Consider the following 115,343-nt stretch of genomic DNA (forward strand, 5'->3'; position numbering starts at 1 on the left):
GCTCACAGGGCATTTGTCGCAAATTGTAGAAATCTAAATAATCGGCTAATTTTTAAGTATTTAAAAATCAGTTGATTACCAAGGAATAGGAGTGCTTAACATCGCATCGCGTGTTACCCTCTTGCTACTCCTTTTCGTCAGCCACAGGCTGACAAAAATTTCGTACAATCTGGCTAAAAAGCCAATTGCCAATTTCAGGGAAAAGATTTCCCGTTATGTAATTTTTCGATGGGCAGGGTTATCGGCGAAAGTCAAAAAATGGATACCCCTGCGTAAAATTGAATGCTGAATTTCAGCGAAATAAAGATAGGTATTTTTCAACTTATGGGATATAATTTTCTTAAAAAATAGCTTCTGTTTTTAGAAAAAGTATTAAATTTAAACAGTAGACCTTTCAAGGTCTAAAGAACAAAGGGAAAATTCAGGTAACAGCGAATTTTCCCTTTCTGGTTATTATATGTACCCCTGAAATTTCAAAGGTCTTTCCATTCCTATTTGGTGCATCTCAAATATTAAACACATAGGTATAACTGTATAAATTCCGTAGTGCTTCCTCTTCGATCATCATATCAAAATTGGTGCAATGCTTTTTTGAATACTTCCGAATATCATCGCCAAATTTTTGTTCAACGTCGTTTTTTGAACTTTCCAAAAGGCGTTCTTGGGCTTCCCCGTTCAGGTCTGAAAAATTTAGATAGATCATAATTTTTAGGTTTTGAAGGGGTTAATATTCGCTCGGTAACATCAGCGTATTATCTACAAAAAACAACCGCAGTTCATCGAGCGGAAAATCAGTCGCCCGATACCCGTGTTTTTCCAAAATATTATCATTTCCATCCGTGTAGATTATCTCAGCTTCGTAGCCCGTAAAATCCTGTTTGTCCTCGGACAATCTCTTGAAGTCGATAGTAATAAATTCGCTTCGGTTCATCAGGCTTTTTGCGATTACGGAAGTGTCCGTAATGAGCCAAAAACATTCCGCAGCTTCCGCCAAATATTTCAGTCCGTTGGTGTATCGTGTTCTTAATAATGGGATTTGAAACATCGTTTCCGAACCGTGAAAATGTTGTAATCCGTCTTTGATTTCGTTTACTTGTGCTTTACTCATCGGTAAATATTTGTTTTGGTATTCGTGAATCTTCGATTTCATTTTGATTTCTATTTAAGGAGTTAATAATGAAAAAGAGGGCGCGACTTTCGAGAGGAACGCCCTCTTTAATTTTTAGATTAATCGGCTGAATTATTGCCGTTCTTGGTTCCCAACAAAAGGATTTCGTTGGCTTCCACTTCGGTAACATATCTTTTGATACCGTCCTTGTCCTCGTAGCTTCGGGATTTCAATTTCCCGGTTACCCCGATTTCCTTGCCCTTTCCGGCATACTTCTCGATGATTTCGGCAGTTTTGCCCCAGGCTACAATCGTGTGCCATTCGGTATTTTGGACTTTTTCGCCCTTGGCATCTTTGTAATACTCGTTTGTGGCGAGTGAAAGACGGGCTACCTTTTTACCGCTTTCAAGGTTCGTGATCTGTGGCTCTTGGCCAACGTTTCCGATTAACTGTACGTGATTTTTTAAAGTGTTCATAATAAAAGAATTAAAGATTAATTAAGGCTACCCGAACCCTTCGGATAGTTTGCGTTTATGTTTTTTTGAAGTGATTTACTTATTATATCCAGAGCGTTTTCCTTTTTTGTTTTTTTTAGTCCCGCTTCCTTTTTGATGTTTTTGTAAGATTTCATAAGTTTCGATTTAGATTTACTTCCCATAGAGCCGTCCGCTGTTACCTTTTTTTTGTTGCTGATACATTTTCAATAGTTGGAATTAATAAGGAGTTATAAAAGGGAGGCACGACCGGTTATGCACTCCGTTTAACTTCCAACTGTTGGTATTTTGCTTACAAAAAAAGGGTAGGGACAGCGGCGGTGCGGGAGTAGGTCTAAATGCCTTTTGTGAAGTACAAAAACATAGGAAGCGGGACTAAATGATTAAATGGAATTCCTATCAGGCGGACTTAACTTTAAAGATGTAGATTGGAAATGAAGTGTTTCCCGCTTTTTTTGCGGGAGTAACGTAATGGAAATCGGAATCTTTGGAGTTGTGTCCAAGACCTTTGTAGGAAAGCTCTTTGTCCGGAATGTAGCTTTTCGCGAAATGGAGCGGCAATGTGATGACCGGGTTATGAAAACAAATTATTCTCTTGAAGTAGTATTTAAAGCGGACTTAACTTCAAAGGTGTAGATGGGAATGCAGTTTGGCCGCCTCCCGAGTTTTCTCGGGAATGGGCGGCAAGTGGAATGGGAATCGGAAGCTTTGGAGTTTTGTCCAAGACCTTTTTTAATGAAGCGCTTTTCCCGAAATGAAGCTTTTTCGCGGAATGTAGGGGAATGGGCTGAGTGGGATAATGGAAATGCAATTCTCTTGTTAAATAAGATGGAATTATAAAATTCTATTCAGCTTCGGATGTTAATATTTCACAGGTTCTATCAAGGATTTCTAATAATTCTTTCCAATTAAATATTCTCAATTTATCAAGTTTTTCGTCGTGAAGAACTAAATTATTGATTGATAGCTTTAAATCATTCAAACTGTCAAAATCATCAGGAAACATATGTTTTAAACTTGAACTCTTATAGCGTTCTTGCATTGCTTTAGTAAAGTGTACTAAAGTGTCATTACTAACAGAATTTAAAACGATAAAAAGTTGATCCCCATTTATATACTTTAAAAAATCTTTAGAATATTTCTTTGACTCAAAGAGTTGGTTTAAATCTTCAATATTTTCATTTTCGAGTAATTCCATCAATATATTGCTTTCTGAAGCTTCGGATTCCTCTTTAATAACTTTATGCACAGCAATAATTTTGTCCCGTATTGGTTGCATTTCAGGTATGCTTACAGCAAAATGCGCTAAATTTTCAAAAATCCTATCGTTGATTTCCTTACGCTTTGAAGCTAAATCCAAGCCTTTTAAAAGTATATCGTCGATTTCTTGTGATGTTTTTGCTACTAAGCCATTCTGTGAAAAAAAGTGATAAAAATTTGAGAGCCTATCATAATCATATATAGAATAAAGACCATTTTCAGCATTCCGTAATACGTTTGCCACTAATTTTTCAAATTCATTTCCATCAATAGACCTAAAATTATAAGTAACGAGCCTCATAAATTCCAATACCTCTTTGGGATGTTCTTCGGGCTTTCTTTTTTCCAGTTCATCTATTAAATTTTTAACATCAAGATACCCTGACAGGATATAAGTATAAATGCTTCCGTAAAATTGAAACTCATTGATTCTACTTTCCACATACCTCAAATAGAATTTTTCAGCATAGGTCGGCTCTATCTCTGGTTCTTTTTTATCTTCTGGAAAGAAGCTATTCATTGGAACACTTTTACCTCTATTTTGATACCAAAAATAAGATGTATTTTCCAGCCCATTAAAATCATTACTCTCATCAGATTTTAAATGACCTCTCTTGAACTCAATTGAAATAAGAGCTGTAAACAGAATAACCTCTTCTTGAAATTCCGTAGCTACATCTTTCAGGCTTCTGTGAATTTTAAAAAGACTCTCTAAAAAGAACGATATAATTCTCAAATTATATTCTTCGTATTCATAAAATATCCCGTAGATATAGTCTTTATTTTGCTTTAAAAATGTAAAATATGCATCTTCGGAAGTATATGTTTTATAGAGAGTCGGAAGGACTTTTTCCAGTTCAGGTTCATAATTCAGTTCTCTGCCTATAACTTTTTCTTTAATCTTTAAATACTGAGCATTGTCATCAATTTTAATTGCATCAGCCAAGATTAAACATTTCAAGTTTTTGTGCTCTACGAAGTCATTTATAAAGCCGAATAATTCTTTTATAGGTATTTGGCATCTTTCAAGGTCATCAAAACAAAGAACTTTATCATTAAACTTTAAGCCATCTAAAGTAACACCACTCAAAATATTACTGAAATCAACCTTGAAAAACTTGATTACGGTATTTCCTATGTTACCAGTTAGTCTTGCTATATTTTTTAAAGCTTTATTTTCAGGTTTTCCAAAAAAAGGAATTAATTTAATCATCAATTGCTGTTGCAACTGCTCTACGGTTTTCAAGCCATTCAACGAAATATATAATGGCTTTAGCTCTTGTTTTTTGACTATTGCGTGCAGCGTTTTTTTCCAAAAAAAGGTCTTGCCACTTCCCCAAGTACCATTAATTAGTAAAGCGTATTGTGTTGCCTCTTTCTTTAAATATTCTTTAAAAATCTCTTCAATATGTGCAGTCTGCATATTGTGGCGTGTTTAACTGTTTAATACTGATCTCAAATTATTCTTGGTTTTAAGCATTCTCCTCTTTTTTAAACTGGTAACAATTCCACAGCCTTACACCAATAATAAAAAATGCTTTTATCTGGTTGGCGTTTCAATTTATTCAAGTATGCCCAATCTGTTTTGTCAATAGTAAGTTTGCTTAAATCTTGACCCTCATAATATTCAATTTCAGACACTTCTGGTTGTAAAAGGATGGCATTCAAATAAGCTACTCTGGCCGAAGCTGCTAATGCATCTTCAATTCTGAAATTTCCGGTCATTAAAAATGCACCACCAAAACTGCGAATACCCAAATTCAAATCTGTAAATTTCTTTTTTGATTCGGCAGTTGGGTTGCGTTCCCTTCTAGCAATAATGGTGCAAGTGTTTATGGAATCCCAAAGTACGTCTGCTTCTGTAAGTTTCCTGCTGCTAAAATCTTTATCTAAACTTCGATAGGATAATTCGGCTTTCGCAAAAGCCGAAAAACTTTTCTTTACCATTTCCATATCTGTAATGTTTTCAAATAGTTTTCCTAAATCGAACATTTGCTTGCAAATTTCCATTGCAAAGAGCTGGTCTTTTTTGTAATAAGGTATACCGATGGTTTCCGGTGCAAAAGCAGTTAGCTTGTCGCCACAAATGGCATTTATAGAAGGTGTTGTAATTGTTGTTGCAGTTCCGTCATACGATAGCCACGGTGTATTTATGGAAGACTCGATTAGCTCAGGGTAGTGCGGACTATCAAAAAGAATGTCCAACAGAATTGTTCCTGGAACGTTCGGGTTATACACCGAATTAAATTCAAAAGTATAATGTGCCTTGGGTACACCTTCCTTGTAGCTTCGACGTTCATTCAATACGTGTTTTTTGAAATGGGAATTGGAAACTACCGCATCAAGAATTTTTTCTAAAGGTTCACGGGTTACACTTGAAATTATATCGATATCGATTGAAAATCGATTTCCTTCTTTGAGCAATAGTACTAGCGACGTTCCCCCTTTAAAAACAAAGTCTAGTCCAGCTTCCTTCAAATGTTCCAATAAAAATAATGCGTGCACCATCTTTTCGAGAATAGTTGCGTTAATAGCCTTGTGTTCTTTTTTTGCACGGAAGCTGTCCAGCCATTCTTTCGTGAAACTTTTATTATCAATCATATTGGATGTCCTCTAGAAAATTTGGAATATGGTTACTTATAAATTGTTTGATTTCCTGTTCTTTCCTACGCCGTTTGGCATAGCTGAACAGTTTTGTGAAATTAATACTGTAGCGGTCTATTATCTTTTCATAAATGTTTATCATTTCAGAACCTTGATAAAAATGAAACAAATCTTCATCTGCAAACAGATCCACCATTATTTTTTCAAGTGTTGCAATAGACACAACTGCTTTTTTATTTTCAAATTTAATAATTGGGGCTCGTGTAACGAGGTTTTTGATGACAACTGGCACGTTACTTTCAGAAATATAAAACTGGATTTCCTTTTCATCGGGGTTAAGAAAAAAATCCATTCGCATAGTATCATTGAGGTAATAATAAAGTGAATCGGCAAATTCCTTTTCTACTTCGACTACAATCATTTCATTGGATGTCTGGTGCTGAGAAAACTCGTTTAGCCATTCGGTTTCCCATACAGCATATTTAATATCCTCATAACGTTCATTTGTTTTGCGAGCTATTTTAAATACGCTATCAGATAGTACTGGTTTATACTTGGGTTTGTAGGATATTACATATAATCCACGTCCAATAGTTTTAATAATATCTTTTTTTTTAAGGTCATAAATCCGCCAACTAAAAGTACTTTCTTTCAAGTCTGGTTCAGATTCCAAATAGAAGTGAAATAGCTCGTCCCTATCGAAGGATTTTCGCTCCTTAAATACCTCTATAATCTTATTTTCTATAACTTTTGGCATAACCTATGTATCTAAACTTTGCCAAATATACAAAAAAGTGGTAAATATTTGAAAACTAATTATTGCCACTATGCAGATAAAGTGGTAAATATTTGAAATGGTTGGTTTTGTCGTTTTTTTAAATACCCACTAAAATTATCGTATGAAATGGTATTTAAAGCGGACTTGACTTCAAAGCTGTAGATGGGAATGGAGTTTGGCCGCTTCCCGACCTTTCTCGGGAATAGGCGGACAAGTGGAATGGAAATCGGAAGCTTTAGAGTTGTGTCCAAGACCTTTGAAATGAAGCGCTTTTCGCGGAATGGAGCTTTTTCTGCGGAATGTAGGGGAATGGGCTGAGTGGGATTGCAAAGCTAACTTTCCAAATAAATTCTTTTGCTCAGAATAAAAAAAATCCAGTTTAAGGTACTGGATAAACCTATTATGACATTAAGCCATTTCATAAACGACATCGAACAGTTTTTTGTCCAAGCGTTCCTGTTGTGAAAAGCTTTTTTTCAATGTATTGTGAAGCATTTGATTGAAAGCATTATAGCCTATCCACAAATTAGGTTTTTCATCAAGTAACAACGCTTCGTTATCCAGAATTTCAAGTATTTCCCGGGATTTCTTTGAAGGATCATTGTTCTTATCGCTACATTCGTACCGGAACAATTTCGTGCTTTCCAGAATTTCTTTTACAAATTCCTTGGTGTCGATGATTTCAAATTCCCTCATTCTGTCGAACTTCTTGGTAATGGTGTAAAATTCATTGTCCAAGAACTTATCGAACAGATTGTTCAACCTTGGCATTATCAGGTCGGTATTGTTCTTACTATGCTTGATGGAAAACTCAATTTCCGCTTGTGAAACGTGTAGGCCATTGGAGCATACTTCCCTATAAAAGCCAAAATGTCCAGAAGTTTTCTCGCTACCATCATAGGAATTCTTAAACCGCAGCATCGGCAGTATCAGGTCTTTTTCATTCTTTACCGAAAATTGGTTGTTATCATCAATGATAAAGTCGGTAATGAAAGACCTATCATTCCTGTTGATTGTCCGCTTCTGATAATTCAGTCTGGCATCGGTCAACATTTCTTCGGCCTTTTTGAAGAAAAGTTCGTTCGGTACGTGGCCGTAGCTGTTCGATACCACGTTGACAATTTTGCCATTCGAAATTATGGCATTTTCAAGTCCCCTTCGGGATTCCATCTGGGTCAGGCTTTTCAAGGATTTCATTTCTGATGGAACGAAGATTTCATCCTGCTGTAAATTTGATAAATACATAACATTTGATTTTAGTTAAACAATTAATATTTAAGCTAGAACCAAACGGAAGATAAAATCTCAGCTCAAAAGGAAACGGAATAAATAGCGAGTGCGGGAGCGGCTTTATGCCGTAAGCTTTTGATGGGAGTATTTTACGAGTTTACCTTTGCGCATATATTGATTGAATACTATACCTCCCTTTTTAAGGAAAAAAGAAAACCTACTCTTGGGGAGTGGGCTTCCTGTTTTAAGGATTTGAAGTTACCTTAGAGTTCAAATTTTACAATCTGTTCCTCAATTTCGGATTTTCGTTCCTCCAAAGTGGACTGTAAGTGAGTTGTAACCAATTTGATAAGGTTCGTATTGGTCGTTTTAAATTCCAAATTGTGGGAATCCCGGATGTAAAATGAAGCTGAATCCCCTTGGTTATAGTTGAACTTTGTCAACTCGCTCAAGGTCTGGTTCAACCGTTCCCGTTGGGTGGCCAATCCTCTCAGTTTTTCAAAATTTTGGATCCGGTCATCCAAACTGATGGTAGCTTTTTTCGATGCTACCGCTTTTTCTGTTGAAGCAGCTTTTCCAATGGCTTCATCGGTCAGCTTTTTCTGTACTTCCTTTTTAACGGATGCATTTTCCTTTTTTGCAGTTCCGTTTTGTTTTACTGTTGTTGCCATAATTAAAATTTTTAAGTTAAACATTATTTTAAATCGTTTTGGCAGCTTGTAAGGCAACGAGCAATACCAAAACAGGGCATTAACAGCCACAGGGAAGAAGGGGCAAGGTATGAGCGGTTATTTTTCGCAGAAAAATGTTCGGCATCCCGAAGGGCTTGACCTTGACCAAGCGATGGGATGTGGCTACATTTGCCCCCGGTTTGGTTTTGGTTGCCTCAGCTGACCGAAACAAAAAATGACTTAACGCAGAAATTTATGGCTCAATACAAAACCCAAATCTGCAAGGGATTATTAGACGAAAAAAAAAGAGTGCCGACTGGATTAGAACCTAAAAGGTGTTTTCCAAATCAAATTATTGATAGTGCACCCTTGTTTCGGCCTTGTCCGTGGTGTTTAATTTACTACGCAACGAACGCATATCAGATGACACTTTTTGTTCGATGACCCTGGCGTAGATTTGCGTTGTGGAAAGCTTTGTATGACCGAGTAATTTTGAAACGGTCTCAATGGGCACGCCATTGGAAAGCGTAACCGTAGTAGCAAACGTGTGCCTTGCCGCGTGGAACGTAAGCTTCTTATTGATTTTTAGGATAGCAGCTACTTCCTTCAAATATTTATTGATTTTTTGATTAGAAAATACCGGCAGCAATTTTTCGCTTTTGTTTTCAGTTCCCTGGTCATACTTTTTCAGGATGTCAAGGGCTTTATCCAAAAGCGGTATTTTTACCGCTTCATCGTTCTTTTCCCTTTTTGTGAATATCCAGTAATCCCCATCGATGCCGCGTACAATATGGTCGTCGCAAAGCAACTTCACGTCGATATAGGACAGACCCGTATAACAGGCAAAAACAAAAACGTCCCTTGTTTTTTGGTGCATCCCTTTTGAAAGCTGACTGGATTCCAGAACTTCAAGTTCCGATTGGGACAGAAATGCTCGCTGGTGTTTTGTGAACTTTAGCGAGAACCTCACAAAGGGGTCTTTTTCGATCCACTCCAACCGAAGGGCAAGGTTCATCATCTTTTTCAAGCGTTCCAAATGTTTCATAACCCCATTGTTCTTTAGGGGCTGGGAGCGGTTTATGGATTTTCCATTACGAAGGAACTGTTCAAAGTCAATGATGAACTTATAGGATAATTGTTTCAGAAAAACATCATTGGTCTTTAGTTTGTGCTTCAAATACCGTTTGATATAGCGTTCCGTAGTGAAGTAATTTTTCAAGGTGCCGGGCTTGAGTACCGAAACCATATTCTTATTATGGTAGGAAACCAGTTGAAGCAGCGTTTTGTGCTGTTCATCTTCTCCGAGATACCGGGCCTTGATGGCCTGGGCGGTAACATATTTGGATTCGCCCAGAAGCTGTTTGTGGCAAGCCAACAAATCGGAATACACTTGGTCAAGGTAAACATTTAGTGCCTTGCCGTCGGAAGTCCTTAGTGTTGACCTTTTGGAACGGGTATCCCAATAGGTAACCGATGTGGATCGTTTTAAACTGATCTCGGCACGTTTTCCATCGACCGTGATACGGGCATAAATAGGTGCAAAATCATCTTTTGCTTTGGCCATACTCAGCCAAAAATGAATGGTAAAAGTCTTTGAAGTCTGCATAAACTCTCGCTTTAAGTGAATAATCGATTTGTTTACGAAAGTCAAATCGCTGCGAAAGTCAAGTCTATTGAATTACCAATGTAGTGAAAATTCTGGTAATAAATCAGGTAACCGAATAGGTAACCTTTGAATTGATATTAAAGCCAATCTTATGATTTTAAGAAAAATGAAAATCCTTGATTTTCATAAGATTAGCTATATTTTGGTGTCTATTGACACCGTAATTGTCGGGGTGGCAGGATTCGAACCTGCGACCTCCTGCTCCCAAAGCAGGCGCGATGACCGGGCTACGCTACACCCCGAAGGTGTCTTTTGTCATTGGAGCGGCAAATATAAAATTAAATTTTAAACTACCAAACTCTTTTTTTTGTGGCGGAGAGACCGGGATTCGAACCCGGGCATCCAAGAAGGATGACAGCTTAGCAGGCTGCTGCATTACCACTCTGCCACCTCTCCGTTAAATTATGAACTTCGCAAGTTATTTTTGCGGTTGCAAATATAAAGCCTCTTTACGTTCTTACCAAACAAAATATAGGCTTTTTTCTAATTAAATTCTATTCAGCTTAGCGGCAAAGAGTTATACTTTCTGTTTTTAAGAACTTTTTTCCAAACGAATGAGTTTAGCTACATTTTTTACCATACGATGATGCTTTTTTACAAAAGGATTCTGCGTATTCCAGACATATCCGGCTAAAACTGCACAAAGCTGTTTTTTAATTTCCAGATGAGGGTTTTGGTGTAAAATTATTTCCTGTAAATTACCGGTATACCATTCTTTTACATAGGTTGAAAAGACCTCAATACCCGATTTCATATAATTTACATATTCAATTTCCCAATCCACATTTTCATTTTGTAGCTCCTTGTCAATTAATTTTGCTGCCAAAAGTCCACTTTCGGTAGCAAAAGAAACTCCCGAAGAAAATACAGGATCTAAAAATTCTGCACTATTACCAGTCAATACAAAACGATCTCCACATAATTGAGTCACATTTTTAGCTATGTTTTTAATTTTAATAGGAGGGAAGTTGAATGAAGTTTTCTCAAATTGGTCTTTAAATTCTGGACTTAAGGCTAAAATTTCTCGAAAAGCCGTTTCATTATCTTTAGAAAAATTTTCTAGCCATTCAGTTGGGGCGACCACACCTAAACTTGTATTTCCATTAGAGAATGGAATATACCACATCCAGACTTGCTGTTCCAAAATATCGAAGGTGATCGTATTTTGATGTTTAAAATTTTCTCGATCTACATCTTTTACTTGAGTGAAAATTGAAGAATGTGAACTTACTTTTGGCGGTGCTTCCAAATCAAGCTGTTTTGCCAAAACCCTTCCGTTACCACTAGCGTCAATTACAAATTGAGTTTCAATTTTACCTGAATTAATTTTCGATTGATACGCTACAGTAACAAATTCTTTTACAGAAAAATCAACATTAGTGACTTCTGTTTCAAAAAGGATTTTAACTCCTTTTTTTATACAAGATTCGGCTAGAATCCTATCAAAATGGTCCCGGGGCACTTGCCAGGTCCAATCCCAACCTTCTCCAAATTTATCTTTAAAGTCAAAATCTCCTACAATACCATTTCTAATAAATTTAGCTCCTTTCTTTTTTTGGTAGTTCTGTTGCTGTAAATCTTCAAGAAGTCCGGCTTCTTCAAAATTATCCATGCAACGGGGAATTAGGCTTTCTCCAATGGTATACCTGGGGAATTTGCTTTTTTCCAAGATACAAACCCGATAGCCTTTTTGCACTAAATAAGCTGCAGAAACACAACCGGAAGGTCCCGCACCAATAATTAAAACATCTACCTCTTCTGTATTCATCTAATTTTTTTTGCTAGGTAAATATACTACATTTGTCGGGTAAACCTTAAGCCATTTTTAATGCCGAAAGCTCAATTTTCCTTTAGTTTTTCAGAATTTAAAGCTATTATTTTTCAGCATAAAGAAGTTGAAATTTCAGATGCTACACTTCAAAAGATGAAAGAGAGTTTTCAATTTCTTAAAAGTTTTTCAGAAGACAAAGTGATTTATGGTGTGAATACAGGTTTCGGACCGATGGCACAATATAGAATCCCGAAGGAAAGTTTAAAGGATCTTCAATATAATTTAATAAGAAGTCATGCTTCAGGAACCGGAAACATCTTAAATGAAGATGAAGTGAAAGCAGTTATGCTGGCACGTTTACAAACATTGAGTTTAGGAAAATCTGGAATCCCTTCCGAAGTGATTTTGCTCATGAAAGAGCTTATTAATCGAGAAATTTATCCGGTTATTTTCGAACATGGTGGCGTTGGAGCAAGTGGAGATTTAGTGCAATTAGCGCACCTAGCCTTGGTTTTAGTTGGTGAAGGCGAAGTATTTTATAAAGGAGAGCGAAAAACTACTGCAGAAGTGTTTAAAGTTGAACAGTTACAGCCCATTTCCATTCAAGGTAGGGAAGGTTTGGCCTTAATTAACGGGACTTCGGTAATGACGGGAATTGGCTTGCTCAATTTTTATTATTCAGAAAGATTACTCGATTGGTCAATCTTTACGAGTAGTTTGTTAAATGAATTAGTGGGAGCTTACGACGATCATTTTTCTGCTGAATTAAATAATGCCAAGTTGCATATCGGTCAGCAAGCAATTGCTAAGCAAATGCGCGAATTTTTAAAAGGAAGTAAACGCATCAAAAAAAGGGAAGCTCATTTATACAAATCGGTAGAAGAGGAGGTTTTTAAAGAAAAAGTACAAGAATATTACAGTTTACGTTGTGTTCCACAGATTTTAGGGCCTATAAAAGATACCTATCAAAACGTACTGGAAGTGTTGATGAATGAAGTGAATTCTGCCAACGATAACCCGATTGTCGATTTAGAAAAGCAACAGGTGTATCACGGTGGAAATTTCCATGGAGATTATATTGCTTTAGAAATGGATAAAATGCGATTGGCAACCACCAAACTTTCCATGTTGATCGAGCGGCAAATTAATTATATGATGAATGCCAAACTCAATGATATTTTTCCACCTTTCCTCAATAACGGAAAGCTAGGTCTCAATTTTGGGATGCAAGGTGCTCAATTCAGTGCAGTCTCTACGACGGCTGAAAACCAGACGCTTTCCAATTCCATGTATATTCATAGTATTTCCAACAATAACGATAATCAGGATATTGTGAGTATGGGGACTAATGCTGCCAATTTAACCAAACGTGTAATACATAATTCTTACGAAGTTCTGGCAGTACAAGTGATAAGCTTGGTACAAGCCGCTTATTTTTTAGATCAAGATAAAGATTTAGCACCGGAAACAGGAAAAATTCTTCAGCAATTCAAAAGTTTTATTCCGCAGCTAAAGGAAGATCAGCCACTATATCCGCTTATTCAAGAAACCTCCAACTATTTAAAAAATCACGCTTGTTATGAAAACTAAATATGCACTAATCACGGGTGGTTCTCGTGGTATTGGCAAAGCGATTGCTAAGCAAATAGCGAAAGATTTGGGGTATCATATTTTGATTACTTACGTCAATAATGACGAAGCGGCCAATGCCACCAAAAATGAAATCGAGACAGAAACATCGGTACGTTGTGAAGTCCTAAAGTTTGACATAGCCAACCGAAACCAAACGGCGGAAGTTTTAGAAAGCTGGCAAGAAAATTATCCAGAGTCCATTATTGAAGTGCTGGTAAATAATGCCGGAGTCACTAGGGATGGTTTGTTTATGGCGATGAGTGAAAACGATTGGGATCAAGTAATCAATACCAGTGTGCAAGGTTTTTATAATGTTACCAAACCACTAATCACGCCTATGATTCGGCAACGTTTTGGAAGGGTTATCAATATTGTTTCCGTTTCCGGTGTTAAAGGAACAGCGGGACAAACCAATTATTCAGCTGCAAAAGCCGCCATTATCGGGGCTACAAAAGCTTTAGCGAAAGAAATAGCTAAACGTAAAGTGACCGTAAATGCAGTAGCTCCGGGTTTTATTAATTCTGATATGACCGAAGAGTTAGACGAAAAAGAATTAAAGAAAATTATTCCCGCAAATCGTTTCGGCGAACCTCAGGAAGTCGCAGATTTGGTGAGTTTCTTAGCTTCTAAAAAAGCCAATTACATTACCGGGGAAGTGATCAATATTAACGGCGGACTCCATTAAAACTTTAGGATGGCAAAATGGAATGGTAAATCTCGCGGTAGCGTTTCGGGAATCAAAGTTTTTGTGTTTTTCATTAATAATTTTGGACTCCGAGCGGCTTATCTTTTGCTATGTTTACCCGTTCCTTATTTTGTGATTGCAGCTCCAAAAGCCACAAAAGCTTTATTTTACTACTTTCATCATCGCTTAAAATTTACGGTGATTTCTTCCATTTTTAAGATTTTTCAAACCTATTATGTTTTTGGTCAAAGTTTAATCGATCGGGTAGCGGTGACCGTAGGGAAGCGGGATCAATTTACCATGAATTTCGATGGCATACATCACATCAAAGAACTTATCAAACAGAATAGAGGCGGAATCTTATTTACCGCTCATATCGGTAATTTTAATATTTCACGTACTTTTTTTGAAGAATTGGGGAATGAAACTACCATTAATATGGTGGTCACCGATCATGAACATAAAGACATTAAAAATTATTTAGAATCGGTTACCGGAAAAACAAAGTTGAAATTAATCGTGGTCAAAGAGGATCTTTCGCATTTATTTCAAATCAATGAAGCTTTAAGCAACAATGAACTGTTAGTATTTGCAGCTGATAGAAGTGGAGAAGGCAAACACATGAAGACCAATTTTTTAGGAGAAAAATCGCAGTTTTTTGAAGGTCCGTTTAAGTTAGCCGCCTTAAAAAAACTTCCAACTTTAATGGTGTATATCATGCGGGAACCCAATTATCACTATCATTTTTATGCTAGAAAATTAGAAGTAGAGCATCACCAACCTCAAGAAATTTTAAAAGGCTATTTGCAGAATTTAGAGGAAATGGTGAAAAAATATCCCACACAATGGTTTAATTTTTACGATTTTTGGGATTAATTTAATATTTGTCAATTCGAGCGGAGTATAGAATGAATTAAATAGATGCTATATTAAAAAATCTATCGACTCTGCTAGAGATGACAGCTAAAATAAAATGAAAACACTTTTCACTAAATCTCAGGTTGAAAATCTGCTACCGCAAAAAGAACCGTTTGCGATGGTAGAAACTTTGTTGGAAAAAGAAAATGAATTGTTTTCAACTTTAATGATTTCCGCAGATAATTTATTAGTGGAACAAGGTTGTTTTTCTGAAGCAGGACTGCTAGAATTTATGGCGCAGAGTATCGCAGTATTTTCAGCTTATCATTCTACAGAACAGGAAAAAGAAGCTCAAATGGGTTTTATAGGAGCTATTAAAAAAGCTGAAATACTAAGTTTACCGAAAGTTGGCACTCAAATTTTCGGGAAAGTAGACAAACAATTTGAAGCTATTGGTATTCAGTTAGCTAAGGTAGAAGTATTCAATTCTTCTCAAGAACGTTTAGCTTGGGCTGAAATAAAAACTGTACTTTCGTCTTCAAAATAAGATTGGAAAGTCTTACAAAAATCACTATTTTTAGTTTATGAATTATTCTAAATACATAGAAATTAATCCTGAAATCCGTTTCGGAAAACCCATTATAAAAGGAACCCGTATTTCTGTTTATGATGTATTAAATTGGCTGTCTCAAGGAATGAGTAAAGAAGAGATTATTGAAGATTTCCCTGAATTATCAGAAGAGAAAATTAATACATCGCTCAGTTTTGCAGCTCATCGAGAAAACAGAATTAGAGTGGCTTAATGAAACTTTTATTTGATCAAAATATTTCATTTAGGATATTAAAGCTATTACCTGAAAATTTTTCAAAATCCAATCAAGTTAGGATTGTTGGTCTAGAAGGAAAAAAAGATATTGAAATTTGGCAATATGCGAAAAAAAATAATTACGCTATTGTGAGCTTTGATGCAGATATAGCTTGTTTAGAAATTGAATAATATGTATAAACAAAAACCACCTGTACATATTATTGACGATGAAATTATCGCTCCGCTAGGCTGGGGAACTTCCGCTAATTTAGAGCAAATTAAACAACAACAAACCGCTATTCGAAAGCATGATTTAAACGCTGATAATTCATTTTACGCAGCGCTTTTTGATGATGATCTTATTCAGAAAAAATTTAGGGAATTATCTTTTTTTGAAGCCGAAGTTTTTACCAAACTCGAAAAATTACTGCTTTTAACCGTTCATCAATTAATAGAACGTAATCCCTCTATCGATTTAGAGGAAACAATTCTTATTATTTCTACTACCAAAGGAAATGTAGAATTATTAGAAGCTTCAAAAAATACTACTCCTGAAAAAGTAAAACTATACAGTTTAGGAAAAACAATTCAGAAATATTTCAACTTTAAAAATAATCCGATTACACTTTCTAATGCTTGTATTTCTGGGGGATTAGGGTTAAGTGTCGGGAAACGTTTGTTAGAAGAAAAAGCCTATACCCATGCCATCGTTTTAGGCGGAGATGTAATTTCGCATTTTACCCGTTCAGGATTTCAATTACTCCAAGCCATGGATACCGAAATCTGCAAACCTTACGATAAAAACCGAAAGGGAATTAATTTAGGCGAAGCAGCTGCAGGTGTCTTATTAAGTACCGAAAGACAACATTCAAGCATCCAAATTGTGGGAGAGTCTACGGCAAATGATGCGAACCATATTTCAGGTCCGTCAAGAACGGGAGAAGGTTTGGTAAAGGCTATTTCTGCAGCTTTAAAAGAAGCAAAGTTAGCACCTTCAGCTATCGATTGTCTTTCTGCACACGGAACGGCAACCCATTACAATGATGCCATGGAAGCTAAAGCTTTTGAGAGATTGAACCTTCAACACAAACCATTAACGAGTTATAAAGCTTATTATGGCCATACTTTTGGGGCTTCTGCTTTAATCGAAAGCATTTTAAGCGTAAAATCACTTCAGCAAAATGTATTATTTCCTTCATTAGGTTGTAAAGAAATAGGAGTGGAGCCGGTACTGAATATTCAACAAGAATGGGAAGAAAAAAAATCCAGGTATGCTTTAAAAACTGCCTCCGGATTTGGCGGTTGTAATTTTGCCATGATTTTTAAAAACTTGAATAATGAGTAATATTCATAACATTTCTGCTACGGTTATCCTTAGAAATCATCAGGTAATTCTTAACGAAAAGGTGGTTTTTGAAACTGCTGAAGATTTAGAATTATCTTTATTTCTAAAAGCTTGCTATCAAGATTTAGAAATCGATTATGGGAAATTTTATAAAATGGATTTGCTTTCTAAATTAGGTTTTATCGCTACAGAATATTTACTGAAAGATCAAAAACTAAATCCTGAAACAGCTTTAATTTTACAGAATAGTGCGGGAAGTTTAGAAACCGATACAAATTACCAAGCCAGTATTTCAGATAAAAATGCTTTTCCTTCACCGTCAGTTTTTGTGTATACATTACCCAATATTGTATTGGGAGAGTTAAGCATTCGCCATCAATTGCAAACCGAAAATGCTTTTTTTATTTCTGAAAAATTTGAAGCTCCGTTTTTAATTGTTTATTTGCAAAACTTATTAAGTACCCAAAAAGCAGAAGCGGCAATTTGTGGTTGGCTCGATTTGGATAAAGACGGATATAACGTATTTTTGAGCCTGATAACGAAAGAGGAAAAAGGCAAAGCCTTGACTGCTGAAAATTTAAAGAACTACTATGAGCAATTTAAGACAAGAGCTTAAAAAACAAATAATTGAACAACTAAATCTTGAAGATTTAGAAATTACAGATATTAATGATAACGACGAACTTTTTGGCGATGAAATAGGACTCGATTCTATTGATGCTTTAGAATTGATCGTTTTGTTAGAAAAAGAATACGGTATAAAAATAACCGACCCCAAAGAAGGAAAAGAAGTTTTTTATAGCGTAGAAACGATGGCGTCGTACATCGAAAAACATTCCTAAATTTCCTACCGGGTTTTTAAAACCTTTTAAGTGTAGCAATTAAATCTATACATGAGTAAACGTATTGCCATAACCGGGATGGGCGTGGTTTCTGCTATTGGAACGAATGTCCAAGAAAATTTACTTGCCTTAAAGCAACAAAAGTCCGGTATTGGTCAATTACGACTATTAGCTACCGTTCATCAAAATTTCCCTTGTGGTGAAATTAAATTAACGAATGCCAAGTTAGTTGAAGAATTAAAAGTTCAGCAAGAAGAAACGTTTACCCGTGCGGCGTTATTAGGAGTGAAAGCGGCAGAAGAAGCACTACAACAAGCGCAAATTTCAGCTAAACATAAAATAGCTTTGGTGAATGGAACTAGCGTTGGCGGAATGGATTATACAGAGAAACTCTACCAAGATTTTTCTAAAAACCCACATACCACCAAATATATTGAAGCCCAACATCCGGGGTTTACGAGCGATACCATTGCGCATCATTTGGGTATTAAAGGTTTGGTAACCACGGTAAGCACGGCATGTTCTTCTGGAGCCAATGCTTTAATTACCGGTGCCAAACTTCTCAAAGCCGGAAAAGTAGAAACAGTTTTGGCGGGGGGAACCGATTGCCTTTCAAAATTCACTTTAAACGGATTCAATAGCTTAAAAATATTATCTGAACAACTTTGTCAACCTTTTGATCAACATCGAAAAGGCTTGAATTTAGGAGAAGGTGCCGCTTATCTAGTCTTAGAAACTGAAGAAAAAGCGAACGCGGAAAACAAAACCATTTTAGGCTATTTAGAGGGTTATGGTAATGCAAATGATGCATTCCATCAAACCGCCTCTTCAGCAACGGGAGAAGGTTCTTTTTTAGCGATGCAAGCAGCACTCAACGCTGCTCATATTCATCCAGAAGAAATTTCTTATATCAACGCTCACGGAACCGCCACTGAAAATAACGATCTTTCTGAAGGTATTGCGGTACAACGAATTTTTAAAAAACAATTACCAAAAATATCTTCAACCAAAGCTTTTACCGGTCATACCTTAGCGGCTGCCGGCGCGATTGAAGCGGTATTTTCCTTGTTATCCATTCAAGAGCAGAAAGTTTGGCCTAATTTAAATTTTCAAACGCAAATGGCAGAATTATCTTTTTCTCCTGAAACAAAAATCGTATCGCAGAAAATAGAAAAAGTACTTTCTAATTCGTTTGGGTTTGGGGGTAATTGTTCTTCTTTACTATTTTCGGCTGTATGAAAAAAGCTTGCTACATCAATGGTATAAGTTCTCTTTCTCCGCAATCTACGGCTGAAGAAGAGAATTTTGATTTTCAGCAAATTCAAACCTTTCAAAAACCGGTTTTACAAGTTGCGTTTAAAAACTATAAAAAGTTAATTAAACCCGTTGCTATGCGAAGAATGTCGAAATCGGTAAAAATGGGGGTTTTTACAGCAGCTTCCGCTTTAATCGATGCAGAAGTAAAAACACCGACTTCTATTTTAACGGGTACAGGAATGGGCTGTAAGCAGGATTCTGATATTTTTTTAGAAAATTTACTGTTGCAAAACGAAGAATTACTATCCCCTAGTAAATTTGTACAATCTACCCATAATACGGTGGGCGGTCAGGTAGCTTTATACTTAAAAAGTAAAGCCTATAACTTTACGTATGTTCAAGGTTCGGCTTCTTTTGAAAGTGCCTTACTCGATGCCCAATTATCGATATTAACAGAAGAAAAACCACATCAAATTTTGGTAGGCGGAATTGATGAAATCTCTGAAAATACCATTGGTTTGTTGCAACTCGATCAACAAATTAAAAATGAACCGGAGATTAAAAACCTTCAACTACTTGATTATCCTTCAAAGGGAAGTATTATTGGAGAAGGTGCTCATTTTTTTGTGATTTCTGAAGAAAAAACGGCAACTAGCTACGCTCAACTTCTCGATCTTCACCTAGAAAATGCTATCGAGGTGGAGGAAGTAGCAATAAAAACAAAACAATTTTTAGCACAAAATCAGCTTCAAGCCTCTGATATTGATTTGATCATTTTAGGGAATAATGGCGATAAGGATTTTGATACTTATTTTCAACCGCTTCAGCACGAATTTAAACAAACGCCACAGGTGTTTTACAAACATTTGGTAGGCGAGTCCTACACGGCTTCAGCTTTTGGAATGCAATTGGGTGTCAAGATTTTAAAAGCTCAATTTATCCCGGAAGCTTATCGGTTAAACGCTATTCAACCTCAAAAAGCCATCAAAAAAGTTTTACTTTACAACCAGTTTCGAGGTAAAAATCATAGCTGGATGCTGTTAGCTCATGTTTAAACGTAAAACAATAAATACAATTTTTTTGCTGTTATTGATAGTAACGGCTTATGCGGTTTTTAAATACCATTGGCCTATTTATTGGTTTTTAATTGTTGGAGGAGTTTGGTTAGCACTAACGATTATTGGTTCTACCAATGTTCAGTTGAATTACTTTTATCCCGCTTTGCATAAAAATCCAACAGTAATGGAGTCTAAAGTTGCATTGACTTTTGATGACGGTCCGCACACGAATACGATTCAAATTTTAGACTTACTGAAAAAATACAACGCAAAGGCTACATTTTTTTGCATTGGTCATTGTATAGATGAACATCCCGAAATTTTTAAACGAATTATTACTGAAGGACATACCGTAGGAAATCATACTTATGCACATCCTAAAAATTATGGATTCTTAACCTCAAAAACCTTAGTTAGGGAAATAGAAACTTGTAATCAAGCCGCTAAAACCCATGGACAGGTAGATTTAAAACTCTTCCGTTCTCCGTTTGGTGTAGCCAACCCTAATATTAAAAAAGCCTTAGGAAGAACCCAAATGCAACCGATTGGCTGGAGTTTACGCTCGTTTGATGCCTTATTTTCCTCAGAAGAATTTTTATATAAAAATATCATTAAACAGCTAAAAAAAGGTGACGTAGTTTTGTTACACGACAATCAAGCACATACGTTGATAATTTTGGAGCGATTATTGGTATTTTTACAGCAACACAATTTCAAATCTGTGACCATCGATGAGTTATTCCATATCAAAGCTTACGCTTAGTGTTTTAGCGTTATTACAGCTTAATTTTTTAACACAAGCACAAACCGAATTAACTTCAGCAGAAATTGAAAATTTTCAACAACAAGTTTTTGAAAAAGCAGAAGAAGTTCAAAATTTACATGGGAAATTTATACAAACCAAACACGAAGAGTTTTTGTCTTCACCCGCAGAAAGTTCAGGTCGTTTTTATTACAATACACAAAACCAATTAAATTGGTCGTACGAAGAGCCATTTGCAATGGAAATTCTTTTTACAAATGATAAATTATTTCTTACTGAAAACGGCAAGACTCGGGAAATCGATGTTTCGGCTTATAAAATGTTTGATCAATTAAGTGAGCTTATTTCAGAAAGTATAAACGGGAAAATCATTCAGCAGCAGGATTTTGAAATCGCTTATTTTAAAACTGAAAATTTCACTCAAGCCGTTTTAAAACCTAAAGCAGAAACACAGCAATTATTCAGTAAGATTGAATTGTTTTTTAATGCTAATGATTTAGTTGAAAAAATTAAATTAGTGGAAAGTGAAGAGAGTTTTGTGATGATTCAGTTAAAAGACTTACAAGTGAATCAACCGATTTCGGAACGTGTGTTTGAAGTTACTAAGTAAAGTTCACGTCAAGCTGAACTCGTTTCAGCATCTACTCCCAATAATTTTATTCTCAAATCTAAATGACGTAAAAATCAACTAAGGGATTATACAATTAAATTTTTAAAATCTATGCTTGAAAACTTCTCAGAAATAATTCAGCAACAATATAAAGAAGAGCAATTTGAAGTTCAGTTCAAGCTGAATGCTAATCACGAGCTTTATACAGGGCATTTTCCCAATCAGAAAGTAACCCCTGCTGTAGTGATGATTCATTTATTTAAAGAGCTTGCTGAAAATTTCACCACAGAAAGACTTCAACTAAAACAAGCTTCCAATCTTAAGTTTTTAAGCGTACTCAACCCCGATGAAAATAACCTGTTCATTTGTAATGGAACTCTTGAATTGCAAGAAAATGATTGGGTATTAAAAGGACTTGCTAAAACTTCTTCACAAGTTATTGCGAAAGTAAAATTGATTTTTACGACTTTTGTCGACCACTAAATCAAGAATTTGAAAGAAAACTCGGCTTACATACCTATTTTTAATGAGTTAAGTTGCTGTGTCATTATTCCCACTTATAACAACCAAAAAACTTTAAAACGGGTGTTGGATGGTGTGCTGGAATACACCGAAAACCTTTTGGTGATCAACGATGGCTCTACCGATAAAACTTCAAGTATTTTAGCTAATTACCCGCAAATTCATACCATTCATTTTAAAGAAAATAGGGGGAAAGGCAATGCGTTAAAAAAAGGTTTTCAAGAAGCCGGAAAATTAGGATTTAAATACGTTATTACTTTAGATTCAGACGGGCAACATTACCCGAAAGATTTACCCAAGTTTATAGAAGAACTTCAACAACCGCATGAAAAGCCGCTTTTAATTATTGGTGCTAGACAAATGGATAGTCCCGGTGTGCCGCAAGGAAATAGTTTTGGGAATGTTTTTTCGAGTTGGTGGGTTTATATTGAAACCGGCTATAATTTAAAAGATACACAATGTGGGTTTCGATTATATCCTCTAGAGATCGTGAACAAGATCAAGTTGTTTACCCCAAAATTTGAGTTTGAAATTGAAATTATGGTGAAAAGCGCTTGGCGCGGTGTTGAATTGAAAAATATTCCTATCGATGTGCTTTATGACCCTCAGGAACGAGTAACACATTTTCGTCCGGTAATTGATATTACCCGAATTACCTTATTGAACATCTGGTTTGTTTTTGTTTCTTTTTTCTTTGTAAAACCGGCACGAAAACTAAAGGAAATTCGGCAAAAAGGAGGAAAGCGTTTTTGGCGGGAAGATATTTTGAAAATTCAAGAGCGTCCGTTTCAAAAAGCAAAAGCCGTTGCGTTGGGTATTTTTATTGGTATTTCTCCTTTTTGGGGATTGCAATCCTTAATTGTTTTTTTTGCTGCCGAATATTTTAAACTCAATAAAGTATTGGCGTTTTTCGCTTCAAATGTGAGCATCCCACCAATGATTCCGTTTTTGTTGTATTTCAGTTATCAATTTGGTGCTATTATCTTAGGAAACGAACCCGATGCAAGCCTTAATATTGAAAATATAGAAAGTGCCTTTGATATTTTAATGGGCGTAAAGCAATATTTGATTGGTAGTTTTGCTTTAGCTGCCGTAAGTGCAATTGTTTTAGGAGCATTATTTTTCTTAATTTTCAGTTTATTTAGTAAGAAAAATCCAACAGATGCATAAGTGGCTGTTTAAAATTTATCAACGTGTTCAAGCCCAAAAAACAATTGCTTTTTTGGTGTTTTTGTTGATGATTATTCTTTTTGCTGTTGGTGCTTCTCAACTAAATTTTCAAGAAGACGTTCAGCAACTTATCCCAAAAACAGAAGCATCTGCACGTTTGCAGCGAATTTTAAAAACGGTAGAATTTACTGATAAAATTATCGTTGATATTTCTACGGAGAAGGAAGGGAAAGAAGATAGTTTGGTAAGTTATGCAGAAAGCTTGTTAACTAAACTTCAGCAATCGCCCGATTCAATTTATATTGAAAAAGTCCAAGGCAATGTTCAAGATCGGGAAGTAACGCAGACTTACGATTTTATTTTAGAGAATTTACCACTTTTTTTAGCTGAAGATGATTACCAACTTATCGATCAGCGTTTAGTAAAAGATACTGTCAATGCAAGGTTAGAAGGTGTTTATAAAAGTTTGGTAAGTCCATCAGGGTTTTTGACAAAGAAATTTGTATTAAACGATCCTTTGCAATTGAGCAGTTTGGGCTTAACTAAACTAAAAAGTCTTGAACTACAAACAGGATTTCGCATTTACGATAATTTTTTAGTGAGTGAAGATGGTAAAAACCTATTGCTATTAATTACACCAAATCAAGCATATGCAGATGCTTCCAGTCAAGCAAAATTTGCTGATTTTCTGTACAACACTATCGATCAACTCAACCAAAAACATCAAGTAAATGCTAGTATTTTTGGAAGTTTGCTTTATAATGTCGCCAATGCCAATCAGATTAAACAGGACATTCTTTTTACCGTTGGCATAGCCATTCTTATTTTATTGGGAATTCTTATTTTTTTCTACCGAAAAATATACATTCCACTCGTTTTATTTTTACCGACTTTGGTAGGTGGTGTCTTTGCCCTAGCTGTAATTTACATACTCAATGGCGAAGTTTCGCTTATTAGTTTGGGAATCGGAGCAATTCTATTAGGGATTTCACTTGATTATTCGCTTCATATTTTAACGCATTACCGAAATCAGCCCAATGTAAAATCGCTGTATAAAACCATTACCCAACCGGTTTTAATTAGTTGTTTCACTACGGCCATCGCATTTTTCTGTCTATTATTTTTAAATACCGAAGCCTTAGCCGATTTAGGTCTGTTTGCGGGCTTAAGTGTAATTGGTTCTGCATTGGTAGCGTTACTCATCATTCCGCATTTGTATCAAAAAAAAGAGGCTATTTCGCCTCGAAAAACATTTTTAGATAGAATAGGGGCGTATCCTTTTTCTGAAAATAAAATCTTGGTGGGAAGTTTATTTTTAGCTTTTCTAGTAGGCTTGTTTTTTATGCATAAGGTTGAATTTAATAAGGATCTCTCCCAACTTAATTACCAACCGAAACAATTAGTAGAAGCCGAAAAACAACTGCAATCCTTAGAACAAGGAGAAACTAAAACGCTTTATTTAGCAAGTTATGGCAATACGTTAAACGATGCCTTACTGACCAATCAAATGCTTTATAAGCAACTTCAAAAAGCTAAAGAAAACGGAGCGATTACGAGTTTTAGTAGTATAGGTGGAGTGGTTTTATCTACCCAAGAACAACAGGAACGCATCGAAAAATGGAAAAACTTTTGGTCGGTAGCTAAAAGGAAAAAATTAGTTCAGCAAATCAAAGAAGCTTCTGATTCTTTAGGTTTAAAACCAACTGCTTTTCAAGGTTTCGAAAATTTATTGGTGAAAGACTTTAAAACGCTGAACCTTCAAGATTACCAACAAGTTTCTAATTTATTTATCGATGACTTTATTCAACAATCTTCTGAGGAAAATTTAGTTACGATCACTTCTTCCATTAAAGTTCCTGAAAAAATTGCTGCTGATGTCATTGAAAAATTTAATGAAGAAGAAGGAGTATTAGCTATCGATAGAAAAGCGATGAACGAATCTTTTTTAGGAAGTTTAAAAAATAATTTTAATGAATTATTGTGGTATTCCTTTATCGCTGTTTTCATTATTTTAATCATTTCTTTTCGAGATCTTAAGCTTACTTTACTTACGTTAATCCCGATTGCAATCACGTGGGTATTGGCTTTATTGATCATGTATGTTTTTGGTATTCAATTTAATGTATTAAATATTATTATTTCCACTTTTATTTTTGGTTTAGGAGTTGATTATTCGGTATTTATAACTAGTGGTCTAAAGTATGAATTGAACCATAAAAATAAAGTCTTATCAAGTTATAAAACTTCTATTTTATTATCGGTCATTACCACTTTGTTAGGAATGGGGGTGATGATTTTTGCAAAACACCCGGCCTTAAAATCAATTGCTTCAGTTTCTTTAATCGGTATTATTTGTGCAGTTTTAGTTTCGTTTACCTTGCAACCCTTTCTATTTCGATTGATGTATCGAAAAAGAAATTAAATCCTGCAAGGTATTTTCATTCTTGTAGGGATAACGACTATAAAACCTACAAGGTTTTAAAAACCTTGCAGGATGATAGCGCGGTAATTTTTATATTTGCTTACTATGCGGTTTTATTATTTCATTTTATTCATTTTTCTTGCTTCCTGTGGTGTTCAAAAATCCTTGGAAGACCGACCTGATTTAACTGGAATAGAAAAAATTGACACGCTTCGCCTTCAAGAAGAAAAAGAATATTACCGTTTGGCTAATAATTCTCTGCGCAAGAATCCACAAGGTTTATGGGAACTTTATGTAGAAGGAAACCCATTGGAACGTGGCTTAGCCATTGGTAGTTTAAGTCGTGATTTGCTGAAAAAGCAAGAAAAAGCTTTTATGAGTAAGTTAGATGATTTTGTAGACTCTCCGCAACAAAAAAAGTTTTTAAGTAAGATCGTCAAGTGGTATAACCGTAAAATGTATTTACATATTCCGGAAGAATATAAGCAGGAAATTTACGGGATTTCCCGTTTTAACTCTCACGATTATGATGAGTTTGCCAAGCCTTATGTACTTTCATTGTATCTGCATGGCGCGCACGATATTGGTCATGCACTAAGTGATTTGATGTTGGTGGGATGCACTTCTTTCGCCGCTTGGGATGAACATACAGAAAACGGACAATTATTACTGGGCAGGAATTTTGATTTCTATGCCGGTGATGCTTTTAATGAAGAAAAAATAATCGAATTTTTTAATCCGGACTCCGGTTATAAATTTATGATGTATTCTTGGCCGGGATTTATCGGTTCGGTTAGCGGAATGAACGAACATGGCCTCACCGTAACCATTAACGCCGGGAAATCTAAAATTCCGTTGATTGCGAAAACGCCTATTTCTTTAGTTACACGTGAAATTTTGCAATATGCCAAAACCACCCAAGAAGCGATTGCCATTGCTAAAAAACGGGAAGTCTTTGTTTCAGAATCAATTATGGTGGGAAGTGCCGAAGAGCATAAAGCTATTCTTATTGAAGTTTCCCCAAAGAATTTTGGCGTTTACGAAGTAGAAAATTCTAGTGAGTTAGTGTGTTCCAATCACTTTCAAAGTGAAGCTTATACAGAAGATGCAAGAAACCAATCGGCCATTAAAAATAGCCATACGCAACAACGCTACGACCGGATGAAAGAATTATTAGCCGAAAGTAATCGACTGAATCCTGAGAAAGCCGCTGCCATTTTACGTGATAAAAAAGGAATAAACGATAAAACCCTGGGCTATGGGAATGAGTTAGCGATTAATCAGCTCTTAGCACATCACGGCATTATTTTTCAGCCTGAAGAACGTAAAGTTTGGGTTTCTTCAAGTCCGTACCAATTGGGTGCTTTTGTTGCTTATGATTTAGATGAAGTTTTCAAAGAATTTGAACAAGGCGATCATTCACTAAAAGGAATTGATTCACTGGGCATCCAGGAAGATCCTTTTGTAAATTCGAAAGCTTTTAAAAACTATGAAAACTACCGAAAAGAAAGTCGGTTACTTCAAGAGCATATTCAGCGTAAAGAACAAGTTTCCGAAGAAAAATTAGTAAGTTTTATCGCTTTAAATCCTGATTTCTGGAAAGCCTATTATTGGGTAGGTGAGTATTATTTTCAGCAGAGAAATTATAAAAAAGCAATTGTTTATTTTAAACAAGCTTTACTGCGGGAAGTAACGACTTTACCAGACAGAAAAATGCTTGAAAAACGAATTAAAAAAAGTTACCGAAAAATTTAATGGAATCTACCCTCACACAAATACCTTCAATGACCTGGGAATTAATTCAGCAGCAATTAAAATATGTGGAAACTAATTCTGTATTTTATCGGGAAAAATTTCAGCAACTAGGAATTTCGGTAGATAAATTACTCCCAAAAGATTTTACAAAATTTTCCATCACGACCAAAGAAGAGCTGGCAACGCGTAACAAGGATTTTATTTGTGTGCCGAAAAGCGAAATTATAGACTATGTCACCACTTCGGGTACTTTGGGCGAGCCGGTAACTTTCGCGTTAAATGAAGCCGATTTACAGCGCTTGGCTGCAAATGAGGAGAAATCATTTCAGCTTGCCGAAGTAACCCTAGAAGATGTGGTACAGATTACGACAACGCTGGATAGACGTTTTATGGCAGGAATGGCTTATTTTTTAGGCTTGCGTAAACTTGGTGCCGGTTTGGTACGGGTAGGTTCCGGTGTACCTGAATTACAATGGGATTCGATTAAACGCTTTCAGCCAACTTACTTGGTGGCCGTTCCTTCGTTTTTAATTAAACTGGGGAAGTATGCTAAAGATCATGGTATCGATTGTAAAAATACCTCGATTAAAGCGGCAATTTGTATTGGAGAGTCTTTACGTGATGAAAATTTTAAATTGAATGCCTTAGGGAAAAAAATTGAAGAACTATGGGGGATCGAATTGTTTTCCACCTATGCTTCTACAGAAATGAGTACGGCATTTACCGAATGTGAAGCCCATGAAGGAAATCATATCTTGGAGGATTTGATTTATACCGAAATTGTTGATGAGCAAGGTAATTTAGTAAAGGATGGTGAAGTAGGGGAATTGGTAATTACCACGTTAGGAATTGAAACCATGCCGCTTGTACGTTATGCTACCGGCGATTTGGTTAAAAAAATTACTTCGCCTTGCAAATGTGGCAGGCAAGGAGCTCGATTGAGTTCGGTACTGGGTCGAAAAAAACATCTCATTAAATTTAAAGGCACGAGTATTTATCCGCCACAAATCACGGAAGCTTTAGCCGATTGGCCGGGGATCGATTTGCATTTAGTGAAAGTTTCTACCAGCGAAGTAGGTACAGATCATTTAGAAGTAATTCTACCCAATTCATTTCCCAAAGAAGAATTGGCAACTTTAAAGCCGCATCTCCGGGCAAAATTACGTGTCGTACCCGAAATTGTATTCTGGGAATTTGAAAAACTTCAGCAAACGGTTTTTAACCCTAAGCATAGAAAACCGATTCGATTTATTGATGAACGAACACAGGGTGATAAGATATAGATTGGATGTACTTTGAGTGAAAATCTACAAATTTGATTTTTTACCAAAAATTGGTATATTTTAGAAAAGTAAATTAACGGAATTTAGGAATATACTCTCGAAGATTGATCGGAAAATCAAGCTGACAAATTTCTGTAGAAATATAAATACGGCTTTTCAGTAAGTAAATAAAAAAAAACCGAAACAGGTTTGCTTCGGTTTTAGAATATTTAAATTTTTGTCTATTAGAAAAAATAACCTACTGAAAATTGGAAAACACCGTTTTGATTTTTATCGTTAAACCCATCTAGATCATTAATATCAGATAATCCAAGATTGTACCTTAGCCCAAAATAAAGTCCGTTATCTAGTTTATAACTTACTCCAAAGTTCACCCCTAAATCCACAGAATTAAATGAATCTTTGACATCGGTACCTTCATTATCTGCAGCTAGTAAAAATCCTATTTGAGGTCCGACTTCAAGGCTCAAGCCTTTGGTAACATAATACTTTCCCATTAAAGGTAAATTTAAATAACTCAATTCTACCGTATCATCACCAATGCTATAACCTTGACCAGAATACATTAATTCCGGTTGAAAAGAAAATTTTTCTGAAATAGGTATTTCACTCATTACACCAAAGTTAAATGAAGTTACAGGGTCTATATCTCCTGTATTGTCTCCGCTAATAGAAGCAAAATTCAAACCTCCTTTAACCCCAAATTCAACTTCTTGAGCAAAAAGATTTGCCAATCCAAAAAAAGTCATCACAGTAACTAATAATAGTTTTTTCATAATTTTTGTTCTTTAATTGATTTATATACTCCAATGACGTGATGAAGTTGGCGATGTTGCAATCGTCATCATATAATTCTTCGATAACTAGGAAGTAGGAATCATTTGAATAAAAATTGATTCCCCTAATGTGAAAATTTAGTTTAATGACAGAACTACACCTTTTTACACACCAGAATCATTTTTTCATGATCAGAATTGCTCGTAAAAAACAAATAGACATTTCCACCATCTTTGATGCTCAGTTTTTTTCTAATTTGTTCAACGCTTAACGGAAAATTTCTAGTGGTTACGTTAGCTTTTGTAATTCCGAGTTTCTTAAAGGCTTTCTTTTGGAAAGGAAGCTGCTTTTCAATTGTAAACACCCGGCCCGGAAAGTCTATTTGCTCTTCAGAGGTATATAAATGACTATGAGGAGCGATTTTTTTTAGTGGAAAGTGTTCTCCTAACGAATTAAAAAAACCGGCTTTTAAAATAGCTGAATTAGGTTCATATAAATAATGAAGTGGTTTATTGTAATTGATTTCCACAGTGTCCTCAGCATAAAAATCAGCTTGAAATACTTCTTTTTTACCTTTATTGAAATTCACGCATGTAAAAGGAAGTTGACTTTCATTGTTTGCTGAAGTGATTTTCCATAATAATTCTTTCACTTCATTATTCACGGCGATTACTTGAATTTCTTCCACCTGAAAATTCAATTCTTTTAAACCTAAACTCAAATCGAGTAGAGGAGAAGTCTTCATCAATATTCCATTGTGAGAATGTTTCAGCAATAAATCTAAGTAGTGAAGTATATCGGGTTCGCAATCTTGTAATCTAAATACACGACCGCCAATCTCATTTCTTCGGGAAGGATCTATATATATCCAATCAAAAACCTTATCGGAGTGTTGAAGATAATCAATGCCATTACCGCTATAAAATTTAATATTTCCATTTGGAGATAACTGCTGAAAGTTATGATTGGCAATTTTAGAAAGTTCTTCATTGATCTCGTAATGAGTAACTTCTTTAAATTGTTCTGCAAAGAAAAAACTGTCAATTCCAAAACCGCCGGTAAGATCGATTAAAGATTCTCCTTCAACCTGTTTGGCCTTATAGTTTGCGGTAATTTCAGAAGAAGTTTGTTCTAAATTAAGGCTTTTTGGATAGATGATATTTTCCGTTGAAAACCATTTGGGGATTTTATTTTTGGCTTTGCGTTTGGTTTCAATTTGAGTAGCCAGTTCTTGAATAGAAACATCACTAAATGGACTTCCTTTTAAAATAAGTTGTGGAAGATCTGTTTTTAAATTTTCGTTGATAAACGCTTGAACTTCTTGTTGAAGAATGGCCTTATTCAACATTATAAATCTTTAGTAAGGTTCTTTACAATTTTGTATTCGCTAAATGCTTCTTTAGCAATTACTTTGATGGCAGTGTAGGTGGGGATAGCGACAATCATTCCAATTACATTAAAAAGTAAACCGGCAATTAAGATCACTAAGAAAATTTCTAACGGATGTGACTTTACACTTTTTCCAAAAATAAGAGGTTGATTGATAAAATTATCAATGAGCTGAGCGATTAAATATCCGCCTAATACATAGAGTAATTTAGGTAAAATGATAGAAGAAAAATCGGCTCCCAAATTACTTGATATCACAAACATCATCATTAAAACTCCGGCCACTACTGGGCCTAAGTAAGGAACAATATTTAAGAAAGCACAAATACAAGCAATAGCTATAGGATTATCTACATCAAAAACCATTAATAAAATGGAATACAAAATAAAAAGCACTAAGAGTTGAAGGGTAAGCCCAACAAAATACCTAGAAAGTAAGATTTTAATTTTATTGAATACCAATTTAAAACGCTCTTCTTCCCCATAATTGGAAAAAACCAAAATACTGTTCAGCATTAAATTACTGTCTTTGAGAAGAAAAAACGATATAAAAATAATAGAAAATACGCCTATAAAAGCAGTTCCCAACCCTCCGAAAAGCAGGTTCATAAAATCAGGAATTACCTTTAAATCAAAATTTTGAACAAAGGTAGTTTGACGTAAGCCTTGAATAATATCAATTTGTTTGACCCCTAAATATTCTCGTACTTGAACATTCAAGACATTGAGATCTTTTTTAAAGGCATCAATGTCAATCTGTGCCAGGTTTTCACTTTGCTGAATAATGATAGGTACAAAAAGAGCGATTAACCCAACAAACACCAGTAAAACCATCAATAACACGACTACTACAGCAAGTTTATTGGGGAATTTGAGTGTATCCCGTAAAAAAATAACAATTGGCCTTCCTACTAAAGCAATTACAGCAGCAATTGCGATATAGGCGATGACTGATTGTACTTCATGAATGAAATAGCACAATACAACTACTCCAAGGATAATCCCCAAGGCTTTTAAAATACCAAATGCTATCGATTTGCTCATTGACTTACTCACGCTGTAAAGATATTATTTCTGTTGAAATGAGTTTAATTTTTTAGTAATTTCATACAAAGCAATGCCGCTAGCTTGTGCTACATTCATACTGCTATTCTTCCCAAACATAGTAATATGAATATTTGCTGAAGTTTTTTCTAGCAGGTTTTTATTAACTCCTACATTTTCTTCGCCTACGATTAGCGCTACAGATTGATTTTCCTGAAGTTCAAGTTGTTCTACCGAAATGCTATCATCGGTAATTTCTAAAGCTAAAAGTTGAATATTTTCTTGTTGAAATCGTTTTATCACTTCTTCAATATTTTCTTCAAATTCAAAGGAAACCGTATGTTGAGTTGAACGCGCGGTTCGTTTTAAGCGATTACTTTTAATAACTGCTTCGTCAATTCCGCAAAAAATGATTTTTTCAATATGAAAAGCATCGGCCAATCGAAATAAACTTCCGAGATTGGCAGGACTACTCACTTGATCTGTAATTAGAGTGATGGGAAATTTTTCCGAAGAAAATTTATTGGAATAATGGTCTAATTGTTCACTCATCGATTAATTTTCAAAAGCGTATTTAACAATATTAGCCCCCATTTTTAAAGCTTTTTCTCGCACTTGTTGTGGATCGTTATGTACTTCTGCATTTTCCCAACCATCGCCAAGATCACTCTCGAAAGTAAATAGTAATATAAGTCGGTTTTCATAAGTAATTCCAAATGCTTGTGGACGTTCCCCGTCGTGTTCGTGAATTTTAGGTAAACCTTCCGGGAAATTATAGGCAGAAGAAAAAATAGGGTGATCTGCCGGAAGCTCCTGCAATTCTTGATTAGGAAATACTTTCTTTAATTCTTTCTCAATATAAGGACGCATGCCATAGTTGTCATCAATATGAAGAAAACCTCCACTAATTAGATATTTTCTAAGGTTTTGAGCGTCTTCTTCAGAAAAGAAAACATTTCCATGCCCCGTCATATGCACCAACGGATAAGTAAAAATATCGGTACTTCTAGGTTCTACCGTTTGGGGCTGCTTATTTATAGAAGTTTCTATATTTTCATTACAAAATGCAATGAGATTGGGAAGGGAAGTAGGATTTCCATACCAATCGCCACCACCACTATATTTTAAGACCGCAATATCTTGGGCTTGTAAAACAGTGAAAACGAAGCAAAAAAGAAGCGTAAAAAGCTTTTTCATAGCAATTGAAAAATTTCAATAAATATAATGAGAATTTTATTACTAAAATTCATTAATTAATGCAGCAGTATGTGTGGCTACAATGGCAGCAGTTTCGGTACGTAACCGAGTATGGCCTAAGGTAACGGGAATAAATTGCTGTTGAAGCGCCAATTCAATTTCTTCAGGAGAAAAATCACCTTCAGGGCCAATTAGTAGGGTATAAGCTTCACCGGCTTGTAATTCTTTTTGAAAGGATTTTTTTTCTTTTTCCTCACAATGAGCTATAAATTTTTGTCCATCATGGTGTTGTTGAATAAATTCTTTAAAGGAAATCGCTTCTGTGATTTCCGGCAAAGTATAATGTAGAGATTGTTTCATTGCGCTTTGTAAAACCCGCTCAAACCGATTTATCTTGACCACCTTTCGTTCACTATGATCACAAATAATAGGTGTGATTTTATCGATTCCTATTTCGGTAGCTTTTTCTAGAAAAGTTTCAAAACGATCATTCATTTTGGTAGGGGCTACTGCTAAATGCAAGTGATATTTTTTATCTCTTTCCTGCTCGAAATTTTTAATTTTCGCTTTACATTTATTAGGGTTAGCTTCAATTATTTCAGCTTCAAATAAAAACCCTTTTCCATTGGTAATGTTTAGGTTATCACCTTCTGATTTACGTAAAACTTTAACAATATGTTTACTTTCATCTTTAGGGAAAATTACTTCTTTATCGTTTTTAGAAATGGAAGGATTATAAAATAATTGCATAGTAATTTTTTAAAGGGAATAGCGAGCTTGAGCCGTGATACTGGCATCTGAAAATTCTTTATTCAAATATTTGTAATGTCCCACAATAGCGATCATCGCAGCATTATCGGTAGTATATTCAAATTTAGGAATGTAGGTTTTCCAACCAAAGCGTTCTTGGGCATCAATAAGTGCAGTTCTAATTCCACTATTGGCAGAAACGCCACCACCGATGGCAATTTCTTTAACCCCGGTTTGTTTTACAGCTTTTTTTAGCTTGTCCATCAGAATTTTTACCACCGTATATTGAAAGGAAGCGCAAATATCTTTTAAGTTTTCTTCAATAAAATCAGGATTCTTTTTTTCTTCACGCTCCAAAAAGTAGAGCATCGAAGTTTTTAAACCACTAAAGCTAAAATCCAGATTTTTTACATTCGGTTTAGGAAACGGAAAAGCTTTCGGATTCCCTTCTTTAGCATATTTATCTATTAAAGGACCACCGGGATAGGGAAGGTTTAGCATTTTCCCACATTTATCGTAAGCTTCACCTACCGCATCATCTAGGGTTTCACCAATGACTTCCATTTTAAAAAAATCAGAAACTTTTACAATTTGGGTATGTCCGCCACTGATGGTCAAACCGAGAAATGGAAAATTCGGCTTTTCAAAATCTTCTTCTTCAATGAAATGAGCCAAAATATGAGCTTGCATATGGTTGACTTCGATTAATGGAATTTTGAGTGCAGCTGCCATCGACTTGGCAAAAGAGGTTCCCACTAACAACGAACCCATTAAACCAGGACCTCTGGTAAAGGCGATAGCCGATAAATCTTCTTTTTTGATTCCCGCTTTTTCAATAGCCTGATGTATTACCGGTACAATGTTTTGCTGGTGTGCACGGGAAGCTAATTCGGGTACTACACCACCATATTCTTCGTGTATTTTTTGGGTAGCTACTACGTTACTTTTTATCTTTCCGTTACAAAGCACGGCAGCAGCAGTATCGTCACAAGAAGACTCAATACCAAGAATATATATATTTTGTGAGTCCATTATAATTTTTAGGTCTAAAATTTGTTAGAATTGTTCTTAAAGCTATGTAAATTTGCAAGCTTTGCGGTTGTATTTGTACAACTCAGCACAAAATTAGGATTATTCTAATTAAATAAGAAAAATCAAGCTTAATTAAAACCAGAACCTATTAAAAAGTTTTTTAAAATATTAGGTAGAATTATAGTAGCTATTTTACTATTGTTCTTGGTTTTGGTTTTGGTGTTTTCCATTCCGGCAGTACAAACTTCTGTTGCCCATAAAGTTACCGAAAGAATCAATAACGATTTTAATACCAATATCAATGTTGAACGCATAAGTATTTCCTACAATGGAGATGTAGTTATTGAGGAAGTTTATATTGAAGATCACCATCAAGATACGCTTATTAGCGCAAAACAGTTGAGTACCTCATTGATCGATGTTCCGGCGATTCTTTCCGGTCAGCACCTAGATTTTGGTGATCTGGAAGCAGAACAATTAAAACTTCGCATGAAGCTTTATAAAGGGGAAACAAAAGATAACCTTTCCTTTTTTGGTGAAAAATTTGATAATGGTCAACCCTCGCAAAGCCCATTTGTTTTAACTATAGATCATATTATCGCTATCAATAGTGAAGTGAGCTATGAAGATGAAAATTTAGAAGATGAAGATGTTTTTTCATTTAAAGACTTAAATATCAATGCTTCTAATTTAGTCGTTGATGGTCCAAATGTTTCGGTGAATATAGAAAGCATGAAGGCAGAGGAAAGCAGAGGTATCAAAATAGATCATTTGAGTACTGATTTTAGGTACACTAAAGAAAGTATGCTCTTCGATGATTTTCAACTACAAACCCCTTATTCAGACATAACTAGTGATATCCGTTTTGATTATGAGATAGGAGGCTTGGCAGATTTTGAAAATAAAGTACAGATCACTGGAGATTTCAGGACTTCTAAAGTAGATACCCGTGATTTAAAATTGCTTTACAATGAGTTTGGTGATACCGAAACTATACAGTTTGAAGGAGATTTAAAAGGTACTTTAAATGATTTTCAGTTGAATAACTGGCATTTAACGGGAATGGATCGAACCGTGATAGATGGAGACCTGGATTTTAAAAATTTAATCGATAAAGAAAAGACCTTTAAAATTTCCGGAAATTTTAAGGAGCTTTCTACCAATTATTACGATTTGGTAAATTTACTCCCGAATGTATTGGGGAAAAATTTACCTAAACAACTTATTGAAGTTGGAAGTGTCAATTTAAACGGTTATTTAAGCGCTACACCTACAAGGGTAGTGACTAATTCTCAGATTAATACTCAGTTAGGAAGTGCTAATTTAAATATTGCGCTAGATGATTTAAATGATTCTAAATTTGCTAGTTATAAAGGAAAGATTAAGTTTATTCGGTTTAATTTGGGACGCTTACTGGATAATTCTTCCTTAGGTTATGCTACTTTTAGTTTAAATGTAGACGGACTTGGTTTTTCACAAGAAACCTTAAATACGCAAATAGATGGAACCATCAATCAATTGCAGTTTAATGGATATACCTATAATAAAATCAAGGTTTCAGGAAAATTAGATGCCCCTGTTTTTAATGGGAAATTAATAAGCAACGACCCTAATTTTCAATTTGAATTTAATGGCCTTGCCGATATTTCTGATGACAATAACATATACGATTTTAAGGCAAACGTAAAATATGCCGACCTTCACGCATTAAATTTTGTGGAACGTGATACCTTATCAATTATGAAAGGGGATATTCTTATGAATATGAAAGGTAAAAACCTGGATGATGTGAGTGGTTCTCTTTATTTACAAAATTTCAGCTATAAAAATCAGGATAATCTTTTTGAGTTTGAAGAACTAGAACTCACCTCTAGTTTCGATAATCAAGTGCGAACAATTACTATTAACTCTCCTGATGTGATTAGTGGAGAGGTAGAAGGGATTTTTCAAGTGAACCAAGTTCCGGCTTTATTCCAAAATGCGGTAGGAAGTTTGTACACCAATTACGATCCTATTCCTACTGAAGGAAGTCAGTATCTCGATTTTAATTTTGATATTTATAATAAAATAGTCGAAGTATTCTTTCCGAATATTGAATTAGCGCCCAATACCTTCATCAAAGGAAGTGTACAGTCAGAAGATTCAGATTTTAAACTAACTTTTAGATCTCCTCAAATAAACGTATTTGAAAATATGTTTCAAAAGGTGAATCTTCAAGTAGATAACACCAACCCGCTTTTTAATACCTATGTAGAAGTTGATAGTATTTCTACTAATTTTTACAATGCTTCCGATTTCAATTTAATTAACGTGACCCTCAACGATACACTTTTTGTAAGATCTGAGTTTAAAGGAGGAAAAAACAATAACGACGATTTTAATTTTAGTTTTTTCCATACGATTAATAAAGACCAAAAGTCGGTAGTGGGAGTTCGAAAATCTGATATAAAATTCAAAGAAAGTAAGTGGTATTTCAATAAAAACAATACTAAAAACCAAACTATTGTCTTCGAAAAAGACTTTAGTAACTTCCGAATAGATACACTTACCTTAACTCATCAAGATGAAGAGATAAGGTTAAGCGGAGAGGCGAGTGATACGACCTATAAAAATTTCAATTTAAAATTTGATAATGTAGATCTTTCTAAAATCACTCCTTCCATTGATAGTTTAAATTTAGCCGGAATTGTAAACGGGAAACTTAAATTTTTGCAAGAAAAAGGAGTGTATTATCCCACTTCTTCTTTAACCATCGATGATATTGCGATAAACGAAGTAAAGTATGGCGATTTAAATTTAGATATTGAAGGAAACGAAAATTTGACACAGTATAAAATTGAAGCATTGTTAGGTAACGAAGAGTATGATTTTCTTCAAGCTTCAGGTAATTTAGATGTGAGTAATGAAAACCCAAATATCGATCTCAATGTTAATCTCGATAGTTTTAAATTAAATGCATTTAGTGCTTTAGGTGCCGATGTAATTTCCAATATTCGTGGGTTAGCTTATGGAAATGCTAAGATCTCTGGAGATTATCGAAATCCCGATATTACTGGAAGGTTAACCTTACAAGATGCGGGATTAAAATTCCCTTACCTCAATGTAGATTTAAACTTTCAACAGAATGCAGTAATAGATTTAACTAAACAGCAATTCTTGTTTAACAATGTAGATTTTGTTGATACAAAATACAAAACCAAAGGGATCATCAATGGAACCATTTCTCACGATGGATTTAAAAAATGGAGACTGGATTTAGATCTTGACGCTCCAAAAAGACTATTAGTGTTGGATACAGATTATACCGAAGAATCTCTTTACTACGGAACTGCTTTTATTAGCGGTAGTGCAAATATTGCAGGACCTACCGAAGAATTGGTGATTAATGTAAATGCAGAAACACAAAAGGGAACGATTTTTAAAATTCCGTTGAATGATACTGAAACCATTGGGGATAATTCTTATATCTATTTTCTAACTCCTGAAGAAAAACAAGCAAGAAAAGAAGGGAAAGAGATTAAGGTGAAAGAAGTAAAAGGACTAGAACTTAACTTTGAATTAGATGTTACCCATGAAGCTGAAGTAGAAATTGTTATCGATCAAAACAGCGGAAGTTCTTTACGCGGGAGCGGTGCCGGAACACTTTTGATGGAAATAAGTACCAACGGGAAATTTAATATGTGGGGAGATTTTGTAGTCTATAATGGTGTTTACAACTTTAAATATGCCGGTTTGGTGCAAAAAGAATTTGAAGTAGTCCCAGGTGGCAATATTACGTGGGATGGAAGTCCAACTAAGGCAGATTTAAATGTGCGTGCTTTGTATAGAGCTGAAGCAAATCCCGCAATTTTATTAGAAAACCCGGTTATTAATAGAAATATTCCCGTAGACGTTTATATTAACCTAAATGGCGAATTAAGCGAAACCGATATTAGCTTCGATTTGGAATACCCTAACCTGAGTTCAGTTGTAAAGTCAGAACTTCAATACAGAATCAGTGATCGTCAGAATACCGAAATACAGGCACTTTCCTTAATTACTCAAGGAAGCTTCTTTAGTCAATATACGGTGGGACAAAATGCTCCTGGAAATCTAATTGCAGAACGTGCTTCCGGTTTATTTGATAACATTTTTAGTGATGATGATGGTAAATTTAAAGTAGGTATTAATTACGTACAAGGAGACCGAACTCCAGACCAAGATACGGCCGATAGGTTTGGGGTCACTTTATCTACACAGATTAGTGAACGCGTACTGGTAAACGGTCGAGTAGGGGTTCCTATTGGTGGAGTTACGCAATCTGTGGTAGTAGGAAATGTAGAAGTTGAATTATTGCTAAATGAAGAAGGAACCTTACGGGCAAAATTATTCAATCGGGAAAACAATATTCAATACATCGGGCAGCAATGGGGATATACGCAAGGTGTTGGGATATCCTATTCAGTAGATTTTGATACCTTTAAAGAATTGATCTATAAAATATTAAACAAAGAATTAAAAGTAGAGCAAGTTCCTGAAGAAGTAGAAAAAAATCCAAAATCCCTTGCTCCAGATTATATCGTATTCCCCGGAAAATAAAGTTATAGCATTTACTCTAATAAAATTGTTTTTGATTAAAGAGAATACTGGAAGCTGAAAAATCTTTGTAAAATAGTTTGTAACAAGATTTCCTGCAAGGTCAAAAAGACCTTGCAGCTTACTTTATGAAATTAATACCTGCAAGGTTTCCAAAACCTTGCAGGATATATTTAAACTATTTTTTAGTTTGATTACTTAATAATTTATTTTGAATAGTTCTCGACTCCGCTCGAACTGACATTGGTTTAGTTTTATCAAGTAAAAAATAATTCACTCAAATAATCGATAAACTAAACAATCTTGTTCCAGTTCTTCCAAATAAATAAACTACAAACGCTAGCGATAAGATAAGCGATGATAGCGGAAGTGATTTCCGCATAAATCCAAAATCCTGTTCCGAAGAGAATGGCATAAATACCGATGGTTCCGGTGAAAAAGGCCAATACTTTGTAATTAAAATAATGGAATTTCCCTTCTTTATCAAAAACCAAATTTTGAAAATTAGCTAAGGTTTCTTCATTACTTGGTTGGGTTAATAAAGTGGTCACCACCCAAACGATAGTGGTAAAAACTACTCCAAATACCAATTCCCAATGACTTTCCCAAGTGATTAGGGGTTGCTCTAACTTACTATTGATAAAAAAGAAAATAGCGATTAAAAAAGAACTCAGCATCGCTGCAATTTCACTATAGGGATTAATACGTAACCAAAACCAGCGAAGAATAAATAATAATCCCGTTCCTGCACCAATTTGTAATAGAAGATTAAAAGCATCTCGTGCTTCTTCTAAAATTAATGAAAGTAATCCTGCGGTAATCATCATTAAGAAAGTGGCTATTCTACCCACAGCAACTTTTTTCTTTTCAGAAGCTTCCTGATTCACGAATCGAGCGTAAAAATCGTTTACCACATAACTACTTCCCCAGTTTAAATGCGTGGAAATGGTACTCATAAAAGCAGCTATTAAAGAAGTGGCCACTATCCCCAATAAACCGGAAGGTAAATAAGTAAGCATAGCCGAATAAGATAAGTCGTCTTTTACGAATGAACTATCTAAATTTGGGAAAGCATTTTGTAGGCTCGCTAAATCGGGAAAAACCACTATGGATGCTAAACCAATCAAAATCCATGGCCATGGTCTTATGGCGTAATGGGCTAGGTTAAAAAACATGGTAGCCCAGACAGCGTGCTTTTCATTTTTAGCAGCCAACATTCGTTGTGCAATATAACCGCCGCCGCCGGGTTCTGCACCAGGATACCAAACACTCCACCATTGTACTGCTAATGGAATAATTAATAAAGGGATAAATAATTCGGGTTTTGAGAAGTCGGGGAGAAGATGGGTATTTTTACTAACTTCAGGATTGGAGAGTAAAGCAGATAATCCACCAACTTCAGGTAAATTAACAATATAAATACTAGCCCATACACTTCCAACCATAGCAATAATAAACTGAACAAAATCAGTAATCAAAACGCCTTGCAGACCTCCAAGCATAGAGTAAGTAACGGTAACCAAAGAGGCAATCACCAAAGTTTCCCAAGCGGCAAAATTAAACATCACATGCCCAATTTTGATAGCTGCTAAACAAACCGAGGCCATGATTACAATGTTGAAGAACACTCCTAAATACAAGGCTCGAAAACCTCTAAGAAAAGCAGCACTTTTCCCACTATACCGAAGTTCATAAAACTCTAAATCGGTAGTGATATTACTTTTTCTCCAGAGTTTTGCGTAGAAAAAAACGGTAAGCATTCCGGTGAGCAGAAAGCTCCACCATATCCAGTTCCCATAAACACCGTCTTTTCTTACGATTCCCGCTACCAATCCGGGCGTATCGGCAGCAAAAGTTGTTGCTACCATAGAAACCCCTAAAATCCACCAAGGCATATTTCTTCCAGAAAGGAAAAAGTTTTTAGCGTTTTTCCCGCTGCGGCGAGCTACTACAATTCCTATAAATAAACTAATTAAAAAAAAGGCTATGATAAATAGCCAGTCTAAAGTAGATAGCAACATGAATAATGTTTTTGGTTGCTAAATGTAGTAAAAAGATAGAATATTATGCATCCATTACGGCAATTGCGCTAATTTCAACATTTACAAATTTAGGAAGATTAGCTACTTCAACGGTTTCTCTTGCCGGAGCAGTTTCTTCACTAAAATATTCCGCATAAATTTTATTGATGGTACTAAAGTTATTCATATCACTAATAAAAATGGAAGTTTTAATCACATTTTCAAAAGTCATATCAGCTTGTTTTAAAATGGCCTCTAAATTTTTCATTACCAAATGTGTTTCTTCCTCCAATGAACCTTTAAACAATTCATTGGTAGTGGGATCAATTGCAATTTGACCAGAAGTATAAAGCATATTTCCGGTAAGTACTGCTTGATTGTAGGGCCCGATGGGAGCCGGAGCATGTTTAGTAGTAATAATTTTTTTCATCTTGAATATTTTAGAGGTTTCTATCTCTTTCCCTGTTTTTATCGTATTTAATATCACTAAGTACGCTGGCTTTAATACCAATATAAAAATACCAAGATTCACGTGTACCAAATGGTGTCCAGTTAAAGCTCATTCGCCAACTTTCTAAATCACGCTGAAATCTAAGTTGAGTAAAGGTAAATCCTTTATTTTTAATATCATAACCGGAGGAGGCGCCTACCGACCAACGTGGCGATAATTCAACATTCCCAGAGAACATTAAGGAGTGTGATGAAATTTCATTTTGTCGTGCATTATTATTGTAGGTAACCGTATAAGAAAGCCTTAAATCCCAAGGAATAGTATAATTATAACGCTCCGTATCATTTTCTATGGGTTCATCATCGTCTTCTTCATCTTCAAAAGTACCATCGGTATTCATTCCTTTACCAAAAAGATCATCTTGTCTTCCTCCTTGTCTAAAGGTATCATTTTCGGTTTTATCACTGTTTTTATCGGTAGTACTATCAAAATCTTTACTGGAAAAAGAATATCCAAAACTTGCATTAGCACGTGTTAACCTAAATAAACTACCACCATTATTAATATTCCATTCGTTTATCCGGTTATTGTTATTATTTAACGCATAAGGATCTAAGGCCGCGTTAAAATTAATATCCAATTTATCTTTTAAGACAGGTAAAGTACCTCGTAACTGTAAGGGAGAAAGTGCTAAAGAATCGGCAGCTAAGTCGTACGAAGTACTCACTGAAAGATTACTTAAAAGTTTTCGCTTAATAGGTTCTTCGGCTAAAGAATCTTTCGGTGTTATTTTCGCTTCAAAATCATTGGTCACACTAAACCCAATACTACTGGAATAGCGGTTACTAGGAGCTCCATAAAGGCTTCCTTGAAATCTAGAATATTCAACTACTTTTTCATCTAATCCAGAAGTGGCAGGGATTAAATAAGTATCGTAAAATTCGTCAAACTTCGGATTAATACTATAACTCACGCTTGGTCTTATCACATGACGAATCGCCTGTATTTTCTTGTCTTTGCCGAAGTTGAACATTCCGTAAACTGTGGTACCAACGCTAGAGCTAAAGTTATATGTTCGGTAAGAATCAAAACCTCTAACCGTATCTGTTACTTCTTTTTGAGTATTTTCATTGTAAGAACGCTCATAAGTTTTGAAAACCCAGTTTTCTTGATAAGAAGTCCCGGCACTTACACTAAAATATTTAAATACTTTGAAGTTCGTGTTAATGGGAATGGTATGCTGAATTCCACTCACCGCATCTCGAAACATTTGAGGTTTAAAAAACAAGGAATCATTGGTATTGTACCTGTTTTCTGCTCTTAAACTATAGTTGAAGTTAATATTTTCGATGATTCCCTTTTTTGCACCTACTTTGGGAGCAAACGGATAAATTCTCGCCATACTTGCCTGTATGGTGGGAAGCGTCATATTAATTTCACCGCTTCTACTATTTTGAGTATGGGTGGCCGCAGCTGTAAAATTTACCTGTGGATCTCCTTGAAAAGTCCTATTATAAGAAACAGAAGAGCTTAAGGAGTTATTTAAAAAGTTACCGGTATTGGTTTGGTTAATTGTACGTTGGTAATACTGACTACTTCCTAAATTCACCGAAGCGGCAAACCTAGAATTTGGATTGGATTTTGAATCCTGAGAATGGTTCCAAGTAATATTATAGATGGATTGTTCTGTATAGTCTGGAAAACCAGGTTCGCTATTCAAGAGTTTTTCATACCGGAGATTAAAAGCACCGGAATACTTATAGCGCTTTTTGTAATTAGATTGAAACCTTAAGTCGTAACTACCGTTAGTGTAGTAACTTCCTGTAGTTGTTAAATCTATATAATCGCTTATGGCAAAATAATATCCACCGTTTTGTAAAAAATAGCCTCGTTGCGCATTATCCCCAAAAGAAGGAATAATAAAACCGGAAGCCCTTTCTTCTGTCAAAGGAAAATAGCCAAAAGGTAAGCCTAGCGGAGTAGGGACGTCGGCGATATACATATTTACAAAACCGGAAACGATTTTCTTATCGGGAACCATTTTAATTTTACGGGCGTAGAAATAATATTCAGGATTGTCTACATCTTCAGAAGTGGTAAATTTTACATTTTTCATGTAATATACAGAATCATTCTGCCTTTTCGTGACTTCACCTTTCACTTTAAAAGCGCCTTGATCGGTTCTAGAATTATAAACCAATGCTTTTTCTGTCTTAAAATTAAAACGAATACTATCAGGTTCTACTACATTTTGAGCTTGTGTAAAAACCGGACGCTGCGTATAATTCCCGGTAGAATCTTTGATTCCGAAGGCATAAACTTCTTGCTTACTATTGTCTAAAATAATCAAACCGGCTTCAATAGTTAAATCACCATATACAATTTTTGCTTTATCGTACAGGTAAGCGCGTTCATTTTGCCTGTCAAAACGAATATAATCCTTAGCAGTAGAAACAATATTATCGGTTAGGAAACTATCGTTTTTCTTCTTGGTTTTAACCGAATCAATAAGGACAGTATCTAATTGAACAATATTAATTTCACGAATTAAAAAGTCATTTGGTTCGCTAAAAGGAATTACTTCAGGGCTATTTAAAGATTGATTTACAGGTACTAAGGAATCTCTTTGCTGAGCATATAAACTACCCAAAAAAAATACTGGTAATAAATAAAATAAAAGTGTGTATTTTAGATTTGGTTGCAATGCTAATAGTACTATTTTTGTATTGTTTGGCCTGCTTTTTGAAAACCCAAAATTACATATATTTTTGAAAGCTAAACGTACAATCTTATAAAATTGAAAATTTAGCAAAAATTAGGCCACTAACTCTTTCATTATGAAAACGAATAAATTTTCTTTTATTATAATAGTTCTCTTTTTAATTCTGTTGAATTCCGACAGTTTATTAGCAACTAATCCTCCTACTAAGAAATTTGTAGTAGTGTTGGATGCCGGACACGGAGGAAAAGATCCAGGAAACCGAGGTAATGGTTATAAAGAAAAAGATATTGCCCTGAATATTATTCTAAAAATAGGTGCCGAATTAAAAAAACATCCTGATGTAAAAGTGGTTTATACCAGAACCACCGATGTGTTTATTCCTCTAGACAAAAGAGCAGAAATCGCTAATGAAGCAAATGCCGATTTATTTGTGAGTGTGCATTGCAATGCACATAGCTCTCAAGCTCACGGTACAGAAACTTTCGTACTTGGATTACATAGAAATGCAGATAACCTTAAAATAGCGATGAAAGAAAACTCCGTAATTTACTTAGAGGAAGATTACGAAGTAAAATATGGAGGTTTCGATCCTAATTCCCCAGCTTCTTATATAGGGATGACTTTAATGCAGGAAGAATACTTAGATCAAAGTATTTTACTGGCAGATTTTGTACAGAAAGGTTTTACCAACAAATTAAAAAGAACCGATAGGGGAGTAAAACAAGCTGGATTTTTAGTGCTAAGAAAAACTTACATGCCAAGTGTTTTAGTGGAGACCGGTTTTTTAACCAATAATAGTGAAGGGAAATTCTTAAATTCAAATGCAGGTCAACAAAAAATGGCCGCTTCTATTATTGAAGGGATTTTAAATTATAAAAACAGTTTAAATTTACATTCTACAGAGGTAGAAACACCTGCTATTTCAACTATAGAAAATACTTCATCTGCTTCAGAAGTTTATGATAATATCACTTTTAAAGTCCAATTAGCTGCTGGTTCACAGCCTTTAGAAACCAAACCCTACAATTTTAAAGGATTGGAAGGGGTAAGTCGCCAAAAAGAAGGAAAACTTTACAAATATTATTTGGGAAGTACTTCAGATTATTTAGCCATTCAAGAAAAGCAACGCAAAGCAAAAGAGGTTGGTTATAAAAATTGTTATATTGTCGCTTTTAAGAATAATCAAAAGATTAGCGTTAATGAGGCGTTAAAAAGTAAAACAAAATAGACTTGTTTTCTATTTTTAATCTTTAAATTTGTTAATCACTAAATTCATATACTCTTGAAATTAACCAACGAAGTCAAAACTGCTCTTTTAGCTATAGTCGCCATCGTACTTTTGGTATTTGGGTACAGCTTCCTAAAAGGCAATAATTTATTAGATAGCAACAGAACTTTTTACGCAGTATATAACGAGGTAGAAGGATTATCTGTTTCTTCCCCTGTAACCATTAATGGACTACAGGTAGGAACAATTACCGAAATAGGCTTTTTAAATAAAAAAGGTAGAATATTGGTAAAGATGACCGTTCAAGACAATTTTGAATTTTCTAAAAAAAGTAAAGCTCAAATTTATGGAGGGGATTTAATTGGAGGAAAATCAATGGCTATTTTACCTGATTATACAGCAGAAATAGCAAAATCTGGAGACACTTTAATAGGGGAGATTGATGAAGGTTTATTAGAATTGGTAAACGATCGTTTAAAACCATTACAAGAAAAAATAGAAAACACAGTAGTAAGTGCAGATTCTTTATTAAATGGTATCAATGGAATTTTAAATGAAGAGACAAGGGATAATTTAAAAGGAACCATTGCTAAACTTAACGAAACCATGGGCTCATTTAAAAATGCAGCTAATAATTTAGATGGTTTATTAGATCGAAATTCCAGTAAATTAGACAACACTTTTACTAATTTAGATGAAATGTCTACTAATTTAAATAACTTCTCAGATACCCTTTCTAAAGTAGAAGTAAATAGATTGGTAACAGAATTTGAAGGAGTTATCAAAGATTTTAAAGGAATTGCAGATGGGTTGAATAATGGAGAAGGTACTGCTGGAAAATTATTGAAAGATGAAAAAGTCTATAATAATTTAGACCGGGCCACCAAACAATTAGAAGAACTTTTACAAGATATTAAACTTAATCCAAAACGATACGTACATTTCTCTGTATTTGGAAAAAATGCAGGAGAATATAAAGAACCAAAAGATTCTCTAAAATAACCACCTTCTATGCAAATAGTCTCTCAAATACTTTTTGTGGTCGCGTTAGTTTTTGGTATTGGCTTTTTTGCCCGAAATATCAAAAAACTAATCAGATACATTAAACTTGGTAAAGATATAGATAGAACCGACCAACCTAACGAACGCTTTGCTAATATGGCCAGGGTAGCTTTAGGGCAGTCAAAAATGGTAAAAAGACCCATCGCGGGGATGCTTCACATCTTTGTTTATGTAGGTTTTATAATTATTAATATTGAAGTTTTAGAAATTATCATAGACGGTATTTTTGGAACTCATCGTATTTTTTCATTCTTAGGAACTGCTTATGATATACTCATCGGTTCTTTTGAGGTATTGGCCTTATTGGTTTTAATAGGAGTAATCGTTTTTTGGATTCGAAGAAATATCATTAAGCTGAAAAGGTTTTGGTCTAACGAAATGAAAGGATGGCCAAAAGATGATGCCAATTATATCCTTTATTTTGAAATGGTGCTTATGAGCTTATTTCTTATCATGAATGGAGCCGATCATCAATTGCAAATCTTAGGAGCCCATCATTACGCCAACGAAGCCGGAATTATGGGATCTTTTCCTATAAGTCAGTTTTTACTACCACTATTTGACGGATTAAGTATTTCAACCTTAATTATTATAGAACGAGCCGCTTGGTGGTTACATATTCTAGGAATTTTATTCTTTTTGAATTACTTATACTATTCAAAACACCTTCATATTTTATTGGCTTTCCCAAATACCTATTATGCGAAACTAAAACCTAAAGGGGAATTAGATAACCTAGAAGCGGTTACCAATGAAGTAAAATTAATGATGGATCCGAATGCAGATCCATTCGCTGCACCAGAAGCAACTGAAGGCGAAGAAGAAGTACCTGAAAAATTTGGAGCTAGTGACGTACACGACCTCAATTGGGTACAACTTTTAAACGCCTATACCTGTACTGAATGTGGACGCTGTACTTCAGAATGTCCCGCCAATCAGACCGGCAAAAAACTTTCTCCGCGTAAAATTATGATGGATACCCGCGACCGTTTAGAGGAAGTAGGAAAAAATATAGAAAAAAATAAAGAATTTAAAGACGACGGAAAGCAGCTGTTAAACGATTATATTACTACTGAAGAACTTTGGGCATGTACTACTTGTAATGCGTGTGTAGAAGCTTGTCCGGTAGGTATAGATCCACTTTCTATTATTATCGACATGAGACGTTATTTAATGATGGAACAAAGTGCTGCTCCCAACGAACTGAATATATCTATGGGGAACATAGAAAATAATGGAGCTCCGTGGCCATATAACCAAATGGACCGATTAAATTGGGCTAACGAAAACTAAACAATTGTGAAAGAAAGAAAAGACGAAAAGGACGTAGAAGATTTACTAAAAGATAAATCTGAAAATGGAGAATTGGTAAGTCCTGTTCTTCCTCGAGAGGTAAAAAATTACCTTATCGATATAGACGGGACCATTACAGAAGACGTTCCCAATGAAGAGCCGGAACGTATGAAAACCTGTAAACCTTTTGAAGACGCTCTACATACTATTAATAAATGGTATGAAAAAGGACATCGCATCTGTTTTTTCACTTCAAGAACAGAAGATCACCGCGAAATTACGGAGACTTGGCTAGACGAAAACGGATTTAAATATCACAGTTTACTCATGGGAAAACCAAGAGGCGGAAATTATCACTGGATAGATAACCACTTGGTAAAAGCCACACGTTACAAAGGAAAGTTTACCGATTTAGTAGAAAAAAGTGTAAAAATTCAAGTGTTTAAAGATTAATTCTTTCACTTAAAAAATAAATTTTATGGCAGAAGCAATTAAAGTACCTACAATGGCAGAATATATGGCAGAAGGCAAAAAGCCCGAAGTCTTATTTTGGGTAGGTTGTGCCGGAAGTTTCGACGACCGCGCTAAAAAAATCACCAAAGCTTTTGTAAAACTGTTGAGCAAAGCAGGTGTAGAATTTGCTGTTTTGGGAACCGAAGAAAGTTGTACAGGCGATCCTGCCAAACGCTCAGGTAACGAATTTCTTTTTCAAATGCAGGCCGTTACCAATATTGAAGTGTTGAATGGTTATGAAATTGAAAAAATTGTCACCGCTTGCCCCCATTGCTTCAATACCATAAAAAATGAATATCCTGAATTAGGTGGAAATTACCAAGTGATGCACCATACCCAATTTTTAAAAAGCCTTTTAGATGAAGGAAGATTAAAAGTGGAAGGTGGAAAATTTAAAGGAAAACGAATTACTTTTCACGATCCTTGTTACTTGGGAAGAGCCAATAATGAATACGAAGCACCACGAGATTTACTAAGAAAACTGGAAGTAGAATTAGTAGAAATGCGCAAGTGCAAGAAAAATGGACTTTGTTGTGGAGCCGGTGGCGGGCAAATGTTCAAAGAACCTGAAAAGGGAAATAAAGACGTAAATATTTTGCGTACCGAACAAGCCATAGAAACCCAACCTGAAGTAATCGCGGCCGGTTGTCCATTTTGCAATACTATGATGACTGACGGCGTAAAAGGAAAAAATAAAGAAGGGCAAATTGAAGTAATGGATGTTGCTGAAATGATTGCCGATGCGGAAGATTTATAACCATTGAATGTTGAAGATTAGAGTATATGCTGATTAATTTTAAAGATTTGCCGGCAGAGGCCCGGGTATGGATTTACCAAGCAAATCGACCATTTACCGAAGAAGAATTAGAAGAAATAAAACCAGAATTAGAAAATTTTCTTACTGCTTGGACCGCACATGGGGCGAGCTTAAAAGCCGCTTATACTATTAAATACAACCGTTTTATTGTATTTGGTTTAGACCAAGAAATCAATGCTGCAAGCGGATGTTCTATCGATGCCAGTGTACATTTTATTCAATCCTTAGAGAAGAAATATAAAATTGATTTATTGGATAAGATGAACGTTACCTTTAAACAAGGGCAATATGTAGCACATAAAACCCTACTTGATTTTAAGAAAATGGTTAAAAACAAATCCGTTTCTGCCAATACAATCGTATTTAATAACCTAGTTAACAACAAACAAGAATTTATCCAAGACTGGGAAGTTCCTTTAAAAGAAAGTTGGCATAGTAGATTTCTTTAATTACCATACTTTAATTCTGTTTTGTGGCGTTATTCTTGAACTATCAAGATAAAACCTTCTAGTTATACATGAATATAAAACACTTTACTTATCTATTTTTCTTTTTTTCTTTGAGTGTACTTGCTCAGAAAAATCACCCTTTAAAAACAGAAGATTTCCGCGTTCAAAAAGCTTGGGTAGATAGTACATATAATGCCATGAACTTAGACCAAAAAATAGGTCAATTATTCATGGTCGATATTTTTTCCAGTAAAAGCAAAGCAGAAACCGATAAAATTAAAGACCTAATCAAAGAAAATTATATTGGAGGGATCATCTTTTCAAAAGGGGGACCCATGCGGCAAGCAAAACTCAATAACGAATATCAAGAACTGGCAAATGTGCCGCTTTTGATTGGGATGGATGCTGAATGGGGCTTAGCAATGCGATTGGATTCTACCTATGCTTTCCCTTGGAATATGACTTTAGGTGCTATTGAAGATAACAAACTTATCAAAAAAACAGGAGCACAAATAGCCAAACATTGTAAACGCTTAGGAGTTCATATCAATTTCGCTCCGGTGGTTGATATCAATAACAATCCGGATAATCCTATTATTGGTAATCGTTCTTTTGGCGAAAACAAAGGAAATGTAACAGAAAAAGCGGTAGCTTTTATGCAAGGAATGCAGAGTGAAGGGGTTTTATCTTCTGCAAAGCATTTTCCCGGTCATGGCGATACAGACGTAGACTCCCATAAATCATTACCCACTTTAGATTTTACCAAAAAACGCTTAGATAGTTTAGAATTATATCCCTTTAAAAGAATGATCAAAGAGGGCGTTTCCAGTATTATGATTGGTCATTTAAACGTTCCTGCATTAGAACCGAGAATTAATTTTCCTTCTTCCTTATCTAAACCTATTGTGACTGATTTGCTTCAAAAAAAATTAAATTATGAAGGTTTAGTTTTTACTGATGCTTTAAATATGCGTGGCGTAGCCGATTATGACGAACCCGGAGAGATCGATTTAGCAGCATTTTTAGCAGGAAATGATATTTTACTCATTTCAGAAAATGTACCCAAAGCAGCCGAAAAAATCAAAGAAGCTTACTTAGCCGATGTCATTTCAGAAAAACGATTGGAAAAATCGGTAAAGAAAATCCTTTCTGCAAAATATAAAGTCGGTTTAAACCACTACCAACCCGTAGATACCAATTATTTAATTGAAGACCTAAATAGTATTCATAATGATTTGTTGTATGAAGAATTAATGGAAAATGCCATTACGGTAATTAAAAACAACAAAGGCATTTTACCTATTAAAAATTTAGAAGATGAGAAAATTGCTTATGTGAATTTAGGGGAACATCTAACCGAAACCTCATTTCTTCAGCAATTAAAAAAATATACCGAAATAGATCATGTCCAAGCGGATAATTTAGGAGATTTATTAGAAAAATTAAAAGATTATGACTTGGTGATTCTGGGATACCATAAATCCAATTCATCTCCATGGGCATCGTATCACTTTTCAGAAAAAGAACTGGTTTGGCTGCACGAAATTGCCCGAACCCATCAAACCATTTTAAGTGTATTTGCAAGGCCTTATGCTATTTTAGATATAAAATCGACTACTAATATAGACGGAATTGTATTAGGTTATCAAAACAGTGAAATTGCTCAACAAAAAACCGCACAAGTGATTTTTGGAGCCATTCCGGCCAAAGGAAAATTACCGGTTAGTTTAGGACAGAATTTTCCGGTCGGCACAAAGTTTACTACACAAGAACTCCAACGTTTATCTTATGGTTTACCGGAAAGTGTAGGAATCAATTCCGCTAAATTGTATAAAATCGATTCCATTGCGCAATTAGCTGTAAAAGAAGAAATGACCCCTGGTATTCAAATGTTAGTCGCTCGAAAAGGAAAAGTTATCTATCAGAAGAACTTTGGCTATCATACCTATGAAAATGAATTACCAGTAACCGATACTACGATTTACGACTTGGCTTCCCTCACCAAAATTATGGCTACTTTGCCTTTGGTGATGGAGTTGGAAGAGCAAGGTAAAATTAGTTTAGATACCAAGTTGAAACAATTAATTCCTCTAGCTCAAGATTCCAATAAAGCTGATATTACACTCAAAGAAATGCTGAGCCATTATGCCAGGTTACAAGCTTGGATTCCTTTCTATACTGCTACACTTTCAAAAGACGGAACTCACGCATCACCTAAGTATTTTCGTTCAGAAAAAACCGATATCTTCAATGTTCCGGTAAGTGAAAAGTTCTATATGCGAAAAGATATTCAAGATTCTATGTATCAAAAAATCATTGATAGCGATCTTTTAACAAGAAAGGAATATAAATATAGTGATTTGCCTTATTACTTATTAAAGAAATCCTTAGAGCATTATTATGCCGCTTCACTCCATACCTTAACGCAAAATCACCTGTATGAGTCCTTGGGAGCTAATTATATGGGATATTTGCCTTTAAGAAAATTCAATATTAACGAAATTGCTCCTTCAGAAGTTGATGATTACTGGCGTTTTAATACCATTCAAGGAACCGTGCACGATCAAGGTGCTGCAATGTTCGGTGGAATAGGAGGTCATGCTGGTATTTTTAGTAATGCCAATGATGTGGCTAAAATGATGCAAATGTATTTAAACAAGGGGAGTTACGGTGGCATTCAATATTTTAAACCGGAAACTATCGATAAATTCAATACGTGTTACTACTGTGAGGATAAAGTAAGAAGGGGTGTTGGCTTTGATAAACCTCAGTTAGAAAAAGTAGGGCCCACCTGTGGTTGTGTTTCTATGACAAGTTTTGGGCATAGTGGTTTTACGGGAACTTTCGCTTGGGCAGATCCGGAAGAAGAAATTGTCTATATTTTTCTATCCAATAGAACTTTCCCATTTGCCTCTAATAGAAAGTTGATTTCTCATGACATCAGGACCAAGATTCAAAAGCTTATCTATGAATCTATTATGTACTAAATCCTCATCTTATTTTAATTTTAAACGTTTTTCAAGTGATAAAGCCGTAATTTTGAAAATAGACTTACGACTGAACTGAATAGTTTACAGCGTTTAAATTTATAAAGAATGAAAATAGGGATTGTATGTTATCCTACCTTTGGCGGAAGTGGAGTAGTAGCTACCGAGTTAGGCATGGCACTTTCAAAAAGGGGACACGAAATACATTTTATCACTTACAAGCAACCGGTGCGATTAGAGCAGCTTTCTTCTAATATTTACTACCACGAAGTGAATGTTCCTGAATATCCTTTATTTCATTACCAACCATATGAACTAGCGCTTTCCAGTAAGTTGGTAGATACCATTAAAATGCACAAAATTGATTTATTGCACGTGCATTATGCCATTCCGCATGCATATGCAGGTTATATGGCCAAAAAAATGTTACGGGAAGAAGGCATTCAAATCCCGATGGTTACTACGTTGCACGGTACCGATATTACTTTAGTAGGCAATCACCCGTTTTATAAACCCGCAGTAACCTTCAGTATTAATAAAAGTGATGTTGTCACTTCGGTTTCACAAAGCTTGAAAGATGATACCTTAAAATTTTTTGAAATAAAAAAAGATATTCAGGTAATTCCTAATTTTATTGATATTTCAAAAAAGGATAATCCATTTACCGAATGTCAACGAGGCTTAATGGCAGATGATGATGAAAAAATTGTTACACACATTAGTAACTTTAGAAAAGTAAAACGCATTGATGATGTCGTAAAAATCTTCTACAATATTCAAAAAGAAATCAAGGCAAAACTTATCATGGTAGGAGAAGGACCAGAAGTTTCTTCTGCTAAAGATTTAGTGAATGAATTGGGCATATCGAAACATGTGATGTTTTTGGGAGAAAGCAATGAAATTAATAAAATACTTTGTTTTTCAGATTTATTCCTATTGCCTTCCGAAAGTGAGAGTTTTGGTTTGGCTGCTTTAGAAGCAATGATTAATGGAGTTCCAGTGATTTCATCCAATACCGGTGGTTTACCGGAAGTTAATAAGCACGGTTATTCCGGATATTTGAGCGATGTTGGCGATGTAGAAGAAATGGCTAAAAATGGACTTTCCATTTTAAAAGATGAAAAAAACTTAAAAATCTTTAAAGAGAATGCTAAAAAGATGGCTACAAAGTTTGATATTCATGCCATTGTTCCACTTTACGAAGAAGTTTACGAAAAGGCCTTGGAACCGGTTAAATAGCTTTTTAGTTATGTGAAGATGATTTAAGTTTAAGGTAGAGCACTCAATACTTTCAAAAAAGAACATAAAAAAATCCCGACTAAATTTACTAGTCGGGATTTTAGTTTATGATAAAATGAATTTAGAATTGATACCTCACCCCAATCGCAAAATCAGGCACAAAATCATCAATTACTTCATAATCAGAAAAACCAATTTCCGGTCTTAAATCGGCAAATACTTGTAATGGGATATCAAAACTGTATTCAATACCAATATTTCCGGCAGCATATAAAAAAGCTCCGTCATCGTGATCGTGATGATCCGGATAATGATGGTTGTCATCAACCACTCCTAAACCACCACCGGCACCCACATACCAGTTAAAACCACCTTCAATATTCCAAACCCATTGGTACAAAGCAGTTGCTTTTACTAAATCAAAATGAGAATCATTACGCCAACCTAAATCGAATTCTAAACGATTATTATCGGCTCCCACTTTTCTTTGGTAAGAAACTTCTGCACCAACTCCATTAGCTCCCCCTAAACGAAGACCTAATGCATTGTTTGCTATTTCTTGTGCTTGGATGGTAAAAAACGTTCCTATTATAAAAATAGAAGTAAAAAATAATTTTTTCATAATTTGCTTTTTTTATTTCTAGAACAAATATATTTCTTTCGTACCTCCCTAAAACAGTGGCTTCGCCAAATATTTGTTAATCTTACTTAACAAAAGTTAAATCCATAATTCAGTACAATATTTCCTAAAGTTGTACCTTAGTAAAAAATTCTTTTGAAAGAGAAACTTCTACATTTATCCCAACAGCTTCAAGGTGAATTTTATGCTAACCAATTAGTCAAATCACTTTACGCTACAGACGCTTCTGTTTATCGTGAACTCCCTTTAGCCGTAGCTTTACCTAAAACAGTAAAAGACATTCAATTGCTTATTCAGTTTTGTGTAGAAAACAACACCAGCCTCATTCCAAGAGCTGCGGGAACTTCTTTGGCAGGACAATGTGTAGGTGATGGAATTGTGGTCGATATTTCAAAATACTTTACAAAAATCATTCAACTGAAGGAAGAGGAAAAAACAGTAAGGCTCCAACCGGGCGTGATTCGAGACGATTTGAATCGCTATTTAAAACCCTATAATTTATTTTTTGGTCCCAATACCTCTACTTCTAACCGATGTATGATAGGTGGAATGACAGGAAATAATTCCAGTGGGACTACTTCTATAAAATACGGAGTTACCCGCGATAAAATTCTTGAAATGAAATGCCTCCTATCTGATGGGAGCGAAGCTACTTTTAAAGCTTTAACCGCAGAAGAATTTCAACAAAAGTGTCGGCTTTCTACCTTAGAAGGAAAAATTTACCGTGAACTTTATGAATTATTGAAGCCCAAAGAAATTCAAGAAGAAATACATCAGAAGTTCCCAAAAGGGGATATTCATAGGCGAAATACCGGATATGCCATCGATGAAATCATTACTACTGAAATCTTTTCAGAAAACACCCAAAAATTAAATATCTGTAAACTTCTTGCCGGAAGTGAAGGCACATTAGCTTTTACAACAGAACTTACCCTACAATTAGACGATTTACCTCCAAAATACTCTGCTCTAATAGCAGCGCATTTCCATAGTATTGAAGATTGCTTAGCGGCCGTTGCTCCGGTGATGAAACATTCGCTATTCACATGCGAGATGATGGATAAAACCATTTTAGATTGCACAAAAAGCAATTTAAAATATAAAGAAAATCGCTTTTTTATTGAAAAAGATCCACAAGCGATTTTAATGTTGGAAGTCCGTGACCATCACGAGAAGGATTTAGAAATTCAATTAAATTCACTTCTAGACGAACTGACAGAACATACGAATAGTTACGCACAGCCCATTTTAAAAGGAGAGCATATAGAAATGGCCATAGAACTTCGCAAAGCAGGACTCGGTTTGCTAGGGAATATGGATGGGGATGAAAAAGCAGTGGCTTGTATTGAAGATACGGCAGTGAGCATTCCTAATTTGGCAAATTACATTAATGAGTTCACCGCAATTATGAAAAGTTATGGTCAGCGAGCCGTGTATTACGCCCATGCTGGAGCGGGAGAATTACATTTACGTCCCATTCTTAATTTAAAAGTGGGCAAGGACGTAAAACTTTTTAAGCAAATTACGCACGATGTAGCACGATTGGTTAAAAAATATAAAGGTTCCTTAAGTGGAGAACATGGGGATGGACGATTGCGTGCCGAATTTATTCAGGAAATGGTGGGAGAGAAGAACTATCAGCTTTTTATTCAAGTGAAGAAACTCTTTGATCCGCAGGAAATTTTTAATCCCGGAAAGATTGTTTTTGCCGCCCCCATGGAAACTTCCTTACGTTATGTTCCCGACCGAAAAGAACCGGAAATTAAAACTATTCAAGACTTTTCTGACACCAACGGAATCTTAAGGGCTATTGAAAAATGTAATGGAACGGGGGATTGTCGAAAAAGTATCGAAGCAGGCGGAACCATGTGTCCAAGTTACCGTGCGACCAAAAATGAAAAAGATACCACTCGTGGTCGTGCCAATGTATTGCGCGAATTTTTAACGCAAAGTGAAAAGCCGAATCAATTTAATCACGAAGAAATAAAAGAAGTACTTGATTTGTGTTTAAGCTGTAAAGGCTGTAAAAGCGAATGTCCATCTAATGTAGATATGGCATCGTATAAAGCGGAGTTTTTATACCAATACCAAAAAGAAAATGGATTCAGTTTTAGAAATAAACTCTTTGCCCATAACAATAAAGCCAATCAATTAGGAGCAAAATTTTCAGGAATCACGAATACCTTGTTTGCTAATTCTATTTCCAGTGGACTCCTCAAAAAAATGATGGGTGTTGCCCCACAACGTTCCTTACCTAAAGTGTCCAAAAAGAGTTTACGAGAACTAATCACTTCTGGAGAACTTAGTGTACGACCAAATAAAAAAACAGGAAGTGTTTATCTATTTATTGATGAATTCACCAACTTATTAGATACCACCATTGGTATTGATACCATTGAATTACTAGTAGGTTTGGGCTACGAAGTAAAAAGTATTGACCATGAGGAAAGTGGAAGAAGCTATATTTCTAAAGGTTTTTTAGAGGAAGCAAAAGTCTTAGCCAATAAAAACATTCAAGTGTTTAAAGACTTGATTTCAGAAGAGATTCCGTTAATAGGTATTGAACCTTCGGCTATTTTATCATTTCGTGATGAATACCTACGCTTAGCAGAGAATAGGCAAGAAGCTTCCTCTTTAGCTAAGAACGTGTTTTTAATAGAAGAATTTCTTTCTGCAGAAATCAAAAAAGGAACTATTTCTTCAACACAATTCAGTAAAGAAAAGAAAACAATTAAAATTCATGGCCATTGTCATCAAAAAGCCATGTCGAATGTAAAGCATACGTTTGATTTACTAAATTTACCGGAGAACTTTGAAGTGACGATTATTCCGTCAGGTTGTTGTGGAATGGCCGGTAGTTTCGGTTACGAGAAAGAGCATTACGAAATTAGTATGCAAATTGGAGAACAAACGCTCTTTCCGGCAATTAGAAAAGCCAATCCCGAAACTATCATTGTGGCGAATGGTACTAGTTGCCGACATCAAATTAAAGATGGAACACAAAAAAATGCCCACCATCCGGTGAGCATTTTAAATAAATTTTTATTGAAGTAGTAGTTTAACTACTATTCAGCAACTATATATGTTTCAATTTCTTGAGTTTCTTCCATACTAAAATCAGGAATAGAAGGAATATTAGGGAAATTTAATTCTTCAAAATCATAATTAATAGAAGTCTCACTCTTAATTAATCCTACATTATCCGCATAATAATTAGTCATTTGGATGGCGTCTTGACTTTGTAAAATAGGAATTTGAAATCCTGAAAGAGAAACGCTTATTTCTAAATTAACAATAATACCTGCCGATAAAACATCTTGAAACTCTTCTTCATTCACTGTATAAGAATTTAAAAATTCATTTTGAACTGTACGAAGATTATATTCAATAGTAAAGGGAACCGTTCCTACTTGAGGTAAATTTACATTTCGAGTAATCACATCATTAATCTGGGTAAGGTTTTCTCCCGAGTTTGCTTCAGCATCAAAAACGATGATGTTATTTAATGGAATACTTAAATTATCTAAATCAAGGCCAAAACCAGATAGATCTACACTAAGCTCTCCATTGTAAATTAATTGATTATCTGCCATAATTAAACTGCCAGCAGTTAAAATTCCGGTAAAAAAACCTTTTTCATTAATAGAAGCGTCAGATTCTAACTTATAATAAGTAACCCCTTGTTCTTCAGAAGTAGATTCCACCGTAAGGGTTTCTTGAGAATTGGTAGAAGCTCCATCTTGATAAGTGGTTTCATTATTATAGGTCCAACTGTTCCCTACAGTTAACGGGAAGTGGTTAGAAATAGTTTCCTCAGCGTCATTGTTATCATCATCAGAACAACTTATAATGGCAAAACTTACTAAAAAGTAAAATAGATACTTAGGTAATTTCATATTATTTTGATTTTACCACAAATATACTATTTAATATTTATTGTTTAGAGGTAATTGTTATAGCAGCAACTAGATTTTGAATTTCACTCAAATCTTCTTCTGTAGAGACCACTTCTTTTTCATAATTTTCTTTTTGAAAATGTTCAAGGTTCCATTTTCCCTTATGATACTCCAAAGAAGTCAAATTTTCAACCCAATCACCGGAATTTAAATAAAGACAAGTACCAAATTTATTCACTTTCCTTACGATTTGTGGCTGATGAATGTGTCCACAGATTACATATTTGTAGTTATTTTCGATAGCCAAATCAGAAGCTACTTTTTCAAAATCTTGAATATGTTTAATTGCCTTTTTTACGCTATTTTTAATTTTTTTGGAAAGTGAGAATTTTTCACGTTTCATTTTAATCAAGCACCAATTAACAAATCGGTTAATTAAAATAAGAATATCATAACCCCAACCACCTAATTTGGCTAACCATTTTGCATTTTGGATAGAAGCATCAAAGACATCGCCATGAAAAAACCAAGCTTTTTTTCCATCTAACTCTAAAACCAATTTATCTAACACAGAAATCTTACCCATTTTTACATCGGTAAATTTTCGAAGCAAATCGTCATGATTTCCGGTAATATAGAATACCTCTGTACCTTTAGCAGAAAGGTCGATAACCTTTTTAATGACTTCTAAATGTGATTTAGGGAAGTAACTCTTTCTAAACTGCCAAATATCAACAATATCACCGTTTAAGATAAGTTTTTTGGGCTTAATGCTATCCAAATAAAGAAGCAGTTCTTTTGCATGGCAACCAAAAGTTCCCAAATGCACATCTGAAATTACAACCAAATCAACTTTTCTCTTTTTCACTCCTAGCAACTTTTCTTATGAACAAAGGAATAAAAATAAAACGTTAAGTATATTAATTACAGTTTAAGCTATGTTGAATTAATCGTTATACTTGTAATGGATAAATATGTATTTATCAAGAGAATGTTATGTAGATTTTTAATTATTTATTGAAAAAAATTACATTTGTTGAAAATCAAGTTATGGCAGGAAATTCCTTCGGAACAATTTTTAAGTTAACCACCTTTGGTGAATCTCACGGAAAAGCTATTGGAGGAATTATTGATGGTTGTCCCTCTGGTGTTGAAATTGATTTAGAAGCTATTCAAAATGAGTTGAATAGGCGCAAACCAGGACAGTCAAAAATTGTAACCCAACGGAAAGAACCCGATACCGTTCAGTTTTTATCGGGGATTTTTGATGGAAGCACCACCGGAACTTCCATTGGCTTTATCATTGAAAACACCAACCAAAAATCTAAAGATTACGGTCATATTAAAGATGTGTACCGACCAAGCCATGCCGATTACACTTATGACCAAAAATATGGAAACCGGGATTATCGTGGTGGAGGAAGAAGTTCTGCACGAGAAACAGCTTGCCGAGTGGTTGCCGGAGCCGTAGCCAAACAATTCCTGAAAACTGTTCAATTTCAAGCTTATGTTTCTTCTGTAGGAAAAATTCAACTACAAGAAAGTGATAGCATTGATTTTAATGAAATTGAAAAAAATCCTGTACGTTGCGCTAATGCTGAAAAAGCATTAGAAATGGAAAACTATATCAAGCAAATACGCAAAGAAGGCGATACCGTTGGTGGCGTGGTTTCTTGTGTGATAAAAAATGTTCCCATTGGATTGGGAGAACCGGTTTTTGATAAACTTCATGCCCAATTAGGCAAAGCTATGCTATCTATAAACGCGGTAAAAGGTTTTGAATATGGAAGCGGCTTTGAAGGCTCCAAAATGAAGGGAAGCGAACATAACGATCTTTTTAATAATGATGGTTCTACCACTTCTAATAACAGTGGTGGTGTACAAGGTGGAATCTCAAACGGAATGGATATTTACTTTAAAGTAGCTTTTAAACCGGTCGCTACTTTAATGCAAAAACAGGAAACCATTACTAACAAAGGCGAAAAAGTAGAAATGGAAGGAAAAGGTCGTCACGATCCCTGTGTAGTTCCCAGAGCAGTACCCATTGTAGAAGCCATGGCAGCCTTGGTGATTGCAGATTTTATATTGTTAAACCGTACCATAAAAGCATAAACTTTAGATGAAGAAACTCGCATTACACTGGCAAATATTATTAGGAATGGCATTAGGGGTGATTTTTGCCCTTTTGATGACCAATTTTACTTGGGGAGCAGATTTTATTGAAGATTGGATCAAACCTTTTGGAACCATCTTTATCAATTCTTTAAAATTAATTGCGGTACCCTTAATATTAGCTTCGTTAATCAAAGGAGTTTCAGATTTAAAGGATATTTCCCAACTCTCAAAAATGGGATTTAGAACCATTGGCATTTATATTATCACCACCATTATTGCAGTTTCTATTGGCTTATTGATGGTAAATTTAGTAAAACCCGGAAGTACCATTACCGAAGAAACCCGAACTGAATTGGTAGAAAGCTACGGAGGTGATGCCGATCTTACCAGACAAAATGCCGAGAAGCAAAAAGAAGCCGGACCTCTACAAGCTTTAGTAGATATTGTACCAAGCAATATTGTTGGTGCTGCGGGAAGTAATGCCAATATGTTACAGGTGATTTTCTTTGCCATTTTCTTCGGGATTGGATTGATTTTGATTCCTGAAAAACAATCTGAACCCGTAAAAAAATTCTTTGACGGTTTTAATGAAGTCATCCTGAAAATGATTGATATTATTATGCTAACTGCTCCGTTTGGTGTTTTTGCGCTATTAGCAGCCTTAGTCGTAGAAGCTCCAAGTGCCGATTTATTTATAGCACTGGGAATGTATGCTTTATGCGTGATAGGTGGATTATTATTGATGATTGTGATTTATACCCTATTGGTTTGGGTATTCACTAAAAAGACACCGTCCTTTTTTATTAACGGAATTTCTCCTGCCCAACTTTTAGCATTCTCCACCAGTTCGAGTGCAGCGACACTTCCCGTCACTATGGAAAGGGTAGAGGAGCATTTGGGCGTAGGTAAAGAGGTTTCAAGTTTTGTATTGCCGATTGGGGCAACGATAAATATGGACGGCACAAGTCTTTATCAAGCGGTTGCAGCAGTATTCATTGCGCAAGCTTTTGGAATGGATTTATCGTTTTCTGTTCAATTAGGAATTATTGCAACCGCCACTTTAGCTTCTATTGGCTCAGCAGCAGTTCCTGGGGCTGGAATGGTAATGTTGGTAATTGTGTTGGCACAAGCCGGAATTCCTGAAGCAGGATTAGCATTAATTTTTGCTATCGACCGACCTTTAGATATGTGTAGAACAACAGTTAATGTAACCGGTGATGCTTCTGTATCTATGTTGATAGCAAAATCTGTAGGGAAACTTCGGGATAAACCACTTGTAAAAAACTGGGACGATAATTATAAGAAGAAGTAATGTAACAAATTAAAAGATAAGGAGGATGCGATGCTGAAACAAGTTCAGCATCACTTCAATTTAAATCACAAACTACTCCAAAAACTTATTTTTCAATTCAGGGGTAGGGATGCGACAATTATCTTTTTTGCCAAACCATTTATACCGGTTTTTAGCGATAAAATCGTAAACCAAGTTTCTAAAACTTTCCGGTAAAAACAAAAAATTGCTTAATAATCGGTAACCACCAGAAAGATGCTTGGCAATTTGTAAAGCTGCAGTAGATTTGATGTAATAGGCATTTCCCGGATCGATTAAAATAATGGAATCGATTTTAGAAGTATCGATACCTCGTTCTAACGTAAGTTGCTGCCCTAGTTGACTTTGCAAGGAAGCATAACGAAATACATCATTTTTATCGTGGTCTATAATAATATTCACGGCATTATTGCAAAGGTTACAAACGCCATCAAACAAGATGATTTTTTTATTTTCAGGAAGTTCTGTCATTATTTTTTGGCGCGTTGTACCAATTCTAATTTACTTAAATCGGCTTCGGTGGTAAACATTCCATAGTTAATAATAGCTTTTCCTTTTTCAATTTTATCTATCGTTCCAACAGAACGGCTATCTTCCAAACGTACACGATCATTTACTTTAAAAGAAACTACTTTCTTTGCTTCTGCCTTTTTTTCTTCTTCTACCAGTTTCTCTTTTTCTTCTTTCTTCTTTTGTCGGATAACTTCAATTTTCTTTTCAGCCTCCTTTTTTATTTTTTGCTCTTGTTTTTTCTTGACTTCTTGTTTCTTTTTTGATTCTTTTTTACGTTTAGAATTTTCAATAGCTACCATTTTTAAAAATTCTCCAATCAGTTCTTTTTTATTGTTATTATTGAAGAAAGTTAAACTAATATCCTCTAATTTTTGTCCTAAATGTATAAGCCGTTGATTGCTATCATACAGTTCTTGAAAACCTTCCAATTTCTTCTGTACGCGGGTGTTGATTTCATCTAAACGTTCTTTTTCTTCCGAAGCTTGAATTTCTTTCTTTTTTAAATTAGATGTGGTTTTAGCCAATTTAGAACGTTCTTGTTGAAGTTTGGCAATACTTTTATCAAATCTGATTTTTCCACGCTCTACTTTCTTTTTAGACCGGTTAATCAAACTATAAGGGATTCCGTTTTTCTGAGCTACCTCAAAAGTAAAAGAACTTCCGGCTTCCCCTAAATGTAACTTATACAAAGGTTCTAAGGTTCTAGAATCAAATAACATATTCGCGTTAGAAATAGCTTCCGTTTCTTGTGCCATTTTCTTCAGGTTGGCGTAATGGGTGGTAATGATTCCGTAGCTGTTTTTTTCGTAGAATACTTCTAAAAAGGTTTCTGCTAAAGCACCACCTAATTCCGGGTCACTTCCGGTACCAAATTCATCAATTAAAAAGAGGGTTTTATCATCGCACTTCCGAAGAAAATAATTCATATTTTTCAATCGGTAGGAATACGTGCTTAAATGATTTTCAATACTTTGATTATCTCCGATATCCGTAAGTACTTTATTAAAAAAACACATCCGGCTAAATTCGTGCACGGGAATTAGCATTCCGCTTTGAAGCATTACTTGTAAAAGCCCTACCGTTTTTAGAGTAATACTTTTTCCTCCCGCATTAGGTCCGGAAATTACAATAATTCTATTATCAGGAAGTAACTCTATGTCTTGCGGAAAAGTTTTCTCTCTGTTTCTTTTATTATTCAAATAAAGAAGTGGGTGATAAGCTTCTTTTAAATAAATCTCACGCTCTTTTGTGATTTTAGGGAGAATCGCACCTAATTCTTCAGCATATTTGGTTTTGGCAGCTATCACGTCTATTTCACTCAACAAATCTTGATATTGAATAAGCAATTCACGAGAAGGCCGTATAAACTCTGTAAGTTCTTTTAAAATACGCTTAACTTCTTCTTTTTCTTCATACTGAAGGTTATTGAGTTCACGAGCAAATTGTAAAGTAGCTTCCGGTTGAATATAAACGATACTCCCGGTTTTTGAACTTCCTAAAATAGAACCTTTCACCTTTCGGCGATGCATAGCGGTCACAGCCAATACGCGAATATTATCAACAACAGTTTCTTTAATTTCATCTAAATAACCGGCACTTTTGTAAGCAGAAAGTGCACTTACAAAACTTGAATTAATTTGTGATTGTACACTGTTAATCGATCTTCTGATGTTTTGAAGTAGAGGAGAGGCTTCATCTTTAATTTCACCAAAACGGTTAATTACTTGATCTATTTTCTCGATGAGATGTTTAGTAAATTTAACTTCATCGGTAGTTTTATGCAGATTAGGATAAATTTCTTGGTACTTCCTAAAATGAATAATAAGATTGTTTACGGTTTGTGATATGGTGGCTATTTTACGAATACCACTCACTTCTAAGATGCTCTCTTCGATATTTAGAAATTTAATTTCTTTATCGATGGTCTCAAAACCATGATTGGGAATTCTGGTTTCTTGTAATGCCGAAGATTTATATTCATTAGTCTGATGGAGTGAAAACAAAGTTTCTCCATAAGTGGTAAGCGGAACTATTTGTAAAGCTTTTTCTTTTCCTTTATCGGTAATGCAAAGTTCACTAACTTGTTGGCAAACGGAAGGAAATTCTAAATCTTTAAGGGTCTTTTCTGTTATTTTTATCATAGCAATTTTCTACATTCGTAGCAGCGCAAATTTAAATAATATTTTATGAAGGTAAACATAGATGAAAGCTGGAAAAGTGAATTAAAAGAAGAATTTGAAAAACCTTATTTTGTTCAATTGACAGAATTTGTTAAAAATGAATACCAATCGCATCGATGTTACCCTAAAGGGAAAGCTATTTTTGCTGCTTTTGACTATTGTAAATTTGATGATTTAAAAGTGGTAATTATCGGTCAAGATCCTTATCACGGGGTAGATCAAGCCAACGGATTGTGTTTTTCTGTAAAAGATCATATAGCGATGCCTCCATCATTAATCAACATTTTTAAGGAAATTGAACAGGATTTAACTAAACCTTTTCCTAAAACAGGAAATTTAGAGCGTTGGGCCAAACAAGGCGTTTTACTGTTAAATGCTACCTTAACGGTTAGAGCGCATCAAGCCGGAAGCCATCAAGGCAAAGGTTGGGAACAATTTACGGATCAAGTAATTTCAACCATATCAGCAAAAAAAGAAAATGTAGTCTTTTTATTATGGGGAGGTTTCGCCAAGAAGAAAGCTCAATTAATAGATAAAAACAAACATCACATCCTTACCTCCGGACATCCTTCACCATTAAGCGCAAATAGAGGGTATTGGTTTGGGAATAAGCATTTTAGTAAAACCAATGCATTTTTAAAATCTAAGCATCTTGAACCTGTGGAATGGTAGAGGTATTTGTTTTTCTAACTTCTTGCTCATAATTTGCCTTTTTAGCTTTTGATGTACCGGTTTCTTCAACTTTATTTCTACTGAAAATAAATATGAAAATATTAAGTATAAGTAAAGCTCCTAAGATGATAAAAAAAGTTAGCATACCTCGGTTTTAGATTGGTTTCTACAAAATAGATACAATGATAACGCAAAGGTTGCGTAAAAAATTTAGATTTCATTAAGATTTTACAATGAAATCTTTAAAATCAAGTTTTTTATTAATTAAGTTTAAGTTAAATAATTGATTTTGAGTTTCCTTTATGGTTTCTTCTTTTATTTGATTTTGTGACCATTCTGTTTTTTCAAGCCAAAGTGCTACATCTTTTTCTTTCTGTTGGTACTTTTTAGCTAAAATTTCAGTTAGTTGATGGGTATCTTTGAAGTTTTCTGTTACCGAATTTAAGGTAGAAAGTATTTTTTTAACTTCGTTTTTATTTGATTTATAAAAACTATCGGTTGCTGCAATAACAAAACACGGCCACGGACTGGGACAATCCCCAACTCTTCTAAACGTACCATTATCTACTAAAGGTTTAGTGGTAAAATGTTCCCACATAAAATATTGAGCATCATCATCAGGTAATGCTTTTACCGCTCCCGATAAATCATTTACCACTTCAAAATCCAGTTCTTGCGTGTTCCAACCTTGATTTTTAGCATTGATATAAGCAAGTAAATGAGAACCAGAACCGTAACGGCTTATGGCTGCTTTGGTATTTTCTAAATCTGAAATGCTTTTATAGGAAGAATTTGCAGCCACATGAATCCCCCAAATTAGCGGACTTGCAATATAATTTTGTAGAATTTTAAAATCGCTCCCCTCAATAATCTCCTTCACAATGCCTTCTGTAAGCATTAAAGCGATATCTATGTCGTTATTTTTTAAAGCTTGGGATAGTTCGCCTGTTCCGCCATAAAAATCTATCCATTCTACTTCTAGTCCTTCTTTTTCAAAAAGTTTTTCTTCAATTGCAATATGCCAGGGGTAATTGAAATGTTCAGGTACGCCACCAACTTTAATCTTCTTCATTAAGAATGTTTTTTCTTTAAGTAATTGTATATTTCATATTGAGAACGAATAGGATGTGCAGGATCGTGTGCTACGTATTCATTCTTCTGCGTATAGTCTTGGACTCTTGCTTTTACGTTATCGTCTAATTGAATTTGTAAAATTTCTTTTAATTCTTGCTTAATATCTTCATCAAAAATAGGTGCCAGAACTTCGATACGACGGTTTAAATTACGGTTCATCCAATCGGCACTTCCCATAAATATGCGTTCTTCCCCGCCATTATGGAAAATATAAATTCTTCCGTGTTCTAAAAATCTATCTAAGATACTGGTAATGTAGATATTTTCGCTTAAGCCTTTAACTCCCGCAATTAAAGAGGTGAAACCACGTACTAAAAGTCGAATTTTAACTCCGCTCTTATTGGCACGATATAACAAATCTATCATTTCTTCATCCTCAAGACTATTCATTTTTGCGGTAATCTTGGCTTCCCTTCCGGCTTGAGCCTCGTCGATTTCTTTTAAAATCATTTGGGTGAATTCTCTGCGTGTTTCAAAAGGGGAGACCAATAGGTTTTTGGCCCTAGGGATGATTAATTCACCTTCTAAAACCTTAAAAACCCGATCTAATTCTTTGGTGATTTTTTTATGGGCAGTAAATAAAGCGTGATCGCAATAAATTTTACTGGTTTCAGCATTAAAATTTCCAGTACCTACGTAAGCGTATTTTATACTTTCTCCATTTTCAATCCTATCGATTAAAAATATTTTGGAGTGGACTTTTATTTTAGGATAGCTATAAATAACATTCGCTCCTTTTTCTTCAAATTTTCGTCCCCAAGTAATATTGTTTTCTTCGTCAAATCGAGCTTTAGCTTCAATGAAAACCGTAACTTCTTTGCCTTTCTCTAAGGCTTTTAAAAGGGAGCTGGTTAAGGCAGATTCATCGGCTACACGATATAAGGAGATTTTAATAGCAACAACGTCATCATCTTCTGCAGCTTGTTCTATAAAATTTTCAACATAAGAAAAAGACATATATGGAAAATGAAGCAATTGATCTTTTTCTTTAATGATTTTGAAATAATCTTCTTCACTTTCAAAAGCTTTATGCAGAATAGGTATAAGTGCTTCGTATTGCAGTTTCGGGTTATCAGTGGGATCGGGAAAGGAGAAAAAGTCACTAAAATTATGATACTTTCCGCCCGGCATCATATCTATTTTCCCTAAGCCTAAATGTTTTCTTAGTTTTTTCTGAAGCTCTTTAGGCATTTCAGCATCGTACAGTAATCTGGTAGGTTGTCCATCGGTACGTTGCTCTAAAGATTCATAAATTTTTTCAGCGAGAACTCCATTAAATTGATCATCAATATATAATTCAGCATCCCTGGACATTTTTACCTGATAGATTCCTTCTACTTTTCGTTGGGGAAAAACTTCGTGGATTTCTGCCCGGATAATATCGTCTACAAAAGTGATGTAATGTTCTTCACCAGAATTTTTTAATTCGATAAACCTTCCTACTTGATTTACCGGTATATTCACCACTCCGGCTTCTTCTTCATTCTCAAAAGCAATAAAAAAATAGATGGTATTGTTTTCTAGAAATAACTGATTCTTCTTATCAAAATCTACTAATTGTGGTTCAAGTAAATCTTTAATTTTAGCTTGATAAATATCCTGAGCTTCAGTTAATTGATTTTTGGTAAAATCTTTATGCTGAATAAGATGAATATGGTTTTCAGCTAATTCAGGTAAAATTTCATGTTTAAAAATTTCACCAAACTCTATTTGTTGTTCTTTTACGTCTTTTATAATCTGCTTGACCTTTTTACTGGGCTTTAGAGCAAGCTTTTTACGTAAACTTTTTTTGATTTTTTTGATTTGCCGAAGTTGAGAAACCCGTACCCGATAGTATTCATCTAAGTTAGAAGAAAAAATAGCCAAAAACCTTAAGCGTTCCAATACAGGGTTGCTTTTATCTGCGGCTTCTTGTAAAACACGCTTATTAAAATTAAGCCAATCTATATCTCTATGTTGAAACCTTTTATCTGGAGTTTCTGTCATCAATAAAATTTTTCTAAAACTACAAATTACCCTGCGTAGCTATTTTTAAAGTTCTGTTAAATAAAAAACTTAGAGTGTGACTATTTTTTTTAGGGTGAATTTGATGAGTTGATCCACGATTTCTCCCGGGTTTTTACTGAATTCTCCCGTTAACCTATTGGCTAAAATCGCATTTAAAGACAAGGCTTGGTGCCCAAATAACTTAGCCATTCCATAAATACCGCTGGTTTCCATTTCTAAATTAGTCACCCGAAGATTTTTATAATTGAATTGAGTGAGCTTTTGCATAAAATTTTCATCTTGAAGCGGTGCACGTAATACCCGGCCTTGCGGAGCGTAAAAACCGACATTGGTGGCAGTAATTCCTTTAGAAATTTCTCCACTTTGGGTAAAATGATCAAGTAATTCTGCTGAGCTATTTACTACATAAGGTTTGGCCTTAAAGTCAGCTAATGCCAATTGATGTTCTACTTCTTTGGCGATTTCTAGTTCTTGAATACTTTCACTTTTATAAAAATGCAATAAGCTATCAAAACCAATTGCAGTTTGTGTAGCCACCAAGGAGTTCATAGGAATATCTTCTTGAATTGCTCCGGAGGTTCCTACTCTTATAATCTGTAATTGTTTCAAGTTCTTTTTTACTTCCCTTTTTTCTAGATCGATATTGGCCAACGCATCAAGTTCGTTAAAAACAATATCAATATTATCGGTACCGATTCCTGTGGAAATCACACTTATTCTTTTGCCTTGATAAGTTCCGGTTTGCGTGTGAAATTCCCGTTTTCTAACGTTTACTTCAATATCATCAAAATACTGAGTAACCTTTTCCACACGTTCAGGATCTCCAACGGTAATAATAAGATCGGCAAGTTGATGGGGAAGGAGGTGAAGGTGGTAAATGCTGCCATCTTCATTCAATACTAATTCAGATTCCTTAATGGGCATTTTTATAATTTTAATAAGTGATGCGACTCATGATCGTAAAGAAAGTCATATTTTCTGGCGCCACCGTAATATAAATCATCCTTTAGCTCTTGATAAAAGTTTTGTGATTTGTTGAGGGCCAACTTACCTTCTTCAGTAAGGGAATATTTTTGATTATCCAAATAAATAAATGACTTCAGGTTATCGATAATCCGAAGCATTTGTATATCTCCATAACCATAATACCCTTGGTATTCAAGCGAATACCCTAAAAGTTGATTGTGGCTGCTAATGGTATGGGAAGTGATAATTTTTAAAAGATTGGCTTCTAAAGAATTTAATCCTGATTTCACATTAGGAAAGCGTTCTATATGGGCGCGTAAACAACTGGATAGGTATTCAAAATTGGAAGTCTTTTTAATTTCCGGTTTTAAACGAAGTGGATTATTTCCGCAATATAATTTCCAAACCAATTCAGCTAATTCTAAATCGTCTTCGTTCAACAAAATTTTATGGTTAAAATGGTTGAGCAGTTCTTTATCACTTAATTGTGATAAACCCTGCAGTTTTTCTTCTCCTTTTAACCGTTTGCTGCACACCAGATAAATGGGCTTGTGGATATTTTGTTGGAATAAAAATGAAATGGCCGATATCATATTAATATGGCAAAACAAATCGAACTCAAACCAAAGAATAATCTCCTCATAATCTTTAGCTTGAGCTAATTTTTCTAATTCTGAAACAAATTTAATGTCATAATCAGAAGCAGGAATATCATAACAAGTTTCTAGAAACTCTTTTCTTTTAGCTATAAATTCTTGACTTCCTACCTCTTGAACGGTTTGTCCTTCGCAAAGCATTTCTCGCCAAATCACCACTTCACCGGGAAGGTTAAGTCGGCTCATTTTATCGGTTAGGCTATCACCGTTTGTAATATGAAGCATTTTATTTGTCATAATTTATCCGCCAACGCGTTTTACTTGAAAACCTTTATCTTGAAGCATTTCCATAATTTGAGGACGATAATCTCCTTGTATAATAATCTTTTCATTTTTGAAGCTTCCTCCAACACCTAAAGTAGTTTTAATTTCTTTGGCCAGTTTTTTAAAATCATCATCGGCACCCGTATAGCCTTCAATAATGGTAATAGGCTTTCCTTTTCGTTTTTCGTATTTACAAATTAGAGGGTCGTCCTGAAGCCAAAGATCGTCTTGTGGTTCTTCTTCCGGACTTTCTTCGGGTTCGTGATCGGGAAATAAATTTTTGAGTTGGTCTTGTAAATCCATTAGATTAGTTGTTTTCTTTAATTAATCCAATTTCCACTAAACGCTGATGTAAAAATTCTCCAGCGGTAATATCTTCGTATTGTTTAGGATGATTTTCATCGATACATTCTTCTAAACAATCTAAGCGCATATCACTTCTAGGATGCATAAAGAAAGGAATTGAATAACGAGGTTCACTCCATTGTTCTTTGGGTGGATTTACTACACGATGAATGGTAGAACGCAGTTTATTATTGGTATGGCGCTCCAACATATCGCCCACATTTATGACCAATTCATCTTCAGCCGGCTTGGCATCGATCCATTCCCCATCTTTTCTTAAAACCTGAAGTCCACCGGTAGAAGCACCCATTAACAGGGTAATTAAATTAATATCGCCATGGGCTCCGGCCCTTACTGCACCTTTGGGTTCCTCGGTAATAGGAGGGTAGTGAATAGGCCTTAAAATACTGTTGCCATTACTTGCCCAATGGTCAAAATAATGTTCTTCTAACCCAATATACAGCGCCAAAGCTCTTAACACATAAATTCCGGTTTTTTCAAGCATTCGATAAGCTTCCATTCCGGTATGGTTAAAGTCTTTTAATTCTTCAACTTTTACATTTTTAGGATATTCTTCGGTAAGTTTAGCATCTTCATCCGGTTCTTGACCAAAGTGCCAAAATTCTTTTAAATCCCCTTCCTTTTTACCTTTGGCATGTTCTTTACCAAAAGAAATATAACCTCGTTGACCACCTAGGCCTTCAATCTCATATTTTTGTTTTATTTCCACCGGTAAATCAAAAAAAGCTTTTACTTCTTTATAAAGCTCTTCTACTAAATCATCGCTTAAAAAATGATTCTTCAAGGACACAAAGCCTATCTCTTCGTAAGCTTTTCCTATTTTATCAACAAATTTTTGCTTTCGTTTAGGATCTTTAGATAAGAAGTCGGCAAGATCTACACTGGGTATATTATTAACTGACATAGTTTATATTTTGAAGTAAAACAAAATTAACTAATTATATTCAATTTAATGTGTTAATCAAAATATAAAAAGAGCTTACGAATGGTAAGCTCTTTTTAGTTAAAATAAATTCAAGTGAATTATTCTTTAATTATTTTAAAATTTTTACAGATCTTATTTTTGTAAACTTTAATGAAATAGGTCCCTTTTTCCAATAAGCTCATATCTAATTCCGGATTAATTTTATTTACCTGAACTTGATAAACTTTTTGTCCTAATAAATTATAAATCTCTATGGCTGTAATACTGTTTTTAGATTCAATAGTTAAAATTGAAGAAACCGGATTAGGATAAAGACTTAAATCATCTAGACTTTCAAAATTCCGAGTAGATAAATTATCCGTAGTAAAAGTTTGTGGTCCTTCCCAATCACTGGAAGTTTCGGAAGTACACATAGTCTGTACGTAGATGTCATAAGTTGTTTCTGGATCCAATCCTTCAACAGTAGCATTCAGCATACCTGTTCCTACAGATCCGGTAGCAATAGGCGTATCGGTATCAATATTGGCTCCTTCAGCAAATACCGCCCAGTCATAGCCGTCGGTTTCATCTGGGGAAGCTGTCCAAGAAAAAGTCACACTATTCTCGGTAATAGTATCAACCGTCAAGGCCGTAGGAGCGGCACAAGGTATGGTCTCTGTAGTAAAAGTTTGTGGTTCTTCCCAATCACTGGAAGTCTCGGAAGTACACTTAGTCTGCACATAAATATCATATGCTGTTTCTGGATCCAATCCTTCAACAGTAGCATTCAGCATACCTGTTCCTACAGATCCGGTAGCAATAGGCGTATCGGTATCAATATTGGCTCCTTCAGCAAATACCGCCCAGTCATAGCCGTCGGTTTCATCCGGGGAAGCTGTCCAAGAAAAAGTCACACTATTCTCGGTAATAGTATCAACCGTCAAGGCCGTAGGAGCGGCACAAGGTATGGTCTCTGTAGTAAAAGTTTGTGGTCCTTCCCAATCACTGGAAGTCTCGGAAGTACACTTAGTCTGCACATAAATATCATATGCTGTTTCTGGATCCAATCCTTCAACAGTAGCATTCAGCATACCTGTTCCTACAGATCCGGTAGTAATAGGCGTATCGGTATCAATATTGGCTCCTTCAGCAAATAACGCCCAATCATAGCCATCGGTTTCATCCGGGGAAGCTGTCCAAGAAAAAGTTACAGTATTCTCTGTGACATTATCAACAGTAAGAGCAGTAGGAGCAGCACAAGAAATATCTTCTCCTTGATCTCCGGCTAATATTCCTGTATTAGGAGTGGCCTCATACGCAAAATCTTTTACAATAAAAGAAGAATCTTCATTTACATCGAGTCTTACCCAACCATAATGGGTTTCTCCACTAATATCGAATTTTACCCCTAGATATTTATCAGTGACTCCTACCCAATTTCCATCATTCACAGAATAGGTATATCCAAAGTAAGAAAACCCATAATTCCAGTTTAAAGAATTGGTATTGGAGTTATTAAAAAAAACCCCATCAGCATTGGAACTAATCATATTTCCGGAATTTAAGGCGTAGGGATAGGTAAAACCACCAGAACCACTCCCTAAAACTTCATTATCACCTTGTGGGTTTGCGTATAAGGCTCTTATAAAAGAACTAAAGTAATACGATTGAGAACTACTCACACTATTTTGCAAGATAATATCATCCACACCATCGTTATCAAAGTCAATAGCATAAGAACTTCCTAGACTACCGGAATAATCCGGATTCACATCAGTATAAATAACTTGACTATTAGCCTCACTTAATCCGGTAAGTGCCACGGCTAAAGAGCCATATTGCCCTAAGCGTTTCGAGAGTTTGTTGGAGTAATTTTTTTTCATAACATAAAGAGATAAGTTTTATTAAAATTACAATAATCTTATTAAATTATGTTAATTTAGATTATCAATTTAAATGTATGAATGGAAAAAGTTACAAAATCACAATGAAGGGTTCGCTGGGAATTCTTGCTTTAGGTGATGTAGGGTTGATAAAGTGGCGTAAAGTAAGGGATGAAAAATTAAAAGATAAGCGAAACCATGAAAAAAAATAAGCTCTTATTAATTGGTTGGGATGCAGCTGATTGGAAAATAATTGGTCCATTAATAGCAAAAGGGCAAATGCCAGCCTTAAAAAAGCTTATAGATAAGGGAGTGTATGGAAATATGAGCACCATGAATCCTCCATATTCACCTATGCTTTGGTCTACAGTTGCTACTGGAAAAACTCCCGACAAACATGGAGTTCTTGGTTTTATAGAACTTCACCCAGAAAAACAAGCCATTAGGCCTGTTACGGTAACTTCCAGAAAAAGTAAAGCATTATGGAATATCTTTCATCACGAAGGCTTAAAAAGTAATATCGTAGGATGGTGGCCCAGTTTTCCGGCAGAGCCTATTAACGGAGTAGTAGTTTCAGATAAATTTCAAAAAAACCTTAAAGCCAATCTAAGAAATCAGGATTTACCGGAAGGTACTGTATTTCCTCAAAAAATGGCCAAAGAGTTAAAAGAACTCCGCTTTTTTCCTGATGAAATTACAGAAGCCCATATTCTTCCTTTTATTCCTAAAGCTGCTCAATTGGATATGAAGGATGAGCCTACTAAAAAACGTTTAAACGCATTTGCGAAAGTGTTGGCAGAAAACACTTCGGTGCATGCTGCTGCGACTCGACTTATGCGAACCACCGAATGGGATTTTATGGCAGTTTATTATGATATGATCGATCATTTTTGCCATGGCTTTATGAAATTTCATCCTCCTAAACTCCCGCAAGTTCCTCAGAAACTTTACGAATATTATAACCAAGTAATTGTTAGTGCATATCGTTTTCAAGATATGATGCTAGAACGAATGATGGACTTGGCCGATAAGAACACGTCGATTATTGTCATGTCAGATCACGGCTATGAATCTTCTACTAAGAGAATTTTAAAAATGCCTAAATATCCCGCAGCTCCTGCTTTAGAACATCGGAGGTTTGGAATGTTTGTGGCTTCCGGTCCCGGTATAAAAAAGAATGAAAAAGTGTATGGTTTGAGTTTAATAGATGTAGCTCCCACCATCCTTCATTATTATGGTTTACCCATTGGGAAAGATATGGACGGTAAGCCGATGTTAGAGATTTTTGAAAAGCCTAAAAAACCTAAGTATATAGAAAGTTGGGAAAATGTGAATGGAGATTTTGCAACCCATACTTCCATTTCTGGAGAAGATGCTTTATCAGATCAAGATACGATGGAACAACTGATGGAGTTAGGCTATATTGAAAAACCCGATGCTAAAATTGAAACCGCTATTTTTAAAACCAAATGTGATATTAAGCATAATTTGGCTAGGGTTTATATGGGCAAAAAAGATTTTGAAAACTCCAAGAAAATTCTATTGGAACTTATTGAAATCAAGGATGAAAAGATTGATTTAATTCCTTTTTATATGGATCTTATGACCATCAGTATGGAGCAAGAAGATTTTGCTAAAGCCGAAGAGTACATGCTTACGCTAAGATCACTAGACCAAAAATTTAAAGTAAATACAAGCCTGGTAGAGGCCAAGATTTTACTTTCAAAAGGTAAAATCAATACAGCTATTCAACTACTCGAACAAGTTGAACAAAAAAATACAAAAAGTTCAGCCATATCATTAGAGCTGGGAAATGTCTATTTTAATATAGACAAGCTTCCTTTGGCATTAAAAGCTTACGAAAAGGGATTAACCATAGAACCGGACAATGCCAAACTACACAACGGAATGGCTAAAACCTATTTTCAGCTAGAAGAATATGAAGAGGCAGCCGATCATGCCCTAACAAGTATTGAGTTAGTGAGGTATTTTCCGGAAGCTCATTATATGTTAGGAAGATGTTTAGAAAAATTAGGCGATGATGAAAATGCAAAAATTGCTTTTGAAACGGCTAACATGCTTCAACCGAAAATGTATAAAGCAGAGCAAGCTATTGAAAATATAGAATTTCAATCAAGCAATGATTCACAAGAAAGTTCTCCTCAAGTTTTTGATAACGAAATTGTCGTGGTTTCAGGATTACCAAGATCTGGAACCTCGTTAATGATGCAAATGCTTGTGGCGGGCGGAATAGACCCACTAATTGATGAAAAGAGAAAAGCAGATCATTCCAATCCTAAAGGCTATTTTGAGTATGAACCAGTCAAGTCGTTGGCTAGAGATAATTCGTGGCTAGACAAGGCACAGAATAGATCGGTAAAAATTGTGGCTCCATTGCTAAAGTTTTTACATCCTAAATACCGATACAGAATTCTATTTATGACACGGGATTTAGAAGAAATTATTACTTCCCAACAGGTGATGTTACATAAAGACATCAAAACATTACCGGTAACTCTTTTTAATTCCTATAAAAGAGAGCTTGAAAAGATAAAACTATTTGAAAAGCAACATCCAAATGTCTCGATTAAATATGTGGATTATAAAGAAGTTATTCATCATCCTGAAAAAATGAGTATAGATATTGCTAAGTACCTGAATAAGGAATTAAATACAAAGTCTATGTGTAATTGTGTCGATAAAAAACTATATAGAAATAGGAATGTTTAAGGATATTATTATAATTTTGATAAAAAACATTTCTAAAATTTATGAAATTGGTAACCACCACTCAAGATTCAGTATTAAATTTCAGCAGCTTTCCTATTTCAAAAGACTTACAATTAGAACTTTATAAACGATTATTAAAACCACGTTTAATTGAAGAAAAAATGCTGGTTTTACTTCGGCAAGGTAAAATCTCCAAATGGTTTAGCGGCATTGGCCAAGAAGCTATTTCAGTGGGAGTAACTTCAGCTTTAAAAGATGATGAATATATTTTGCCCATGCACCGAAATTTAGGAGTCTTTACTTCCAGAAATATTCCGTTGCATCGGTTATTCTCTCAATGGCAAGGAAAAAAAAGTGGTTTTACTAAAGGAAGAGATCGAAGTTTTCACTTTGGAACGCAGGAGTTTAAAATTGTAGGAATGATTTCGCATTTGGGTCCGCAATTAGGCGTGGCCGATGGAATTGCCCTAGCCGATAAACTGAGGAACGAACAAAAAGTAACGGCTGTGTTTTCAGGAGAAGGAGGGACCAGTGAAGGAGACTTTCATGAAGCCTTAAATATCGCTTCCGTATGGCAATTACCAGTCCTGTTTTGTATTGAAAATAATGGTTATGGACTTTCCACACCGACCAATGAACAATACTTCTGTGAACATATTGCTGATCGCGGGAAAGGTTACGGAATGGAAGCGCATATCATAGACGGAAATAATATTTTGGAGGTTTACCAAAAAGTAAATGAAATTGCCGAAAGCGTTCGGGAAAACCCTAGACCTATTCTTCTAGAGTTTAAAACCTTTAGAATGCGGGGTCACGAAGAAGCGAGTGGTACTAAATATGTTCCCCAAGAATTGATGGATACTTGGGAAAAGAAAGATCCAATAACCAACTTTCAGAAATACCTACTGGAAACCGAAGTCTTAACCGAGGAAGAAGATTTAAAATTCAGAAAATCCATCAAAAAAGAAATCAATGAGCATTTAAAGATGGCTAATGCTGAAGAGGCGATTGTTTCTACTTTGGAAGCAGAATTAAAAGATGTTTATGCGCCTTTTAGTTTTAACGAAACAAAACCAACTTCCATTAAAAAGGAAATACGTTTAATTGATGCCATTAGTGAAGGCTTAAAACAATCACTGCAAAAATACGATAAGCTGGTCGTGATGGGACAAGATATTGCCGATTATGGTGGTGTTTTTAAAATTACCGAAGGTTTTGTAGATGAGTTTGGCAAAGACCGTATAAGAAATACACCTATCTGTGAATCAGGAATAATTTCTGCTGCCATGGGACTATCCATTAACGGAATAAAATCGGTCGTCGAAATGCAGTTTAGTGATTTTGTTTCTAGCGGATTTAATCCGATTGTCAATTATTTAGCTAAAGTTCATTACCGCTGGAACCAACAAGCGGATGTTGTTGTTAGAATGCCTTGCGGCGCAGGAGTAGGAGCGGGGCCATTTCACAGTCAAACCAATGAAGCTTGGTTTACCAAAACTCCTGGACTAAAAGTAGTTTATCCTGCTTTTCCTCAAGATGCTAAAGGATTATTGACAGCCTCCATTGAAGATCCCAATCCGGTTTTATTTTTTGAACATAAAGCATTGTATAGAAGTATTCGCCAAGAAGTTTCGGTAGACTATTTTACCCTTCCTCTAGGTAAGGCAGCTCATTTAAGAGAAGGAAAGGCGGTAAGTATAATCACTTATGGAGCCGGTGTACATTGGATATTAGATTACTTGGAAGATCATCCGGAAATCGATGCCGATGTGTTGGATTTAAGAACGCTTCAACCTTTAGATGAAGAAGCCATTTTTAATTCGGTAAAAAGAACAGGAAAAGTTTTGTTGCTTCAGGAAGACTCGATGTTTGGAGGAATTATGTCTGATATCTCCGCATTAATTTCAGAACACTGTTTTGAATTTCTAGATGCGCCTATTAAAAGAGTGGCCAGTTTACCAACACCCATTCCTTTTGCTGCGAATTTAGAAAAAGAATATTTAGCCAAAAATCGTATTGATAGTACTATTCAAGAACTTTTAGACTATTAAGTTCTTAGCTAAATTTTAACAATTTATAGTTAAACATTCTTAATTATTATCTGAAAGAATGAAGCTGGATTTAATTTTGATAGCGATTATATAAACTATTTTATAACCAATCATTTTTAAATTATGAAAAAAGTTTTTTCCGTAGTTGCCCTATGTCTACTTCTTGTTGCTTGCGGTACTACAAAAATTGAAAGACAAGCTGAACGTACTTTCACGGGAGATTGGACGCTTACCGATATTACCTATCCCAACAGTTCAGGATTTGTAGATGTTACTCTATTTCAGGATGCTTCTTCTAATTGTTTTAGAAACTCTTCTTGGAATTTTATCAACAACAACAATAAAGGAACCTACACGCTCAGCGGTGCTGATTGTATGGGAGGAACCCGAAATTTTGTATGGGCGGTAAGGGAAGAAACCCCAGATAGCGGTCTTTACGATTTTACCTTAAAACCAGTACAAGAAGGAGAAAATGCACGTAAAATAAATACCGGTTTTAAATTAAACTTAGTTTCTTTAAATGAAAATAACATGGTTTGGGAGCAAACCGTTTCTTACGAAGGACAACCGTTTAAAATAAGAATGAACTTTATAAAATCTAATTACTAAATCAACTAAAAAACGATATTATGAAAAAAATGGCAAATAAATCTTTAGTGATAATTATGGCTTTATCACTTGTATTTTCAAGTTGTGATGCTATAAAAAACGCTAATAATTCACAAAAAGGTGGAGCTATTGGCGCTACCGGAGGTGCTGTAATAGGTGGTGTTATCGGTAATAATGTGGGCGATGGCAACAATACTGCTTTAGGAGCAATTATTGGTGGAGTTGTTGGTGGTGCCGCCGGAGCTTATATTGGAAATAGAATGGATAAGCAAGCGCAGCAAATTGAAGAAGAAGTTCCTGGTGCTGAAGTAACTAGAGTAGGAGAAGGGATTAGCGTAACCTTTGATGAGAATAGTGGTGTTTATTTCGCAACCAATAAGTACAACATCAATGAAAAATCTCAAGAAACTTTAAACAAATTGATTAGTATTTTTCAAGAATATCCAAACACCAATGTTTTAGTAGAAGGTCATACCGATAACACCGGTGCCGATAGTTATAATATGACACTTTCAAAAGAAAGAGCTCAGGCAGTAACTAACTACTTAACCAGTCACGGTTTATCTGCCGGAAGGTTTACTACTAAATGGTATGGAGAAACTCAACCAAAATATGATAATTCTACCGTAGAAGGAAGAGCAAAAAATAGAAGGGTAGAGTTAGCGATTGTAGCCAATGAAGAAATGAAGGAAGAAGCTAAGCAAAAAGCTAATTAATTAGAAAGTAATATTTATTCCATAAAAAATCCGCTGAAAATATTTCAGCGGATTTTTTGTTTTTGTTGGGTTATATTAATGATGCGTTTGCATCTTTTCCTTTTTCTTTTGAAGCTGAGTTTTCAATTCAGAAATTGTTTTATTAACCGCCATATCAAAATTTTCTTGGTTTGCCGAAGCAAAAATTTGAGGGCCGGGAACGCTTAACTGAATTTCGGCAATTCTACCTTCTTCTTTTATAGAAGAATTTTCAGTTTTAAAATAAACATCTGCACTAACAATAAAGTCAAAACGCTCTTTTAATTTATTAAGTTTTTCTTTTGTAAACTCTTCTAATCGCTCGCTCGCACTAACGTGAACGTAATTAAAATTTGTATCCATAGTTAATTATTTAAATTCAATTTAAAGATACGATTTCACCAACTTTAATCCTAAATTTTTAATATGGATTTAGGAAGATTTTACCTCAAAAAGTACACATGCTTAAAAACTTGTTAAACGCCATTCATTACCAGTGAGGAATACTTAAATTAAGGGGAAAATTAACTAAAAAGAAAAACCAAAATGGCAGCATTAAACGTCACCCAAAAACTCATTAATGATCATTTAATTGAAGGCGAACTTATTCCCGGTAAAGAAATTGGTATAAAAATAGATCAAGCTTTACTACAGGATGCCACCGGAACTTTAGTTCAATTAGAATTAGAAGCGATGGGATTAGATAGGGCCAAAACCGAAGTCGCCGTTCAATATGTAGATCATAATTTACTGCAAACCGACTTTAAAAACGCCGACGACCATTTATTCTTAAAATCTGCCGCTCAGCGATTTGGCTTATGGTTTAGTCGTCCCGGTAATGGGGTAAGTCACCCAGTACATATGGAACGCTTTGGAAAACCCGGAAAAACCTTAGTAGGTTCAGATAGTCACAGTTGTGCTGCCGGTTCGTTGGGAATGCTTGCCATAGGTACAGGAGGATTAGATGTAGCTGCAGCCATTGCGGGACAGCCTTATTATGTGAAAATGCCTAAAGTAATGGGTGTAAAATTAACAGGTAATTTACCAGATTGGGTAAGCGCCAAAGATATTATTTTAGAAATGTTACGCCGTCATGATGTAAAAGGGGGCGTTGGAAAAATTATTGAATACTATGGTGACGGACTAAAACATTTAAGCGCTATGGATCGTCACGTTATTGCTAATATGGGAGCAGAGTTAGGAGCTACGACCACTGTTTTCCCTAGTGATGAAGAAACCAAACGCTTCTTAAAATCTCAAACCCGTGAAGAGGATTGGATAGAACTAAAAGCCGATGAAGGATGCGAATACGATTTGCATGATGAAATTGTGTTAGATGATTTGGTTCCTTTAATTGCGTTACCTACCAGTCCCGGAAATGTGGTTCCTGTAAGCGAAGTTGCCGGTAAAAAAATAAGTCAGTGTGTCATTGGTTCTTCTGCAAATCCCGGTTTACGTGATTTTTGGATTGCCGGCGAAATCGTAAAAGGAAAAGCGGTTAATGCTGAAGTAAGTTTAGATATTAACCCTACTTCCCGACAAATCATTCAGAATATGATTGATATTAAAACCTTTGGAAATTTAATTACCGCCGGAGCGCGTTTTCACCAAAGTGGTTGTATGGGATGTATAGGGATGGGACAAGCGCCTGCCAGCGGAACCATTAGTTTAAGAACCATGCCTAGAAACTTCCCGGATAGAAGTGGAACCAAAGATGATCAAGTCCATTTATGTAGTCCCGAAACAGCAGCTGCTTCTGCATTAACCGGAAAAATTACCGATCCGCGTGATATGGAAAAACTATATGATATGAACTATCCGGAATATGTAGATCCCGAGATTCATATTATCAATACCGATATGTTGGTCGCACCACCGGAAGATAATGAAAATGTAGAATTACAAAAAGGTCCTAATATTAAATCGCTACCTCATATCGAAGAATTAAAAGATTCAGTAGAAGTTCCTGTATTATTAAAAATGGGTGATAATATTTCTACCGATGAGATTTTAAAAGCAGGAGCAGAAGTATTGCCATTAAGAAGTAATCTACCAGAGATTAGTAAATATGCGTTTACCGTTATCGATGAAACTTACTACGATCGTGCGATGGAAACAAAAGATAAATTTGGCGGACATATTGTAGTCGCTGCTGAAAATTATGCGCAAGGATCGAGTAGGGAACACGCTGCCATTGCTCCTAAATACCTAGGACAAGTAGCGGTAATTGCGAAAAGTTACGCCAGAATCGCTTGGCAAAATTTAGTGAATTTTGGGATTCTTCCTTTAGAATTTGAAAATTTAGAAGATTACGATAAGTTTGAACAAGGCGATACGATTAAATTAAAAAACTTAAGAGCGTCGGTGAAAAACCGTGATACTATTGAAGTTGAAATTATCAAGGAAAACGGAGATTCTGTGACGGTTCCTACCAAACATACGATGAGTGATCGACAAATTAGGGTATTGCTAAAAGGTGGTATTATCAACGATTTTAAAGAGAAACTGAATTAAATTTCTAACATTTAATTCAAAGAAAAAGCCTGAAAATTAAATTTTCAGGCTTTTTTATTTCTTTCAATGATTCAGTAATCATCATTAAGGCTGTGGGATTTCCCCGGTATCGGCATCAAATAATACTTTCAAATCATTAGACTGTTTTACTTGCACTGCACGTTCGCCTCTTATTCCAATAGGAAATACCAAGGTTTCAGGATGTTTTTCCAAAATTTTAATCGCATCATTTTCATCCACTTCTACATGATCATCGCCATACATTTCTTTAAAAATAGGGTGATCTTGATCTATTAATTTATCTACAGTAACGCCTAACATTTCAGCTATTTCAGCCCATTCTGTTCCGGTAATGTTAGATTCCAATAAGTCAATAGGGAGTACTTTTAAGTTAGAAGACTCGGCATGCGCTCTCACTTTTCTTCCTAAATCACTTTTTGAATCATAATATACAATTAGTTGTCGGTCGTTTTTTGCTAACACGGTCATATTATTTTTTTAAATTATGCTTCAAGTAAAGATTAAATTGGCAATTAGCCAATGACTTTATCATTTTTTTAGCAAGTTAAAGGATTAGGTATAAAATTCCATTCCTTAGCAATTATAAACGTAACTTTGCGCCAAGAAAACAAAACTTATGCAGACGTTTCAACAATTAGGAATTCATAAAGACTTCGTTAAAGGATTAAATGAATTAGGGATAGTTAACCCTACTGAAATTCAAGAAGAAACCATTCCTGAATTATTAAATAAAAATACCGATTTTATCGGGCAGGCACCTACGGGAACCGGTAAAACTGCCGCTTATGGATTACCCATTTTACAGGACATTGAAATCGAAAATAAGGTGATTCAAGCCTTAATTTTGGCTCCCACAAGAGAATTGGCACAGCAAATAAAAAAGCAGTTGTTTAAATTCACCAAATATGTAGAGGGCAAAATATTTACCGAAGAAGTGTATGGAGGTGAGAAAATCCAAATCCAGATCAATAACCTAAAGCGTCCTACCCACATTGTCGTAGCTACCCCCGGAAGATTGTTAGATTTAATTGAACGTGGTGCGGTAAATTTAAAACACATTAAAACCCTAGTCTTAGATGAAGCCGACGAGATGCTGAGTATGGGCTTTAAAGAAGATTTAGATAAAATTTTAAAATATACCGGAAACTCCAAAAACACCTGGTTGTTTTCAGCTACTATGCCTGCCGAGCTTGATCAGTTGATTAAAAAATACATGTCTCCCAAAGCGATAAGGGTAGAACCAAAGAACGATTTAATCAATAAAAATATTACCCATCAATATATTCAGGTTTCCAGAACCAATAAAGATGATGTATTGATCAATTTATTGGACCAACATCAACAAGAACGGGGAATCATTTTTACGAGAACAAAAGCCGGCGCTCAAAAATTAGTAAAAAGCCTAAAAGACGAAGGTTTTTCAGTAGAAGCCTTGGAAGGGAATATGCAACAACGCGATCGTGAAAAAGTGATGCGCGCTTTTAAAAAAGAAAGCCTTCAATTTTTAGTTTCTACCGATGTTTCCGCACGTGGAATAGATGTCAATAACCTGGCTTTTGTGATTCACTACCAATTACCGGAATCTTTAGCCTATTATACGCACCGAAGCGGAAGAACGGCTAGGGGAGGAAACTCCGGAATTTCTATTGCACTTATTTTACCGCATGAACTTCCACAGCTAAAAGAAATAGAACAAAAACTTCAGATAAGCTTTAAGGAGAAAGCCTTATAAATACAGACTGAGTGAAATCTTTATTTGAAATTCAAATGATCAACAAAAAAGGGAAAGCTAATTAAAGCTTTCCCTTTTTTGTTGATGGTTATTTGCTAGTGCTCATCAATGATAAAATTATCTATCGTCATTTGAAAATGTTCAGGTCACTATGAGATTTCGTGTCCAACACGGAATGACGAAAAGATAATCAATAACTTACCCGTTAGACTCCAGCATGGCCAAGAACTTATCTAGGTTAGGTAAGATAATAATTCTGGTTCTTCTGTTTTTATCTCTCCCTTCTCGGGTTTCATTATCGGCAACAGGTTTGTAACTACTTCGGCCGGAAGCAATCAGTTGTTCACCATTCACTCCATAGTTATCTTGTAATACTCTTACTATAGAAGTGGCACGACGTACACTTAAATCCCAGTTATCTTCCAAATAAGAATCCTCTACAATCGTTTGGTCATCGGTATGGCCTTCCACCAATACTTCCATCGAAGGTTCAGATTTTACTACTTTTGCGATTCTTTTCAATAAATCATTAGCACGTGGACTTACCCAATAGCTTCCGCTTTTAAACAATAGTTTATCAGAAATGGTAATTTGTACGACGGTCTGATCTACGTTAATATCAATTCCTTCGTCTTCACCTTCATTTAGGGATTTGGTTAGATTATACGAAATCGCTACATCTATACTGTCACTTAAGGTTTTCGCATCTTTTAGTTTTTCAGGATCTACCTTAGCTAAGGTTTTACGCATGGCTTCTTTATTCTTCACCGACATCGCAGCGATATTATCAACCATCTCTAATTTGTTATCATTTTCTTCCTGCAAAGAATTGATTTTAGCATAGTAATTAGAAACCTTTTGCTGAATTTGCGCATACTTATCTTCGCAATCTTCTTTATCTACACGAGTTTTCATCAATTCACTCCGCGTATTATCCAATTGAGTTTCCAGTTCTGTATATTTCTTTTTAGAAACACACGATCCCAATAAGAGGCTCATAGAAATGGTAGATACCAATACAACTTTTTTCATCATTTGTTTTTTTTAGTTACAAGAACGAAGTAATGGGTTTAGGTTCTTAAAAAAAGTTTGCAAAACCTTATACTTTTGTTAAAAGTGAACTGTAGAAATTCTACACACCCTATGAAATCGCTTATTTTTGGTAAGATTATTGATTCTTGTTTATTAAAGAAAACTTAATTCTTAGTATTTTTGAACTATACTTAAAAGCTTATGAAAGTTATTATTTTATTACTCCTTGCTGTGTTTAGCTTTGGTTCAGTACACGCACAATTTGATAGTCCTACTACAACGACTAGCGGAAATTTATTAAACTCGAATGAAATCAATACTTCTACGCGGCGAACCGCCCCAAGTTTAAGCAAACGGAATTACAATTTTTACAAGCGACCAGAACAAGCGACCTTAGATGAAAAAGAAGAGAAAGTAGATATTTCTGAAAATGAAGGTTTTATAGAACCAGAAATTGATTTTAATCCTAAATACGCTCAAAAGCCGGGAAATGAACGTAAAATGAGTGAAGAGTATAAGCAGAACCAATATTTAGGCGATTTTAAAACCAAAAGCGGTGAAATAAAAATTATCTGTCGGGACCATCAAGCCGTCGATGGTGATTTGGTACGGGTTTATCAAGATGGGGAAGTGGTGGCCGATAAAATTTACCTGGAAGCTCGTTACAAGACCATTTATATGAAGTTAAAAGAAGGTTTCAATAAAATAGAAGTAGAAGCCCTTAACCAAGGACAATCGGGTCCTAATACCGCACAATTTCAGGTATTGGATGAAAGTGGAAACGTGATCACTTCCAACGAATGGAATTTAGCTACCGGTTACAAAGCTTCTTTTATCGTGGTAAAAACCCCCTAATACATTTTTTAGAAGAAAATTATTCCTCAGCTCCGGTGAGGTAGTAGAAGGGGAGGCATCATTGCACTCAGAGTAAATTACTAGCTTCAAGCCCTATTCTCGATACCAAAATCGTAACCGATGAACCGATGGTCTTGAAGTCAACTCGTAACCTAAACTAGAAGTTTTATAGTCCTTTGAAATCTTATAGCTTATTGGTGGTCTGGATATAGACTTGGGTGATTTTAGGAACTTCCTGCTTAATTTGATTTCGAAGTCCTTCCATCACTTGTTCGGCTTTTAGTAATTCTAGACTATCCTCTAAATCTACTTCCACAATCAGCAAAATACTTTCCGGACCAAAATGCATGGTCTGCGGTAAACCAAACTCTACCACGTGGACATTGTTTTCTAAAATGTTTTGTACTTGTAGCAATACTTCCGGACGAGCACTTTCTCCCAGTAATAAACCTTTGCTTTCATGGGCCAAGAAAGTAGCTACCGTTAACAAAATTGCACCAATGGCAATAGAAGCGATTCCATCGATATATGGATTCTGTAGCCATTGTGATAACACTACGCCAATAAGCGCTACCGCTAATCCGATCACAGCCGCAGTATCTTCAATGATCACAGCAAAGGTGGCCGCGTCTTTACTTTGAACAATACTGGAGATTAAGTTTTTAGATTTGGCGCGGGACTTATTAAAGGTTTTTAAAGCCAAGATAAGGGCAGTACCTTCAAAAATTAAAGCGGCGATGAGTACGATATAATTCCATGTAGGATCTTCTGTAATGTGTGGATCTTGCAAGGCGTGAATCCCTTCGTAAATCGCAAATCCACCACCGAGGGCAAAAATTAGGACGCTGACGACAAAACTCCAGAAATAAACTTCTTTTCCGTAGCCAAAGGGATGCAGCTTGGTGGGTTTTTGTTTAGAACGTTTAATCCCCAACAATAAAAGTAATCCATTACCCGTATCTACCAGGGAATGAATGCCTTCTGCTAGCATTGCTGAACTTCCTGTAAAAAAAGAAGCTGTAAATTTACTGATTGCAATTAAGAGATTGGCACCAATTGCCCCGTAGATTGCCACATTAGAATTTCCCGCCATCGTATAAATTAGTTTTTGCTCGAAAATACAATTTTATTTCTATTCACAAGTCATCGTCTGTTCCTGGGTTTTCCACAACATCATAAGAAATTCAGTTCGAGTGTTTTGCTATACGAAGTAAAGGAAAATGTATCGAAAATCTAACATCATTGTAAATTGTGACTAGTATAAATGTCGTTGAAATAGAAATTGAAATAGAAATTGAAATAGAAATTGAAATAGAAATAGAAGTCGAAGTTGAAGTTGAACTCGAAGTTGAATTCAAAAAATTCTGCTCACTGAAGACTACTAATTAAATATTAGCTTACTTCTAATTTCCAGAAGTCCTGTCTCGTTCAGGGCTTGTTATTTCATCTGTTCAAGTTTTTACTGCAACAAGGTGGAGGGAAAATGTATCGAGAACAAAATGAAAGTAAAACCAAGCAATAAAAATATCTTAAATACTTACTTAAGCTAGTAGAAGTTATTATCTTGTAAGTATGAAAAATAGAGTGAATTATATCCCGTTAATGCTCATAAGCTTATTCATGCTTGTGGCTTGTAAAAGCACCAACACTAGTGTTGATAAAGAAAAAAACTGGCAAACGGTGAAGAGCTTGGTCAGTGGAGGAGAGTTTGAAGTGGATAACCAATGGTTATATCCGTTGCGGGGCAATCAGATTAACTTAATAGGAAATCCTAATTACATACGGTTTTATAAAGATAGTGTAGATGTCTATTTACCATATTTTGGAGTACGTCAATTTGGAGGCGGTTATAATGAAAGCGGAATTAACTACAGCGGAAAGCCTAAAGATTTTTCTATGGTGATCCATGATGACATTCGGGAAATTGAAATTAGCTTTGAAGGAAATTATAAAACCGAAATCCTCAATTTTAAACTGAATATTTATCCAAGTAAAACCGTACGGACGTATGTACAATCATCACATCGGGATAATATTAGTTACCAAGGAAGAATAAAAGCCTTGGATAGTCTTGCTAAAGAATAATGCACGGAAACTGAGTTTAATCTTGATAAAAGATTTTGTACCGAAGGTTCGAATACGCTACTATCGAATTCAGCAAACTCATTAAAATCACCAGCATAAAGGAAAGGAGGAGTTAGTATCATAAAGAATATTTCTAGTTTCCGAAATATCCTATTTTACATAATATATATTATAGAACAAACTATACTAATAGGTATTTAGGCGAATAGCACTTTTTTGTGCTATTTTACATAGATGCAGATAGTAAATTATATCGATAGATATTATGTAAAAGCCTATTTGCTAATAGTAACTCCATAACCTCAATGTATTATTTATCTTAGAACTATATCATCAGCATTTATGTAACAGCCGATTAATAAATTTACCTTAGTGAATTATATTGCCTTCTTATAATTCTCGTGTTCTTCACCATTGCCCAGAAAATTTTAAATACGCGATTCTCAGCGATTGGAATTTATAGATTTTTCGTTATTCTAAATTTTAACTATAAGATGCTAGCATGACTTTTCGATACAACTAATGCTTCGTTAGTACTACGTATTATTCACTCAAAGTCGGGTTTTGTTTTGCTCTAATGTCATTCCTGCTATCTGACACAATTTTCAGTCGCAGAAAGAGCTCTTTCGAAATAACGTTTTCGTCATCCTGAACTGGTTTCAGGATCACATCCAATAAAAAACAAGTTCTATTTTACATAATATTATGGATTGACCTGAATACATTTAAGAAATAAAAATAAATCTGTTCGAATGATTTTGTGCCATGAAACAAAGCTAAATTTTATCGAGAACTTTATTTTCGCTTTAATCTCTATGCTCGATACAAAAATCGTAACCGATTTTTAACCGAATTGAGGGCTTGAAGTTCAACGAGTAAAATGTCCAGTTAGTTAAAGCCATACTTCTTTACTTCTACGAAGGCTTTAGTGGAGCTTAATCTTCCATAAGAATTCTAAAACCACCTTACTCCTCCACCATCCATAACGGGTTCTCGTTGAATTTGCTCCAAAGTTCCCGTAGCTGCTGCTCTAGCGGGATCAGTTCCGGAAACGGGAGTTCTTCTAGGCTTTCTTTGGCCATTCTCCCGAACATTTCATCAATTTCGCTACGGTCTTCGGTGCCTTTTTGCAATTCGATGATGTATTTTAAAAGGTTGTGGCAAACCGTAAATTGACCGCAGGCAATGAGTTTGTTCATGCGGTTCACCTTGATATCTTCTTCACTCCACCACAAGGTCGTAGGCATTTGTGTGGCCGTTAGTGCTACATCTTGCAATAATTTAGACGGTGGAGGTATCGCTACTTTATCGTCATCGTTACGCGTGTAAGAATTACGCTGCCCGTCCAATTCATAAATCATCGCTGTTGCTCTACGATGTTTGAGCTTACTGGAAGAATACAGCAGGTCATAATTCAAGCGGCGTATCTGATTCATGAATACATAGTTAATCATCGTAAAGGCACTGGACATGCGCTCGGCTAACATACGTTTGATCAAGGAAACCTTAAGGTTTTTAAGCCTTAGTATATCATCTTCAATAGGTTTGGGCACATTTTTCTCAAAGAGCACGGCAATTTTTTGTAGATAAGTATTTTTAACTACTGAGGCGATCAAGCCTATCATCGTCGCCAATATACTTGCTCCCAATAGCACCCCAAAAACGATGTAAATGGAGGCATAGGATCGCTCTCCGAACACATGCATATTATTAAGTATGAGCATAAGCAAGGCAATCAATCCGGGAATCCAATAGAGGGCACGGACTTTTAAATAATCTAAAACTTTTGAAACGGCATCTGTCAGGCTAACACCGGCGGCTGAGTGAGATTCATGGGAGGGCTCCCAGGCTGGCATCTGGTTCCCTCCTACATCATTGATCAGAATAAGATCTAACCTGCCGCCTTTTCTTTTATCGGCAAGGACCATGCTCCCTATTCCCTGATTGTCTGCGATGCCTCCATCCATCAAGCCGACTCCATCTTTAAAAACCTCATAGCTCTTGAGTTGTTGATAACTGGAATTGTTATGATCTTTGATATAATCGTCAGGGAAAACGAGCGGCGCAAAGCCTATGGGAAAACAAGACGAACTGGCAACGATATCCCCTATTTCAATCTGATCTTTCAAGGCTTTGATTTGACTCCTATAACTTTTGTATAAAGGACCATTTCCAAAATCACCTCTGTTCTGAAACCTATAGGTTAACCCATAGGTAAAATCGGTGGCGTTAAAGCAAACGGTATCAAATTGCTTAATATGATCTTTGTGAAACATCTCAAAGGTTCCTTCAAAGACTTCCATCTCTTGATAACACAAGGCAAAGGCATTGATCACAGAGCGCCTTTTATAGGCATTTTTTTTCCAAACCTGATCGTCCTTGAGTTTCTTGGTGGCATTTTCAAGAAGCTGATCATTGCTGGGTTCAAAGGTGGCATATAGCTTTTGGTAAAAATCGCTGAAAGGCTGATTCTTTTGAACCGATCTGGTGTATGCCGCTGCGAGTAAGGTTCCTCCACTCACAGAACTGATGGACTTAACAGCCTCCAGTAAGCTTTTTTCTTGGAATTCAATTTTATCAAGGACAGCAAGTACTCCCAACCCGTAAAAGGTTGCCCGATAGCCTCCCCCACTAAAGCAAAGACCAATTTTGTGAAAAGGTTTAAATTTTTCAGTCATAGTTGATTTATTATGCGGTTGAAATCAAATCGTATAAGATTCAATAGAAACCGCAGTTTACAAAATACCTCACAGAGGTATTTCTGTTTTATTGATGGGGGTAGAAAAACTAGGTATTAAAACCTTTGGGTAAGTTAAATGTACTAAAAAATTAATCATCAACCAATTCCCTTTTCAATTTCGCTATTCATTAAAGCGCAAATTCCCTAACGTGGAAGCTTATAGAACCAAGCATCCTATGGTATATAAGCAAAATAGCACCAAAGGTGCTATTTTAACTAAAAGCATAAACCGTATGCTTCCATAGGTATGGTCATAAATTTTATTTTTTAATAAACTTTTTGGTGATGGCTCCTTGCGCACTATGTATTTTAATTAGATAAAGCCCGTTAGCTAAGTTACTCACATCAATCGTATGTAAATTTTTCGCATCAAGTACCATTAATCGATTCCCGAGTAATGAAAATAGTTCTACTTTGAGTAATTGAATTGAATTGGATGTTAGATGTAAGGAACCGGTGGTTGGATTCGGGAAGATTTGGATGGTATCTAAATCAAATCCTTCCGTACCCAAGGTAGCCACTTGTTGTACGTCATCAAAATAGAAGGTAGAGCTTGCCGTTCCATCTCCTGTATTTCCATAATCAAACATAAATACCATTTTATCGTAAACCGTAGCCCCCAAACTTGAAAAATCCCAAGTTAAGGTTTCCCATTCTCCAGATTTTTGAGTGAGTACATCCAATTCTGAAAAGCTTCCTGCATTGGATTGCTGTTCAAGTTTCAAGCGTACTGTGGTATTTACGGGCGCACTCGTCCAAAGTTTTAAGGTAATATACCTATCGTTAGTAAAATCTAATCCTCCTTCTAAATTTAGGTAGGCTCCGGCCCATACATCACCTCCATCTCTCACCAACTTTGCCAAATGAGTACTGTTATTTCCCATGTTTTGAGGTGCGGTAACAGGTTCTACAGTCGCGGTCCCTCCATTAAAATTGAAAAAATCGGAAGTCACCGGTGTGGTTTCAAAATCAAATGGCAAACCTATCCCTGCTGTAGGAGCACATTCTAAGGAATTATAAGTAAACGTCATTCGACCCAGATTAAATTCTCCATTCGTGGCCGTTAACCTTAATACATGAATACCTGCGGTTAAATCAATAGTGGTCACTTTCGTATTCCAGTTTCCCCAATCGCCTGTAGTGGCTACCCCAATTGCCGGACTTACTTGCTCGCCATCAATTTCAAAATAGAAAGGTCCTCCTCCATTACTATTTCCTGAAGCATAACGCAAATCAAGGTCGTAACATCCTGTTGTTTGCACATCCACCGTGTATTCCATCCATTCCCCGGAAGAAATCCAACCTACCGTTGCACCTTCATTCGTTTCTTCTACAGCATCTACGTATTCATTGGGTCTAAATCCTCCTTGATTATCTAATGTGGAGTCGTAGTAACTGATGTTTTGGCCATTTCCTCCTTCAAAACTATCATAAGTTCCTGCTTCAATAGTTCCCGGTATTAAATGAGGGGTTCCCAAATAAGGCAACTGCTCCCCTACTTGAATCGTAATGAGGTTAGAAACCTTAAAATCAGTACCCACATAAATTTTAGCATAGAGGTGATGAATTCCCAAAGCGATCGTAGGAATCGTCCACTCATAAGGTGCGGTGGTATCTTGCCCTAACAAGGTATCCCCCATATAAAATTCAACTTTGGTAATTCCACTACCTGAAGTTTCAGTGCTAAGCATCACCGGGTCATTTTCATTTGCCTGATAAGTATCGGCAGAAAGTATGCCTGAAACATTTAAATCTCTATTGGTCGCCATGGAATTGGCAGGAACCTCTAGCATAAAACCATCTGAAAAGTTCACGGTAATGGGTGCATCTGAATAATTATGCGCTACATAGGTCATTTCTCCGTCATTGGAAAACGCCACCGCAATAGGATAATCGGCAGTAATCGAAGCATCTACGGGTCCTAGCACATTCATCGTATGAAGCCAATGGTAGGTTTGCGCATCGGAAATCCCAAATTTTAAGTTTCGATCGGGGTAAGAATTATATAAATCCAATGCTGCCGGAGCATCAATTAAAGAGAGGTACTTCCAATAGGTATCGTGCCATAGGTTGGGATTATCTTCGTTGCTTAACACGCCGGTGTTTGCTGTAATTTCTGTCCATAAAGATTGTGCATAGGCTTGGTTATGTCCTAAATAAAAGGAACCTCCGTGAATGGGATACATTTCTATTCCATAGGAGGCTGCTATATCACTGGTCCAGAAGGTACCATTGTCATAAGAATTACCCCAAACCCTCGAGACAAGGCTATATTGCTGTGAGGGTTGAAAATTACGTTCGTACATATCAAACCAATATTCCTCAATAGCGGTTTGCTCGGTAGTATAAATATAGATTCCTAAATCCCTGATGGCATTGTTTTCGGTAATGGTTCCCCAATGAATAAGTGAAGAGGCAAATTGCATACTTTCAGAGGTAGATTCTTGATCGTTTCCTTGAGGAAACGTAGCAAATCCATTGGCCCAACTGTGTCCGGCGTAAGGGCTGAAGTTTCTTAGAAATGGGAAAAGCGCATCATTTCTATCATCAGTCGCTGCGTCCCGAACCAATAAATTAATCATCGCTCCCCATTCGTTGACCCAACCTGGTTCAAATTGCTCCATAAACGCAGCGGCATGAATAAAATATCCCCAATGAAAATGGTGGTCGTTTATATTATTGTCTTGTCCATGCCCAGCCGGATAGCCTAACATCGAAGACCACGTATCGTTATAATAAAACAAAAAGGCCACTTCCCCGGCTTGATAGGTTAACCAATCTTCCAATCGTTCTTTGATGGTGGCTACCATTTTATCCCTCGCGACAAAATCCCCTGTTTGATCGGCTATTCTTGCGGTTTGGATCAATCTATTCATCACCTGCCCCTCATTATAGGAATCCGTCCAAGTTGCCAATTGATCATTTTCAATCGATGCTATTTTGGTATCCAGATCGGCAGGATTAAAATCCGGACTATAGTGGGCTAAATCAGGAAGGGTTGGCAATATCCCTTTAAATGTATTTTCTACCGTAAATGAATTTCCATCCAAGGTTTTTAACTCTCCTCTTACACTATCATAGCTATATTCATCTGGCGTGGGAGAGCCGGGAGCTAAATTATTCCATTGATGGGGCAACAATCCTAAGAGCATATGGGTATTTGTACCTTCTTTTACCTCGGTATCAACGCTGAAGGTGGTGGTCAATTTTGAATTCGATTCATTATAACTCCATGAAGAAGTGGTATTCGTGGGGAAAACATAGGCGTAATTTTTATACGCTTCAGCCACTGTACTCACATTAGTAGTACTCTGCGGTAACATGGCCATCGACCAATAATCGTTACCATTTAAGGTGGAAGTATATAGGTTCCCGGATTGGTTCCATGTGCTACCCGTTGGGGCATAGATCACAAAATCTGCTCCGTTGGTCGCATCGGTAACGATTAGGATTTCGTTGGAAATTGTGGGTGTTCCTGAATTGACTTTGATTTCTACGACAGCGTCATTATCCTTTTCAAAATAGAGAAAAGGCATCCCGATCCCGGAAGTGGCTTGTAACTCATGTGTACCATCATTCCAGTTCATGGTCACTGTCCAATCGGAATAATCGGAGGCGGTGGCCATGGAGGCGTTTAAACCGGTAAGCCCCACTTCTATGGGAGCCGAATCACCAATAGGTCCCCAAGGAATATAAGTGACGATTAATCCTTGATTTGTCGTTTTTAAGGTCATCGGGTAATTAAATAAATTATCCGCGTGATTTTCTTTAATTAATTTTGACCACCAATCATTCGTGGGGACAGGTTTTCCTACGGCATTGCCACTGACTTGTGGCGAACCGGAAGGAAATCCATTTCTACCGGCAGAATCTGTTCCGGGAAAGGTGTTGGTATAACTACCACTTTCCACGCTTACCTGAGCGGTAAGAAAAAAGGAGTTGGCTAGTAGAAAAAATAAAAATATTCTAAGGCTTTGGGTAAAATTAGTTTTCATATCGATGTGTTTATCATGGTACCTGCTAAAGTTCATGTATTCATGATGAATACTTCTAAAATCCACCTATACTTAAACAATACAGCTAGCGATAATTTACAACTAATTGCATAATTACCACAACAACAGCTATACAATTACAAAAAATGCAATTTTTTATGATTAAAAATGGCTTGTTGATATTTTTAAACCCATGAGGATTTATCCTACTACTTTCTATAAAATGTATTCCGTTCTTATGGGATAAACTATGAATATTATGTGTTTATGCGAATAACATTTTTAATTTCTATTTTACATAAATGCAGATTTTAATCTTATATCTATTAAATAGATTATAATATTATTTTAAATGATTGAAATAACTATAAGGAACTCCAAAATACAATTCTTCCATATATTTTGGTAATTCATCTTGATTATCAGTTTTTTTATTTAAATGAGATATAATTCTTTTCAAATATGAAATTTGCTGTTCTCTTCTTTTATCTAATTCTTTTAATTGTTTTAAAGCAATTTCATTTTCGCTTAATAAATGAAAACCGTTAGTCCAACATAATCCTTGATTAAGATTTTTCTTATTATAATTATAAATTGTAATTCTTCCTACAGACATCGAGATTAATCTTTGATGTAAACTGAATACAATTTGATTAATGGTTTTTCTTGAATATTTATCTATATATGGTAATTTTCTGTTTTCATCAAGGCCAAGAGATATTAAGATTTTTTGTGTTTCACTAATCTGTTTACTAATTTCTTTTTTTATAGAGCTTTTCCTAACCCTTAATTCTCCTTTATAATTTATTTGGTAACCTACAAAAGATAGCCAAGGTATATTTCTCTCATTTACATACTTATTTCCCCAAAAATAAGGTTCCTTTGATTTAACTTTCCAAAATTCATTAGCAGAATCCTTATAATTTTTAAAACTTTTTGGTTCATGATAAAGTAGGTAATTATCCCTAATTCCTTTTTTATAAACCTCTAAAGCATTTTTACATACACTATAATCTTTATGAGATAAAACCATATCATCACAATATCTTACATATAAAATATCTTTATTTACTTTTATTACAGATCTATCAATCTTGTTTAATATAAGGTTTGCTATAAAACAGGAAACTGCATTTCCCTGCGGAACACCTATTTTATAATCATCAATATATGTTTCTGAATAATTAGATTCCAATTCATTTTTCACCCAACCAAATTCACCAACAGGAACTCCGTTATCTTTAAAATATTTAGGATTATTATTTTTGGTTAGAACATCTACATTAAAAGAATAGGAATCTAAAAACAAATTAAATAACTTAATTGCGGTGTTAGATATTTTAATTCCTTTAACTGATAATTCTTTTATTGTTTCATTAAAAATTTTAATTAAATGCTTATGCTGAACTGTATCAAAAAACTTTTGAATATCACATTCAGAAACCCAAACCTTTTTGTGTTTCTTTCTATACTTTAATATTTCAATAATTGAATCGTGATGATTAGGAACAACACCATTTTTTCTAGACCTAAAAGCATAAGAACAATCTAAAAATAAACTATCAAAGTTTATCGTTAAATATCTTGAAAACAATGATGTAATAATTTTATCCTCTAAAGTGAATTTTGCAATTGGACGATATATATATACATCATTTTTATTTGATTTTGGTAAAGGAAATATTTGTGGTTTTTGAATTATGTATCTACCATTAGAGATATTATCTACCTTTTTTCTGATATTATCACAAAATAATAATAATTTATTGTACCAATCTTCAGGTGTTTTTCCTTTAAAATCAACTAAATATTTTTCAAGTTTATAAGATTTCCAAAGCCTCATTTGATTTCGTTCTAGGCTATTTGTTAATCTATTTGGATCAAGTCTTTCTTTTTGATTTAGTTTTTTCCAATTTCTGCGTGTTGGAAACAAAGATTGAATAGTGAGAAAATCTAGGTCTTTTGGAGATATTTTTATTTTATTAGTTCTATTATGAAAGCTAATATCTCTAGACATATGTTTTTTATGTCTTTTATGAGATATCCCGGCTCTATGCTTACAAAGTATTTTAACTATCGATGTATCTGTATAATAATCTTCTAACTCTTTCATTTTAAAATAGGACGTAAAATAAAATAAGGCGTAGAGCGTAGAAATTAATTTGATTGAGATACATTGCTGCTCTGATATACAAATACAGCAGAAACCATAAGCATCAGGATTATTAGGCTCGTAAATTGTTTCAGTGATTTCGGTTATAACTAAAATAGTTAATGCTACTAACACCTAAAGAATAAATTCTTATACCTGTTCAACATAATGAAGTAAACTTCACTCTTGCCTACGCCTTAATCCAAATATACTATATTTATAGTTTAAAATTATAAATTGAGATGAAAGTTTCTAGATTTCAAAATATCTATACTAAATCTATAGTTCAATCAAATTTACTAGATGAACTTAATGATATAAAAGAAGGAAAATATCAAAACCTTATAGAAAAGTGTAGATTTTTCACTAATAAAAAAGATTATGATTCTTATAAAACTCTAAAAATAAAACTACCGATAGTTACTTTTTGCGGAACATTTAAAAACGGTAGAAAACTAGAAAATTTAGATAGTTATAATAATATTATGATCTTGGACATTGACCATATTAATTCATCTAATATTAATGTTTTAAAAAATCAACTAATTAAAGACAAATACATTTATTCAGTTTGGTTGTCTCCATCAAATGAAGGATTAAAGGCTTTAGTAAGAATTGATAGTAGTCCTAAAGAGCATAAATCAAGCTTTAATTCGCTCAAAAAATATTTCAAAACAGAATATAATATTGAGTTAGACAATAGTGGAAGCGATATAACAAGATTATGTTTTGTTTCTTGGGACAAAGATTTATATCTAAATACAAATTCTGAAATTTACGATGATAAATTAATTGAAGAAGAGATTGAAGCATCTAAATCAAAAAAAATAGCTTTTAGTAAATCTCTTAACAAAAGTGCTTATGCTACTGAAGGTTTAAATAAATCTGAACATAGAAAAATAATTAATCTTATAATTAAATATTTAAAAAGAAAAGAATTATCAATAACAAGTTCTTTTGATGAGTGGTTAAGAGTAGCTTTAGCTATTGCAAGTACTTTTAGTTATGATTTAGGTGAAAAATATTTTTTAAGTTTATGTGAATTAGATAAAGAAAAGCATAACGAACTTGAAAGCAAAAACATACTTAAGTATTGTTATAACCATAGAAATTTAGAAATGTCATCTTCTATATCACTAGGAACAATAGTTTTTTATGCTAAAGAAAAAGGGTTTGTTACTAAAAAAGATAAGTTTACGATATAATATAGTTCCAAACACATTATGCTTACCCTCTCACTTTCAACTCTAAAAAAGCGATCTATTAAATTTGGAGAAAAAAGCAACTTTAAAAATCTCTTTGGAAACAATAAATAATCTCAAAAACTAACCCTTTCCCTTAACACGTCTATTAGTGCTTTAGCTCCATAGGGATAAATATCCCGAATATGAAGTACGCTTATTTTATGAGCATAGGTCGTTCCAAAGGTTTGGAGAAGCGCTTGTCGGTGTTTGTTTTCCATGACTAATACTTGATCTGCTACGGCTAATTGGTTTTCAGTGATATACGTAGTACCCAACTGCCGACAAATTTTTGCATTGGTGCCAGCCGAATCAAAACATATATCGGGATAGTGCTGACTAAAATAGTCTTCAGCGGTTCGGGAACGATCTTTATTCGCTGAGCAAACAAAAAGGATATGCTTTGTTAGCATTATTTCGATTGAAGAAGGGTTTATATTTTGTATTGAGCATAAGACTTTAAAGTTAAATTCGGTTCTCGATACAATTTTCTTTCGTTTCACTGCACAAAATCACTCGAACTGACTAATTTTTAATTTCTTACTGCATGACGCTTTAAATATACATAATTTCAATGGGTATTGGTTCACTATTCCGCTCCACATTTCACTCCTTCCCATGATAGAAACCGCTATAGAAATGACTACCTTTGCGAAATGCCTTTTAAAAAATTACACCCCGAACTAAAAGAAAAACTAGCTCAGCTAGAAATGGAGACTCCTACTCCACTGCAACGCAAAAGTATTCCGGTGATTAAAAGCGGAATGAATGTGTATTGTATTGGGCCTAAGGATGCGGGAAAAACCACCACGCTTATATTAACCACTTTACAGAAGTTAAAATGTGAAGCGGTTGGTGAGGCTCCGCGAGCGATTGTTTTGGTAGAAAATAAAGAAAAAGCCCTAGAAATGCAGGATCGGTTTACGGTCTATACGCGGCATACTTCCCTACGCACTTATGTAGCTTACGAAAAAATGCATATCGATTTACAGAAGTCGGAAATCTTAGAGGGTGTAGATATTCTTATTTCGACCCCTAAGAATTTAAATAAGTTATTTTTACTGAACGGAGTGCATACGGCACAATTAAAAATCTTTAGCATTGATGATGCCGATTTTTTAAGTCAGCAGTCGGCTTACGCCGCCTTATTATCGGTTACCCAAAGCCTGATGAAGTGTCAATATGTAATTTATGCGGAAGAAATGAATGCTAAATTAAAGCGTTATGACAATTATTTTATGGAATATTCTAAAAAAATTAGTCTTTCCTAAAGCTTTAAAAGCTTGGTAAACTTATAAATTGCTTGTTCGTATGATTGCTAAATTACATTATTTAACGCAGGGAAATTCTCCGCAGGAACACCTGGACCACGTACAAAAAGCTTGTACTTCGGGAGCGGAATGGGTACAATTGCGCTTGAACGGCTTAAGCGACAAAAAAGTACTGAAGTATGCGGAAGAAGCTCGGGAGATGACGGCACATTTTCAAACGCGGCTTGTGCTACAGGATCATTATAAAATTGCCCAACAAATTAAAGCGGATGGCGTTCATTTAGCACATAGCATCGCCAGCCCAAGTTCGGTAAGAAAACATTTATATTCTTGGCAATTCATGGGGGCTACGGCACATCACCTCGCTGAAGCCGAAAAGTTACTCACCAAAGAATTGGATTATTTGTATTTAGGTCCGTTTAAAAATACGAATCCTGATAGTCTGTTAAAACCTTTAGCCCTCGAAGGCTATACGTTGATTCTAGAAGCTTTATCGACAGCGACTCCGCTATTCGCTATGGGTGAAATTCAGTTGGAAGACGTAAAGGCGATTTTAGCCACCGGAATTTCTGGACTCGCTATTGACGAGGCGATTACCAAAGATTTTAATTCGATAAAGGCTTTTCACGAACTGTTGCAAGCTTCTTCTACTCAAGAACAGCGGCATAGTTTTTAAATAAACCCTCCCATCGTTCTACTAAAAAACCCCTGAATAAACTTCGAGGGGTTGTCATGATCTTAGAGCTTGTTCAGTTTTATCAAACTGAACTCCAATTTTTATTCTTGTTCCTGCGTACGTTTAGATTTCCGGTATAAATAATTCGGATAAATGGAACGTTTTGCAAAACGGTTTAATTTATTGCTTTGAATCATCTTTAGATAGATCGGTTTGGTCACCCCAAAAAATTCGTAGGTAGAACCATCCAAATAAGTCATTTCTAACACTAAGCCTTTATGATGATAATCGGCAATACCCGATTCCATGGCGGCGGTATATTCGGGTAAATTGGCGGCTTTGGTTTCGGGAGCAATACTTACTAAAAAGTGATACCCATCAATAATCTTACGGCTTTGAATTTCTGCTTCAGCTTGTTGTGCATCGCCTTGCTGAAATTTATCAGGATGCCATTCTTTTACCAAATTACGGTAACTCTTTTTTAAAGCTTTGAGTTCTATCTCTTGTTCAACTCCAAACAGCTTTTTATATTCATTGATGCGCTTCATATCTTTATTTTAAATCAAGGCGCGAAAGTAAGTCTTATTTCCATAGCATTCACAAAATCAGTATGCTATTTCTAACGAGTATATTTTAGCCTCTCCACAAGCGCTACAACCTACTTATCGCTGGATGGTTTTTAAATAGAGTTCTTCTACTTTAGTCCTTGCCCAATCGGTTCTCCGTAAAAACTTAAGGCTAGATTTTACGGAAGGATTAGACTTAAAGCAATTGATGTTAATACGTTCTGCCAAACCCTCCCAGCCATACTCATCTTCTAAATAGTTGAGCATATCGGCAAGTTTCACACCGTGTAGTGGATTGTTAGGTTGTGTTTCGTTCATCATTTACCAATCTATAGGTCTGTAATCTTTTAAAAATTTACCGCACCAATGTTTCCCAGTATTAATTCCATCAAACAACGGATCCAATACTCGAGCAGCGCCATCTACAATATCTAGTGGAGGCTGAAAATCGTGTAATTCTTGCTTTCTTTTAGCCAGTTCTGCTGGATCTTCATCGGTTACCCAACCTGTATCAACAGCATTCATATAAATTCCATCTTTTGCCAAATCTCCAGCGGCAGTATGGGTCAACATATTTAAAGCAGCTTTGGCCATATTGGTGTGCGGATGTCTCGATTCTTTAAAGAAACGATGAAACTTCCCTTCCATTGCGGTCACATTAATGATGTGTTTTTGACCGGTGTTTTCTTTCTTCATCAACTCTGCTAAACGATTACACAGTACAAAAGGAGCCACCGAATTTACCAGTTGAACTTCAATCATTTCAGTAGTTTCAATGGCTCCTAATTTTAAACGCCAAGAGTTGGTTTTTCTTAAATCTACTTGTTGTAAATCGGCATCTAATTCTCCTTCCGGAAAAACTTCTTGCGCCACTAATGAATTATCGAAACTATACGGAATTTGAGACAGCTTTGCCGAAGCCCTCAGTCCAATTCCCGGTTCAGGTCCGTGCCAAGTTACTGGCATATTTTTATTTGGAGAAGCTCCTGTTGGAAAAGATTTTAATTCAGTTAAACAATCGGAATGATCTGCTAATAAATCTTGAACACTTTTAGGAAAATTTTCTAGCGGCTGTTCTTCGTTATACATTAAATGCGCATAAAATCCAGCAGGTCTTCTTACGGTTTGTGCCGCATTATTGATTAAAATATCTAAGCGATCATATTTTTGTTCGATATAATTACAGAAAATTTCCACACTTGGGATATGTCTTAAATCCAATCCGTGAATATGTAATCTGTCTTTCCATTGATGGAAATCTTCTTCTTTAGAAAAACGAAGCGCAGAATCTACCGGAAAACGAGTAGTTGCGATCACTGTTGCTCCTCCTCTTAATAACATTAAGGTAATGTGGTACCCGATTTTTAAACGAGAACCGGTAATCACGGCAACTTGTCCGTCGACCTCCGCGGTCTGGAAACGTTTAGCATAGTTAAAATCGCCACATTCCGTACACATCGTATCATAAAAATGATGCAATTTGGTGAATAAGGTTTTACAAACGTAACAATTTCGGGGGGTTTCTAATTCAAGACGCTCCTTACTTTCAAGATCTGCAGCAGCCAGTAATTTTGGAGCTACAAACACGTGTGCTTCTCGTGCGCTTCTAATTCCCGTTTCTTTACGAGCACTTTTATCGCGAGCAGCTTGTTTGCGTTTAGCCGCTTTTTTAGCATCTTTTTTTCTACGTGAAAACTCTTCTCGGCTGGGCCTAGATAATTGTCCGGCGGCTTTAATCAAAGCAGTCCTTTTTGACTTCGGAATTTCAAAAATCTGGTCGGTATGATTGTTTAGGTTTTCAAGTATCTTTATGCACTGGTCAATTTCTGACTGGCTCACCACTCCTTCCTCTTCCCTATTCACTTGCATAAGTTATTTTTTGGTGCGAATATAGTTTTATTTCTTTTCTAAATTAGAATATTTTATAGGGATAAGTTGATTCAATTAAACTCCGCTTCTACAGCTATATCCCACTACCTGAGTATAGCATATGGAATGGCAAATTCTGGGATTGCTTAAAAATAGCCTATTCTTCTGATCAATAACGTGAAAAAAAAGTAGGGGTCATAAGCTATATTTTACGCTTATTTTCTATATAGATGGAGGTTAAAAACCAAAGCAAGCCTACTTTTATTTAAAAAAGGAAAATCATTGAATTCAACCTCAAATGAACGCGCTACAGTACCGAAATTCTAACTTTCTTTTTCTTTAACCTAGAATTACTCAGTTTTTCTACTAACTCATCTGCAATACTTAAGGGTACGGCTACAAAGGCACAGTCTTGTTTCAACTCGATCACCCCTAATTGGTCTTTATGAAGTCCGCCTTGTTTGAAGAATAAACCCGCAATATCACCTTTAGATATTTTATCTTTTCTTCCGCCAGAAATAAATAAGGTTTCCCAGTACTGCGGTTTGGTCACTGCTTTTTTCGCTATGGAGATTGTTTTGGCTCCTTTAATAAATTCAGGTAGCGATTCATCTTTCCCTTGTAAAATGTAAGCAGTACCTTTGGCATTAACCCTAGCTGTTCTTCCATTTCGGTGAATAAATTCTTCTTCGTGTCGTGGCAATTCATAATGAATAATGTACTTCATTTCTGGAATATCTATTCCTCTCGCCGCTAAATCTGTAGCTACTAATAGTTGGCAGGTTCCATTTCTAAATTTAATTAAAGCACGTTCTCGATCTTTTTGCTCCATTCCACCTGAAAAGCAAACATGGCTTATGTGGTTGCGTTCCAAAAATGAACTCACTCCAGCAATGCTTTCTTTTAAGTTACAGAAAACTATTCCAGGTTCAGCACCAATATATGCTAATAAATTTAATAAGGTTTTTAATTTACTTTTATCTGGAGAAACCACCGTTTGAAGCACCAACTTCGAAACTGTTTTTTCGTTTAGATAGTTGATGATGTGAGGTTGATCTAACTGTACAAATTTAGGAATGCTAACCCCTTGAGTGGCAGAAGTTAAAATACGTTTATTTAAACTAGGCAATTGATTGATAATTCCTTTCATTTCTTCTTCAAAACCATTTTCCAAAGACTTATCAAACTCATCTAATATAAGTGTTTTAATGCTTGTTTTTGAGAAGCGGTCTTTATTGAAATGATCTAAAATTCTTCCCGGCGTTCCTATGAGAATAGCAGGAGTGTGTTTTAATTCAATCTTATCTTTGCTTATAGGTCTGCCACCATAGACCGCATTCACTTTATAACCCGATCCCATAGCGCGTAGTACTTGCTCGATTTGAATAGCCAACTCTCTAGAGGGTACAATGATTAAAGCTTGAATTTCTTCATTAGCATTAGCTAAGGTTTCTAAAAGTGGTAATAAAAATGCCAGCGTTTTTCCAGTTCCTGTAGGAGACAGTAAAACAATATTTTTTTTATGTTCAATAACAGAAATTGCTTCTTCCTGCATAGGATTTAAAACCTGAATATTTAATTTCGCTAAAATATCCTCCTGGTTTTTAATAGTATTTGCCATAAAAATTATTGTTTTTTATCCTTTTTAGAATTCTCGTAAGCAGAATTGGAAGTTTTTTGTGTTAAGTAATAGGCCAAAGATTTTTCGATCAGTTCTTCTTTAGTCAAGTGATGAAATATCGTCTTCACCTTGGTTTTTAATTCTTCTGAAACTTCGCGATTGGGTTTGGTTTTAAATACCTTCTTCGCCCATAATAGGGTATTGTTGTCTTCTATACTTTGCGCATCTGCCTTTTGGTAAGATTGAAACTGAATGCCCAAGGCTTCTTCAAAATCGCTGAGTTCCTGCACTTCTTCTTCCTGTAAAATGCTTAAGGAAAAGCCCTCTGCTCCTGCTCTGGCCGTTCTTCCGCTTCGGTGAACATAGGTATCAAAGGTATCGGGTAAATGGTAATTCACCACGTAGGCAATATCCTTTACATCAATCCCCCGTGCAGCTAAGTCGGTAGCCACCAAAATTTGAATATGTCCTTCTCTAAATTGTCCCATAATACGATCACGAATGCCTTGGGTTAAACTTCCATGAATAGCTCCGGAAGAAAATTTATTGATGGCTAATTTTTTGGACAGTTTATTGACCGCTGCTTTGGTTTTACAAAAAATAATTCCGCGTTCTCCTTCCCTCGTGTTGAGAAAGTGAAGTAATACTTCTAGTTTTTCAATGGGTTCTACCACCACATATTGGTGCTGAATCCCTTGATGACCGCTGGTTTGCATATCGGCTTCTACATATACGACCTTCTTGCCCATATAATTTTGAGCCAATTGCTTAATGGTTCCGGGTAAGGTAGCCGTAAACAATAAAGTTCTACGTGTTTTGGGAGTAGCTTTAAACACAAGCTCTACTTCTTCTTTTAAAGCGCTCAGCATTTCATCGGCTTCATCTAACACCAAATACGAAAGCTGAGCTAAGCTTAAGGCCTTGCGTTCGAGGAGATCTAATAACCTTCCCGGCGTAGCGACCAAAATATGCGGTACTTGTTGTAAGTCTTCTACCTGCGCTTTCACCGGCGTACCCCCAAAAACACCTGTGATTTTTAATTCGGGAAGTTGGGTAGCGAATGACTTTATCATGCTTAGGATTTGTTGCCCCAATTCTCGTGTAGGGGCTAACACCACCGCTTGAATATGCGAATGTTTGGAATTCACCAATTGCAAGAGCGGTAATCCAAAAGCTGCTGTTTTTCCGGTTCCCGTTTGGGCCAACACCACCAAATCTTTTTGCTGCTGTAGGATAAGTGAAATGGCTTTTTGCTGAATAAGCGTAGGTTGATCGATCTTTAATTCGGCTAACGCCTGTTGAATTTCCTCTTGAATTCCTAAGCCTGAAAATGATGTTGACATAAATTATTTTTGGCAAAGATAACAAGCCCTTGCTGGAGAATACTATGAAGGAACAGGTATTTTTAGTTAGCAGTAATTTTCGACTTCAACTTCAACTTCCATTTCAACTTCAATTCTTTCCTCGATAGGCCGTTTCTATCCAATACGTTTTCAAGTTCAATTTCGACTTCAATTTCGAGTTTAACGACAGTTATACCAGTCACTTCGAGTGGTTTTAGACGATCGGTAGAGAGACTAAAATTGTATCGAGAAGGAGTTGAGTGGATGAGTTGTTGAGTTGACAGTGTTCAGTAAGCAGAATTTATTGAGTTAAAATTCAACTTCATAGCTATCTCCCCTCTCTCCTCTCAAGAACTTAATAACTCAAGAACTAACTCCCTTTGCGCTCCTAATCTTATTTTTAAAAGTCTACGCTGAATCTTATGGGAAGTATTGCAAAAGAGAATTAGAATTATTTTAGCAGTTCCTCTTAGGCTTATTGATTAACTTTGGGAGAAAACTCATCAATTCAACTTTATATAGCTATGCATAGATATCGACCACTCTCTTTTATAGGACTCTCCTTATTGTTTTTTATCATCACCTCTTGTTCGAGTACGAAAGTTGTAAGCAACTGGAGAAAACCGGATACCGAGGGACTTAAATTACATAAGGTATTGGTATTAGCGATGACCCCAAATACCGATTTTAGAAAACGTGTTGAAGATAAACTTTCGGAAACTTTAGAACAAAACGGAATTTCAGCCCAAGGTAGTTTAGCCTTTTTTGGTGAAGAAATGGATACTTTACCTCAGACTATGGAAGACTGGCTTCCGCATATTCAGCACCTAGAGCAAGAAAATTTTGATTCTGTATTAATAACTAAAATCGTGGGGCAAGAAGGAAAAGATTCTAAAAGTGCAATCGTACGCTACTACAATGAGTTTTTTGGAAGCTTTAAGGAAGATATCATGAAAAATAAAGATTTATATTCTGAAGAAGAAGGTTTTAAAGACTACTATATCCATCGCGTGGCCTCTAATTTATATTGTATTTGCGAACAGAATAAGGAAGAGGATTTAATATGGAAATTAAATGTGGATATTAAGCAAGCTTTCGATTCTGATTATTTAGTACAGGAAGGCTTACGCCTTTTTTCTAAACAGTTTATTGAAGATTTAAAAGAAGAGGATATTTTTGTGACGAGTAAGTAGCGGTTTTTAGTTGGTAGTATTCAGTATTCGGTGAGCAGATATTTTCGAGTTCAACTTCGACTTCAATTTCTATTTCAAAGAAACTCATAACCATTCAGTTATAATGATTTCAGCAGAGCAATAGCAATAGTGAAATGGTATCGAGAAGTTGTTTAGTGGATGAGTTTTTGAGTTGGTGAGTTCAGGTTTTAAGAGGAAGTTGGGAGTATTTTTCGAGTTCAACTTCAACTTCGACTTCAATTTCAACGACACTCATAACCAGTCAGTCCGAATGATTTCCATAGAGCATTTTAAAAAACAGCAATAAAAAACCCCTCTAACGAGGGGTAATCTAATTATTTCTTTGATTCTGCAATGGATACCTTACGGAATTCTTTTAAAAGCTTTTCTAAAGCTAAAGATGATTTTCTAGCTCTGGTTCCAGCTGCCTTGTTACCACTTTCTAATTGAGCATTGGCATCGCTTTCAAAAGATTCATAAGTACTTTTAATGTTTTCCATTAATTCTTTCATAAGAATAGTTTTTTTAAATTATTATTTTTAACTCTTGTCAGCAAAAATATAATTATTCTACAAAAGGCTTTAACCCAACAGCAAATAAAACTTGAAAATTTAATTTTTACGGAGTTTTTCTATTTCCTGCTGTAAACTATCTACCTGTTTTTGTAACTCTTCTGCTCCTTTACGCAATTCAGCCACCTCATTTCTTTGTTTTAACCGATCCTTGCGCTGTTCTTCCCGTTTTAACCGCTGTGCCTCACTTTTCATGCGCTCTGCTTCACGCTGCAATCGTAAGCTTTTACGTTCTAAAGCTAGTTGTTTTCGGTTAACTTCTTTTCCGGATAGTAATTCTTTTAGAACCTCCCCTGTTCGTTTAAATTTCTTTTGAAGTTGCTGATCTGCTTGGGTTTTATCTAATTTCATTCTTACTTTTCCAGAAGAAAGTTCGATCTCATATACCTCTTTATTTTCTGGAGAAAATATCCAAGAGAACCAAGAGTCCCGCTTGCTAATATTTTCTTTTCCGAAGCGGTTAACCAAGATTTCCTTGACCTGTGCATCAAAATTTTCTGAATAACTGGCTCTAAACTTATAACTGTCTTCTGAATCACTTACCGCAATAGAAAGGTTGGAATTTTCTTGATCATCCTTCTGCACATTGTGGCTATAACTGCTGGAAGAACTTGAGGTGGTACTTGTGTTCGTTGGCGGAACGGGCGTTTGTTGTGCTTGAATATACATAGAACAACTAAGCCATACGCTAATTAAAATGATTGTTTTCATATTTTTCATGATTTAAAATTGATAAATTATTCGTCTAAATAAAAGGTGATTCCTATTCCCCGGGTGCTCTCAATCCTAATCCGGGTTTCGTGTTTAAAATACTTGCGTAAACGACTAAGGAAAACATCCATGCTTCTTCCGGAAAAAAAATCATCATTCCCCCAAAGGTCCTGTAAAATCTGTTCCCGTTTGAGTAACCGGTTTTTATGCCGAAAAAGATAACTCATTAAAGCTGCTTCCTTTTCGGTGATTTTCTGAATTTTCCCGTTACGCTCCAAGTAGTAATTTTTAAGATCAAGCTGATAGGATCCCAAAAGAATTTTTTCATGAACCTCAGCAGAAACCTGCTTTTGCGATCGTTTTAAAATATTACGGAGTTTAAGGACTAAGATATCGGCATCAAAAGGTTTGACGATATAGTCATCGGCACCTAAACGTAGGCCTTTGAGTTTATCTTCCTTTAATTTTCTTGCCGTTAAGAAAACAAAAGGAATTTCCGGAGAGTCCAAAAGTATTTTTTCAGCTAGCTGAAACCCATCCATCTCGGGCATCATCACATCAAGTACAGCTATAGAAACAGGCATTTTCTCACTCTGCTTTAGCACACTTAGGGCTTCTTGCGCACGGGTTACCCAAGTCACTTGATAGTCGTGCACTTCGAGGTACTGCTTTAAAATGCTTCCGAAATCGTAATCGTCTTCTACTAATAATATATGGATGTTGCTCATCGTTCCATGGGTATTTTAATGATAAATGTGCTTCCCTTTCCTTTTTCACTTTCTACTTTTAGCACTCCCCCGTGCGCGAGGATAATTTGTTGCGTGTAATAAAGCCCCAGTCCCAACCCCTGATTGCTTTGCAAGTTACCTTGGGAAACCCGATAAAATTTATCAAATAAATAATGCTGTGCCGCTTTGGGGATCCCTATTCCCTGATCTTTTATTTTTAGTATAAAAAATCCTTTATCGGTTGATGTACTTAGGCTTATATCAACTTCTCCTTTACTATATTTTACCGCATTGTCCAACACATTAAGGATGGCTGTTGAAAAATAAAATTTGTCTATGGCTACATACACCGGTTCTTGCTGAAATGAAGCTTCTAAACTCAACTGCTTATCGGTTACGCTTATTCTAAAATCTTCAGAAAGTTGTTTTAGAAAAGATATTATTTCCAATGATTGAAGCTTCAGGTTTAAATGTTCAGCAGTAAGGCTATTGGTCATCACCTGATCTATCAATTTTTGAATACGCTCGTTTTGACGTTCTATAATGGCAAGGGAATTTTCTAAAGCTTCCGGCTTATTCAAAATCTGTTGGTTTTTTAAGCTCTTTGTAGCAATCCCTAACGTGGCTAAAGGAGTCTTTAGCTCATGGGTGATGTTATTGATAAAATCGGTTTTTACTGTACTTAGCTTTTTCTGTGTAATTAAACTCTTTAGAGAGTAATAAAACAGCCCCAACATCACTAGAAATAGAAACAGTGAACCAATTAACAATCCCAGCATCTGTTTAAAAACGATATTGTTCTTATCTTCAATATACATTAAGTCTTTAAATTTGATCTCCAAATTATAATGCTGTGTGGTGATGTCTCCTTTGGTTTGATCTATATAATCGTATTGCGAAAAGGTTCTGGTAACACTCACGGAGTTTGCTTTTGAATTGGGAAAATCATTTCCAAAAAGCTTAAAGGTTTCTTTTTCTCCTATGGGAAAAATAGTATCGTTTGTGTTATCAAAAATGACCACACTTACTATATTCTTTTTGTAATTTACAGAATAGCCTAGTTTTTTACCGGTCAATTGCTCCTGATAAATACGGTAATAATCTTTATTAAGGCTATCTGCCTTTTGCTGTAACCAATCAAGCATCTCTTTTTGAGTGGTACGCTTATTTTTATAGTCGGCAATCTGATTTTTCAAGTCTTCTTGCCAAGTGTCGACAATCGAATCTAACTCCTGATCATAATCTATAGATAGGATTTTGCTCCGGGTATTTTCAATAAAGGCATTGCTCTTTAAGGTATAGGTATTATAAATAAGATATCCCTGAATCCCGGACAGCGCTATAAAAGCGATGATAGAAATAAAGACAAGCCAAGTTATTTTAGGTTTCATACGGATTATTCTTGTTTCAAAAATACTACACTTTGGGTTTACTCCTCTTAAATTCCTTTGCGTTAACCCATCGTTAACCTACTAAAATCATGTTTTCTAACTATAGTAAGCTTTTCTAAAAAACAAGAACACTCTATTTACCTGTCAACTTTATAGCCACCCCTGCATTAACCCTGCGTTAACCTAGGATTAACCCATATCGGGGAAAAGTTGTTTCAACTTTGTAGCCTAAATAAATGAATTTATGAAAATTGGAATAGTAGCTTTTATCAACTTGTTCATGTGTTTTGCCTCGCATTCACAAGAATTCTCCATCACAGGTAGTGTTAACGACCCTCAAGGCCATCCTATAGTGCAAGCCGATGTGATTCTAAAAAACCTAAAGGATGAAATACAAACCTATACAGTAACTGATTCTTTAGGGAAATTCAAGTTATATGCTTCCGCAGGAAAATATCGCCTAGCGCTATATCATTTGGCGTACCAGCCTTATAGCGATACCTTAAGGCTCATTGCTTCTTCAGAAGAATTAAAGCTGAGCTTAGTCCCCAAACAGGAAAATCTATCGGAAGTGGTGATCACTGCCAAGAAGCCTTTGCTAGAAAAGAAATTAGACCGTTTGGTGATTAATGTAGAAAACCAACCTGCTTTTGTAGGAAAATCTGCTTTAGAACTGCTCCAACATTCGCCGGGTATTTATACCACGGGAAATGGTGAATTGCAAATGCTTGGAAAATCGGGAGTACGACTTCTACTGAATGGTAGGTTGCAATATTTAAGCGGACAGGAACTCCAAGATTTTCTATCAAGTCTTAGTGCTGATGAAATCGTTAACATAGAACTGCTTACAACACCTCCCTCTAATTATGAAGCAGAAGGTAATGCCGGATACCTCAATATCATTACTAAAAAAGCGAAAAAAGAGGCTTGGAAATTGCGTACCGGTATTCACTATGAGCAAGGCAAGTATTCCCGGGTCAAAGCTAATGTAGGTTTACAATACCAGATGGATAAATTAACTACCCATATTAATTATAACAGCGGTAAAATAAATTCTTTTGAAAATATAGCTCAATACAACCGGTTTGGTCCACCAGAAAATCGGCAACACTACCGATCTTTTAACAAAGAACGACGCCATACCTTTTATCAACATATTCGAAGTCAGTTGGACTGGGAACTCAATAAAAATTCTTCCTTGAGTTTAGCGTCAAGAATTTTAGTTCAGCAAGGAAACCGTCCGGGAAACAACCAAACTTTTCAAGTGCAGGAAAATGGTGCAATCCTACAGGAAATAAATACCACTACCTTAGAAAAACGCGTTTATGTTAATTACAGTAATGATCTTTATTATGAATACCAACTGGACACCCTCGGGAAGAAATTCATGATTAATGGAAGCTGGGCGGGTTTTGGATTGCAAGATCAACAAGCATTTTTAAATACTTTTGATAGCGATTTGCAGGAAACTTTACAGGAACAACTACGTAGCGATTTTGACAATACTTCTAGCATTAAAGCGATAAAACTTGACTTTCTACTTCCTTACTCCAAGAGTACTTGGGAAACCGGACTTAAATATACGTTTACCAAAGCCATCAATTCTTTTGTTTTTGAAAATTATGAAGATTCAACTTGGGAAATAGATACGGGTTTAACTAATGATTTTACCTACCGTGAACAAAATGCAGCCGCCTATCTTTCTTTTCAAACAAAACTCAGTGAAAAGTGGCAATTAAAAGCAGGAATACGAGCCGAATATACCGACACGAAAGGTATCTCCCCTACCTTGGAGCAAGTTAACAAATATGATTATTTTCAGTTGTTCCCTACTTTTTACCTTCAGTATGAATGGAATGAAAATTACCAAATGGACTTGGCTTATTCCCGAAGAATTAACCGACCCGATTATAGTAGTCTTAATCCGTTTATCACTTATCAGAGTCCGCTGTTTTCCAATCAGGGAAATCCTTTGCTGCGGCCTGAATTTACACATAGTGTAGAATGGAACCATACGTGGAAACATAGGTATATCTTCACTCCTTTTTATAATTATACCGAAGCTTATTATTCTGAAGTTCCCCTTCAACTAGAAAACAGTAACGAAACCCGCTATACCTTCGGAAATCTAGGAACTTACCAAAATATTGGTTTACAAATCATTTTACCCGTTCAGCTGAGCACTACTTTAGATTGGCAACATAGCTTCATAGGTGTGTACCAAAGCTATCGGTTGTCTTATCAGGATATCCGGCAAGAACCGGAAGGTTTTTTCTGGCGCTATCAAAGTTCATTATCGGTTAAATTTTCTGACGCTTTTCATGCCGAAATTTCAGGATATTATGAAAGTAGTTCGTTGCAGGCTTTTTATCAATCTGCCCCTCGTTCTGATGTAAGCTTAGGGGCAACCTACAAATTTCTTCAAGAAAAAGCACAAGTATCTTTTAGTGTTGCTGATGTGTTTTATACGCATCGGGCAAAGGTAAACATCGAATATCCTCAACAGGCTTTAGGCTTTTATCGTAGAAATGATACCCGACGGGTCCAACTGGGCTTTAGTTATGAATTTGGACAAGCCACCAAAGAGAAAAAAACCTTTACCAGTGCAAGTGAGGAAGAACAAAGCAGAGGCTGAACCTAGCATGGTGGCTAAGTAAACCCCTGCAAATTTGATCTTGCAGGGATTTTATGCTATAAATTTATTTTTTACTTATCTTTTTACAAATTGAGGTAGTTCTTCATAATAAGAACGTATTTCTGGTATTAGTATTTTATCATAAAATACAGACGAGGGTTTAATAGTTGTTTCTTTTAGACTATCTATCTCCTTAATTACCGAAACTATACCATCTGTATGCACTTTCATTTTGTATAAATCTAATAAGGCCAAAGAATCTTTAGGAGTTGAAGAAAGCTTATCATTAATAAGGACTATATTTTTTTCAATATAATATTTTGCTTTTCTTTTATTGTTATTCTGAAAATTAATGTAAGCCTGTAAAATATTTATATAAAATTCTTTTTTACTTTCAGATATATCCTCTGAATTATTTATTAAAGATAATAATTCTTCATATTTTCCTAATTCAAAATATACTGGATAAAATAAACCAAAATTAGAATTATTAATTCTATACTTATTATCATCTATAACTACATAAGCGCTATCTAAAAAAGATTTATTGCCCGTAGTCGCATATTTATAATTGAATTTTTGAATCTCTCTTACTATTTGTTCTTCGTTTTTATTTTCACAAGACAAAAAAGGAAGTAATGACAATAATATAACTTTCACAAAAAACTTCATTAATATTAATTCATTCATTAGTTATTTTACAGAATCAGAAAAATTCCTTTAAAAGAAAAATGAAAATCAATTTAGACTAAATGCACTAAGGGTTACCTAGTCTTTCTAGCTATTAGTTGATTTATAGAATAAAATTACTGATAAAATAATTAAGACTAATCCCGATACTACACTCAAAATATTCCCAAATACTAAATTACCTACTAATTTAGTATAAAAAGCAACTGCGAGTATTAATACTCCAATTGTAGAAGAAAAAAAGTTCCCTTTAAAAGAGTTGAACTTGTTTTTAAAGCTCCATGATAAAATCCCTATAGGTATTAATACGCAAGGATAAAATATAAAACCAGTCGTGTATGACATAAAGCCAAGTCTTGCAATCAAGTCTACCCTGTTTTCTATTAATAATTGATATTTAAATTGATAATAAATATTTATAAGAGTTACTAAATAACCAACTGAAAATAGAAAACCAGATAAAACTATTCTTAAATTAAAACTTCTTTTCATTAATTTCTATTTGCTGCATCATTGATAATAGTTACCGGTTTCTTCGTCAGCGCATTCCTCTCCTTTCACCCCTTGCTTGAAAAAAGCAAGGCTTTCCAGTCGTCGGATGCGAAGCGTTGAACTTATACGGACTGTTATAACTGTTTAGATATTCTATGGTCCTCATATCCATTAAAAAATACTTATTTAATAATCAGGTATTTATACTTATATATAACTTAAATAAACTTTCTAGTTTTATATAGAACTTAAAATTTAAATATTATGGATCAAAATCAAATTGTCGAAATCATTACTAAAGTTACTGCAAAGGCACAAGCAGATGAAAATTTCAAAAAGGAATACATCGCAAATCCTAAAAAAGTATTGAGTGATGCTGGATTAAATTTCCCAGAAGAAATTAACATCCATTTAATTGAAGGAACACCAAGTAATTCACAAATTCCAAATTCAACAAAGACGGATATTTATTTATTACTTCCAACTGTATCAGAGGAAATTAAGGATGAATCTCTTTCATTGAAATCATCGGCCAGTTGTGAAAGTACTTCAAGTACTTGTTTTACTATCCCTTCTTGTGCGAGCTGTGCATCAAGTGCATCAAGTAATTCTTGTAGCTAGACCTCTATATATGGATTTACATTAATTATTGTAAATCCATATATTATAAATCATTCGTTAAACTATAAGTTCATTAATTAGATATTAAAGTTTTTTACTATACAAATTCGTCAAGAGACCGAACGTACATGACCATCTTAAACAAAATCTCAACGCATGAAAACACCTAAGTTTAAACAACACATTCATCCAACTGTTATTGAAACTGATAAATTAATTTTAAGCTCTGAATTTGGTCACCAATTATTAACAAGTAAATCATTAATTGAGGTCGTTAAGCATTTAGATGGAAAGTCTGATGTTAATCAAATAATAGAAAACCTAGATGGTATAGTAGACAAAAGCCAAGTTCACTATGTACTCTCTTCACTGGAAACTAAAAAATATATTTCTGAAGCTGAAAATATATTATCAAACTCAGAATCTTCCTTTTGGAGTTCTTTTGCTGAAAAGGAATCATCTATAAAATTAAAAAAATCTAATTCTAAAATTAAGATCTATAATTTTGGAAATCATAACCCTAAATTGCTTTCGGACGACTTTGATAAAATGGATTTTAAAGTTGTATCAGAAAATGAAAATTTTGCAGTAATAATTACTGACGATTATTTACAAAATGGTCTGCAAAAAACCACTCGAGAATTATGGGAAAAAGACATTCCTTTTATTATATGCAAGCCCAATGGTATAGAAGCTTGGGTTGGACCAATATTCAAAAAAAATGAAACCGCTTGTTATGATTGCTTATTACAACGTTTGGTAGCCAATAGAGATGTAGATGTCTATTTAAAACAGAATGGTTATATCTC

The 115,343-nt window shown here is 35.3% G+C and carries 99 protein-coding genes and 2 tRNA genes (1 of these 101 running past the window's edge); 47 read left to right on the forward strand and 54 right to left on the reverse strand.

The window, feature by feature from the left end; genetic code table 11:
- Window positions 1–505 precede the first annotated feature (505 nt).
- The 3 genes from FVB9532_RS03240 to FVB9532_RS03250 form a co-directional block, all read right to left on the reverse strand.
- Window positions 506–703, reverse strand: a complete 198-nt coding sequence (locus FVB9532_RS03240) for a hypothetical protein (RefSeq protein ID WP_150543777.1) — start codon at window positions 701–703, stop codon at window positions 506–508.
- Between the two features lie 21 nt (window positions 704–724).
- Window positions 725–1,150: a DUF6876 family protein gene (locus tag FVB9532_RS03245; RefSeq protein WP_228482245.1), complete on the reverse strand. Its 426-nt coding sequence runs from the start codon at window positions 1,148–1,150 to the stop codon at window positions 725–727.
- 77 nt (window positions 1,151–1,227) lie between these two features.
- Window positions 1,228–1,584: a single-stranded DNA-binding protein gene (locus FVB9532_RS03250; protein WP_150543778.1), complete on the reverse strand. Its 357-nt coding sequence runs from the start codon at window positions 1,582–1,584 to the stop codon at window positions 1,228–1,230.
- A gap of 654 nt (window positions 1,585–2,238) precedes the next feature.
- Here FVB9532_RS03250 and FVB9532_RS03255 point away from each other — a divergent pair.
- A complete protein-coding gene (locus tag FVB9532_RS03255; RefSeq protein ID WP_150543779.1) occupies window positions 2,239–2,442 on the forward strand; it encodes a hypothetical protein in 204 nt (67 codons plus the stop codon).
- 4 nt (window positions 2,443–2,446) lie between these two features.
- On the opposite strand, the gene FVB9532_RS03260 is transcribed toward FVB9532_RS03255, so the two are convergent.
- The 9 genes from FVB9532_RS03260 to FVB9532_RS03300 form a co-directional block, all read right to left on the reverse strand.
- Window positions 2,447–4,285 (reverse strand): P-loop NTPase fold protein, encoded by a 1,839-nt coding sequence (locus tag FVB9532_RS03260; RefSeq protein WP_128767230.1) that lies wholly within the window; start codon window positions 4,283–4,285, stop codon window positions 2,447–2,449.
- A 68-nt stretch (window positions 4,286–4,353) separates the two neighbouring features.
- Entirely contained in the window at window positions 4,354–5,463 is a 1,110-nt protein-coding gene (locus FVB9532_RS03265) for a nucleotidyl transferase AbiEii/AbiGii toxin family protein (protein WP_128767231.1), read from the reverse strand.
- Entirely contained in the window at window positions 5,456–6,223 is a 768-nt protein-coding gene (locus tag FVB9532_RS03270) for a DUF6577 family protein (protein ID WP_128767232.1), read from the reverse strand. Before FVB9532_RS03270 ends, FVB9532_RS03265 begins: the two co-directional genes overlap by 8 nt.
- Before the next feature lie 429 nt (window positions 6,224–6,652).
- Complete coding sequence (locus tag FVB9532_RS03275) at window positions 6,653–7,489, reverse strand: DUF932 domain-containing protein (RefSeq protein ID WP_128767233.1); 837 nt, start codon at window positions 7,487–7,489, stop codon at window positions 6,653–6,655.
- Between the two features lie 248 nt (window positions 7,490–7,737).
- Window positions 7,738–8,145 (reverse strand): hypothetical protein, encoded by a 408-nt coding sequence (locus FVB9532_RS03280; RefSeq protein WP_128767234.1) that lies wholly within the window; start codon window positions 8,143–8,145, stop codon window positions 7,738–7,740.
- 352 nt (window positions 8,146–8,497) lie between these two features.
- Window positions 8,498–9,751 carry a site-specific integrase gene (locus FVB9532_RS03285; protein ID WP_128767235.1) on the reverse strand — a complete coding sequence of 418 codons (1,254 nt, stop codon included), beginning with the start codon at window positions 9,749–9,751 and terminating at the stop codon, window positions 8,498–8,500.
- Between the two features lie 227 nt (window positions 9,752–9,978).
- Window positions 9,979–10,053, reverse strand: a tRNA-Pro gene (locus FVB9532_RS03290).
- Window positions 10,054–10,121: 68 nt separating this feature from the next.
- Window positions 10,122–10,207: transfer RNA gene (locus FVB9532_RS03295), tRNA-Ser, on the reverse strand.
- A 136-nt stretch (window positions 10,208–10,343) separates the two neighbouring features.
- A complete protein-coding gene (locus FVB9532_RS03300) occupies window positions 10,344–11,579 on the reverse strand; it encodes an NAD(P)/FAD-dependent oxidoreductase (protein WP_150543780.1) in 1,236 nt (411 codons plus the stop codon).
- 60 nt (window positions 11,580–11,639) lie between these two features.
- Here FVB9532_RS03300 and FVB9532_RS03305 point away from each other — a divergent pair, with 60 nt between their 5' ends.
- The 18 genes from FVB9532_RS03305 to FVB9532_RS03390 all read left to right on the forward strand — a co-directional run bounded on the left by FVB9532_RS03305 (window position 11,640) and on the right by FVB9532_RS03390 (window position 28,592).
- On the forward strand, window positions 11,640–13,172 hold the full coding sequence (locus tag FVB9532_RS03305; RefSeq protein WP_150543781.1) for a flexirubin biosynthesis tyrosine ammonia-lyase FlxA: 1,533 nt from the start codon (window positions 11,640–11,642) through the stop codon (window positions 13,170–13,172).
- On the forward strand, window positions 13,162–13,899 hold the full coding sequence (fabG, locus tag FVB9532_RS03310) for a flexirubin biosynthesis SDR family reductase FlxB (protein WP_150543782.1): 738 nt from the start codon (window positions 13,162–13,164) through the stop codon (window positions 13,897–13,899). The genes FVB9532_RS03305 and fabG overlap by 11 nt, the downstream gene beginning before the upstream one ends.
- A 9-nt stretch (window positions 13,900–13,908) precedes the next feature.
- Window positions 13,909–14,775: a lysophospholipid acyltransferase family protein gene (locus tag FVB9532_RS03315; protein ID WP_150543783.1), complete on the forward strand. Its 867-nt coding sequence runs from the start codon at window positions 13,909–13,911 to the stop codon at window positions 14,773–14,775.
- Window positions 14,776–14,872: 97 nt separating this feature from the next.
- Entirely contained in the window at window positions 14,873–15,304 is a 432-nt protein-coding gene (locus FVB9532_RS03320; protein WP_150543784.1) for a hotdog family protein, read from the forward strand.
- 37 nt (window positions 15,305–15,341) lie between these two features.
- A complete protein-coding gene (locus FVB9532_RS03325) occupies window positions 15,342–15,560 on the forward strand; it encodes a DUF433 domain-containing protein (protein WP_150543785.1) in 219 nt (72 codons plus the stop codon).
- Window positions 15,560–15,754 (forward strand): DUF5615 family PIN-like protein, encoded by a 195-nt coding sequence (locus FVB9532_RS03330; protein ID WP_150543786.1) that lies wholly within the window; start codon window positions 15,560–15,562, stop codon window positions 15,752–15,754. Before FVB9532_RS03325 ends, FVB9532_RS03330 begins: the two co-directional genes overlap by 1 nt.
- A 1-nt stretch (window position 15,755) precedes the next feature.
- Complete coding sequence (locus tag FVB9532_RS03335) at window positions 15,756–16,910, forward strand: beta-ketoacyl-[acyl-carrier-protein] synthase family protein (protein WP_150543787.1); 1,155 nt, start codon at window positions 15,756–15,758, stop codon at window positions 16,908–16,910.
- Window positions 16,903–17,526, forward strand: coding sequence for a hypothetical protein (locus FVB9532_RS03340; RefSeq protein ID WP_194716473.1), 624 nt, complete (start codon window positions 16,903–16,905; stop codon window positions 17,524–17,526). The genes FVB9532_RS03335 and FVB9532_RS03340 overlap by 8 nt, the downstream gene beginning before the upstream one ends.
- On the forward strand, window positions 17,501–17,752 hold the full coding sequence (locus tag FVB9532_RS03345; RefSeq protein WP_150543788.1) for an ApeE family acyl carrier protein: 252 nt from the start codon (window positions 17,501–17,503) through the stop codon (window positions 17,750–17,752). The genes FVB9532_RS03340 and FVB9532_RS03345 overlap by 26 nt, the downstream gene beginning before the upstream one ends.
- Before the next feature lie 51 nt (window positions 17,753–17,803).
- Window positions 17,804–18,991 carry a beta-ketoacyl-[acyl-carrier-protein] synthase family protein gene (locus FVB9532_RS03350; protein WP_150543789.1) on the forward strand — a complete coding sequence of 396 codons (1,188 nt, stop codon included), beginning with the start codon at window positions 17,804–17,806 and terminating at the stop codon, window positions 18,989–18,991.
- Window positions 18,988–20,064 carry a beta-ketoacyl synthase chain length factor gene (locus tag FVB9532_RS03355; protein WP_150543790.1) on the forward strand — a complete coding sequence of 359 codons (1,077 nt, stop codon included), beginning with the start codon at window positions 18,988–18,990 and terminating at the stop codon, window positions 20,062–20,064. Before FVB9532_RS03350 ends, FVB9532_RS03355 begins: the two co-directional genes overlap by 4 nt.
- A gap of 25 nt (window positions 20,065–20,089) precedes the next feature.
- Window positions 20,090–20,830 carry a polysaccharide deacetylase family protein gene (locus FVB9532_RS03360; RefSeq protein ID WP_194716474.1) on the forward strand — a complete coding sequence of 247 codons (741 nt, stop codon included), beginning with the start codon at window positions 20,090–20,092 and terminating at the stop codon, window positions 20,828–20,830.
- On the forward strand, window positions 20,799–21,440 hold the full coding sequence (locus FVB9532_RS03365; protein ID WP_150543792.1) for a flexirubin biosynthesis/transport protein LolA2: 642 nt from the start codon (window positions 20,799–20,801) through the stop codon (window positions 21,438–21,440). The genes FVB9532_RS03360 and FVB9532_RS03365 overlap by 32 nt, the downstream gene beginning before the upstream one ends.
- A gap of 111 nt (window positions 21,441–21,551) precedes the next feature.
- Window positions 21,552–21,923, forward strand: coding sequence for an ApeI family dehydratase (locus tag FVB9532_RS03370; RefSeq protein ID WP_150543793.1), 372 nt, complete (start codon window positions 21,552–21,554; stop codon window positions 21,921–21,923).
- Window positions 21,924–21,932: 9 nt separating this feature from the next.
- Entirely contained in the window at window positions 21,933–23,132 is a 1,200-nt protein-coding gene (locus FVB9532_RS03375; RefSeq protein ID WP_150543794.1) for a DUF2062 domain-containing protein, read from the forward strand.
- Window positions 23,125–25,554 carry an MMPL family transporter gene (locus tag FVB9532_RS03380; RefSeq protein WP_150543795.1) on the forward strand — a complete coding sequence of 810 codons (2,430 nt, stop codon included), beginning with the start codon at window positions 23,125–23,127 and terminating at the stop codon, window positions 25,552–25,554. Before FVB9532_RS03375 ends, FVB9532_RS03380 begins: the two co-directional genes overlap by 8 nt.
- A gap of 105 nt (window positions 25,555–25,659) precedes the next feature.
- Entirely contained in the window at window positions 25,660–27,309 is a 1,650-nt protein-coding gene (locus FVB9532_RS03385) for a C45 family autoproteolytic acyltransferase/hydrolase (RefSeq protein ID WP_150543796.1), read from the forward strand.
- A complete protein-coding gene (locus FVB9532_RS03390) occupies window positions 27,309–28,592 on the forward strand; it encodes a flexirubin biosynthesis putative acyl-CoA ligase FlxY (RefSeq protein WP_150543797.1) in 1,284 nt (427 codons plus the stop codon). The genes FVB9532_RS03385 and FVB9532_RS03390 overlap by 1 nt, the downstream gene beginning before the upstream one ends.
- A gap of 224 nt (window positions 28,593–28,816) precedes the next feature.
- Here the strand turns inward: FVB9532_RS03390 and FVB9532_RS03395 are convergent, their stop codons facing one another.
- The 7 genes from FVB9532_RS03395 to tsaD all read right to left on the reverse strand — a co-directional run bounded on the left by FVB9532_RS03395 (window position 28,817) and on the right by tsaD (window position 34,781).
- Window positions 28,817–29,368, reverse strand: a complete 552-nt coding sequence (locus tag FVB9532_RS03395) for a porin family protein (protein ID WP_150543798.1) — start codon at window positions 29,366–29,368, stop codon at window positions 28,817–28,819.
- Between the two features lie 155 nt (window positions 29,369–29,523).
- The gene (locus FVB9532_RS03400) at window positions 29,524–30,717 is read right to left on the reverse strand and encodes a THUMP-like domain-containing protein (RefSeq protein ID WP_317132280.1); all 1,194 of its coding nucleotides are present in this window, start codon (window positions 30,715–30,717) and stop codon (window positions 29,524–29,526) included.
- The gene (locus tag FVB9532_RS03405) at window positions 30,717–31,802 is read right to left on the reverse strand and encodes an AI-2E family transporter (RefSeq protein ID WP_150543799.1); all 1,086 of its coding nucleotides are present in this window, start codon (window positions 31,800–31,802) and stop codon (window positions 30,717–30,719) included. The genes FVB9532_RS03400 and FVB9532_RS03405 overlap by 1 nt, the downstream gene beginning before the upstream one ends.
- Before the next feature lie 24 nt (window positions 31,803–31,826).
- The gene (locus FVB9532_RS03410; protein WP_150543800.1) at window positions 31,827–32,354 is read right to left on the reverse strand and encodes a TrmH family RNA methyltransferase; all 528 of its coding nucleotides are present in this window, start codon (window positions 32,352–32,354) and stop codon (window positions 31,827–31,829) included.
- A gap of 3 nt (window positions 32,355–32,357) precedes the next feature.
- A complete protein-coding gene (locus FVB9532_RS03415) occupies window positions 32,358–32,999 on the reverse strand; it encodes a DUF4159 domain-containing protein (protein WP_150543801.1) in 642 nt (213 codons plus the stop codon).
- Window positions 33,000–33,041: 42 nt separating this feature from the next.
- Complete coding sequence (locus tag FVB9532_RS03420) at window positions 33,042–33,749, reverse strand: 16S rRNA (uracil(1498)-N(3))-methyltransferase (protein WP_150543802.1); 708 nt, start codon at window positions 33,747–33,749, stop codon at window positions 33,042–33,044.
- A 9-nt stretch (window positions 33,750–33,758) separates the two neighbouring features.
- The gene (gene tsaD, locus FVB9532_RS03425) at window positions 33,759–34,781 is read right to left on the reverse strand and encodes a tRNA (adenosine(37)-N6)-threonylcarbamoyltransferase complex transferase subunit TsaD (RefSeq protein WP_150543803.1); all 1,023 of its coding nucleotides are present in this window, start codon (window positions 34,779–34,781) and stop codon (window positions 33,759–33,761) included.
- Window positions 34,782–35,000: 219 nt separating this feature from the next.
- Between tsaD and FVB9532_RS03430 the strand changes: the two genes are divergently transcribed.
- The gene (locus FVB9532_RS03430; RefSeq protein WP_228482250.1) at window positions 35,001–39,359 is read left to right on the forward strand and encodes a translocation/assembly module TamB domain-containing protein; all 4,359 of its coding nucleotides are present in this window, start codon (window positions 35,001–35,003) and stop codon (window positions 39,357–39,359) included.
- A 290-nt stretch (window positions 39,360–39,649) separates the two neighbouring features.
- Here FVB9532_RS03430 and FVB9532_RS03435 read toward each other — a convergent pair whose 3' ends face one another.
- From FVB9532_RS03435 to FVB9532_RS03445, 3 genes are read right to left on the reverse strand one after another with little or no spacing between them, the layout of a single operon-like run.
- Window positions 39,650–41,377 (reverse strand): sodium:solute symporter family protein, encoded by a 1,728-nt coding sequence (locus FVB9532_RS03435; protein WP_150543805.1) that lies wholly within the window; start codon window positions 41,375–41,377, stop codon window positions 39,650–39,652.
- A 43-nt stretch (window positions 41,378–41,420) separates the two neighbouring features.
- A complete protein-coding gene (locus FVB9532_RS03440) occupies window positions 41,421–41,807 on the reverse strand; it encodes a RidA family protein (RefSeq protein WP_150543806.1) in 387 nt (128 codons plus the stop codon).
- Window positions 41,808–41,817: 10 nt separating this feature from the next.
- Window positions 41,818–44,478: a putative LPS assembly protein LptD gene (locus FVB9532_RS03445; RefSeq protein ID WP_228482246.1), complete on the reverse strand. Its 2,661-nt coding sequence runs from the start codon at window positions 44,476–44,478 to the stop codon at window positions 41,818–41,820.
- A gap of 187 nt (window positions 44,479–44,665) precedes the next feature.
- On the opposite strand from FVB9532_RS03445, the gene FVB9532_RS03450 reads away from it, so the two are divergent.
- The 8 genes from FVB9532_RS03450 to bshA all read left to right on the forward strand — a co-directional run bounded on the left by FVB9532_RS03450 (window position 44,666) and on the right by bshA (window position 54,138).
- The gene (locus FVB9532_RS03450) at window positions 44,666–45,778 is read left to right on the forward strand and encodes an N-acetylmuramoyl-L-alanine amidase family protein (RefSeq protein WP_150543808.1); all 1,113 of its coding nucleotides are present in this window, start codon (window positions 44,666–44,668) and stop codon (window positions 45,776–45,778) included.
- Window positions 45,779–45,832: 54 nt separating this feature from the next.
- A complete protein-coding gene (locus FVB9532_RS03455; RefSeq protein ID WP_150543809.1) occupies window positions 45,833–46,780 on the forward strand; it encodes an MlaD family protein in 948 nt (315 codons plus the stop codon).
- A gap of 9 nt (window positions 46,781–46,789) precedes the next feature.
- Window positions 46,790–48,133 carry a 4Fe-4S dicluster domain-containing protein gene (locus FVB9532_RS03460; protein WP_150543810.1) on the forward strand — a complete coding sequence of 448 codons (1,344 nt, stop codon included), beginning with the start codon at window positions 46,790–46,792 and terminating at the stop codon, window positions 48,131–48,133.
- 72 nt (window positions 48,134–48,205) lie between these two features.
- Window positions 48,206–48,586, forward strand: coding sequence for an LNS2 domain-containing protein (locus FVB9532_RS03465; RefSeq protein WP_150543886.1), 381 nt, complete (start codon window positions 48,206–48,208; stop codon window positions 48,584–48,586).
- A 25-nt stretch (window positions 48,587–48,611) separates the two neighbouring features.
- Complete coding sequence (locus FVB9532_RS03470; protein WP_150543811.1) at window positions 48,612–49,403, forward strand: (Fe-S)-binding protein; 792 nt, start codon at window positions 48,612–48,614, stop codon at window positions 49,401–49,403.
- A gap of 26 nt (window positions 49,404–49,429) precedes the next feature.
- Entirely contained in the window at window positions 49,430–49,912 is a 483-nt protein-coding gene (locus tag FVB9532_RS03475) for an ABC transporter ATPase (RefSeq protein ID WP_150543812.1), read from the forward strand.
- A 68-nt stretch (window positions 49,913–49,980) separates the two neighbouring features.
- Complete coding sequence (locus FVB9532_RS03480) at window positions 49,981–52,899, forward strand: serine hydrolase domain-containing protein (protein WP_150543813.1); 2,919 nt, start codon at window positions 49,981–49,983, stop codon at window positions 52,897–52,899.
- Window positions 52,900–53,007: 108 nt separating this feature from the next.
- Window positions 53,008–54,138 carry an N-acetyl-alpha-D-glucosaminyl L-malate synthase BshA gene (gene bshA, locus FVB9532_RS03485; RefSeq protein WP_150543814.1) on the forward strand — a complete coding sequence of 377 codons (1,131 nt, stop codon included), beginning with the start codon at window positions 53,008–53,010 and terminating at the stop codon, window positions 54,136–54,138.
- Between the two features lie 121 nt (window positions 54,139–54,259).
- Here bshA and FVB9532_RS03490 read toward each other — a convergent pair whose 3' ends face one another.
- Window positions 54,260–54,760, reverse strand: coding sequence for a hypothetical protein (locus FVB9532_RS03490; RefSeq protein WP_150543815.1), 501 nt, complete (start codon window positions 54,758–54,760; stop codon window positions 54,260–54,262).
- A 153-nt stretch (window positions 54,761–54,913) separates the two neighbouring features.
- Between FVB9532_RS03490 and FVB9532_RS03495 the strand changes: the two genes are divergently transcribed.
- Complete coding sequence (locus tag FVB9532_RS03495) at window positions 54,914–57,832, forward strand: FAD-binding and (Fe-S)-binding domain-containing protein (RefSeq protein WP_150543816.1); 2,919 nt, start codon at window positions 54,914–54,916, stop codon at window positions 57,830–57,832.
- A gap of 11 nt (window positions 57,833–57,843) precedes the next feature.
- Here the strand turns inward: FVB9532_RS03495 and FVB9532_RS03500 are convergent, their stop codons facing one another.
- Window positions 57,844–58,674, reverse strand: a complete 831-nt coding sequence (locus FVB9532_RS03500) for a hypothetical protein (protein ID WP_150543817.1) — start codon at window positions 58,672–58,674, stop codon at window positions 57,844–57,846.
- Window positions 58,675–58,711: 37 nt separating this feature from the next.
- A complete protein-coding gene (locus FVB9532_RS03505) occupies window positions 58,712–59,542 on the reverse strand; it encodes a UDP-2,3-diacylglucosamine diphosphatase (protein ID WP_150543818.1) in 831 nt (276 codons plus the stop codon).
- A gap of 182 nt (window positions 59,543–59,724) precedes the next feature.
- Here FVB9532_RS03505 and aroC point away from each other — a divergent pair, with 182 nt between their 5' ends.
- Window positions 59,725–60,786, forward strand: a complete 1,062-nt coding sequence (aroC, locus tag FVB9532_RS03510; protein WP_150543819.1) for a chorismate synthase — start codon at window positions 59,725–59,727, stop codon at window positions 60,784–60,786.
- Window positions 60,787–60,793: 7 nt separating this feature from the next.
- Window positions 60,794–62,101 carry a dicarboxylate/amino acid:cation symporter gene (locus FVB9532_RS03515; RefSeq protein WP_150543820.1) on the forward strand — a complete coding sequence of 436 codons (1,308 nt, stop codon included), beginning with the start codon at window positions 60,794–60,796 and terminating at the stop codon, window positions 62,099–62,101.
- 72 nt (window positions 62,102–62,173) lie between these two features.
- Here FVB9532_RS03515 and FVB9532_RS03520 read toward each other — a convergent pair whose 3' ends face one another.
- Both FVB9532_RS03520 and FVB9532_RS03525 read right to left on the reverse strand, forming a co-directional pair.
- A complete protein-coding gene (locus FVB9532_RS03520) occupies window positions 62,174–62,590 on the reverse strand; it encodes a thiol-disulfide oxidoreductase DCC family protein (protein WP_150543821.1) in 417 nt (138 codons plus the stop codon).
- On the reverse strand, window positions 62,590–64,773 hold the full coding sequence (locus FVB9532_RS03525) for an endonuclease MutS2 (protein ID WP_150543822.1): 2,184 nt from the start codon (window positions 64,771–64,773) through the stop codon (window positions 62,590–62,592). Before FVB9532_RS03525 ends, FVB9532_RS03520 begins: the two co-directional genes overlap by 1 nt.
- Window positions 64,774–64,818: 45 nt before the next feature.
- On the opposite strand from FVB9532_RS03525, the gene FVB9532_RS03530 reads away from it, so the two are divergent.
- A complete protein-coding gene (locus FVB9532_RS03530) occupies window positions 64,819–65,484 on the forward strand; it encodes a uracil-DNA glycosylase (RefSeq protein WP_150543823.1) in 666 nt (221 codons plus the stop codon).
- On the opposite strand, the gene FVB9532_RS19410 is transcribed toward FVB9532_RS03530, so the two are convergent.
- The 8 genes from FVB9532_RS19410 to FVB9532_RS03565 all read right to left on the reverse strand — a co-directional run bounded on the left by FVB9532_RS19410 (window position 65,456) and on the right by FVB9532_RS03565 (window position 73,664).
- On the reverse strand, window positions 65,456–65,629 hold the full coding sequence (locus tag FVB9532_RS19410; RefSeq protein WP_194716475.1) for a hypothetical protein: 174 nt from the start codon (window positions 65,627–65,629) through the stop codon (window positions 65,456–65,458). The genes FVB9532_RS03530 and FVB9532_RS19410 overlap by 29 nt on opposite strands.
- A 75-nt stretch (window positions 65,630–65,704) precedes the next feature.
- Window positions 65,705–66,556: a substrate-binding domain-containing protein gene (locus FVB9532_RS03535; protein WP_150543824.1), complete on the reverse strand. Its 852-nt coding sequence runs from the start codon at window positions 66,554–66,556 to the stop codon at window positions 65,705–65,707.
- Complete coding sequence (gene ppk1, locus FVB9532_RS03540; protein ID WP_150543825.1) at window positions 66,556–68,604, reverse strand: polyphosphate kinase 1; 2,049 nt, start codon at window positions 68,602–68,604, stop codon at window positions 66,556–66,558. The genes FVB9532_RS03535 and ppk1 overlap by 1 nt, the downstream gene beginning before the upstream one ends.
- 69 nt (window positions 68,605–68,673) lie before the next feature.
- Window positions 68,674–69,549, reverse strand: coding sequence for a nucleoside phosphorylase (locus tag FVB9532_RS03545; RefSeq protein WP_150543826.1), 876 nt, complete (start codon window positions 69,547–69,549; stop codon window positions 68,674–68,676).
- Between the two features lie 2 nt (window positions 69,550–69,551).
- Window positions 69,552–70,472, reverse strand: coding sequence for a DUF1835 domain-containing protein (locus FVB9532_RS03550; RefSeq protein ID WP_228482247.1), 921 nt, complete (start codon window positions 70,470–70,472; stop codon window positions 69,552–69,554).
- Between the two features lie 15 nt (window positions 70,473–70,487).
- On the reverse strand, window positions 70,488–70,814 hold the full coding sequence (locus tag FVB9532_RS03555) for a translation initiation factor (RefSeq protein ID WP_150543828.1): 327 nt from the start codon (window positions 70,812–70,814) through the stop codon (window positions 70,488–70,490).
- A 4-nt stretch (window positions 70,815–70,818) separates the two neighbouring features.
- Window positions 70,819–71,781, reverse strand: coding sequence for an isopenicillin N synthase family dioxygenase (locus tag FVB9532_RS03560; protein WP_150543829.1), 963 nt, complete (start codon window positions 71,779–71,781; stop codon window positions 70,819–70,821).
- Window positions 71,782–71,900: 119 nt separating this feature from the next.
- Window positions 71,901–73,664: a fibronectin type III domain-containing protein gene (locus tag FVB9532_RS03565; RefSeq protein WP_150543830.1), complete on the reverse strand. Its 1,764-nt coding sequence runs from the start codon at window positions 73,662–73,664 to the stop codon at window positions 71,901–71,903.
- Between the two features lie 198 nt (window positions 73,665–73,862).
- Here FVB9532_RS03565 and FVB9532_RS03570 point away from each other — a divergent pair, with 198 nt between their 5' ends.
- The 4 genes from FVB9532_RS03570 (at window position 73,863) to FVB9532_RS03585 (ending at window position 79,770) form a co-directional block, all read left to right on the forward strand.
- A complete protein-coding gene (locus FVB9532_RS03570) occupies window positions 73,863–76,394 on the forward strand; it encodes an alkaline phosphatase family protein (protein ID WP_150543831.1) in 2,532 nt (843 codons plus the stop codon).
- A 41-nt stretch (window positions 76,395–76,435) separates the two neighbouring features.
- The gene (locus tag FVB9532_RS03575; RefSeq protein ID WP_150543832.1) at window positions 76,436–78,445 is read left to right on the forward strand and encodes an alpha-ketoacid dehydrogenase subunit alpha/beta; all 2,010 of its coding nucleotides are present in this window, start codon (window positions 76,436–76,438) and stop codon (window positions 78,443–78,445) included.
- 123 nt (window positions 78,446–78,568) lie between these two features.
- The gene (locus FVB9532_RS03580) at window positions 78,569–79,054 is read left to right on the forward strand and encodes a lipocalin family protein (RefSeq protein ID WP_150543833.1); all 486 of its coding nucleotides are present in this window, start codon (window positions 78,569–78,571) and stop codon (window positions 79,052–79,054) included.
- A 20-nt stretch (window positions 79,055–79,074) separates the two neighbouring features.
- A complete protein-coding gene (locus FVB9532_RS03585; RefSeq protein ID WP_150543834.1) occupies window positions 79,075–79,770 on the forward strand; it encodes a YiaD family glycine zipper/OmpA-like lipoprotein in 696 nt (231 codons plus the stop codon).
- 75 nt (window positions 79,771–79,845) lie between these two features.
- On the opposite strand, the gene hpf is transcribed toward FVB9532_RS03585, so the two are convergent.
- Window positions 79,846–80,151, reverse strand: coding sequence for a ribosome hibernation-promoting factor, HPF/YfiA family (gene hpf / locus FVB9532_RS03590; RefSeq protein ID WP_150543835.1), 306 nt, complete (start codon window positions 80,149–80,151; stop codon window positions 79,846–79,848).
- Between the two features lie 183 nt (window positions 80,152–80,334).
- Here hpf and FVB9532_RS03595 point away from each other — a divergent pair, with 183 nt between their 5' ends.
- Window positions 80,335–82,302 (forward strand): aconitate hydratase, encoded by a 1,968-nt coding sequence (locus tag FVB9532_RS03595; RefSeq protein WP_150543836.1) that lies wholly within the window; start codon window positions 80,335–80,337, stop codon window positions 82,300–82,302.
- Between the two features lie 84 nt (window positions 82,303–82,386).
- On the opposite strand, the gene FVB9532_RS03600 is transcribed toward FVB9532_RS03595, so the two are convergent.
- Entirely contained in the window at window positions 82,387–82,791 is a 405-nt protein-coding gene (locus FVB9532_RS03600; protein ID WP_150543837.1) for an arsenate reductase family protein, read from the reverse strand.
- 148 nt (window positions 82,792–82,939) lie between these two features.
- Here FVB9532_RS03600 and FVB9532_RS03605 point away from each other — a divergent pair, with 148 nt between their 5' ends.
- Window positions 82,940–84,055 carry a DEAD/DEAH box helicase gene (locus FVB9532_RS03605; RefSeq protein WP_150543838.1) on the forward strand — a complete coding sequence of 372 codons (1,116 nt, stop codon included), beginning with the start codon at window positions 82,940–82,942 and terminating at the stop codon, window positions 84,053–84,055.
- 198 nt (window positions 84,056–84,253) lie between these two features.
- Here the strand turns inward: FVB9532_RS03605 and FVB9532_RS03610 are convergent, their stop codons facing one another.
- Entirely contained in the window at window positions 84,254–85,090 is an 837-nt protein-coding gene (locus tag FVB9532_RS03610) for an OmpA/MotB family protein (RefSeq protein ID WP_317132282.1), read from the reverse strand.
- A gap of 198 nt (window positions 85,091–85,288) precedes the next feature.
- Between FVB9532_RS03610 and FVB9532_RS03615 the strand changes: the two genes are divergently transcribed.
- A complete protein-coding gene (locus tag FVB9532_RS03615) occupies window positions 85,289–85,942 on the forward strand; it encodes a hypothetical protein (protein ID WP_150543839.1) in 654 nt (217 codons plus the stop codon).
- A gap of 184 nt (window positions 85,943–86,126) precedes the next feature.
- Here the strand turns inward: FVB9532_RS03615 and FVB9532_RS03620 are convergent, their stop codons facing one another.
- The gene (locus FVB9532_RS03620; RefSeq protein WP_150543840.1) at window positions 86,127–87,035 is read right to left on the reverse strand and encodes a cation diffusion facilitator family transporter; all 909 of its coding nucleotides are present in this window, start codon (window positions 87,033–87,035) and stop codon (window positions 86,127–86,129) included.
- 479 nt (window positions 87,036–87,514) lie between these two features.
- Between FVB9532_RS03620 and FVB9532_RS03625 the strand changes: the two genes are divergently transcribed.
- Complete coding sequence (locus FVB9532_RS03625) at window positions 87,515–88,027, forward strand: DUF4251 domain-containing protein (RefSeq protein ID WP_150543841.1); 513 nt, start codon at window positions 87,515–87,517, stop codon at window positions 88,025–88,027.
- A 965-nt stretch (window positions 88,028–88,992) separates the two neighbouring features.
- Here FVB9532_RS03625 and FVB9532_RS03630 read toward each other — a convergent pair.
- From FVB9532_RS03630 to FVB9532_RS03640, 3 genes are all read right to left on the reverse strand, one after another.
- Window positions 88,993–90,705 carry a patatin-like phospholipase family protein gene (locus FVB9532_RS03630; RefSeq protein ID WP_150543842.1) on the reverse strand — a complete coding sequence of 571 codons (1,713 nt, stop codon included), beginning with the start codon at window positions 90,703–90,705 and terminating at the stop codon, window positions 88,993–88,995.
- 322 nt (window positions 90,706–91,027) lie between these two features.
- Complete coding sequence (locus FVB9532_RS03635; RefSeq protein WP_150543843.1) at window positions 91,028–94,762, reverse strand: glycosyl hydrolase; 3,735 nt, start codon at window positions 94,760–94,762, stop codon at window positions 91,028–91,030.
- Window positions 94,763–95,105: 343 nt separating this feature from the next.
- Window positions 95,106–96,875 (reverse strand): reverse transcriptase domain-containing protein, encoded by a 1,770-nt coding sequence (locus tag FVB9532_RS03640; protein WP_150543844.1) that lies wholly within the window; start codon window positions 96,873–96,875, stop codon window positions 95,106–95,108.
- A gap of 281 nt (window positions 96,876–97,156) precedes the next feature.
- On the opposite strand from FVB9532_RS03640, the gene FVB9532_RS03645 reads away from it, so the two are divergent.
- On the forward strand, window positions 97,157–98,119 hold the full coding sequence (locus FVB9532_RS03645) for a BT4734/BF3469 family protein (RefSeq protein WP_150543845.1): 963 nt from the start codon (window positions 97,157–97,159) through the stop codon (window positions 98,117–98,119).
- A gap of 113 nt (window positions 98,120–98,232) precedes the next feature.
- Here the strand turns inward: FVB9532_RS03645 and FVB9532_RS03650 are convergent, their stop codons facing one another.
- Window positions 98,233–98,568, reverse strand: a complete 336-nt coding sequence (locus FVB9532_RS03650) for a low molecular weight phosphatase family protein (RefSeq protein WP_150543846.1) — start codon at window positions 98,566–98,568, stop codon at window positions 98,233–98,235.
- A 168-nt stretch (window positions 98,569–98,736) separates the two neighbouring features.
- On the opposite strand from FVB9532_RS03650, the gene FVB9532_RS03655 reads away from it, so the two are divergent.
- Both FVB9532_RS03655 and FVB9532_RS03660 read left to right on the forward strand, forming a co-directional pair.
- Window positions 98,737–99,426: a DEAD/DEAH box helicase gene (locus FVB9532_RS03655; protein ID WP_317132283.1), complete on the forward strand. Its 690-nt coding sequence runs from the start codon at window positions 98,737–98,739 to the stop codon at window positions 99,424–99,426.
- Between the two features lie 40 nt (window positions 99,427–99,466).
- Entirely contained in the window at window positions 99,467–100,102 is a 636-nt protein-coding gene (locus FVB9532_RS03660) for a thiamine phosphate synthase (protein ID WP_150543848.1), read from the forward strand.
- Between the two features lie 101 nt (window positions 100,103–100,203).
- On the opposite strand, the gene FVB9532_RS03665 is transcribed toward FVB9532_RS03660, so the two are convergent.
- The 5 genes from FVB9532_RS03665 to FVB9532_RS03685 form a co-directional block, all read right to left on the reverse strand.
- On the reverse strand, window positions 100,204–100,650 hold the full coding sequence (locus tag FVB9532_RS03665; RefSeq protein WP_150543849.1) for a KTSC domain-containing protein: 447 nt from the start codon (window positions 100,648–100,650) through the stop codon (window positions 100,204–100,206).
- Window positions 100,651–100,764: 114 nt separating this feature from the next.
- Window positions 100,765–100,986 (reverse strand): VF530 family protein, encoded by a 222-nt coding sequence (locus FVB9532_RS03670; RefSeq protein WP_150543888.1) that lies wholly within the window; start codon window positions 100,984–100,986, stop codon window positions 100,765–100,767.
- A gap of 3 nt (window positions 100,987–100,989) precedes the next feature.
- On the reverse strand, window positions 100,990–102,537 hold the full coding sequence (locus FVB9532_RS03675; RefSeq protein ID WP_150543850.1) for an SDR family NAD(P)-dependent oxidoreductase: 1,548 nt from the start codon (window positions 102,535–102,537) through the stop codon (window positions 100,990–100,992).
- A gap of 307 nt (window positions 102,538–102,844) precedes the next feature.
- Window positions 102,845–104,158 carry a DEAD/DEAH box helicase gene (locus FVB9532_RS03680; RefSeq protein WP_150543851.1) on the reverse strand — a complete coding sequence of 438 codons (1,314 nt, stop codon included), beginning with the start codon at window positions 104,156–104,158 and terminating at the stop codon, window positions 102,845–102,847.
- Window positions 104,159–104,163: 5 nt separating this feature from the next.
- Window positions 104,164–105,501 (reverse strand): DEAD/DEAH box helicase, encoded by a 1,338-nt coding sequence (locus FVB9532_RS03685; RefSeq protein WP_150543852.1) that lies wholly within the window; start codon window positions 105,499–105,501, stop codon window positions 104,164–104,166.
- A 524-nt stretch (window positions 105,502–106,025) separates the two neighbouring features.
- On the opposite strand from FVB9532_RS03685, the gene FVB9532_RS03690 reads away from it, so the two are divergent.
- A complete protein-coding gene (locus FVB9532_RS03690; RefSeq protein WP_150543853.1) occupies window positions 106,026–106,694 on the forward strand; it encodes a hypothetical protein in 669 nt (222 codons plus the stop codon).
- Window positions 106,695–107,029: 335 nt separating this feature from the next.
- Here FVB9532_RS03690 and FVB9532_RS03695 read toward each other — a convergent pair whose 3' ends face one another.
- The 4 genes from FVB9532_RS03695 to FVB9532_RS03710 form a co-directional block, all read right to left on the reverse strand.
- Entirely contained in the window at window positions 107,030–107,206 is a 177-nt protein-coding gene (locus tag FVB9532_RS03695; RefSeq protein WP_150543854.1) for a BF3379 family histone-like protein, read from the reverse strand.
- A 99-nt stretch (window positions 107,207–107,305) separates the two neighbouring features.
- On the reverse strand, window positions 107,306–107,977 hold the full coding sequence (locus FVB9532_RS03700) for a hypothetical protein (protein WP_150543855.1): 672 nt from the start codon (window positions 107,975–107,977) through the stop codon (window positions 107,306–107,308).
- Between the two features lie 26 nt (window positions 107,978–108,003).
- Window positions 108,004–108,705, reverse strand: coding sequence for a response regulator transcription factor (locus FVB9532_RS03705; RefSeq protein WP_150543856.1), 702 nt, complete (start codon window positions 108,703–108,705; stop codon window positions 108,004–108,006).
- Window positions 108,702–110,096: a sensor histidine kinase gene (locus FVB9532_RS03710; RefSeq protein WP_150543857.1), complete on the reverse strand. Its 1,395-nt coding sequence runs from the start codon at window positions 110,094–110,096 to the stop codon at window positions 108,702–108,704. Before FVB9532_RS03710 ends, FVB9532_RS03705 begins: the two co-directional genes overlap by 4 nt.
- 244 nt (window positions 110,097–110,340) lie before the next feature.
- Between FVB9532_RS03710 and FVB9532_RS03715 the strand changes: the two genes are divergently transcribed.
- Window positions 110,341–112,731, forward strand: a complete 2,391-nt coding sequence (locus FVB9532_RS03715; RefSeq protein WP_150543858.1) for a TonB-dependent receptor domain-containing protein — start codon at window positions 110,341–110,343, stop codon at window positions 112,729–112,731.
- A gap of 75 nt (window positions 112,732–112,806) precedes the next feature.
- Here the strand turns inward: FVB9532_RS03715 and FVB9532_RS03720 are convergent, their stop codons facing one another.
- Entirely contained in the window at window positions 112,807–113,421 is a 615-nt protein-coding gene (locus tag FVB9532_RS03720) for a hypothetical protein (protein WP_150543859.1), read from the reverse strand.
- A gap of 87 nt (window positions 113,422–113,508) precedes the next feature.
- Window positions 113,509–113,913: a hypothetical protein gene (locus FVB9532_RS03725; protein ID WP_150543860.1), complete on the reverse strand. Its 405-nt coding sequence runs from the start codon at window positions 113,911–113,913 to the stop codon at window positions 113,509–113,511.
- 264 nt (window positions 113,914–114,177) lie between these two features.
- Between FVB9532_RS03725 and FVB9532_RS03730 the strand changes: the two genes are divergently transcribed.
- A complete protein-coding gene (locus tag FVB9532_RS03730) occupies window positions 114,178–114,534 on the forward strand; it encodes an NHLP leader peptide family RiPP precursor (RefSeq protein WP_150543861.1) in 357 nt (118 codons plus the stop codon).
- A gap of 156 nt (window positions 114,535–114,690) precedes the next feature.
- A protein-coding gene (locus FVB9532_RS03735) for a TOMM precursor leader peptide-binding protein (RefSeq protein WP_150543862.1) crosses the window boundary here: on the forward strand, window positions 114,691–115,343 show its 5' end (the start). Its footprint extends 1,597 nt past the window's final position; only the first 653 of its 2,250 coding nucleotides appear in the window; the start codon lies at window positions 114,691–114,693; its stop codon lies off the right edge, out of view.

The sequence above is a fragment of the Mesonia oceanica genome, assembly GCF_902499555.1.
In the GTDB taxonomy this organism is placed as follows: domain Bacteria; phylum Bacteroidota; class Bacteroidia; order Flavobacteriales; family Flavobacteriaceae; genus Mesonia; species Mesonia oceanica.

What these genes read in the sequence shown, in the direction of transcription:
- FVB9532_RS03240 (WP_150543777.1), bottom strand. Translation starts at nt 703, where the DNA reads ATGATCTATCTAAATTTTTCAGACCTGAACGGGGAAGCCCAAGAACGC.
- FVB9532_RS03245 (WP_228482245.1), bottom strand. Translation starts at nt 1,150, where the DNA reads ATGAAATCGAAGATTCACGAATACCAAAACAAATATTTACCGATGAGT.
- FVB9532_RS03250 (WP_150543778.1), bottom strand. Translation starts at nt 1,584, where the DNA reads ATGAACACTTTAAAAAATCACGTACAGTTAATCGGAAACGTTGGCCAA.
- FVB9532_RS03255 (WP_150543779.1), top strand. Translation starts at nt 2,239, where the DNA reads ATGGGAATGCAGTTTGGCCGCCTCCCGAGTTTTCTCGGGAATGGGCGG.
- FVB9532_RS03260 (WP_128767230.1), bottom strand. Translation starts at nt 4,285, where the DNA reads ATGCAGACTGCACATATTGAAGAGATTTTTAAAGAATATTTAAAGAAA.
- FVB9532_RS03265 (WP_128767231.1), bottom strand. Translation starts at nt 5,463, where the DNA reads ATGATTGATAATAAAAGTTTCACGAAAGAATGGCTGGACAGCTTCCGT.
- FVB9532_RS03270 (WP_128767232.1), bottom strand. Translation starts at nt 6,223, where the DNA reads ATGCCAAAAGTTATAGAAAATAAGATTATAGAGGTATTTAAGGAGCGA.
- FVB9532_RS03275 (WP_128767233.1), bottom strand. Translation starts at nt 7,489, where the DNA reads ATGTATTTATCAAATTTACAGCAGGATGAAATCTTCGTTCCATCAGAA.
- FVB9532_RS03280 (WP_128767234.1), bottom strand. Translation starts at nt 8,145, where the DNA reads ATGGCAACAACAGTAAAACAAAACGGAACTGCAAAAAAGGAAAATGCA.
- FVB9532_RS03285 (WP_128767235.1), bottom strand. Translation starts at nt 9,751, where the DNA reads ATGCAGACTTCAAAGACTTTTACCATTCATTTTTGGCTGAGTATGGCC.
- FVB9532_RS03300 (WP_150543780.1), bottom strand. Translation starts at nt 11,579, where the DNA reads ATGAATACAGAAGAGGTAGATGTTTTAATTATTGGTGCGGGACCTTCC.
- FVB9532_RS03305 (WP_150543781.1), top strand. Translation starts at nt 11,640, where the DNA reads ATGCCGAAAGCTCAATTTTCCTTTAGTTTTTCAGAATTTAAAGCTATT.
- fabG (WP_150543782.1), top strand. Translation starts at nt 13,162, where the DNA reads ATGAAAACTAAATATGCACTAATCACGGGTGGTTCTCGTGGTATTGGC.
- FVB9532_RS03315 (WP_150543783.1), top strand. Translation starts at nt 13,909, where the DNA reads ATGGCAAAATGGAATGGTAAATCTCGCGGTAGCGTTTCGGGAATCAAA.
- FVB9532_RS03320 (WP_150543784.1), top strand. Translation starts at nt 14,873, where the DNA reads ATGAAAACACTTTTCACTAAATCTCAGGTTGAAAATCTGCTACCGCAA.
- FVB9532_RS03325 (WP_150543785.1), top strand. Translation starts at nt 15,342, where the DNA reads ATGAATTATTCTAAATACATAGAAATTAATCCTGAAATCCGTTTCGGA.
- FVB9532_RS03330 (WP_150543786.1), top strand. Translation starts at nt 15,560, where the DNA reads ATGAAACTTTTATTTGATCAAAATATTTCATTTAGGATATTAAAGCTA.
- FVB9532_RS03335 (WP_150543787.1), top strand. Translation starts at nt 15,756, where the DNA reads ATGTATAAACAAAAACCACCTGTACATATTATTGACGATGAAATTATC.
- FVB9532_RS03340 (WP_194716473.1), top strand. Translation starts at nt 16,903, where the DNA reads ATGAGTAATATTCATAACATTTCTGCTACGGTTATCCTTAGAAATCAT.
- FVB9532_RS03345 (WP_150543788.1), top strand. Translation starts at nt 17,501, where the DNA reads ATGAGCAATTTAAGACAAGAGCTTAAAAAACAAATAATTGAACAACTA.
- FVB9532_RS03350 (WP_150543789.1), top strand. Translation starts at nt 17,804, where the DNA reads ATGAGTAAACGTATTGCCATAACCGGGATGGGCGTGGTTTCTGCTATT.
- FVB9532_RS03355 (WP_150543790.1), top strand. Translation starts at nt 18,988, where the DNA reads ATGAAAAAAGCTTGCTACATCAATGGTATAAGTTCTCTTTCTCCGCAA.
- FVB9532_RS03365 (WP_150543792.1), top strand. Translation starts at nt 20,799, where the DNA reads ATGAGTTATTCCATATCAAAGCTTACGCTTAGTGTTTTAGCGTTATTA.
- FVB9532_RS03370 (WP_150543793.1), top strand. Translation starts at nt 21,552, where the DNA reads ATGCTTGAAAACTTCTCAGAAATAATTCAGCAACAATATAAAGAAGAG.
- FVB9532_RS03380 (WP_150543795.1), top strand. Translation starts at nt 23,125, where the DNA reads ATGCATAAGTGGCTGTTTAAAATTTATCAACGTGTTCAAGCCCAAAAA.
- FVB9532_RS03385 (WP_150543796.1), top strand. Translation starts at nt 25,660, where the DNA reads ATGCGGTTTTATTATTTCATTTTATTCATTTTTCTTGCTTCCTGTGGT.
- FVB9532_RS03390 (WP_150543797.1), top strand. Translation starts at nt 27,309, where the DNA reads ATGGAATCTACCCTCACACAAATACCTTCAATGACCTGGGAATTAATT.
- FVB9532_RS03395 (WP_150543798.1), bottom strand. Translation starts at nt 29,368, where the DNA reads ATGAAAAAACTATTATTAGTTACTGTGATGACTTTTTTTGGATTGGCA.
- FVB9532_RS03400 (WP_317132280.1), bottom strand. Translation starts at nt 30,717, where the DNA reads ATGTTGAATAAGGCCATTCTTCAACAAGAAGTTCAAGCGTTTATCAAC.
- FVB9532_RS03405 (WP_150543799.1), bottom strand. Translation starts at nt 31,802, where the DNA reads ATGAGCAAATCGATAGCATTTGGTATTTTAAAAGCCTTGGGGATTATC.
- FVB9532_RS03410 (WP_150543800.1), bottom strand. Translation starts at nt 32,354, where the DNA reads ATGAGTGAACAATTAGACCATTATTCCAATAAATTTTCTTCGGAAAAA.
- FVB9532_RS03415 (WP_150543801.1), bottom strand. Translation starts at nt 32,999, where the DNA reads ATGAAAAAGCTTTTTACGCTTCTTTTTTGCTTCGTTTTCACTGTTTTA.
- FVB9532_RS03420 (WP_150543802.1), bottom strand. Translation starts at nt 33,749, where the DNA reads ATGCAATTATTTTATAATCCTTCCATTTCTAAAAACGATAAAGAAGTA.
- tsaD (WP_150543803.1), bottom strand. Translation starts at nt 34,781, where the DNA reads ATGGACTCACAAAATATATATATTCTTGGTATTGAGTCTTCTTGTGAC.
- FVB9532_RS03435 (WP_150543805.1), bottom strand. Translation starts at nt 41,377, where the DNA reads ATGTTGCTATCTACTTTAGACTGGCTATTTATCATAGCCTTTTTTTTA.
- FVB9532_RS03440 (WP_150543806.1), bottom strand. Translation starts at nt 41,807, where the DNA reads ATGAAAAAAATTATTACTACTAAACATGCTCCGGCTCCCATCGGGCCC.
- FVB9532_RS03450 (WP_150543808.1), top strand. Translation starts at nt 44,666, where the DNA reads ATGAAAACGAATAAATTTTCTTTTATTATAATAGTTCTCTTTTTAATT.
- FVB9532_RS03460 (WP_150543810.1), top strand. Translation starts at nt 46,790, where the DNA reads ATGCAAATAGTCTCTCAAATACTTTTTGTGGTCGCGTTAGTTTTTGGT.
- FVB9532_RS03470 (WP_150543811.1), top strand. Translation starts at nt 48,612, where the DNA reads ATGGCAGAAGCAATTAAAGTACCTACAATGGCAGAATATATGGCAGAA.
- FVB9532_RS03475 (WP_150543812.1), top strand. Translation starts at nt 49,430, where the DNA reads ATGCTGATTAATTTTAAAGATTTGCCGGCAGAGGCCCGGGTATGGATT.
- FVB9532_RS03480 (WP_150543813.1), top strand. Translation starts at nt 49,981, where the DNA reads ATGAATATAAAACACTTTACTTATCTATTTTTCTTTTTTTCTTTGAGT.
- bshA (WP_150543814.1), top strand. Translation starts at nt 53,008, where the DNA reads ATGAAAATAGGGATTGTATGTTATCCTACCTTTGGCGGAAGTGGAGTA.
- FVB9532_RS03490 (WP_150543815.1), bottom strand. Translation starts at nt 54,760, where the DNA reads ATGAAAAAATTATTTTTTACTTCTATTTTTATAATAGGAACGTTTTTT.
- FVB9532_RS03500 (WP_150543817.1), bottom strand. Translation starts at nt 58,674, where the DNA reads ATGAAATTACCTAAGTATCTATTTTACTTTTTAGTAAGTTTTGCCATT.
- aroC (WP_150543819.1), top strand. Translation starts at nt 59,725, where the DNA reads ATGGCAGGAAATTCCTTCGGAACAATTTTTAAGTTAACCACCTTTGGT.
- FVB9532_RS03515 (WP_150543820.1), top strand. Translation starts at nt 60,794, where the DNA reads ATGAAGAAACTCGCATTACACTGGCAAATATTATTAGGAATGGCATTA.
- FVB9532_RS03520 (WP_150543821.1), bottom strand. Translation starts at nt 62,590, where the DNA reads ATGACAGAACTTCCTGAAAATAAAAAAATCATCTTGTTTGATGGCGTT.
- FVB9532_RS03525 (WP_150543822.1), bottom strand. Translation starts at nt 64,773, where the DNA reads ATGATAAAAATAACAGAAAAGACCCTTAAAGATTTAGAATTTCCTTCC.
- FVB9532_RS03530 (WP_150543823.1), top strand. Translation starts at nt 64,819, where the DNA reads ATGAAGGTAAACATAGATGAAAGCTGGAAAAGTGAATTAAAAGAAGAA.
- FVB9532_RS19410 (WP_194716475.1), bottom strand. Translation starts at nt 65,629, where the DNA reads ATGCTAACTTTTTTTATCATCTTAGGAGCTTTACTTATACTTAATATT.
- FVB9532_RS03535 (WP_150543824.1), bottom strand. Translation starts at nt 66,556, where the DNA reads ATGAAGAAGATTAAAGTTGGTGGCGTACCTGAACATTTCAATTACCCC.
- ppk1 (WP_150543825.1), bottom strand. Translation starts at nt 68,604, where the DNA reads ATGACAGAAACTCCAGATAAAAGGTTTCAACATAGAGATATAGATTGG.
- FVB9532_RS03545 (WP_150543826.1), bottom strand. Translation starts at nt 69,549, where the DNA reads ATGCCCATTAAGGAATCTGAATTAGTATTGAATGAAGATGGCAGCATT.
- FVB9532_RS03550 (WP_228482247.1), bottom strand. Translation starts at nt 70,472, where the DNA reads ATGCTTCATATTACAAACGGTGATAGCCTAACCGATAAAATGAGCCGA.
- FVB9532_RS03555 (WP_150543828.1), bottom strand. Translation starts at nt 70,814, where the DNA reads ATGGATTTACAAGACCAACTCAAAAATTTATTTCCCGATCACGAACCC.
- FVB9532_RS03560 (WP_150543829.1), bottom strand. Translation starts at nt 71,781, where the DNA reads ATGTCAGTTAATAATATACCCAGTGTAGATCTTGCCGACTTCTTATCT.
- FVB9532_RS03565 (WP_150543830.1), bottom strand. Translation starts at nt 73,664, where the DNA reads ATGAAAAAAAATTACTCCAACAAACTCTCGAAACGCTTAGGGCAATAT.
- FVB9532_RS03570 (WP_150543831.1), top strand. Translation starts at nt 73,863, where the DNA reads ATGAAAAAAAATAAGCTCTTATTAATTGGTTGGGATGCAGCTGATTGG.
- FVB9532_RS03575 (WP_150543832.1), top strand. Translation starts at nt 76,436, where the DNA reads ATGAAATTGGTAACCACCACTCAAGATTCAGTATTAAATTTCAGCAGC.
- FVB9532_RS03580 (WP_150543833.1), top strand. Translation starts at nt 78,569, where the DNA reads ATGAAAAAAGTTTTTTCCGTAGTTGCCCTATGTCTACTTCTTGTTGCT.
- FVB9532_RS03585 (WP_150543834.1), top strand. Translation starts at nt 79,075, where the DNA reads ATGAAAAAAATGGCAAATAAATCTTTAGTGATAATTATGGCTTTATCA.
- hpf (WP_150543835.1), bottom strand. Translation starts at nt 80,151, where the DNA reads ATGGATACAAATTTTAATTACGTTCACGTTAGTGCGAGCGAGCGATTA.
- FVB9532_RS03595 (WP_150543836.1), top strand. Translation starts at nt 80,335, where the DNA reads ATGGCAGCATTAAACGTCACCCAAAAACTCATTAATGATCATTTAATT.
- FVB9532_RS03600 (WP_150543837.1), bottom strand. Translation starts at nt 82,791, where the DNA reads ATGACCGTGTTAGCAAAAAACGACCGACAACTAATTGTATATTATGAT.
- FVB9532_RS03605 (WP_150543838.1), top strand. Translation starts at nt 82,940, where the DNA reads ATGCAGACGTTTCAACAATTAGGAATTCATAAAGACTTCGTTAAAGGA.
- FVB9532_RS03610 (WP_317132282.1), bottom strand. Translation starts at nt 85,090, where the DNA reads ATGATGAAAAAAGTTGTATTGGTATCTACCATTTCTATGAGCCTCTTA.
- FVB9532_RS03615 (WP_150543839.1), top strand. Translation starts at nt 85,289, where the DNA reads ATGAAAGTTATTATTTTATTACTCCTTGCTGTGTTTAGCTTTGGTTCA.
- FVB9532_RS03620 (WP_150543840.1), bottom strand. Translation starts at nt 87,035, where the DNA reads ATGGCGGGAAATTCTAATGTGGCAATCTACGGGGCAATTGGTGCCAAT.
- FVB9532_RS03625 (WP_150543841.1), top strand. Translation starts at nt 87,515, where the DNA reads ATGAAAAATAGAGTGAATTATATCCCGTTAATGCTCATAAGCTTATTC.
- FVB9532_RS03630 (WP_150543842.1), bottom strand. Translation starts at nt 90,705, where the DNA reads ATGACTGAAAAATTTAAACCTTTTCACAAAATTGGTCTTTGCTTTAGT.
- FVB9532_RS03635 (WP_150543843.1), bottom strand. Translation starts at nt 94,762, where the DNA reads ATGAAAACTAATTTTACCCAAAGCCTTAGAATATTTTTATTTTTTCTA.
- FVB9532_RS03640 (WP_150543844.1), bottom strand. Translation starts at nt 96,875, where the DNA reads ATGAAAGAGTTAGAAGATTATTATACAGATACATCGATAGTTAAAATA.
- FVB9532_RS03645 (WP_150543845.1), top strand. Translation starts at nt 97,157, where the DNA reads ATGAAAGTTTCTAGATTTCAAAATATCTATACTAAATCTATAGTTCAA.
- FVB9532_RS03650 (WP_150543846.1), bottom strand. Translation starts at nt 98,568, where the DNA reads ATGCTAACAAAGCATATCCTTTTTGTTTGCTCAGCGAATAAAGATCGT.
- FVB9532_RS03660 (WP_150543848.1), top strand. Translation starts at nt 99,467, where the DNA reads ATGATTGCTAAATTACATTATTTAACGCAGGGAAATTCTCCGCAGGAA.
- FVB9532_RS03665 (WP_150543849.1), bottom strand. Translation starts at nt 100,650, where the DNA reads ATGAAGCGCATCAATGAATATAAAAAGCTGTTTGGAGTTGAACAAGAG.
- FVB9532_RS03670 (WP_150543888.1), bottom strand. Translation starts at nt 100,986, where the DNA reads ATGAACGAAACACAACCTAACAATCCACTACACGGTGTGAAACTTGCC.
- FVB9532_RS03675 (WP_150543850.1), bottom strand. Translation starts at nt 102,537, where the DNA reads ATGCAAGTGAATAGGGAAGAGGAAGGAGTGGTGAGCCAGTCAGAAATT.
- FVB9532_RS03680 (WP_150543851.1), bottom strand. Translation starts at nt 104,158, where the DNA reads ATGGCAAATACTATTAAAAACCAGGAGGATATTTTAGCGAAATTAAAT.
- FVB9532_RS03685 (WP_150543852.1), bottom strand. Translation starts at nt 105,501, where the DNA reads ATGTCAACATCATTTTCAGGCTTAGGAATTCAAGAGGAAATTCAACAG.
- FVB9532_RS03690 (WP_150543853.1), top strand. Translation starts at nt 106,026, where the DNA reads ATGCATAGATATCGACCACTCTCTTTTATAGGACTCTCCTTATTGTTT.
- FVB9532_RS03695 (WP_150543854.1), bottom strand. Translation starts at nt 107,206, where the DNA reads ATGAAAGAATTAATGGAAAACATTAAAAGTACTTATGAATCTTTTGAA.
- FVB9532_RS03700 (WP_150543855.1), bottom strand. Translation starts at nt 107,977, where the DNA reads ATGAAAACAATCATTTTAATTAGCGTATGGCTTAGTTGTTCTATGTAT.
- FVB9532_RS03705 (WP_150543856.1), bottom strand. Translation starts at nt 108,705, where the DNA reads ATGAGCAACATCCATATATTATTAGTAGAAGACGATTACGATTTCGGA.
- FVB9532_RS03710 (WP_150543857.1), bottom strand. Translation starts at nt 110,096, where the DNA reads ATGAAACCTAAAATAACTTGGCTTGTCTTTATTTCTATCATCGCTTTT.
- FVB9532_RS03715 (WP_150543858.1), top strand. Translation starts at nt 110,341, where the DNA reads ATGAAAATTGGAATAGTAGCTTTTATCAACTTGTTCATGTGTTTTGCC.
- FVB9532_RS03720 (WP_150543859.1), bottom strand. Translation starts at nt 113,421, where the DNA reads ATGAATGAATTAATATTAATGAAGTTTTTTGTGAAAGTTATATTATTG.
- FVB9532_RS03725 (WP_150543860.1), bottom strand. Translation starts at nt 113,913, where the DNA reads ATGAAAAGAAGTTTTAATTTAAGAATAGTTTTATCTGGTTTTCTATTT.
- FVB9532_RS03730 (WP_150543861.1), top strand. Translation starts at nt 114,178, where the DNA reads ATGGATCAAAATCAAATTGTCGAAATCATTACTAAAGTTACTGCAAAG.